This window comes from Propioniciclava sp. (assembly GCF_047602245.1).
Taxonomy (GTDB): Bacteria; Actinomycetota; Actinomycetes; order Propionibacteriales; family Propionibacteriaceae; genus Propioniciclava.
The window spans coordinates 228,853-340,980 of the sequence record NZ_JASGHT010000001.1 but is presented as its reverse complement, the minus strand read 5'-3'; the positions used below and the strand labels follow the sequence as shown (position 1 = coordinate 340,980).

The window sequence follows — 112,128 nt, the reverse complement described above, 5'->3', positions numbered from 1 at the left end:
GTCCGGCTCTCACGCAACGCGGTCCGGCTCCGGATCGAACGGATGGAACGCGACGGGGTCATCCAGGGCTACACCGTGGTGCGCGGGCGCTCCGGTGAGGACGACCGTGTCGCCGCGATGCTCTTCGTCTACCGCGTCGACCGGATGCGCGGCGCCGACGTGCTCGCCGCGCTCGCGAAGATCCCCGAGATCAAGACCTGCGACATCCTCACCGGCGAATTCGACCTGCTCGCCCGCATCGAGGCACGCTCCGTGGAGCGCGTGCAAGAGATCTGGGACTCGGTCAGCCGCCTGCCCGGCGTCCAGAACACCATCACGTCCATCTCGCTTTCGACGACGATCGACCGCGGATAGGCCCTGGTCAGGTGCGCAGGCACACCACCTTGGGCTGGGTCATCTCCTCATACGCGAAGCGGACGCCCTCGCGCCCCATGCTTCCGTACTTGGCGCCGCCGAACGGCATCGCGTCGATGCGGAAGTCCGAGGAGTCGTTGATCATCACCCCGCCGACTTCTAGGTCGCGTGAGGCGTTGAGTGCGGTGGCGAGGTTGGACGTGAAGACTCCGGCGTGAAGGGCGTAGTCGGGACGGTTGGCGAGATCGATCGCCTGTTCGTAGGTATCGAACGGAGCAAGCAGGACGACCGGTGCGAAGACCTCGTCGGTGCACAGCGAATGATCGAGGGGCACGTTCTCGAGGACGGTCGGTGAGAGGAATGCCTGGTCGGCGGTGCCGCCGCACAGGAGCGTGGAACCGGCGGCGACGGCTGAGCGCACCGAGTCCATGGCCGCGCGGGCGGCGTCCGGGCTGATCATCGGACCGACGTCGGTCGCCTCATCGAGCGGATCGCCGGTGACGAGTTGGCGGGTGCGTTCGATGAATCGCGCCCGGAACGCCTGGTAGATGGTCCGTTGGATGAGGAGGCGCTGGGCTCCGATGCAGTTCTGTCCGGCTGCCCAGAAGGCGCCTGAGACGCACGCCTCGACGGCCCGGTCTAGGTCGGCGTCCTCGAAGACGAGCACCGGGGCGTTGCCGCCCAACTCCATGGAGAGCCGCTTGAGGCCGGCCGCGGCGGCGATCGCTTCGGCGGTGCGGAAGCCTCCGGTGAACGAGATCATCCGGATGTCGCGCGCCCGGATGAACGCTTGCAGCACCTCGCGGCGTCCGTGCACCACCGTCACCGCTTCGGCGGGAAGCCCTGATTCGCGCATCAGATCGACGAGCAGCCGCGCGACGAACGGCGTCCGCTGGGAAGGCCGCAAGATCACCGCATTGCCGCCCGCGATCGCCGGACCGAGTTTGTGCGCGACCAGGTTGAGCGCATCGTTGTACGGCGTGATCGCGAGGATGATGCCGAGCGGCTCGCGGGTGAACCAGCCCTGCCGGTCCTGGCCACCGTCGAACGCGTCGAAGGGGACGACCTCGCCGCCGCCATGGCGGGCCGCCTCGGCCGACAGCATCATCGTGTTCGCCGCCCGGGCGACCTCCTTGCGGGCCTGCCGGATCGTCTTGCCGGCCTCGCGGACGATGAGCTCGGCGACCTCCGCTGTGCGCTCGCGCAGAAGCGCCGCCGTGGCATCGAGGATCGCGGCCCGCTGGAACTTCGACAGTCCACGCATGACCCGGACGCCGTCCCGCGCGTTCGCCAGGAGATGCTCGGTGTCCTCGATCGTATGCTGCCGCAGCCGACCGATCTCTTCCCCCGTGGCCGGGTTGGTGACGACGAACTCTTTGCCGCTAACGACTGATCCGACAGCGGTGGTCATCTCGCGGTTCCGCTGTGGTTCTGGGCTGGCTGTGGTGACGCCAGGGCTCGGCTCGAGGTGTGGGGTGGTGGTCATGCTGCAGGTCCGCCCTGCGCGTGGATGGCGATGATGTCGGAGAGCAGCGCGTACGCGGTCTCGACGCGTCCGGCGCCAGGGCCGCTCACGGTGACCTGGCCGAGCAGGTCGGTGTCGAAGGTGACCGCGTTCGTGGCGCCGGAGATGCCGGCGAGGGGGTGGATGTTTTCGAGCGCAATCGGGCAGACCCGGGCTGTGGTGGTTCCGTCGGGGGTGCGCGTGACGGAGCCGATCAGCTTCCAGACCTGGCCGTTGTGGCGGGCGGTCTCGATGTCTTCGGAGGTGATGCCGGAGATTCCCTCGGTCGGGATCGCCTCAGGCGCGATGTCGACGCCCATCACCCGGCTGGCAAGGATCGACACCTTCAGGCACACATCCGATCCCTCGATGTCAGCGGTCGGATCCGCCTCGGCGTAGCCCAACTCCTGCGCTTCGCGCACCGCGTCGTCGAGGGTGAGGCCGTCCGCGAGGCGTCCGAGCACGTAGTTCGTGGTGCCGTTCAAGATGCCCTGGACGCCGCGGATGCGGTTGCCGGCGAGCATCTGGGAGGCGAAACGCAGCACCGGGGTGCCGCTCATCACCGCGCCCTCGAACTCGAAGCGCCTGCCGTGCTGGGCGGCGAGTTCGAGAAGCCTGGTGCCGGCCAGCGCGACCGGACCCTTGTTGGTGGTGGTGACGTGCTTGCCGCTCTCCAGCGCCCACCGGACGTGCGACAGCGCCGGCTCGCCGGTCTCGGGGTTGGTGAAGGTCGCCTCGACGACGATGGCGGCGTTGCTGTCGCGGATGACCGCTTCGTTGTCGACCTCGGCGGAGCCGCCGGGCAGTCCGGCGAAATTCGTTCCGCGCGGCAGGGCGAGGACGGCGTCCAGATCGATGCCGTCGGGCTGGGTGAGCGTGCCCAGGTTCAGGTCGGTGATGGCGACCACGCGCATCCGGAAGCCCACGGCGTCCGCGAGATGGTCGCTGTCGTCGCGGATGATCTCGGCCAGCGCGCGGGCCACGCCGCCGAAGCCGATCAGGGCGAGGTTGTACGTCTGCATGGGCGGGCCTCCACTGCCTTGGTCACCAGATTGCTGCCCCCAGCATGGTCAGCAGGAGTGTCAGGTTTCGCCTGCCGAATCGCCCGTCACGACGAGCGAAACGCTCGCGTCATGGACGCCGGGAAGCTCGGCGAGGCGCCCGGTTTCCGCGCGTTCGCCCTGTTTTCAACCCGGGCGAGAATGACCAAACCGGGCGACGTGGCGGGCGAGTGTGCGTAAGCCGGGCGAACGTGACTACACCGGGCGGCGCGGTCGCACCGGACTCTGCAAACAGGGTTTTGGATCCCAATTGAGGCCGCTGGTCGTCGTACTAGAACGCAGCTTCGCGGAGTTCGTCGCGAGCTTCGGGGTGCTCGCGTTTGACCAGGGTCATGTGCGGCATGCTGCGAACTCGGCGCGGAGCTGCGCGTGTGATTCGTCCACGTCGAGCAGTTCGACCTGACCGTTTTCGACGTCATCAATACGACGGCGAATCTCAGCACACCAAGCGGCGTCCACCTCGGCCTGGTCGTCGGTGAGCTGATCGTCGATGTCGAGGCTCCGGATGCCGCGATACAGCACCTCGGCGCGATCGCGCCGATCCAGCGAGAGCAGTGCCCGCTCAACCTCTGCGACGTTCATGGACATGCAACGAGTTTACGCCGGAGTTCTGGCGCTGCCCAGGACCGGACGCTGGCCGTTCATCGACGCCAGGCCGGGTCGTCCCGCCGTGGTCTTACTCGGGCATCCCCGGAGGATCGAGCTTGGTGTAACGGCTGTTAGCATCGGGGTGTGGCAACGATAGTCATCGCGTCCGTGACGGGGCGCTTCTTCACCTTCCGCGACCGCCGCGCCTGACGGCGCGTCCGCTTCGCTCGCATCAGCGCGCCGTCCTTCCGAGACGTTCACCGCACCTCGGGCGGGCGCTTTCACAACCCCGATTTCGCTGCCCTCACGGGGTGCTCCGCATCATTTCTTGGAGCACGCTCATGCCTCGTTCTTTGCACGGCGGCCGACATGAACTCGGCCAGAACTTCCTCAATCACACGCCCTCGATCACGACGATCGCTCGTCTGATCGCCGACACCGACGGACCGATCCTTGAGTTGGGCGCGGGTGACGGCGCCCTGACGCGCCCTCTCGCCGCGCTCGGGCGTCCGCTCACCGCGATCGACCTCGACGAACACCGGGTGCGCCGCCTCGCGCGAGCGTTGCCGGGCGTCCGCGTGGTGCACGCCGACGCGTTGCGGTACCCGGTCGATGTTCCGGTGGTCGTCGGCAACATTCCCTTTCATCTCACCACCCCGATCCTGCGCCGGCTGCTGAACGAGCCCCGCTGGGAACATGCCGTTCTGGTCACCCAATGGGAAGTCGCACGCAAACGGGCCGGTGTCGGCGGGCACACGATGATGACCGCCCAATGCGCGCCCTGGTTCGTGTTCGGGCTGCGGGGGAGGGTGCCTCGGTGGGGTTTCGTGCCGCAGCCGAGCGTCGACGGCGGCATTCTGGCGATCACCCGCCGAGGCTCACCGTTGGTGTCGGACGCCGAGCGGCGTCCGTATCAGGCGTTCGTTCGCGCGGTCTTCACGGGACGGGGCGGCACGCTGGAGCGAATCGTCGGGCGGGCGGTGCTCGCCAGGACCGGGCCGGTCCGAAAGGCGATGGACAGAGCCGGCATCGCGTCCGGTCAACTGCCGCGTGATCTGTCCGCCGAACAATGGGCCGGGCTGTGGCATGCGCTGCGTGCTTGACGTGGCATGGGACGCGCGTTCTTGCCTGGCCGGCCTTGATCCAGGTGTGGAAGGCGTCCGTGGGCACATGCACCGAAGGTCGTTCTGCGGATGTGGCGATCTTTTCGGCGATCGTCGTCTGCCCGCGACGGGAGGCCCCGCGGTGACCAGCAGTGACCCTCGTGGTGTCGTCATGCGCGGAACAGTAGCCACCATCCCGGGGTGTATCCAGGCGACGGACGCGACGAGTTTCAGCGCCGCGACACGCCGATGACGAGGTCGGAATGTGGGCGATGCCACGTCCAGACCTCGAAGAACTCCTCCAAGGTTCCGGCGCCGCCGGGCAGCGCGAGGAACGCGTCGCCGAGCTCGGACATCCGCAGTGGACCAGGTCGATGCCGTGTCGAGTGAGTTCTCGTGCCAGGTTGGTGACCGCCTCGGCGTATCCCGGCCGGACGCCGTTCGCGGACCCGGTGGCCAGCGTCACGCTGCGCGGCAAGCCAGCGCTTGCATCGTCCTCGTTCCTGATTGGCACGTCCGCCGTCCTAGGGGGCGACCGGCGGTGCGAAGGATGAGGCTTGTGGCACGACCCCTCGGAGCACTCGCCTGTGGACGACGGGGTTTTGGCAAATCGCCTGTGGATAAACCCCTTGTTCGGCCCCGGAGGCCGTCGTTGTTTGCCAGACTGCGGAGAGCAGATCTCAAGGAGGCGCCATGACCCGGTCCAGAGGACACCTCGCACGCAGTGAGGGGATGCGTCATGGCGGGCAGGTTGGTGGGCGGTCCACGTCTCGGCGAAGGGGGTGCGGTAGCGCTACCGCACTCGCCGCCGTGCTGCTGCCTGTGCTGCTGGCCGGTTGTACGCCGACCACGCCTACGCCGTCACCGACGTTCGTTACCTACACCTGTGTTCCTGAAGCAGGCGGTGAACCTTATGCGTGCACGGCGAAGGAGCACGAGGAGATGCTCGCGGTCAACGCCCTCTACGACGAAGCCGAAGCGGTGTACCGACGGCATATGACTGAGGTCTTCCGGATCGGTGCGCACTGGGAACTCTCCGAAGTCACGTCAGAGATAGAGGGCACGTCTGGAGGTCCGTATCTCGAGACCATGACCCGATTGCTTGCGGCCGATCGTGAAGATCGTGTGGAGCGGGTATCCGGTGAGCCTGCGATTGGCTGGGTGAAGCGTTTCCCCAGCCGCTCCATGAGTGGATCTGTTGTGGCGCTGTGGAGTTGTGTTGACGGCTCGACAGCGACGTTCCAGACCATTGAAGCTCCTAACGGGAGACCTGGAATCATCGCCGAGAGCCGTGTCTATCTCAGTCGAGTTGACGGGTTCTTGAAGATCTGGGACTCCGAAACACGGACGGTCGCGTCATGCTGAAGAGGCGGGGGCGACGTGCGGTCGTCATCGGGGCAACCGCGGCCATGCTCCTCCTCGGCATGCAGGCGCCCGCACGAGCTGATGACTCCTTCACTCGATCAGTGCTCAACGGCAGTCGGGTCGAGGTTTCAGCGACGGTGTCTGGGTCTCGAACAGCAACGTCCGGTGGTGACGCCACCGGACGGAAGGACGACGCGTCAGGCAAGGGAGCTTCGTCCGGCACGGCCTCTCGCAGTTTGACCATTGCTGACCCCGACAGCAGTGAACTGGTCGAGATCCCGATCGATATCGCCCAGAGCTACGAGTTCGGTTGCCAGGACGAAGTCAGAGCCAGCCTCCCACCCTGCATCCGCACTCTCGAAGAAGCGGCGGCCGAAGCCACCAACGCCACCGACGCCGCCGTCCGCTCACGGGCCGTCACCGAGACCGTCGTGCATACGGTGATCTCGCAACTGCACCTGCCTGACGCCGCGCCGATGATCGGCCCCGACCCGAGCATCAACGAATGGAACGCCGCGATCGTCGGCTACCCCTACTGGCTGTGGACTCCAGGGCCGACTCGGATGCAGACCACCACCAGCGCGCATGGCATCACGATCACGATGGACGCCCGGCAGGACCGGACGGTGTTCGATACCGGTGACGGCAAACGTTTCACCTGCGCCAGGACGACGCCGTTCACGAAGAACATTCGGCCCGATACGCCGTCGCCGACGTGTGGGCATGTGTACACGTGGCCGTCTCGTCACAAGAGCAAGCCGGAGGGTACGTACACGCTGACCGCCACCGCGTATTGGAATGTGCACTGGACTGCGCTCGGTTATTCGGGGACGATTCCGGTCCGGATCAGCGATAGCCGGGCGATCCCGGTCGCTGAACTCCACGCCATCGCCCGCGTCCCCTAGGCCCGGCCTTCGTCGGCCTGATTTCTTGGTGATCAGTGCATGATCGTCCGGTGGCAATTGAAGGTTTGACTAGGCAATACCTTAGCCCCAACTGCTTGGATTCGAAAGGGTGTTCGGGTAGAATTTGGTCATGGAAACCCCGCCACGCACCGCACGCCAGGTCGCCGATGACCTGGTCGATGCGCTCGCGCGGCAACGGGAGTTAGCGGTTCGTCAGGCCGACCTGGTCGCCGAATTGGTTGACCTGTACGACACGGTGACCGACGTCGGCCCGATGACCCGGGGGTTGCCGGGTGTGGAGCGGTTGCGGCCTTCTGGTCATGATGGGACGCCGTTGGTGGCGGAGTTCCTGCCGGTCGAGTTGGCGCCGCTGTTGCGGACGTCGGTTCCTGCGGCGTCGGCGTTGGTGCGGGACGTGATGGATCTGCGCGAACGCCTCCCTTACACGTGGGCGGCGTTGCATGAGGGCAGGGTCGAGTGGCGGCAGGCGCGCCAGATCGCCCGTGAGACCGGGACCGCGGAGCTTTGTGTGGACGCGGCCCGGTGGGTGGATGAGCGGCTGGCATCGTGTTTGGGCCGGTTGCCGTGGGCGCGGGTGAAGCGGAAGCTGTCCGGTTTGATCGTGTCCGCCGAGCCGGAGTTCGCTGCCCGGCGCGCCGAACGAGCCAGGTCGGAGCGGTTCGTGCGGATCCGGCATGAGCGGGACGGAATGAGTAGCCTGTTCGCCCGGCTCGACACCCCCGGCGCGGTACTCCTGGAATCCGCCATTGATGCGCTGGCGCGTAGTGCTGTTCCGGTGACACGAGTGACGGTGACCGGGCCTTCCACCGAGCCCATGCTGGATGATGGTGCCGGCGGAGCGACCGTGGCAGGCGCCGGGCTGATACCGGCAGTTGCCGATGAAGAGACATCGGCCACCGGGACCGTCGTTGATTCGATCGTGCACGGCACCATGGGAGCGGTTCCGAAGGCAACCGTTGGTGACCCGAGGATCCCCGGTGGGCAGGGGTGGGCGCCCTCGAAATCATGGGGTGCGCCTGGTCCGATCATGAGCCTCGACGATGTGCCCGGTGTTGATCTTGAGACCCGTCGGGTTGATGCTCTGATCGTGCTCGCCACACCCAGCGACACGGGCGGGGTATTGCCGCGCCCGGCCTGCACCATGGTGGTGCACCTGGCGCCGGGCAGTGCGGTAGCGCGTGGCGAGGGTGAGATCGGGCCGCTGCTGATGAGACAGGTCAAGGAACTCCTTCGGCATCACCGGGTCACGGTGCTGCCTGTGATCGACCTCGCCGATGACCCCCAGGTCGACGCCTACGAGATCCCCGCCAGGATCCGCCGGCAGGTGCTGGTGCGGGATCCGTTCGAGGTGTTCCCGTACTCGACCACGCGCTCGGCCGGTTGCGACCTCGACCACACCGATCCCTACGATCAAGGGAAACCAGCAGGCCAGACACGGCCTTCGAATCTGGGACCGTTGAGCCGGCTGGTGCACCGAGCGAAAACTCATGGCGGGTGGAAGGTCACCCAGCCAGCACCCGGAGTGTTCCAATGGACCTCACCGTTGGGATACCGGTACACGGTCGCCCGCAACGGAACCACCAACCACACCGACACCCCACACCCTGACACCTCGCACGATGGCAGGGACAGCACGACGCATGGTGTCCGTCACACTCCGGCACCGCCAACACGTGGGCTGGTGTTCCGTCACAACCCGAGCGAGCACCTCCTGTCCCTCACACGCCCACGCGGTGAGACCAGCGGCCAGCGTAAAGATGGCGCCGACGAGACCGAACGCGCTGTAGTGAAGACGGGCATTGACGTCACTCACCCCACCGATCGACGCTGGACCATCGACATTGCCGCTTGACCCACCGCCCGGTGTGACCGGCCTCCGAGCACGCCAGCATCGCCGCGTTAGTTTCGCCAACGTGAGGGCAGGGCGTCCGACAACTCATTCAAGGTCGGCAGCGCCTGGTTGCCCAGCGCGGTGGTGCTTGTGGCGGCGGCCAGGCTGGCGACCTCGAATGCTTCGGCGGGAGTGAATCGCTGGGCCAGGCCCCAGGCGTAGATGCCGTGAAAGACATCGCCGGCACCGCAGGTGTCGACCGCCGCCACCTGGTGTGCGCGCCAGCGTCCGCTGCCGGCGCCTGCGCGACCGCTCACCCAGCAGCCCCCGTCGGTGCCTTCGGTGATCGCGAACACGGTATTGGCGGACGGGTCGATCAATGCCTCCGCGGCGGCCAGGCCGCGCTCTGGCGTGAGTTTGCCGGTGAACTTCTGCGATGCGATGACGTGATCGATCTTCCCGAGCAGTGACGCGGTCCAGGGGCGCCCCGAACCGGTGTCGAGCACGGTGGTGACCCCTCGGCGACGGCAGGCGTCGACGGTGACCGAGGCCAGGATGGGGTCGGTCGAGTCGAGCAGAACGATGTCCAACTCAGCGACGAACTCCTCCACCACGCCGGCGACGTCCGCGGTCACCATGGGCTGCCGTTTCCAGATGATCGTGCGCGAACCCGCTTCTCGCGACGAGATCACCACCGAATGCTGTGAAGGCTGCTCGTACGCAAGCCAGTGCGCATCGACGCCTCCGGCGGCGATCTCCGACTTCAGGATCGTCGCGAAGGCGTCCGAGCCGCAGGCGGCCAGCAGCCGGACGGGCTCGCCGAGCCGCGCCACCGCGAGCGCCGCGCGCCCGGACAGTCCGCCGGCGGTCACGGCGTTGTCGAGCATCGGGCCTTCCGACTCCTCCTGCGGAAAGCGTTCCACCAAGCAGGTGAAGTCCAAGGTGGCGATGCCGACCATGCCGAGCCGCAACGACCCGCCGTCCGCCGCCTGCGGTCGATCCATACGGACGCCTCCTCCGGGTCATTGACACGCCGCAGCAGTCCAGCCGCCGTTGGCCGTGCCAGCGTATCCCCACGTTGGTGCCCGCCGGGCGCGGTAGGGCTAGGATCGGGCGCAGAAGACGCGGGGTGCCCCAATTGCGGGGGCTGAGATCACACCCGTCGAACCTGATCTAGCTCGTACTAGCGAAGGGACGTCGCTATGACGCCTGAACCCTTGCCCGCCACGACCCTGTCCGCGGACGCCCTCGGCGCCGCTGTGGACGCCTTCCGCACGACCTCGCCGCTGGTGCACTGCCTGACGAACATCGTCGTCGCACAGTGGACCGCCAACGTCGTCCTCGCGGCGGGCGGTGCGCCCGCGATGGTCGACAGCCCGCACGAGGCCGGCGACTTCGCCCGTATTCCGGTGCCGGGCGGCGTCCTGGTCAATCTCGGTACGCCACAGGATCACACGGTCGCCGCCATGCGGCTGGCCGCCGCGGGTGCCAATGAGGCCGGACGCCCGTGGGTGCTCGACCCGGTCGCGGCCGGCGGTCCGGCCTGGCGCACCTCGGTGGCCCGGGAACTCCTCGAACTGCGGCCGGCGATCCTGCGCGGCAACGCGTCCGAGATCGGCGCCCTCGCCGGTGGTGCGGGCGGGCGCGGCGTCGACAGCACCGACGCTCCCGAGCAGGTGCTGGACGCCGCCCGCGCGCTGGCCAGCACGCACGGCATCGTTGTCGCGGTCAGCGGTCCGGTCGACCATCTCACCGACGGCGACCGCCTGGTCCGGGTCAGTAACGGCCACCCGTGGCTCACCCGGGTCACCGGCGTCGGCTGCGCCCTCGGCGCGCTGATGGCCGGCTTCGCCGGCGTGATCGATGACCGGCTGGTGGCCGCCGCCGCCGCGACCGGTCTGCTCACCGTGGCCGCCGACGACGCCGCCGCGAGCACGCAGGGACCGGGGTCGTTCGCGGTCGCCCTGCTCGACCGGCTCTCGACGCTGACCCCCGACGAACTAGCCGCGCGGGTGGTGCTCTCGTGACCCGCCCCGCCTTCGACCTCAGCGTCTACCTGGTCACCGACACCGGCCAATGCGGCGCCCTCGGCGTCGCCGAGACCGTCCGCCGCGCCGTCGCCGGGGGAGCGACCCTGGTGCAGTTGCGCGACCCGGACGCCTCCCGCGCCGAACTCGTCGCCCTCGGCCGGGAACTGCTGGCCGTCCTGGACGGCACCGGCGTCCCGCTCATTATCAACGACCACGCCGACGTCGCCGCCGAGATCGGCGCGGACGGCGTCCATATCGGCCAAGGTGACCTCGCGCCCGACGCCGTCCGCGCCATCATCGGCCCCGATGCGCTGCTCGGGCTGTCCACGCACGACGCGGCCGAGGTCGATGCCGCCGCGGCCTGGGGCGACGTGCTCGACTACCTCGGTGTCGGGCCGGTCTGGCCCACCGGCAGCAAAGCGGACGCCGCCGACGCGATCGGTACCGACACCCTCGCCGCCCTGGCCCGGCGCAGCGCCTACCCGTGCGTGGCGATCGGCGGCATCAGCGCCGCGCGGGTCACCGACGTCCGCCGCGCCGGGGCGGACGGGGTCGCGGTGATCAGCGCGATCTGCGGCCAGCCCGATGTCGAGGCCGCCACCCGTGACCTGGTGCAGCGCTGGGCGAGCGCTGCGAGCCCAGACCAGGGGGAGCGCCGATGATTCCCAAAGTTGCCAGCATCGCGGGCAGCGACCCGTCCGGAGGGGCCGGCATCCAGGCCGACCTGAAGGCGTTCAGCGCGCTGGGCGCCTACGGCTGTGCGGTGCTCACCGCGCTCACCGCCCAGTCGACCCGGGGTGTCACCGGCGTCCATGCCGTGCCCGCGGCCTTCGTCGAGGAACAGATCCGCACCCTGGTCGCCGACGTGCCCCTGGATGCGGTCAAGATCGGCATGCTCGCCACCGCCGAACTCGCCGAGACCGTCGGCGCGCTGATCGCCGACGTGATCGACGCACCGGTGGTGCTTGATCCGGTGATGATCGCCACCAGCGGCGACCGGTTGCTCAGCGACGACGCGATGGACGCCGTCCGCGCGCTGGTGCCGCTCGCTGCGCTGATCACTCCCAACCTGCACGAGGCCGCCGCGCTGCTCGGCGAGCCGGTGGCGTCCGATCTCGGCGCCGCCCGCGCCCAAGCCCTCGCGTTGCGCGAACTCGGCGCGGCGCGGGTGCTGGTCAAGGGCGGACACGGCGCGGGAGGCACCTCGGTCGACGTGTTCGCCGACGCGGACGGCGTCCACGAACTGAGCGCCCGCCGCATCGACACCAAGAACACCCACGGCACGGGTTGCTCGCTGTCCTCGGCGATCGCCGCGCTGGTGCCGCAGCGCGCCACCTGGCTGGAGGCGGTCGCCGACGCCAAGACCTGGCTCACCGGCGCCATCGCCGCGGCCGACCAACTGCAGGTCGGGTCCGGTTCCGGGCCCGTCCACCACTTCCATGCCCTATGGACCGACACCCCCGTCATCGAAAGGAACCCGGCATGAGCTTCACCGACGACGCCTGGGAGGCGATCGCACCGCTGCGCGCCGCCATCGACGAACTGCCGCTGCTGAACCAACTGCGCGACGGCACGCTGCCCCGCGAGGCCTTCGTCGAGTACCTCACCCAGGACGCCCTCTACCTCGATTCCTACGCCCGAACCCTCGCGCTGGCCGCCAGCCAGGCACCTTCCGGCGAGCAGATCGCCTTCTGGGCGTCCGGCGCCAACAACGCCGTCATCGTCGAAAAGGCGCTGCACGGCAGCTTCGACGTCGACCCGGACGCCGAGCCGTCGGCGGTCTGCCTGGCTTACACCTCCTATCTTTCCTCGCTCGCGACCCGCGGCAACTACCCGGTGCTCGTCGCCGGCGTCCTGCCCTGCTTCTGGATTTATGAGGATGTCGGCAGCCGCCTGCTGGACAGCGTCGGTGACCTGACCGGGCACCCCTACCAGGCCTGGATCAGCACCTACGCCGATCCTGCATTCACCGAATCGACCCGGCGCGCCAAGGAGATCACCGATTCACTCGCCGCGCAGGCGGACGCCGCCACCGTCACGCAGATGCACAAGGCGTTCGCGACCGCGGCCCGCTACGAGTGGATGTTCTGGGACGCCCCGATGCGCGCCGAGCGCTGGCCGATCTGACTCGACGCTCAGAACGGCCGGCCGGGCAGGGGAGACCCACCGATAGGGTGGCGGGCATGAGCGTTGCGATCCGGGTCATCCCCTGCCTCGACGTGCACGACGGACGCGTCGTCAAGGGCGTCAACTTCGTCAACCTGCGCGACGCCGGCGACCCGGTCGAACTCGCCCGCGCCTACGGCGAGGCCGGAGCCGACGAGTTGACCTTCCTCGACATCTCGGCGTCCTCGCAAGGCCGCGCCACCACCTACGAGATGGTGACCCGCACCGCCGAGACCGTGTTCATTCCCCTGTGCGTGGGCGGCGGCGTCCGCGCCGTCGACGACGTCGACCGGCTGCTGCGCTGCGGCGCCGACAAGGTCGGCATCAACACCGGCGCCATCGCCCGCCCGCAGGCGATCAACGAGATCACCGAACGCTTCGGCAACCAGGTGGTCGTGCTCAGCCTGGACGCCCGCCGCGAGGACGGCCAGCCGTCCGGCTTCGGCGTCACCACCCACGGCGGCCGCAAGCCCGCCGGGCTGGACGCCCTGGAATGGTGCCGCGAGGCCGTCGACCGCGGAGCCGGCGAGATCCTGCTCAACTCGATGGACGCCGACGGCACCACCAGCGGCTTCGACCTGGAAATGATCGAGGCCGTCCGCAAAGTCGTCGACGTGCCGGTGATCGCCTCCGGCGGCGCCGGGACCGTCGCGCACTTCGTCGACGCTGCCCGCGCCGGAGCGGACGCCGTGCTCGCGGCGTCCGTGTTCCACTACGGCACCCTCAGCATCGCCGAGGTCAAGGCCGGACTGGCCGGGGCCGGCTTCGAAGTCCGCTGACCGCTCGTCTGTGAGGAGAGAAATGTCCGATTGCATCTTCTGCCGCATCGTCGCCGGAGAGATCCCCAGCAAGCGCGTGTACGCCGACGACGCCGCCGTCGCCTTCCTCGACCTGGCCCCGTTCAAGGCCGGCCACACCCTCGTCGTACCGCGCACCCACGTGAGCGACGCCTTGGCCGACGCCGGCGTCCTCGCCTCGATCGCCCCCGCCGTGGTCGCCACCGGACGCCTGCTCACCGAAAAACTCGGTGCATCCGGCATGAACGTGTTGTCGAACGTCGGTGCGGACGCCGGACAGTCGGTGTTCCACCTGCACGTGCATCTGGTTCCGCGCTACGCCGACGACCCCGGCATGGGCGCCCTGCTGACGCCCGCCGCGTCCGATGACCTGGACGCCGTGCACGCCCGCATCACCGCCACCGCATAATCGCCTCGGCGCTCTGCCGACCCGGTCGGCGCCCGGTGGGGGCCTCCCCGCCATGGAGGCCGCGCTCGTCCGCGGCGTCGGCGCGGCGTGATCCCTCGCGGCGGTACCTGGGTGGTTGCTGACGGGCGCTTCGCGGTGTCAGGACAAGATCCTGGGGTGATACTCGCCGGAAACGTCACTCAAATCGGGCATGAGTTGTGTCTGCAGGGTGATTTGTGTGACGTTTCCGGCAGGCGGGTGCTGGGTAGAACCGCACCACGTCAGGGGACTTGCTCCCACCTCGTGATGTTTCTACCTTTCACCCTGATCGGTGGCGGTCTTGATCTCGACCCGCCGGTTCAGGGACCGGCCGTCCTCGGTGGCGTTGTCAGCCACGGGTTCGGACTCGCCACGTGCCTCCGCTTCGATCCGTACGTCGGGCAAAGCCACGGTGAGGGCGCTTTCGACCGCGCGTGCCCGGCGCAGGGATAGGTCGAGGTTGCCGGCGTCCGAACCTCGAGAATCGGTGTGCCCGACCACGGTGAGCGATGTCGACCGGGAGCGGAGTTTCGCGGTCAACGCGGCCAGTTCGGTGTGTGCTCGCTCGGAGAGTTGGTCGTCGTTGTAGGCGAAGAACACGTCCGCGCTGAGGACGATCCTCTCGCCGAAGTCGGCCACGGAGCCGTCCAGATTCGCCTCCGGGAAAGTCAGGGTGTCGCCGGCCGTCGGGAGAGAATCGATGGGAAAACTCACCGCGGACGCCGGGTCGACCGAGTGATCAGCAGGTGACGCCGCCGCGGGCGGCACCACCACGACGGTCCCCACCACCGCGGTCACCACGATCGCCGCGGCACGCCTGCGGTGAGAGACCCAGACGCGGCCGGTGGTCATCGCGTCACCGGGACGTCGAAGATGCCTCCGAGCGGGATGTGGACGCGGACGCGATCGAGGTCGGAGGGGAGAGGTGCGAAGACCGCCGAGAACGTCACCGAGTCACCCGGGCCGAGTCCGCCGGTCCGGGTACCGGAGCACACGCAGCGTTCCTCACCGTCGCGGGCCGGCAGATAGCGTTTGCCGGCGACGGCGTCCACCAAGAAGACCCCGCTCACGTCGTGCTCAAAGGACGTGCTGAGCCTGCTCTCGACGAACCAGGTCGCAGCTCCGCGGTTGGTCAACGTGAAGTCGACGGTCGTGGCGCGAGGGGCGGTGCGGACGCTGTTGACCGCGACCGTCAACGGCGTGTCGTGCGATGAGGTGTCGCGGGATTCCAGCACAGGAAGCGCGGTCGGTGCGGCGCTGGGCGCGATCGCCGCAGGCACCGGTGCGCTGGGCCCATCAACGCCGGACGGAGGCGGAGCGGGCGGAGTGCATCCGGCCAGCAGCAAGAACAGGAATGGGATCATCCGGCGCATGGTGTTCTCCTCAACAGGGGTAGCTGTCCAGGACGCTAGGAGCCAGGGAAGCACCACCACAAGGGGGGCTGTGGATAACTCGGCAGGCCTGCCGGTCCGCGATCCAAGACACGGCGTGTCTGTTTTGTGAAGATCGGATGCCGTGGGGTTACAGTAGGTCCGTGCACATGAGCGCCCTCGTAGTTATCTCGCGCGTCGCCTGAGACCATCAGACCAGTCGACGCGCTCCCTCGTTTGCCCAGCCATGGGTCAACGGGGGTTTTTCTTTGCACGAGACAAGCCCATGAACCGCACGCCGTACACCGAAGGGGATGAACATGGCTGAAAGCCACAAGCCGAAGGAACTCACCGGAGCACAGGCGCTCGTCGAGTCGCTCGAGCGCGTGGGTGTAGACGTCATCTTCGGCATTCCGGGCGGGGCGATCCTGCCGGCCTACGATCCGCTGGGCCAGAGCACGCTGCTGCGCCACATCCTGGTGCGTCACGAGCAGGGCGCCGCGCACGCGGCCGAAGGCTACGCGATGACCACCGGACGCGTCGGCGTCTGCATGGCGACGTCCGGCCCGGGCGCGACCAACCTGGTCACCGGCCTGGCGGACGCGATGCTCGACTCGGTGCCGATCGTCGCGATCACCGGCCAGGTGTCCTCGGCCGCCATCGGTACCGACGCCTTCCAGGAGGCCGACATCCGTGGCATCACCTTCCCGATCACCAAGCACAGCTACCTGGTCACCAATCCGGCCGACATTCCCGGCGCGATCCGCGCGGCGTTCCACATCGCCTCCACCGGACGCCCGGGCCCGGTCCTGGTCGATATCAGCAAGGACGCCCTGACCGACTCGGCGCCGTTCGTGTGGCCGCCGGCGCTGGAGCTGCCCGGCTACAAGCCGACCACCACCCCGCACGCCAAGCAGATCCGCGAGGCCGCCCGGCTGATCCGCGAAGCGGAGCGTCCGGTGCTCTACATCGGCGGCGGCGTCGTCAAGGCTCAGGCCTATGAGGAACTCGCCGAGCTGGTCAAGATCACCCAGATCCCGGTGGTCACCACGCTGATGGCGCGCGGCGCGCTGCCCGATTCGCATCCGCTGCACATGGGCATGCCCGGCATGCACGGCACGGTCGCGGCCGTCGGCGCTCTGCAGCGTTCCGACCTGCTGATCACCCTGGGTGCGCGTTTCGACGACCGGGTCACCGGCAAGCTGTCGACGTTCGCCCCGGACGCCAAGGTGATCCACGCCGACATCGACCCGGCCGAGATCGGCAAGAACCGGGTGGTCGACGTCCCGATCGTGGGCGACGTCAAGAAGGTGATCGCCGAACTCAACCAGGTGCTGCGCGGCGACGATCTGGGCGGGCTGGAGCCGTGGGTCGGCTACCTGACCGGCCTGAAGGAGAAGTACGCCACCGACACCGAAGCCACCAAGGACGGCGTCCTCACCCCGCAGTACGTGATCAAGCGGCTCGGCGAGCTGTCCGGCGACGCGATCTACGCCGCTGGTGTCGGCCAGCACCAGATGTGGGCCGCGCAGCTGCTGCCGTTCGAGAAGCCGGGCCGCTGGCTGAACAGCGGTGGCGCGGGCACGATGGGCTACTGCGTGCCGGCCGCCATGGGTGCCAAGGTGGGCGCGCCCGACGAGGTGGTCTGGGGGATCGACGGCGACGGCTGCTTCCAGATGACCAACCAGGAACTGGTCACCTGCGCGCTCAACGACATCCCGATCAAGATCGCGGTGATCAACAACGAGTCCTTGGGCATGGTCCGCCAGTGGCAGACCCTGTTCTACGGCGAGCGCTACTCCAACACCGACCTGAAGAGCCGCCGGGTGCCCGACTTCCCGATGCTCGCCGAGGCGATGGGCGCGGTCGGCCTGCGCGCCGACACCGTCGAGGAGGTCGACGAGGTGATCACCAAGGCCCTCGAGATCAACGATCGTCCCGTCGTGGTCGAGTTCGTGGTCCACAAGGACGCCATGGTGTGGCCGATGGTCGCGGCCGGCACCAGCAACGACGACATCATGATCGCCAAGGACTTGGCGCCCGACTGGGAGGAAGAGATCCTGTGAACACGCACACCCTGAGCGTCATCGTCGAGAACAAGCCCGGCGTGCTCGCGCGCATCTCGGGTCTGTTCGCCCGGCGCGGCTACAACATCGACTCGCTGGCGGTCGGCCCGACCGAACGCCCCGAGATCAGCCGGATCACCCTGCAGGTGAGCGTCGAGCATGACAGTTCGCTGGAGCAGATCACCAAGCAGCTCAACAAGCTGATCGAGGTGCTCAAGATCGTCGAGCTCGAAGAGAACGCGGTGCGCCGCGAACTGGTGCTGGTCAAGCTGAAGGCCGATCCGGTCGCGCGCAGCCAGATCATCGACATCGTGCAGCTGTTCCGCGGCAAGACCGTGGACGTGCACAACGATTCGCTGGTCATCGAGGCCACCGGCAGCCCCGACAAGCTGGACGCGCTGCTGGAGATGCTGCGCCCCTACGGCGTCCGCGAACTGGTCCAGTCCGGCCTGGTCGCGCTCGGACGCGGCGCCAAGTCGCTCACCGACCGCGGCGCGAAGGTCGACCGGGCTCGCCCCGGCGTCCGCTGATACGTTTCCATTACCCCGAACCACATCTGAGGAAAGAGATTTCAATGGCAGAGATGTTCTACGACGCGGACGCCGACCTTTCGGTCATCCAGGGCCGCACGGTCGCCGTGATCGGCTACGGCTCGCAGGGCCACGCGCATGCGCTGAGCCTGCGCGACTCCGGTGTCGACGTGCGCGTCGGCCTGCGCGAAGGCTCGAAGTCGGCCGCCAAGGCCGAGGCCGAGGGCCTGCGGGTCGTCACCGTGGCGCAGGCCGCCGCCGAGGCGGACCTGATCATGATCCTCGCGCCGGACCAGCACCAGCGGAAGATCTACGCCGAGGAGATCGCGCCCAACCTGCAGGCCGGCGACGCGCTGTTCTTCGCGCACGGCTTCAACATCCGCTTCGGCTACATCGTCCCGCCGGCCGGCGTCGACGTGTGCATGGTCGCCCCGAAGGGCCCCGGCCACCTGGTGCGCCGCGAGTACTCCGAGGGCCGCGGCGTCCCGGTGATCGTGGCCGTCGAGAAGGACGAGTCGGGCAACGCCTGGCCGCTGGCCCTCTCCTACGCGAAGGCGATCGGCGGCCTGCGCGCCGGCGGCATCAAGACCACCTTCACCGAGGAGACCGAGACTGACCTGTTCGGCGAGCAGGCCGTGCTGTGCGGCGGCGCGTCCGCCCTGGTCCAGGCCGGATTCGAGACCCTGGTCGAGGCCGGCTACCAGCCCGAGGTGGCCTACTTCGAGTGCCTGCACGAGCTGAAGCTGATCGTCGACCTGATGTACGAGGGCGGCATCGCCAAGCAGCGCTGGAGCGTCTCCGACACCGCCGAGTTCGGCGACTACGTGTCGGGCCCGCGCGTCGTCGACGCCCGCGTCAAGGAGAACATGAAGGCGGTGCTCACCGACATTCAGTCCGGTGCGTTCGCCCAGCGCTTCATCGACGACCAGGACGCCGGTGCGCCCGAGTTCGCCGCGCTGCGCGCCCAGGGCGAGCAGCACCCGATCGAGGCCACCGGCCGCGAGCTGCGCAAGCTGATGGCGTGGGTGAAGAGCCACGACGACGACTACGTCGAGGGCACCGCGGCTCGCTGAGCCCGCACCCGGAGCCGGCCGTGACCGGCACCGATTTCACTCAGGGGCGTCCCCGGTTTTCCGGGGGCGCCCCTGGTGTTTCGCGCACCATGTGGCAGCATTTCCCCAGCCACACCCGCGACGAAGGAGCCCGATGGCCGAGTGGTACCACACCCTCCAGGACGCGATCGTCACGCATGCAGGCGAATGGTGGACCTATCTGGCCACCGGCCTGCTGTGCTGGCTGGACGGCTTCTTCCCGCCGGTGCCGAGCGAGTCGATCGTCATCGCCATGTCGGCGTTGTCGGAGACCCACGGTGGCCCCGTGCAGCTGTGGCTGGTGATCCTGACCGCCTGCGCCGGCGCCTTCGCCGGTGACAACACCGCCTACCTGATCGGGCGGCATATCCCGCTCGACAAGATCTTCCGTGGCGAACGCGGCACCCGGACGCTGATTCGCGCCCACGACCTGATGCACCGCAAGGGTGCGGTGATGCTGATGTCGGCGCGCTTCATTCCCGGCTACCGGATCGCGATGAACATGGTGGCCGGCTTCGTCCGGTTCCCGCACCGCCGCTTCATGGTGATCGACGCGGTCGCGACCCTGATGTGGGGCGCGCTGTCGGTCGGCATCGGGCTGGCGGCCGGTTCGCTGTTCCACGACAGGCCGCTGCTGGGCATCATCATCGGCATCGCGCTGGGCCTGGTGATCGGCTACCTGATCGAACGCGGTCACGCCTGGCGCGAGCGGCGCCACGCAGCACGGCACCCCGGGGAAGGACCCCGGGGCACCGTGGTGGAGTAATACTGCGGGGACGTCCTCAGACCCGGGCGGCGATCGCGTCGCCGACCTGGGTCGTCGAACGCTTCTCGGCACCCCGGGCGGCCACGTCGGCGTCCACGGCCGCCTCGATGCGGGCGGCGTCCTCACGGCGTCCGAGATGGTCGAGCAGCAGCGCCATCGAACTGATCGTCGCGGTCGGGTCGGCGATGCCCTGGCCGGCGATGTCGGGGGCCGAACCGTGCACCGGCTCGAACATGCTCGGGAAGGTGCGCTCGGGGTTGATGCACGCCGACGGGGACAACCCGATGCCGCCGGTGACCGCGCCGGCCAGGTCGGTGACGATGTCGCCGAACAGGTTGTCGGTGACCATCACGTCGAAGCGCTGCGGATCCTGCACCAGCATGATCATGGTGGCGTCCACGTGCAGGTAGTCGGTGGTCACCTCGGGGTATTCGGCGGCGACCGCGGTGAACAGCCGGTTCCACAGGCCGCCGGCGTTCACCAGCACATTGTGCTTGTGCACCATGGTCACCTTCTTGCGGCGGCGCATGGCGCGCTCGAAGGCGTCCCGGATCACCCGCTCGACCCCGCGGGCGGTGTTGACGCTGACCTCGTTGGCCACCTCGTGCGCGGTGCCGCGGGCCAGCGATCCGCCCACGCCGGCGTAGAGGCCCTCGACGCCCTCGCGGACCACGACGAAGTCGACCGGGCCGCGGGCGACCACGGCGTCCGACAGCGGCGTGACGACGCCCGGGTACAGCTTGGACGGCCGCAGGTTGACGTACTGGTCGAACGCGAAGCGCAGCTTCAGCAACAGCCCGCGCTCCAGCAGGCCGGACGGGATCGCCTTCGATCCGGGCGCCGCACCGACCGCGCCGAGGACGATCGCGTCCACCCGGGTCAGTTCGTCGAGCACCGAGTCGGGCAGCACCTCGCCGGTGCGCTGCCAGCGCTCGGCACCCAGATCGTAATGGACGTAGTCGAAGGCACCCGGCCCGACCGTCGCATCCAGGACCTTGAGGCCTTCGGCGACCACCTCGGGACCGATGCCGTCCCCGCCGATGACGGCGATCGTGGGGGTACTGGGCTGCGCTGCGTCGGTCATGGCCGAAAGATTAGGCGTAGTGATCACGAGACGGACGCCGCGTCTCAGGGTGGGGGCCCGTAAGCGGTATCGTGACCCTCATGTCACTCACGTTTGAACTCCAGCCCAACCCGCACGCCCGCACCGAGGCGGAGCTCGCGGAGGTACTGAGTGATCCCGGTTTCGGCAACCACTTCACCGACCACATGGTGACGATCACCTGGACGAAGGGACGCGGCTGGCATTCGGCCACCGTCAAGCCCTACGGCCCGCTGGTGCTCGACCCGTCGGCCGCCGTCTTGCACTACGGCCAGGAGATCTTCGAAGGGTTGAAGGCCTACCGGCACGCCGACGGCTCGGTGCACCTGTTCCGCCCCGAGAAGAACGCCGAGCGCTTCCAGGCGTCCGCGGCCCGGATGATGCTGCCCCGGCTCGAGGTCGAGGACTTCGTCGAGGCCGTCCGCCAGCTGGTCACCGTCGACGCCCGCTACGTGCCGGCGTCCGAGGGGGAGCGCAGCCTCTACATCCGCCCGTTCATGATCGCCTCCGAGGCCTTCCTCGGCGTGCGCGCCGCCGAAGAGGTCACCTTCCTGGTGATCGCCTCGCCGGTCGGTCCGTACTTCTCCGAGGGCGTCCAGGGCGTCGACATCTGGGTCACCGACCGGTGGGCGCGCGCCGGCGAGGGCGGCACCGGGGCGGCCAAGTGCGGCGGCAACTACGCGGCCAGCCTGATCGCCCAGTACGAGGGCTACGAGCACGGCTGCACCCAGGTGATGTTCATCGAGGCGACCGGCAAGGACCGCGTCGAGGAACTCGGCGGCATGAACGTCTTCCTGATCACCGCCGAGGGTCAGCTGGTCACCCCGGCGCTGACCGGCACCATCCTGGACGGCATCACCCGCGACTCGATCCTGAAGGTGGGCGCCACCTTGGGCCTGGAGCCCGTCGAGCGGCGTCTCGCCGCGCGCGAGGTCTTCGACGGCATCGCTGAGGGCACCTTCGTCGAGGCGTTCTGCTGCGGGACGGCCGCCGTGATCAGCCCGATCTCCGGTTTCAAGACCGAGGACGGCGAATGGCGCCCCCAGGGCCAGGACTTCGCGCGGACGCTGAGCATCCGTGACGCCGTCCTCGACATCCAGTACGGCCGGACCGAGGACGCCTTCGGCTGGACCAGCAAGGTCGTGTGAGTGGGCCGATGACCGCCACCGCACCGCAGCCCCGGGGAAGCCTGCCGCTCGGCGTCCTGATGGGAGCCGTCGTGGCCGCCATCGTGCTGTCCGTGATCTGGTTCGGCGCCGGGCTGGGCACCATGCTGTCCGCCCAGCCGTCGGCCTCGGTCGGCCCGGCCGCGAGCACGCCGCCGGCCTCGGTGACCCCGTCGGCTTCGGCGACCCCCACCCCGACCCCCTCGGCCTCGGCCACGCCCACCCCGACCCCGTCGGTGAGCGCGGAACCCGTAGCGGGACTGGTGACCGAGTTGCGCTCGGGCACCTGGGTGACGGTGCTCCAGTCGATGAGGAAGACCGAGGCGACCGGTGCGCAGGCGGTCGCCCGCGCCGCCGAGCTGAGCACCGCCGGGCATACCGCGGTCGCCATCGATGCGGACGCCTTCCCGAACTCGTTCAGCCCGGGCTACTACGCGATCGGCATTCCCGGAGCGGCGGACTCTGCGGCGGCCGCGGCCGTCTGCGATGCGCTCGGCATCACCGACCGCGCCAAGTGCTTCCCGCGCGAGATCAAGGGCTGAACCCGCCGACGCGCCGGTGAGCCCAGCGCCGGCGCTGCGGTCAGCCGCCGATCAGCCGCAGGGCGAAGGCGGCGCCGGCCACGACCAGCACGCCGAAGAAACCGATCAGGAACCCGGCGGTGGTGCGGGACATGCCCGGCTTGGCCACCGGGGTCACCACAGCCGGGGCCGCGGCGACCGGGGCGGGCGCGACCGGCATCCGGACCGCGGGGGCGGGCGCCGCGGGCATCGCCGCGGTCGCTCCGGGCGCCGACGGCGCCTCGTCGCGGTAGATATCGAACGGTGCCGGCGGCGCGACGGGCGGCAACGGCACAGTGGTCTGCGACGGCACGGTGTCCTGCGACGAGAGGGCGGACGCCCGCGGCGGCACCTGCGCCGGGGTGACGACCGGTGTGGCCGGAGCCGGTTCGGGCACGGACGGGGCGGCGGCGACCGGCGCCGTCGGTTCGGCACGATGATCCGGGGCGTCGTCGGCGTAGGGGTCGTAGAAGCTGGTGGCGTCGGAGTCGTGGTGGCCGCCCACATCGTCCGGTTCGGGCTCGGGTTCGACGGCCGGCTGGATCGCGGTGGTGTCGGTATCGTCGCTGGTGAGGACGCGGTCGTCCATGATCACCGGGGCGCCCGGTTCGGCGCGGAAGAAGTCGATCAAGGCCCGGTCGAGCAGGGGACCGGTCACCGGGGGCGCCAGGAATGCGAGCCGCGCCGAGGCGGCGGTCACGTCGAAGCGCATCCACTCCTCGGCCCCCAGCAGCACCGGGGCGTAGCGTGCGCTCAGGGTTTCGTCGCGCGGCACCAGCGCGGTGTGATCGAGCCCGTCTGCGTCCCGCCACAGCACGCCCGCCTGGCGCTCCTGCAGCACCAGGGCGCCGTAGGCGACCCGCTCACCGACCAACCCGACCGGAATGACGTAGTGGACGGCCTGATCGTCGGTGATCACCTGCTTGAAGCGGGAGGCTCCTCCGGCGAGCACCTGACGCGAGAGGCGTCCGTAGCGATCGTCGAACGGCGCCAGGTCGAGGGCCGCGACGGCGGCGCGGCTGATCCGGTCGGCCAGGTCAGACATGGTGGGGGGTACTTTCTTTCGTCGTCCGCGCCAGCATACGACGCGCGGCATCCCCCGCAGGTGGGAGATGCCGCGCGCCGGACGGGTGATCGCGATCAGGCCAGGGCGGCCAGCGCGGCGTCGTAGTCGGGCTCGGTGGTGATCTCGGGAACCAGCTGGGTGTACAGCACGGTACCGTCGGTGCCGATGACGACGACCGCGCGCGCGTTCACGCCGGCGAGCGGGCCGTCGACCAGCTTGGTGCCGTAATCGGACGGGAAATCGGAGCGGAAGGTGGAGCCCACCACGACGTTCTCGATGCCCTCCGCACCGCAGAAGCGGCCGAGCGCGAACGGCAGATCGGCCGAGGCGCAGACCACAGTGGTGTTCTCCAGGCCCGCGGCGAGCTCGTTGAACCGGCGCACGCTGGTGGCGCACACGCCGGTGTCGACGCTGGGGAAGATGTTGAGCACGACGCGGCGTCCGGCCTGGTCGGCGAGGGTGACCTCGGAGAGGTCCTTTCCGGTGAGCGTGAACGCCGGAGCGGTCTGACCGACGGCGGGCAGATCGCCGACGGTGTGGACGGGGGTTCCCTTGAAGGAGGTGTCAGCCATGCCCTGTTTGTAGCATCTCGACCCAAGCGCGGTCGATATACTGCCCCGGCTGACCGGAGAACGGTTGGTCCCCGAGCCACGAAGGACCCGAGCATGACGACAGCGCCGGTCGCACCCGATGTCTTCCACCTCTACGACACCACGCTCCGCGACGGTGCCCAGCAGGAGGGCCTGCGCCTGACGGTGCAGGACAAGCTGAAGATTGCCCGCCTGCTCGACGACCTCGGCGTCGGCTTCATCGAGGGCGGCTGGCCGGGCGCCAACCCGAACGACACTGCGTTCTTCGCGGCGGCGGCCGCGGGCGAATTGACCCTGAAAAACGCGAAGCTCGCGGCCTTCGGCTCGACCCGCCGGGTGGGCGCCACGGCGTCCGGTGACCCGCTGACCCGCGCGCTGCTGGACGCCCAGACCGAAGTGATCTGCCTGGTCGCCAAGAGCCACGACGAGCACGTGTACCGCGCGCTGAAGACCGACCTGGCCGAGAACCTCGCCATGATCACCGACACCGTTTCGTTCCTGGTCGGTGAGGGACGCCGCGTCTTCCTCGACTGCGAGCACTTCTTCGATGGCTACCGGGCCAACCCCGGCTACGCGATCGAGGTGGTCCGCACCGCCGCGGACGCCGGCGCCGAGGTGGTCGTGCTGTGCGACACCAACGGCGGCATGCTGCCCGCCTGGATGGGCGAGATCGTCTCGGCCGCCGGCGAGGTGGGCGTCGACCTGGGCATCCACTGCCACAACGACACCGGCTGCGCGGTCGCCAACACGCTCGCCGCCGTCGACGCGGGGGCGATGCACGTCCAGGGCACCATGAACGGTCACGGAGAGCGCACCGGCAACGCCGACCTGATCACCGTCGCGGCCAACCTGCAACTCAAGTACGGCTGGCCGATCATGCCGCCCGAGCGCCTGGCCCGTGCCACGGCGGTCAGCCAGGCCGTGGCTGCCGTCACCCACGTGCCGCCGAACGCCCGCCAGCCCTACGTCGGCCATTCGGCGTTCGCGCACAAGGCCGGCCTGCACGCGTCCGCGATCAAGGTGGACGCCAACCTGTACCAGCACACCGACCCGCGCCTGGTCGGCAACGACATGCGCATGCTGGTCTCCGATATGGCCGGGCGCGCCAACATCCAGATGAAGGGTTCCGAGCTGGGCTTCGACATCGCCGACCGCGACCTCGCAGCGCGGATCACCGACGTGGTCAAGCAGCGCGAGATGGAGGGCTACTCCTACGAGTCGGCCGACGCCTCGTTCGAGTTGCTGCTGCGCGCCGAGACCGGCCAGCTCGACCCGGCCTTCGAGGTGCTCCGGTGGCGCGTGCTCACCTCCGACGAGGCGACCGACGAGGGCGACTCCGAGGCGACCGTCAAGGCGCGGGTGGGCGAGTCCGTCCGCTGGCGCGTCGGTGAGGGCTTCGGCCCGCTGAACGCGCTCGACAAGGCGCTCCGCCTGGCTCTGAAGCGGAACCACCCCGTCGTGGAGTCGTTCGAGCTCACCGACTACCGGGTGCGCATCCTGGAGGCGGCGCACGGTACCGACGCGATCATCCGGGTGCTGATCGACACCACCGACGGCACCCGCACCTGGACCACCGTCGGCGTGGGCACCAACGTGATCGAGGCGTCCTGGGAAGCGCTGCACGACGCCTACGTGTGGGGCCTCATCGAGCGCTGAGTAGGATCGCCGCATGACCGACCCACAGCAGATCAGGATCGGCCACGCCGAGCGGGATCGCGCCGTGGAGACGCTCCGTGAGGCGGCGGCCGACGGACGCCTCACGCTCGCCGAACTCGACGAGCGCCTGGAGAAGGCGCTGGTGGCACGGACGCGAGGCGACCTGCACGCACTGCTGACCGACCTGGTGCCGCCCGGGCAGATCGCCCTGGTGGTCTCTCCCGCGCTGGTCCGCGCCCAGGAAACCGGGCCGGGCTGGACCTGGCAGGATCCGCTGGTGCTCACCGCGCGCTGGGACGACGTGCTGCGCGCCGGCCCATGGGAGGTGCCGCCCTTCCTCGAGGTGAACCCGGTGGCCAGCAACGTCAAGCTCGATTTCGTCGACGCACGCACCCAGGCGCACCTGATCGACGTGAACATGCTCGGCGGCGCCGGTGATCTCGTGCTCGTCGTCCCCGAGGGTTGGGCCGTCGACCTGTCGCGGATCGACAAGGGGCTGGGCTCGATCAAGACCACCGGCGTCCCGACCTCGCCGCGTCCGGGGTTTCCGCTGATCATCGTGCGTGGCAAAACGTCGCTGGGCGACATCAAGGTGCGGACGCCGAACTGGTGGGATGTCCGGCAGCGGAACAAGCGGCTGGCCAAGGGCGGCGGCATCGTCGCCAAGAACTGACCGCTAGCCTGGAGGCATGCGCATCGCCCGTTTCGTCCACCACGACCAGATCGCCTACGGAACCGTCGAACTCGACGAGGATCACGGCGAGCATCCCGGCACCGTCGCCGTCCTGAACGGCGATCCGCTCGTCACCGCGGTGCAGTACACCGGCGAGCGGCTGCTGCTCGACGACGTGCGCCTGGTGGCGCCGGTGATCCCGCGCAGCAAGATCGTCGCGGTCGGCCGCAACTACCGCGCGCACGCGGCCGAGTTCGGCAACGATGTGCCCGCCGAACCGATGTGCTTCTACAAGCCCAACACCGCGGTGGTCGGACCGGGGGAGCCGATCATCTACCCGCGGCAGACCTCCGCGGTCGACCACGAGGCCGAACTGGCGGTGGTGATCGGGCGGATCTGCAAGGACGTGCCCGTCGAACGCGTGCCCGAGGTGATCTTCGGCTACACCGTCGCCAACGACGTGAGCGCCCGCGATCTGCAGAACTCCGACGGCCAATGGGGCCGCGCCAAGGGCTTCGACACCTTCTGCCCGCTCGGGCCGTGGATCGTCACCCATCTGTCGTTGGAGGAGGCGTCCGACCTCGGCATCCGCGCGACCGTCACCCGGGGCGGCCAGACGATCGAGCGGCAGGAGTCGACTACCGCGAACATGGTGCACGGCATCGCCGAGTTGGTGTCGTTCGTGTCCTCGTTCGCCACGCTGCTGCCCGGTGACGTCATCCTGACCGGCACCCCCGAAGGCGTCGGGCGGATCGAGCCGGGCGACGTCGTCACCGTCGAGATCGAATCGATCGGATCGCTGGCCAACCCGGTCGTGGCCGCCGACGCATGAGTGCGGCACGCAAGCGGTCGCGCTCGGGCAATCCGGCCGCGGCGGCGTCCGTCCGGCCCTCGGCGGACGCCGCGCGCGGGCCGGCGTCCTGGATCGACCGGTTCGCCACCGAGCGGGTGCCCGTCGGCGTCGACTACCCGCACGTGCTGCGGACGCCGAGCGCCAACCCGGCGCTGTCCGTGTTCGGCGTGCTGATGGGCGTCACCTTGTTCATGCTGCTGCTGCCGCTGATCGCTCAACTGCTGGCCGGCGTCTACTGGCTGGCGGTGGGGCGTCCCGGCGAGTTCCGGGACACGTTCCTGGCCCTGCGCGGCTACGAGCTGCCGTTCGGGTTCGTGGTCACCCACCTCGGGCTGGCCGTGCTGATCCCGCTGTCGTGGGCGCTGGTGCTGTTCGTGCACCGGGTGCGGCCCGGCTACCTGTCGTCGGTGACCGGACGCCTGCGCTGGCGCTGGCTGGGCATCAGCACCGCGGTCGGCTTCGGCGCGCTGTGGCTGGTGCTGATCGTGCAGAACCTGACCTCGCCCGGCGGGCCCAGCTGGGCGCTGACCCCGCAACCGGGCGCCTGGGCATTCCTCGCCGTGATGCTGCTCACCACGCCGCTGCAGGCCGCCGCCGAGGAATACTTCTTCCGCGGCTACCTGATGCAGGCGCTCGGCTCGCTGGTACGGACGCCGTGGTTCGGCATCATCGCCTCGGCGGCCGTGTTCACCGCCTTCCACCCGTCGACGAACCTGGCCATCGTCGTGGACCGGTTCGCGTTCGGCGTCCTGGCCGGCTGGCTGGTGGTGCGCACCGGCGGGCTGGAGGCGGGTATCGGCGCGCACATCGCCAACAATGTCAGCGCCTTCGGCCTGGCGGCGCTCACCTCGTCGGTGGCCGAGCTGAAGGCGATCACCGAGGTCACCTGGGCTGGCGCGGCCTGGGACATCGGCCGCTTCGCGCTGTTCACCGTGCTGATCTGGCTGCTGGCCCGCGGCTACCGTCCGCAGGTTCAAACCGGCCGGACGCCGCGCACGGCGGCCTCGGTTTGAGCCGGAGGCCTTCTGTGCAGTAAGGTTTTACCTCGCTGGCCTACGGGTCAGCGTTTCCACGACAGGGGCTCCGGTTCCGGCGTGGAAGAAGGGGTATGGGGTAATTGGCAGCCCGCCGGATTCTGGTTCCGTCAGTCTAGGTTCGAGTCCTAGTACCCCTGCTGGAAGGCGATTTTCCAGCAGGACTTCTTGTCTGGTAAGGTCTTCTGCGGCGCGCAAGCGTCAGTGCTGGCCCCGTTGTGTAGCGGCCTAGCACGCCGCCCTCTCAAGGCGGTAGCGCGGGTTCGAATCCCGTCGGGGCTACAAGGCGAAAGCCCTGGTCAACTTGGTTGGCCAGGGCTTTTTCGTATGCCCAGAGTCGTATTTGTCGCCGAAACGGACGCGTACAAGATGTATCTTGTAAACAAGACGCGAGGCGAAGGAGATGCGATGAAGCAGGGACCCGATCCGGACAAGCGGTTCTACGGGGCGATCACGGTGAGCGATCGCGGGCAGATCGTCATTCCCGCGCAGGCGCGGCGCGACTTCGGCATCGAGGTCGGCGACAAGCTGCTGGTCTTCGGGGACCGGCGTCACGGCATCGCGATCGCCCGCGCCGAGGATGTCATCGCCCGTCACCCCGGGGCGGAGGCGATCTTCGCTGCACCGCCGTCCGATGATGACTGATGCCGGCGCCGCCCGGCTACGGGTGGTGCTGCCGAACCTGACGGCCGCCGCCTGCGGCTTCGGCGGCGCCGCGCTGGCGGGCTTCGGGGTGTGGGCGGTGCTCGCCGGGTTCGTGACCGGAACCATGGGCTGGTTCGCCGGCTGGTTCGGGGCGCGGGCGCTCGGACGGGCGCTGGCCCGGCGTGGCTACGCGCCGCCGGGGCGTCCGGTCTATCGCCTGGGGGAGTCGCCCGAGGGTGAGTTCGGCGCGGGTGGGAAGGCGTGGGCATTGTCGCGGCTCGTCCGCGCGGGGCATCCGGTGCCGGACGGGGTCGTCCTGGTGCCGCGGGCCTTCGCTGGGGACGCGTTGACGCCCGATGCGGCGTCCGCGCTGGCCTTGGAGTTGCAGCGGTTCCCGGTCGGGCAGCGGTTCGCGGTGCGCTCATCGGCGGTGGGCGAGGACTCGGCGCACGCCTCCTTCGCCGGAGCCTACGAGTCGGTGCTGGACGTGAACGCCGCCGGTCTGGAGGCCGCGATCGGCGCCGTCCGTGCCTCGAGGGCCGCAGCGCGGGTGGGCGCCTACGCCCGGTCGTCCGGGGCCGATGCGGGTGAGTTGGCCGTGATCGTGCAGGCGATGGTCCCGGCCACCTGCGCCGGGGTGCTGTTCACCGTCGATCCGCTCAGCGGCGACCTCGGCTCGATGCTCGGCCATGTGGTGCACGGTCTCGGCGAAGCGCTGGTGTCCGGTGCCGAGACCGGTGAACAGTTCCGGCTCGGGCGTCCGGGGGGTGACTTCGACGGGCCCGACATGCTGGTGCCCTACGCTGCGGAGTTGCACGACCGGGCGCATCGCATCGAGGGCCTGTTCGGCGGGGTGCCGCAGGACCTCGAATGGGCGGTGGCCGACGGCACGGTCTGGTTGCTGCAGGCGCGTCCGGTCACCACGCTGAACCCATGGCGTCCGCGGACCGCCGAACGCAACGATTCGCTGGCCGGCACCTGCCTGTGGTCGGCGACCAACCTCAGCGAAGCCAACCCGGTCGCGCAGACCCCGCTGACCATCTCGCTGTCGCGCTACCAGCAGGCCAACGGCGGGCCGTCGATGGCGCTGCGCGGACGCGAGATGGCCGGCTACATCGGCGGGCGTCCCTACGCCAATCTCAGCGTGCAGATCACCGGACGCCGCAGCAAGGCCGGCAAGGCCGACCCCCGCGAGGTCTACCAGAAGCTCGCCGGCTGGTGGGGTTCTTTGCCGGACGAGGTGCCGATTCCGCTGATCCCGATGACGGCCGGCGACTGGACCGACGCGGGCGTGCCGATGCTCGGCAGCCTGGCGCGGATGGGCTGGACGAGGCTGCGGCTGCCGGGCTTCCTGCGGGGGAATCGTGTTGCGTGCGAGGCGCTTGTTGGTGCGGTCGCCGCATGCCGGACGCCTGCTGAGTTGCGGCGGCTCTGGGACGACCGGCTGTTCGCGTTCAGTCTGCGCTCGTTCTGGGCGGTGATCGCGTCCGGGTCGGAATACCCGGCCCGGTTGGAGCGGGAACTGCGCAACGAACTGGGGGCCGAGGACGCCTCCGCGGTGATATCGAACCTGGCCGGCTGGGCAGGCGGTTTGGAGAGCCTGGGGCCTGCCGAAGGTTTGCAGCAGGTGCGTGCCGGCGTCCTGTCTGCGCAGGAGTATGTGGCGCGTTTCGGCCATCGGGGCGTGAACGAGGCGGAACTCGCCTGGGCGCGCCCTTCGGAGGATCCGGGATGGCTCGACCGGGAGCTCGCTCGTGCGGCCGGGGTTGATGTCGCCTTGTCGCGGCGTCGGCAGGCGGAGGCGTCCGGTGCCGTGCTGATTCGGTTGCGCCAGCGTGATCGTGGGGTGGCGCGGTCGGTGGAGCGGCGCGTCCGCAAGGCCGCCCGGCAGGCGGCGCTGCGCGAGGCCGTGCGGTCGGAGGGTGTCCGGGCCACCGGGGTGATGCGTGCCTTTGCCCTGCGTGCTGGCGACCTGCTGGGGATCGGTGAAGACGTCTTCCTGCTCACGATCGAGGAACTGCTGGCCGCGTTGTCGGGCGACACTTCGCCGTTCGCCTGGTTCGACGAGCGCCGGGACACCTACCGGCGCTACCTCGACCTGCCCGCCTTGCCTGGAGTGATCTGCGGCGCATTCGACCCCTTCGCCTGGGCCGCCGACCCCGACCGGCGCACCGGCGTCGCCGGTTCGGCCGTGCCGGCTGGCGTGGTGGAGGTGGTTGGTGCGGGTGAAGCGGCTTCGTGCGTGGTCACCGGTCACCCGGGAGCGGTCGGACGCGTAGAAGGAACCGTCCGCGTCCTGACCCGATTCGAGGACGCCGGCCAACTGCGTCCCGGCGAAATCCTGGTGACGTCACTGACCAACATCGGCTGGACTCCGCTCTTCCCGATCGTCGCCGCCATCGTCACCGACCTCGGCGCTCCGCTCAGCCACGCCGCCATCGTCGCCCGCGAATTCGGCATCCCCGCGGTCGTCGGCTGCGGCGACGCGACCTCACGCCTGCACACCGGCGACCGCGTCCTGGTCGACGGCGCCGCCGGAACGGTGACCCTGCTCTAGTCCACGGGCTCAGCCCCAAGAAGAACCCGGCGTCACGGGCATCCGGCCATTTTCACCGTCGCGTGGCGTCCGCGACAACGGGCATATCCGCTCGGGTCATCGACTTCGCCCGGCTTCCGCACGGTTGCCCGGGTTGTTCCCTCGGAGGTCTGGTTGGCTCGATGTTGTCGCCCGGCTCCCGCACAGTCGCCCTGGTTCCTAACCGGGCGACGGTGACTACCCCGGGCGACCTTCCGGGCGAGGGTGAGTAAGCCGGGCGTCTGTGCCCAACCCGGGCGGCGCGGGCGATCGGATCGCCCCCTGCCGGCGGTATCTGCCCTGGCGTGGCGTCAGTGTAGAGACGTGGCGAGTAGACGCACCACGATTTTGCATTGGCTGAGCGCGGTTGCGCTGAGGTGCCTGGGCCGAGGCTCTTGGCATTGAGAAACTCCACCATCACGCATAAAGGCATCGCTCCTCGACCGTCGCCGGGCGCGTGGGCGAGATCAGGTCCGGCCGTCCCAGGAGCCGTGCTCGGACAGCGCGCGGAAGCGCAGCGTGGTGAACTCGTGGTGGAAGTCCCGCCGTTCGCGTTCGGCCATCGCCTCGACGTGCCGGCCGGCGTCCGCGCCGTGATCGCGACCGAACGCCATGCCGGTCATCGCGCGGGTGCTGGTCCAGACGGAGAAGGTGCACACGGTGCGCGGTGGGCGGACGGCGGCCAGGGCAAGCGTCGACTCCGGGTGGTCGCGGATCTGGCATTCCACCGGACGCCCCCAGCGGATGAAACGCGGCAACTGAGGCAGCCGCATCCGGGCCAGCGTGACGGCGACGACCGGGGCGTCCGGATCGGCCGGTCCGGCCATCTCGGGAAGGTGCGCGAACTCCCGGACCGTCCCCCAGCGGCGCAGGAACTGCAAACGGACGTGCCATCCGGCGGCGAGGCGGCGTCCGAACCGGTCGTGCGCGAGGAACGCGTCCAAGTCCCGCTCCTGCGACCACTCGGCGAACACGGCCAGCCGGTGCACCTGCATGCGCTGCAGCGAGAACACCGGTGAACCCAACCGCATGCCGGCGAGCACCTCCATATGCCGTAGTCCCGGCACGGTGGCAGGGCCGGGCGGGCGCAGCAGGGCGCCGACCGCGCGCAGGGGCGGCATCTGGACGAGATGGAACGAATGGATCATCGGGCGGCCTGTCGAGCGTGGAGTCGGGTCCGCATGCTCCATTCTCACTCGCGCTGAGGCCACGCGCACACGGCGGTGCGACGGTCGTGCGGCGTCCGTGACACAGGGAACCCACAGCGGACCTTCACCAAGGCGACGGCACTGCCATGGGTGCGGCACAGCGAGGACCGGGAGCGTGGAGGCATCCCCGACACCAAGGAGTCCCGATGGCACCCCGCAACCGTTTTCGAACCGCGATCGCCACCGCCGTGGCGGTCACCGTCACCAGCGCCGGCGCGGGCACCGTGTGGGCCCTCGACCGGTACGTCATTCCGCACGTCGAGGTCGCCGACGTGGCCCAGTACGAGGCGCAGAACTCGGCGGTCGTCTCCTCCAGCGACGGCGGCGCCACGGACGCCGTGGTCACCGGCGACAGCTACACCGACGGCGACACGTCCATCACGATCAGCACGGTCACCACCGGGACGGGCAGCGACACCCTGACCTACTACGTCGCCGAGGTCACCCTGGCGGACGCCACCGGGCTGCGCTCGGCGTTCGCCCACAACCAGTTCGGCGCCAACATCATCGAGAAGACCAGCGAGATCGCCGCCGACCACGATGCGGTGCTGGCCATCAACGGCGACTACTACGGCTTCCGCGATACCGGCATCGTGATCCGCAACGGCGTCGTCTACCGCGACGAGCCGGCGCGCACCGGACTCGCGTTCTACCTCGACGGCAGCGTCCGGATCTACGACGAGACCACCACCTCGGCCCAGGAACTGCTGGACGCCGGGGTGTGGAACACGCTCTCGTTCGGTCCGGCGCTCGTCGAGGACGGGCAGGCCGTCGCCGGCATCGACCAGGTCGAGGTCGACACCAACGTCGGCAACCACTCGATCCAGGGCGAGCAGCCGCGCACGGCGGTCGGGGTGATCGACGCCAACCACCTGGTCTTCGTGGTGGTGGACGGCCGCGACGACGGCTACAGCCGCGGCGCGACCCTTCCCGAACTCGCTCAGATCATGCTCGGTCTCGGCGCGACCACCGCCTACAACCTGGACGGAGGCGGCTCGTCGACGCTCTACTTCGACGGCGCTGTGGTGAATCAGCCGTCGAACGGCGGCGAACGCGGCACCTCCGACATCCTCTACGTGGCCGGGTGACGTGATGGCCATCCTGATCCCGTCGTACCAGCCCACCTCCCGGCTCGCCGAGGTCATCCGCGGGCTGCGCGTTCTGGACGCCGACGTGCCGATCCTCGTGGTCGACGACGGCAGCGGTCCTGCCTACGCGGACCAGTTCGCGGCCGCGCGCGCCGCCGGGGCCGAGGTGATCTCGGTGCCGGTCAACCGGGGCAAGGGGGCCGCGCTGAAGCTCGGCCTGCGCCGGCTGGCCACCACCCATCCGGCCGGGGACGTGGTGACCGCCGACTCCGACGGCCAGCACACGCCGGCCGACATCCTGCGCGTCGCCGCGGTGACCGCCCAGGGGCGCGAGCTGGTGCTCGGCTGCCGCGGCTTCACCGGGACAGTACCGTTGCCGAGCCGCCTCGGCAACGGCGTTTCGCGGGCGCTGTTCCGGCTGGCGGCCGGCTTCGCGGTCTCCGATACCCAGACCGGGTTGCGCGGGATTCCCGGGGTGCTCGTGGGATGGTCCGCGGACATTCCCGGGGAGCGATTCGAGTACGAGCAGAACATGCTGCTGCGCTGCCCGGGCGCCCGGGCAGCGGTGCGCGAGGTTCCCATCGCGACCGTCTACTTCGACCACAACGCGGGCACGCACTTCCGGCGGGTGCGGGACTCGGCCCGTGTGCTGTGGCCGGTGCTGTTGTTCGCCGCCTCATCGCTGGCCTCGCTCGCCGTCGACACGGTCGGCTTCGTCGTGCTGCTCGGCGCCACCGGCTCGATCGCCTGGTCGATCGCGGGGGCCCGGGTGCTCAGCGCCGGGGTCAACTTCGCCGTCAACCGCTCGGTGGTCTTTCGCGCCGGACGCGGTGGCCTGGCGGCGGCTGTGACCGGCTACATCACGCTGGCGCTCACCCTGCTGGGGGCGTCCATCGCGGGCACCACCGCGCTGGCCGGCCTGGGTGTGCCGGCGCTGGTGGCGAAGGTGATCACCGAATCGGTGTTGTTCGTGGCGAGCTACCACGTGCAGCGTCGCTACATCTTCACCGGACGCCGCCGGGATGCTGGAACTGGGGAAGTCGCCGCCGGCGGGGGTAACGCGCTTGTGGAGGGAAAAACGTACTGCTCAACGTCGCCGAGGTCGGGACAACATCAGTCGGACTGATGTTTTTCCGCTGTGCTCGGCGATGAGCAGTACGTTCTGCGCACTGGGCGCCCTCTTGCCCATGGTCAAGGAATCTGGAATTATGGAAAAATGGAACTGGAGGATCTGGAACGCCGCGTCGCCGCGCTGGAGGCGCGCCTGGATGCCGGGGCGACGGGTACCGAGCCCACGGAGGGCGACTTCTGGGTACTCGACGGACTGAAGAAGCGCAGCTCGGACGGTGCGGTGCTGTTCGCCGGGGCGATCGAGGGGGAGCGGGGTCCGCTGTCGTTCCAGTGGACCCGCCCGATCGATTTCTTCGCCGAAGACGACTGGACCGCCCACGCCGCCACGCTCGCCGCACTCGGGCATCCCGCCCGGCTGGCCCTGCTGCGCCGCCTCTTCGACGGTCCGGCGACCGCAGCCGAGCTCGCCGAGCAAGCCGACCTCAGCTCTGTGGGCGTCGTCTACCACCACCTCAACCAGCTGACCGCCGCCGGTTGGGTGCGCGCGTTGGGCGGCGGACGCCATGGCCTCAACCCCCAGCGGGCCGTCGCTCTGCTCGCGGTGCTGCTCGCAACCGAAGGAGCCTGACATGACGACCTCACCGGACTCCACGCCGGCCACCGCCGCCGGTCGATCGCGGCGGACGCGCGTGCTGCCGGTGGTCGCGGTTGCGGTGCTCGTCCTCACCCTGGCCGGAATCGTCGCGCCGCGTCCGATCACCCTCGGCCCGCCGACCGGTGACCGGCGACTGGCCGACGCCGCCCGACCGCACCTGTCCGGGCAGCATCACGTCGCGATCGCGCTGATCGAGCCGGAAGGGGTGCGCTATGCCGGGTTCGGTGCCGACGAGCATGCCGTGTTCGAGATCGGCTCGGTCACCAAGACGTTCACCTCCGCCCTGCTGCGCGAGGCGATCGCGCGCGGCGAAGTGTCCGCGGACACCCGGGTGCGCGACCTGGTGCCGACGGACGCCCCCGTGGGCGACGTCACGCTGCAGGAGTTGGCCAGCCACACCAGCGGACTGCCCCGGCTGGGCGGTTCGCAGACCAACCCGGTGAGCCTGTTCGCGCACCTGCTACGCCGCAACCCCTACTCAGGTGACGGTGAGCTCGTGATCCGCGACGCACTCGCGGCCGGCCTCACCGATCGCGGCACGGTCGCTTATTCGAACCTCGGCGTCGCCCTGCTCGGGCAGTTGCTGGCCCGCGCCGCCGATCTCAGCTACCCGGACTTGCTGCGCATGCGCCTCCTCGACCCGCTCGGCCTGGCCGAGACCACACTGCCGCTTACGGCGTCCGACCTGCCGCCGGAGGCGCCACGCGGATACGACGTGGCCGGACGCACCGCGGCTGCTTGGCCGCTCGACGGCTGGTCGCCGGCGGGCGGCGTCCGGTCGACCGCCCACGACCTGGCGATCTGGGTGGAGTCGATGCTGGACGGGCGCAACCCCGGGGCGTCCGGGCTCGGCGTGGTCGCCGAGGTCGCGCCGGGCGACCGGGTGGCGACGGGATGGTTCCTGCAGGACCTCGCGGGCGGCGGCACGCTGGTGTGGCACAACGGCGGCACCGGCGGGTTCCGGTCGTTCGTCGGCTTCGATCCGGACGCCCGGCGCGGCATCGTCGTACTGGCCGACACCGAGCGGGACGTGGATGCCGCCGCAGTCGCGATCCTGAAGGCAGCGCGATGATCGCCGTGCTCGTGCTGATCTGTGGCGTCGCGCTCGTCGGCTGGTATGCCTGGCAGGCCACCCGGGCGCGCGACCGCTGGCCGGCCGTGCTGGCGGCGTCCGAATCGCTGGCCATCGCCTTCCTCGTCGCCGCGGTCGGCGACTGGGGCGCCGTGCCCTGGTGGGTGTGGTGGATCGTGGTGAGCGCGCCGCTCGCCGCTGCCGCCGTCGTGGCCTGGCGCTGGGCCGATCTAGGTTCCGGACGCCCCCGCTGGCGCTGGCCGAGCCTGGCGGTGTGCATCGCCCTGATCGCGGTCTGCTCCGGTGTGTCGCTGCTGCCACCGGGCTGAGCGCTCACCTGATTCGTCCCGGTGTCCGTTCGCTGGGTCTGGGCCGCCCCATGGGCCGGCGTGATCGTCGTGCTGCTCGTGCTGCTGGGGCCCTGACGTGCACCACGCTCCCGTCCCGGGGCAACCTGCGATGCCTCCAGGCCGAGCGCGGTGTTAGCATCGAATCCACCCCACAGAACTGAATATCTCCATGACGAGGATTTTGTGCTGCGGGGTAGGTGTCTCGCAGCGCAGGAAATGGGTGCGAATCCCATACAGGACCGCTGCTGTATTGACGGAGCATATTCTCATCGGCGCCACTAGAACGAAAGTTTCCGGGAAGGCGAGAATGTGCGGTGATGTCTGAGTCAGAACACGTCCTCGTCATGGTTGTCATCACTCTTCGGAATCAAGAGAAGGCACCATGCTGAAAAAGATCATCAGCCCCATCATGCTGATGCTGTTCGCGCTGTTCCTCACTGCGTGTTCGCCCGCCGCCCCGACATCGCCGTCGTCCTCGCCGAGCGGAAGTGCTGCGGCGTCCGCCCATTACCCGGTGACCATCACCAACTGGAACTACGCCGGTGACGAGGTCTCGCAGACCTTCACCAAGGCGCCCGAGAAGGTGCTCGCCGTCTACCAGGGCAGCATCGAGACCATGATCGCCCTCGGCCTGGAAGACCATGTCGCGGCGTCCTACGGCCTCGACAATGCGGTCAAGCCGGAATGGCAGGCGGGCCTGACCAAGATGAACTACCAGGAGGACAAGTTCGCTCCCGACCGCGAGACGGTCACCTTGCTGCAGCCCGACTTCATTTTCTCGTGGAGTTCGTTCTTCGGCGAGAAGACCCTCGGCGACGTCACCAATTGGCAGCCGAACGGCACCGGCACCTACATCAACACCAACACGCGCCGCGGCAGCCACAACCGCACCATCGAGAACGAGTTCAGCGACATCCTGAATATCGGCAAGATCTTCGACGTCGAAGCCAAGGCCGAGGCGCTGGTCAAGCAGATGCGCGACGAGATCGACTCGACGCTGGCCGCGGCCAAGGGCCAGAGCGCGCCCAAGGTGGCGATCCTGGAATTCCTCGACGGCGGCACCACCAACTACGGCGCCACCTCGCTGGGCGGCGACATGGTCACCCGCCTCGGCGGCACGCTCGCCATGCCCGAGGTGCCCAAGGCGGGGTTCGAGGACATCATCGCTGCCAACCCCGACGTGATCTTCGTGGTCACCATGCCCGGGCGCGGCGAGGATGCGGCCAAGGCCACCCAGGAGGCCCTCGACAAGGTGCTCAAGGAGCCGGCGCTCGCCAGCCTCGACGCGGTCAAGAACAACCGCGTGGTCGACATCATGCTCGGCGACATGTACGCCAGCGGTCCGCGCACGTTCGACGGCATCAAGACCTTCTCGGCCGGGATGTACCCCGACCTGAAGAAGTGACCTCACCCGCGAAAAGCGGAGGTAGCCGGGCGCTCGCGTCCGGCTACCTCGTCGTGGTCGTCGTGCTGGTTGCGGTCGTGATCGGCTCGGTGCTGCTCGCGGTCACCTTCGGCTCGAACCGGCTCGCCGTCGGTGACGTCTACGGCGTGATCATGCACCGGCTGTTCGGCTGGGGCGATGCGGCCTGGGGGAGCGGCCCCGTTCACGACGTCGTCTGGCTGATCCGGTTGCCTCGGCTCGTGCTCGCCATCGCGGTCGGCATGGCGCTGTCGGTGGGCGGGCTGACCATGCAGGCGGTCGTCCGCAACCCGCTCGCCGACCCGTACATCATGGGCATCTCGGCCGGCGCCTACGCCGGTGCGGCGCTCGCCATCCTCGGCGAGGTGGGCGGCGCCGCGTTCGGTGCGCAGGCGACCGGGATCATGGCGTTCATCGGCGCGGGCGTCGCCTCGCTGGCGGTGGTCGGGTTGGCGAATGTGGGCGGACGCGCCACGTCGGTCCGGCTGATCCTGGCCGGCACCGCGCTGGGCGCGGTCTTCGCGGCCTTCTCGAATTTCATGGTGTTCCGGACGAACCAGTCCTCGCGCGTCCAGGAGATCGTCAACTGGACGATGGGAAGCCTGGGTCGGGCGAGTTGGCCCCTGAACGGTCCCGTGCTGGCGGTCATGCTGGTCTGCGTCGGCGTCCTATGGCTGCAATACCGCAACCTGAACCTGATGCTGATGGGCGACCAGGTCGCCATCACCCTCGGCACCCGGCTGCATCACCGCCGGATCGCGTTCCTGCTGATCGGGGCGCTGATGGTCGGGTTGTCGGTGTACGCGGCCGGGATGATCGGCTTCGTGGGCCTGGTGATTCCGCACATCGCACGGATGATCTTCGGGACCGACCACAAGAAACTCGTGCCGATCAGCGCGCTGTTCGGCGCCATCTTCCTGATCTGGGCCGACGTGCTATGCCGGGTCGCCATCGCCGGCACCGAACTGCCGATCGGCATCTTCACCTCGATGGTCGGCGCGCCGGTATTCGTCTACCTGATGGCCCGCAAGAAGTACGGATTTGGGACGCCCGAGTGATGCTGATCGAGACCAGAGACCTGACCAAGACCCTGGGCGGCAACGAGATCCTGAAGGGGATCGGGTTCGAGGCCGAGGGTCGCCAGACCATCGGCGTGATCGGCCCGAACGGCTCGGGCAAGAGCACCCTGCTCAAATGCATCTACCGGGTGCTCGAGCCGAGCGGCGGTGCGGTGTGGATCGACGGGCGTCCGATCACCGACCTGCCGCCCAAGCAGACCGCGCGCCAGTTGGCCGTCGTGGCGCAGCACAACCATGTCAGCTTCGACTTCACCGTGCTGGACATTGTCATGCTCGGCCGGGCGCCACACAAGCGAATGCTCGACCGCGACACCGGCGAGGACTACGCGATCGCGCGCGAGTCGCTCGCCGCGGTGAACCTGGCCGGCTTCGAAGAGCGCAGCTTCGCCACCCTGTCCGGTAGCGAGCAGCAGCGGGTCATCCTCGCCCGTGCGCTGACCCAGCAGACGCCGTGCCTGGTGCTCGACGAGCCGACCAACCACATGGACATCCGCTACCAACTGCAACTGATGACCCTGGTGCGCTCGCTCGGTAAGACGATCGTCTGCGCGGTGCACGATCTCAATATCGCCGCCACCTACTGCGACTATCTGTACGTCCTGCACGAGGGGCGTGTGGTCGCCTCGGGCGAACCGCACGCCGTGCTCACGGTCGAGTTGATCCAGGATGTCTACGGGGTTCGCCCCACGCTGATTCACGATGAGCACGGCCGGTTGCACATTCTCTATGGCGCGGATGCCCTTGTTCCTTGACCTCGAAGCATGTTTGTCGTCGCTGTCAGCGGTAAGGGCCAAGATATGGTCGGAATGGCGGCGGTTGCCGAGGCGAAATCGAGCTTGGGCCACGTTGTGGTCTTTATGAGCCCCGGTCTGTCGCGTCATAGCGACCACAGCTTGGTCCTTCCGTCGAATCCGGCTGGCGAGCACTCTGAGAACGACCACAGGTGAGCCCGATCGTCGCCGGCGTCCTCGGTGGTCTGGTGCAGGGGATCGTCTGCTAGCGTGTCTCGCATGGTACCCGTCGACGACAGCATCCTGGTGAATCTTCGCCGGGGAACGCTGGAGTACTGCGTCCTGGGCCTGCTCGCCTCGGAGCGGCTGTACGGGCTCGACATCGCCCGGCGCTTGACGGTTGATGGACTGCTGATGTCGAGCGAAGGAACCCTCTACCCACTGCTCGCACGGCTGCGAAAGTCGGGCTGGGTGGAGACCTCCTGGGAGGAGTCGACCTCCGGCCCACCCCGCCGCTACTACGAGATCACACCCAAAGGCCGCACCGCGCTCGCCGGCTTCCGCGCGACCTGGAAGCCGTTCCGCGACGCCGTGGACGCTGCCACCCCACCCTTTCCCGACGGAGGCGACTCATGACCACGCTGCCCCGACCCGCCGAGCTGTACCTCGACGAACTCGCCCAACTTCTCGCGCCCGCCGAGCCGGTGGACCGGATCGAGATCGTCGCCGGCATCCGCGAACACATCGAGGCCCAACTCGCCGACTTACCCGGCCCGGCGACCGACACCGACATCGCGACCATCCTGCGCGGCCTCGGCAGCCCGGACGCCGTCGCGCGCCAAGCCTTGCCCGGAGATGCTGTCGGGTTTCCGTCTGTTATTGCCAGAGGTGTATTAGCTCCGATGGTAGCGGTGGGGTCGGGCTCTGCGCCTGTGCTGCGGCGGAGATGGGTGCCGGTTGTTGTGACCGTACTGCTCGTGTTCTGCCTGGCCATGAATGTGGCGTTGGCGCCGGAAATGCCCGCCCCGGGTCCCGCGGGCATGGCCCTGAACCAGGCCGAGTTGTCGCTCTTGCTGGTTCTCCTGACCTCGTGGGCGTGGATTCCGGTGATCATCTTGGTCTGGGCGAGTCCCGGCTGGCGGGTGGGGTGGAAGGTGGTCGGCACCACGTTGCCGCTATGGCCCTGGGTCGTGGCATGGGTAGGAAACGTGCTTTTCACCGCGCCCGTCGCGGGGTTGCTGGTCGGCCTCGTTCCGGCCGTGTTGGCGCTCGTCGGACTGGTGAGGTCGTTTCTTCGCGGTCGCGACAGGGGTGAGTAAGGGCCGCTGGCGGGCCTTGCCTGCGTCAGCGCTCCGGTTGTGCGTTGGCGTTGTGCCACCGCTGAATCTAGATCGGAGCTCGCAAGGATCGACCACTCGGCGGGCCGTGACCCCGGGGCCGGCACCGTCGAGTGGTCGATTCTCGCGAATGTGGCGGCAAAGGGGCTGGCGGGGGCGAATTCGAGCCGGACGAGTTTGTGCGGCTTGCCGGTGGTCGTGAGGAGCCGGTGATCGAGGACGTCCTCGCTGGTGCGTTGCTCTCCATGGAGCGATCCCGAACACTCGGTCGGCGGTTGCGTGATGGCCACGCTGGAACAGCGCAACCACGCGCGCAGCTTCCTGGGGAAGGCTGAGGAGTATTTGGACCTCGGCGGAGGTGAATCAGTCCGCTGGGCGTCACCCGTCACGCGGTCGCCGCAGGGGTGCGATTCATGCCGGGATCTGTGCCAAAGATGCGATCCAGGTGGTTCGCCTCAACGGCTGACCGCGCAGCGAAGGTCCCTATGGTTCGTCCGCGACTGGCCGTCAGTCAGCGCGTCGCCGATCGGATCAGGGCGACGAGCCAGGCCTCTTCGCCGCGCGGGACTTCTTGTGACTCGTTTGCGTCGCGCTCCGGTGTGGTGGGGTTCACTCGGTAGACGCCTGCCTCGCGGACGAGGTAACGGTAGTCGACCAACTCGCGGCGCAGGGTCGCGACATCGTCGTGGGCTTCGCGCAGTACCGCGTTCACCTCGGGCTCGGTGTAGCTGCGAGTGGGGTCGAAGCGTCGCAGCAGTTCCAGCAGCACCGAAACCCGGGCTTTCCGCTTGGCCGGGATCTGGCGTAGCTGCGGGCCGTCGAAGAAGATCCGCACCGTACGCGCGTGGTCAGGGTCGGCGTCCAGGAGGTCGGGGGCGGTGGACGCCGGCGTCCGGCCCTGGATGTCGGATAGGAGCGCATCGTTGAGGGCGTAGATCCGCCGGGTCGCATCGGGGGTCACCGTCACGACGCCGACCTCGGTGAGTCGCTGCATGTGGTGGCTGACGGTGGGGGCGCTGAGGCCCAATGCGTCGGCCAGTTCGCGACCCGAGTGGGGGTGCCCGGCGAGCAGGCCGAGGATGCGCAGGCGGGTGGCGTCCGCGATCGTCTTCAGCAGGCGCACCCGTGCTTCCAGATCAGCGGAGTCGGTGAAGTTCGACATATGTCTAACGTTAGATGGGTATGAAATTATCCACAAACTCCCGCGAGCACCCCTCAACGGTTCGCACGCCGCCCGTATGCGGCGCCGTTGAGCCACGGCAGGTCAGGGCTATCGTGGGCGGAAGCCAGCCCAGGAGGTGACGGTGATGGCGTCCATCGTTGTACGGGGGCTCGATGAGTCCGTGAAGAGGCAACTGGCTGCGCAGGCGAAGGCGCACGGCCGGTCGTTGGAGGCGGAGATCCGGGAGATCCTGACCAAGGCGACGCGTCCGCATATCGGGCTGAGCCTCCTGCGCGCCGTCCAGGAAATCGGTGGCGTCGACGGACTCCCGGTGCCCGATCGTACGGATCGAGCCCGAGCCGTGGACTTCGACGCACCGCCGCGCTGACCGGTTCTCCGTTGGGGCTACGCGCCTCGCCGTCGGAGGCCATCGTGCTTCAGCGAGAGGCAGAATCCTCCTGATCGAGGTGGACGATGCCGCGTTCGCCGTCGACGGTGATCATGTCGCCGTCGTGGATGCGGCGGGTCGCGGATCCGGTGCCGAGCACGGCGGGGATGCCGTATTCGCGGGCGACGATCGAGCTGTGCGACAGCGGTCCGCCGATGTCGGTGACCACCGCGGACGCCATCGCGAAGAACGGTGTGTACGCCGGTGTGGTGATCGGGGCCACCAGCACATCGCCGGGGCGCATGGCGGCGAAGTCCTCGGGACCGCGCAGCACTCGCGCCGGGCCGGTCGCGCGCCCGGCGCTGGCGCCGAGACCGGTCAAGGTGGGTCCCGACTGTTCCTCGGTGTTGCTCGGCATGAATCGCTTGAAGAGCGTGTAGTAGAAGCCGGTTTCGGGCAGCCATCCGGGCGGAGTCGCCAGACGCCGTCCGCGCCACACCTCCTTGCGGCGCTCGACTTCGTCGGTGAGCGCGGCGATGTGAGCCTCTGCTGCATCCAAGGCGGACGCCGCGGCGTCCGCTTCTGCCCTGGTCAGCCAGAACACGTCGTCACGGTCGGCGATCACCCCCGCCTCGGCCAGGCGGCGTCCCAGCTCGCGCAGCAGGCGCCGCGCGCACGGCCAGCCCAGGCCGATATCGGCGAGGGCGTCCTCGCGCAGCGGACCGAGACGGTGCGCCTTCTCCAGCCATCCGTGCAGGATCCGGCGGCGGACGGGATCGAGATGGTCATCCAGCCAGCGCATCGCCCGGCGCCGCTCCGAGGCCAGGTGGGTCAGGCGGGCGTCCGGATCGGCGGCTTTGCCTGCCACCGCATGCTTCAAGGCGGCCATCACCGGGGCCGGATCGTCGGCCGCGACCGGCTGCATCAGGTCAAGGTTATAGGTGAGGTGACCGAAGCGGTCCAGGTGACGGGCGAGGCGTTCGCCGAAGTCGGCGGCGTAGGCGGCGGGTAGCGGGCGTCCGTCGAGCACGGCACGGGCGACACCGGGCGTGGCGCGGCACCACTGCGCGAGCGCGAACAGCGAGCGCTCGGCGCGGATCGGCGTCGACTCGAACCCGAGCAGGAACGTCAGCGCCGGCGGCTTGTCGGTGCCGGGGCGTCCGGGCACCAACGCGTGATAGAGCCGGGTGAACATGATCTCCGGCATGGCCGCCTGTGGGATCACCGCCTGCACATAGGTGTAATAGTCGCTCCCCGCCGCGACCAACGCTGCGGCACCCGTGAGCAGTTCGGTGGCCGGCAGGGTGCCGGCATCGCGTGCGGACCAGTCCGCCACCGCTTTCTGATAGCCGGGGCGTCCGGTCTCGCGCCAGAGTGTGATCCCGTTCATCGGCCCATCGCTGCGGACGACGACCTTCATCGCGGACGGCGCGAACCGCATCATCCGGCCCATCGCCTTCGTCGAATAGAAGTAGTAGGCGAACCCGTTGACCATCGGGAAATCGGTGTCCGCGTCCCGCAGGATGTCGCGGCCGAAATAGCGTCCCATCATCGTGCGCAGCGAGGCCGCCACTCCGGCCTGGATCAGGTCGGCGAACAGCGGCGACAGCGGGTCGGGCATCTGCTCGACGATGGACGCCCGCATGTACATGCCGTCGGTGCGCTCGGTCGGCCACTCGTCTGGGATCGGTCCGGTCGGCTGGGGCAGCGCGGTGATCGGCCGGCTTTGGGTCAACCAGAACTGGTCCCCGGCCAGCACCCATTCGATGTCTTGCGGGGCGCCGAAATGCTCGGCCACCCGGCGCCCGAGCGCGGCGAGCCGTTCGGCCTGTTCGTCGTTCAAGACGGACGCCGTGCGCCGCGGCCCGGTCAGCGGCTCGGCGTGGGTGCCGTGTTCGTCGCGCACGGTGTGAACCGCCTTGTCGGCCACGGTCCGCCGGATGACCTGGCCGTCGTCGAGGACGATCTCATCGGGGGTGACCTCGCCGCCCACGACGGCTTCGCCGAGGCCGAATGCGGCATTGATCACCGACTCGTGGCGGCGTCCATTGGCCGGATTCGCGGTGAACAGGACGCCGGCGGCATCGGCGTCCACCAACCGCTGGACGACCACCGCCAGACTGACGCCGTTGTGGCCGATGCCGGCCTTGGCGCGGTAGGCGATGGCGCGATCGGTCCACAAGGAGGCCCAGCAACGGCGCACCGCATCGAGCAGGGCGTCCTCGCCGTCGATGCCGAGATAGCTGTCCTGCTGGCCGGCGAACGAGGCGTCCGCCAAGTCCTCGGCGGTTGCGGACGACCGGACCGCGACCACGGGCGATCCGAGCGCCCGGTACGCCTCGGTGATCGCGGCGACCAGGTCATCGGGAATCGGGTGATCGAACAGTGCGCGTGCCGCTGCGCCGTCCTGCGGGTGGTCGTCACCAGCGGATGAGGGCCACGCACCGGTGGGTACACCGTCCGGCGCCGCGTCGCTGTGGGCGACCGTGTCGCGCAAGGCATCTGCGATGCCAGCTTCGCCAACATAGGCGTTGTACGCGGCGGTGGTGACCACGAAGCCGTCGGGAACGTCGAACCCGGCGCGCACCAACTCGCCCAGGTTCGCCCCCTTGCCGCCGGCCGTGGCGAGGTCGTCGCGGGTGAGGGTGTGCAGCGGGGCGATCCAGTTCATCGCAAACTCCTTCGACCTCCCGAGCCTACGCCCGCCCAGAGCCGTCGCGCCGCCGGTGCGCGCACATCTTTTACTGGAGTGCGCACATCTTCTAGACGGAGGTCTGGTGAGCGAGCGCGTCTTGCGCCAGCGTCCAGCCGCGCGCCCGGGTTTGCGCCGCCCACATCGCGGCATAGCGGCCGCCGGAGGCCAGCAGCGAGGTGTGATCGCCGATCTCGCGGACGCGTCCGGCGTCCAGCACCACGATCTGGTCGGCGGCCACCACGGTGGAGAGCCGGTGCGCGATCACCACCACCGTCTTGTCGCGCACGAGCCGGTCGATGGCTTCTTGCACCATCACCTCCGACTCGGTGTCCAGCGCCGAGGTGGGCTCGTCGAGCAGCACGATCGGGGCGTCCTTGAGTAGCGCCCGCGCGATCGCGACCCGTTGCCGCTCGCCCCCGGACAACTGGTTGCCCACCTCGCCGACCCGGGTGTGCGCGCCGTCGGGCAGCCGCGCCAGCAGTTCGCCACAGTTGGCGGCCTCGAGCGCGTCCAGCACCTCCTGTTCGGACGCCTGAGGCCGGGCCATCGCGACGTTGTCGAAGATGGACGCGTCGAACAGGTGCACATCCTGGAACACCACCGCGATGTGCCGCATCAGCTCGCGCTCGGTGACCTCACGGATGTCGGTGCCGCCGATCAGCACCCGGCCCTGCTGGGGGTCGGCGAAGCGTGCGATCAGCCGGGTCATCGTGGTCTTGCCGCCGCCGGACGGGCCGACGAACGCGGTCAGCGAGCCGGCCGGGATATTCACCGACACGTCCTGGATCGCGGGCGCCACGGCGCCGCGATAGCTGAAGCTGACGTTCTCGAAGGCAATGTGGTGCGCGGTCAGCACCGCCGGCGTCTCGGGGGTGGGCAGCGGCGCGATGGCCAGCACGTCGTTGATCCGGCCCATCGCGGCCTCGGCCACCTCGAACACCGAGGTGAGCGCCGCGGCGCGCGCCAGCGGTTCGGCCAGCCCGGCGGCGGCCACCACCACCGCGGCGGCCATCACCGGCGACAACTCCGCGCCCAACACCAGCGAGGCCCCGACCGCCACCACACCGGCGACGGCGAGATTGGCGCCGATCGCCGCGCCGGTCAGCGCGAAGGACGCCTGGTCGATGGACGCCCGCAGCGCGCGTCCCTGCGCATGCATCGCCGCGACCAGCCGCTCGGAACGGTCGCCGACCTGGCCTGCCGCCTTGAGCACGGGCAGGCCCTGCACGTATTCGACGATCCGGTCGGCGGTCTCGGCGTCCGCCCGCGCGATCGCCGGCTGCGACCGGGCCGTCACCGCGTTCTGCCGAGCCAGCGTGAACGCCACCACGACCGCGCCGAGAATCGCGCCCAACAGCAGGCGCGGATCGATCACGATCAGCGCGATCACGAAACCGAGCGGGATCACGATCAGCCGCAGGAACAGCGACGCCACCTCGCTGACCGACAGCATGCTGTTGGTGACGTCCTGGTTGAGCGTGGTCGACAGCCCGCCCGAGCGGCGCAGCGCCAACTCCTCGGCCGGAATCCGGCGCAGATGCTCACCGAGCCGCAACCGGATGTCCTCCATCAGGGTGGGGTAGAGGTTGTAGGAGAAGCCCAACTCGCCCACCCGCAGGAAGCCCTCGGCGATCATCAGCGCCGCGATCGCGCCCACCAGCCACCAGCCGGTCGCGGTGTCACCCGACAGCAGCGACACCACCATCGGCAGCAGCAGCACCAGCGTCAGCCCGTTGGCCAGCGCGCCGAACACGGTGATGACCACGGCCCGGTTCCATTGCGGACGGTACGGCCCGGCCGCCTGACCCATCATCGCGATGATCCGCCTCATGCCGGTGCTCCGTTCTCGTCGACGGACGCCGCGGGCTGAACTGCGGACGCTGCGGGCTGGATCGCAGAGCCCGCGGTCTGCCCTGTGGGCGTGCCGGGCCGGGCGTGATTGAGTCCCCAGCCCTGAGCGCGGAGATGCCGATCCCACAAGCGGGAATAGCGTCCGCCCTTGCCCACCAGCTCGGCGTGCGTGCCGCTCTCGGCGACACGGCCCTGGTCGAGGACGACGATCTGGTCGGCGTCCACGATGGTGCTCAACCGGTGCGCGACGATAATCACGGTGCGGCCGCGGGTGAGTTCGGCGATCGCGTCCTGGATCGCGGCCTCGTTCTCGGGATCGGCGAAGGCGGTGGCCTCGTCGAGAATCACGATCGCGGCGTCCGACAGCAACGCTCGCGCGACGGTGACCCGCTGGCGCTGGCCGCCCGACAGGGACGCCCCGCGCTCGCCGACCACGGTGTCGTAGCCCTCAGGCAGGGCCAGGATCTCGTCATGGATGCGGGCCGCGCGGCAGGCACGCTCGATGTCGGCGTCCGTCGCGTCAGGGACGCCCAGGGTCAGGTTGTCGCGGATGCTGGCATGCAGCAGGAACGGATCCTGGAAGACCAGCGCGATGTGCCGCAGCAGGACGTCCGGCGCGATGTCGCGCACGTCCACGCCGCCCACAGTGATCCGGCCGGCGGTGACGTCGAAGAAGCGCGGCACCAGCCGGGCCACCGTCGACTTGCCCGACCCCGAGGGCCCGACCAGCGCGCAGATGCTGCCGTGGGGAATATCGATGGTGACGTCCCGCAGCGCGGGCGCGCGGTCGGCGGCATAAGAGAAGGTGACCTCGTCGAGCCGGACGGCCCCGCCCACCGGGATCTTCGGCTGCTCGGCCTCCGGCAAGGCCGGCAGGTCGAGGATCTGGGTGATCCGCAGCGCCGCCGCGGTCGCCTTTTGCAGATGGTCGACCATGAACATCAGCGGCGAGAACGAGTCGACCGGCATCGAGGCGAGCAGCAGCACGACCACCACCGAGATCGGGTCGATCCAGCCCGCCGAGGACATCGCGAAGCCGCCGGCCGCGACCAGGACGGTGACCGGCAGTGGGCCGACCAGCAGCCGGATGCCGAGTGCGCCGCCCTTGGTGCGATCGTTCCAGGCGGTCAGGTGCTGGGTGAACGCGCGGATGCGTTCGGCGTAGCGGCCGAACGATTCCGAGCCGCCGTCGAAGGTGCGCACCTCCTGCATGCCCTGCACGTACTCGATGCTGGCGGCGTCGATCTGTTCCAGCGAGCGGTCGTAGGCCTGGCGTTCGGTGGCGTAGTCCTTCATGGCGATCCGGGCGACCAGCGCCGTCAGCGGCAGGATCGTCAGCACCACGAGCAGCAGCCGCCATTCGATGACGCCGATCGCGATCAGCGAGGCAGCCACGCCGCCGATCCCCAGGCCGAGCATGGACGGGGCGTCAGCGATGGCGGCATGCATGCCGCGCACATCGCCCTGGACGATCTTCTTCACCCCGCCCGCGCCCAGGCCCTGCACCGTGCCGAGCGGTAGCCGGCCCAGATGCGTGCTGATCGCGCGGCGCATCATCGACTCGTGGTCGAAGGCGGCCTTGTGCGAGACAACGCTGCCGAGGGTGGTCGCGGCGGCCGATCCGGCCATCGCGGCGATGATGCCGCCCACCCACCAGGCGACGGACGCGGCGTCCGCCCCGTCGACCAACTGACGAACCAGCAGGCCGCTCGCCACCAGGGCGACCACCCGCAACACCGCACCCAGCGCGCCCAGCAGCACCGAGGCGATCAGGCGCCCCCGCACCGGCTTGATCACCTGCATCAGCGCCTGGTGGGGCGTCCGCCGTTCCGGGCCGGGCCCCGGCGGAGGCTGCGACGTCGTGGGTGTTCCTTCGGCTTGGACGACCGTCGTCACGTTTCCATCCCCTTCGCGAGCGCGACCGACCCGGCCGCGCACACTCAGACTACATTTTGGAAACGCTTACGTTGGCAAAACAGCCGAACTGATCTCAGTGGTCGCCGCTGGCGCGGCGCAAGACCTCGGAGAGGCGCTCGGCGGCGGCCATCACCGCGGGAGCGTGTTGGCGTCCGGGCTGGCGGGAGAGCCGCTCGATCGGCCCCGACACGCTGACCGCAGCGATCACCTTGCCCGCGGGGGAGCGCACCGGCGCCGACACCGACGCGACGCCCGCCTCGCGCTCGGCGACCGACTGCGCCCAGCCGCGGCGGCGGACGGTCGACAGCGCGACGGCCGAGAAGGTGGCGTTGTTGAGGCCGCGCTGGATGCGCTCGGGATCCTCCCAGGCGAGCAGCACCTGGGCGGCCGATCCGGCGTTCATGGTGAGCTGGGTGCCGACCGGCACGGTGTCGCGCAGGCCGGCCGGGCGCTCGGCGGTCGCCGCGCAGATGCGGAACTCGCCTTGACGGCGGAAGAGTTGCGCCGATTCGCCGGTGATGTCGCGCAGCCGGGCGAGCACCGGGCCCGCCGTGGCGAGCAGGCGGTCCTCGCCGGCGGCCGAGGCCAACTCGGTGAGGCGTGGGCCGAGCACGAAACGGCCCTGAAGGTCGCGGCTGACCAGGCGATGATGTTCGAGCGCGACGGCGAGGCGATGAGCGGTGGGGCGTGCGAGACCGGTAGCGGTCACCAAGCCGGCGAGGGTGGTCGGGCCCTGTTCGAGCGCAGTCAGCACCTGCGCTGCCTTGTCGAGGACGCCGACGCCGGAATTACTGTCCATAGTTTGATACTGCCGTCTCAAACTTTGACATGCAAGTCTTCGGCGACCTAACTTCGATTATGCGACATTTTCGCACCGGAGCATAGAAGGGGTAGAGCATGGGTAAAACCCTCAGCGACAAGGTCTGGGAGGCGCACGTCGTCAGGCGAGCCGAGGGCGAGCCGGACCTTTTGTTCATCGACCTCCACCTCGTCCACGAGGTCACCAGCCCGCAGGCGTTCGACGGCCTCCGGCTGGCCGGCCGGCAGGTGCGGCGTCCGGATCTGACCCTGGCCACCGAGGACCACAACACTCCGACCGAGAACATCCTGCTGCCGATCGCCGACCCGGTCTCGCGGCTGCAGGTCGACACGCTGCGCAAGAACGCGGCCGAGTTCGGCGTCCGCATCCACAGCCTGGGCGACAAGGACCAGGGCGTGGTGCACATCATCGGCCCGCAGCTCGGCGTCACCCAGCCCGGCATGACCATCGTCTGCGGCGACTCGCACACCTCGACCCACGGCGCGTTCGGCGCGCTCGCCTTCGGCATCGGCACCTCCGAGGTCGAGCACGTGCTCGCCACCCAGACCCTCAACCAGATGCCCGCCAAGCGGATGGCCGTCACCATCGACGGTGACCTGCCCGACGGGGTCACCCCCAAGGACGTCGTCCTGGCGCTGATCAGCAAGGTCGGCACCGGCGGCGGCCAGGGCTACGTGGTCGAATACCGCGGCAGCACCATCGAGAAGATGTCGATGGAAGGCCGGATGACCATCTGCAATATGAGCATCGAGTGGGGCGCCAAGGCCGGCATGGTCGCGCCGGACGAGACCACCTTCGCCTACCTGAAGGGACGCCCGCACGCCCCAGAGGGTGCGGAGTGGGACGCCGCCGTCGAGTACTGGAAGACGCTCAAGACCGATCCCGACGCCGTCTTCGACGCCGAGGTGATCATCGACGCCGCCCAGCTGACCCCGTTCGTGACCTGGGGCACCAACCCCGGCCAGGGCATCGGCCTGGGCGAGGCCGTCCCGGCTCCTGAAGATTTCGCCGATCCGGTCGACCGCGCCGCCGCCGAGCGGGCCCTGGAATACATGGACCTCAAGGCCGGCACCAAGATGAAGGACATCAAGGTCGACACCGTCTTCCTCGGCTCCTGCACCAACGGCCGCATCGAGGACCTGCGCCTCGCGGCGTCCGTCATCGCCGGCCGCAAGGTGGCCGACGGCGTCCGGATGATGGTCGTTCCCGGCTCGGCCCGGGTCCGCCTGCAGGCGATGGCCGAAGGGCTCGACTCGGTGTTCAAGGACGCCGGCGCCGAATGGCGCGAGGCCGGCTGCTCGATGTGCCTGGGCATGAACCCCGACCAGCTCAAGCCTGGCGAGCGCTCGGCGTCCACCTCGAACCGCAACTTCGAAGGACGCCAGGGCAAGGGCGGACGCACCCACCTGGTCTCGCCCGCCGTCGCGGCCGCCACCGCCGTGCGCGGCACCCTGAGCTCGCCCGCCGACCTGGAGGAGAAGTAGGCCATGGAGAAGTTCACCACCCACACCGGCATCGGCGTCCCGCTGCGCCGCTCCAACGTCGACACCGACCAGATCATTCCGGCCGTCTACCTGAAGCGGGTCACCCGCTCCGGGTTCGAGGACGGGCTGTTCGCTGCGTGGCGCAACGATCCCGAGTTCGTGCTCAACCAGGACGCCTACCGCGCCGGCTCGGTGCTGGTCGCCGGACCTGACTTCGGCACCGGCTCCTCGCGCGAGCACGCCGTCTGGGCGCTGCAAAACTACGGCTTCCGGGTCGTGATCGGCTCGCGCTTCGGCGACATCTTCCGCGGCAACTCGGGCAAGGCCGGCCTGCTGGTCGCCCGCGTCGACCAGGACGTCGTCGAAGAGCTGTGGGCCTACCTGGAGGCGACCCCGGGCGCTGAGCTGACCGTGTCGCTGGTCGACAAGACGGTGACCGCCGGCGATCAGTCTTATGAGTTCCAGATCGACGACTACACCCGTCACCGCCTGCTCAACGGCCTGGACGACATCAGCCTCACCCTGCAGCACGAGGATGCCATCGCCGCCTACGAGGCCTCGCGCCCGTCCTGGAAGGTGAAGACCCTGCCGGCACGTACTGCCGGCTGAGCTTTTCGGCTGATCTAGGCGAGAACCCCCGTCCGGTGTGGGCGGGGGTTCTCGCATGCCCGGGCGCGGGCTGGGCGTGTTCGTGGGCAAAACGTACTGTTCAACGATCTCAGACGCCCAAGAACTTCAGTCGGACCGAGGTTTTCGGCGGGCTCTCGAGTTTGAGCAGTACGTTCTTCCCGGCAACGTCAGTCGTTGCGGCGCTCGTGGGTGTTGAGGACGCGGGACTGCAGCGGGGTGCAGGCGCCCAACGCGATCACGGTGAGCCCGATGCCTGCGGCGAGCACGCAGCCCATCACGGTGAGCCCCGTCCAGCTCTCGACCCCCATCTTGGTCGCCACCGCGAGCATCGGCATCGACAGCAGCATGCCGAGCGAAGCACCCAGGACGACGGCCACCACCAGCGGGGCGAGGGTCTCCCACCACATCACCCGGGTGATGAACCGGCGCGGCGCACCCATATTGGCCAAGGCGAGGGTCTGCTCGGCGCGCTCCAGCACCGAGGACGCCTGGGCGATGAAGACCGTCATCGCGGTGAGCGCGAAACCCACGCCGAGGGTGATGATGGTGCCCTTGTTGAGGTCCCAGGTGATGGCGTCTGCGAAGGCCTGCTCGGCCGAGTTCATACCCTCGCCCGCGCTGAACGGCATGACCGCCATGAAGCCGCCGATCAGCGACAGCAGGCCGAGCCCGGAGACACGCCGCCAGGTGGCCTTGGCGTCGGCCTGAACCCGGCGCGAGGCCCACATCGCGGTCGTGTTCGGCGTCCGGGCCAGGCCTGCGGCGAGCAACTGCAGCAACCAGGCCGCGAACAGGTTGAACACCCAGATGACGGCCAGCATGATGCCGCCGAAGATCAGGGCGGGCACGATCCCGTTCAGGTTGAGCAGTTGCATCGCGATCACCGCGAGCACCACCACGACGACGAAGAGCGCGGCGCGCCAGGCCTTCATCGCGGGGCTGTTGGCTCGCTTGGACACCCCCAGCGGCGAGATCCTGACCCGGCGCAGACCCCACGCCGCGGCCAACATGCCGGTGGCAAAAGTGGCCGCGCACACGGCGAGCGACCCCCACCAGGGCAGCAGCATCTCACTGGGGCGGACGGGCATCGCCTGCATGGTCAGGTGTCCCCAGGCGGGGAGCGTGGCCAGGTAGAGCCCCAGCCCGATCGCGATGCCGGCCACCGCCTGGATCGCGGTGTCGATCAGCGACATCCTGGTGACGTCCGAGGAGGACAACCCGACCAGGCGCAGCACGGCGAGACGGCGGTCACGGCCGCGGGCACCCAGCACGGCCGCTCCGGAAGCCAGCCCGGCCATGGCGGGCAGCAGCAGTGCGCACGCGACGACGGCGAGCATCACGTAGAACGACAGCATCGACTCGAAGGTGCGGTCGCCCGCGATGAGTTCGGCGTGAACGCCGGTGGGGTTGATATAGCGCTGGACGAACATCCAGGTTCCGCCGGCGACGGTCAGCGCGAGCGCCGAACTGACCGCGAACGCGGCGACCGAGGCCAGGTAGAGCAGTCCCTCGCCCTCGCGCATCGCCAACCGGGCACCGGTCAGGCGCAGCGCCAGGTCGGCGAGGCTGCCGGCCGGCGGGGTGGACGCCGCGGGCGTCCGGACGGCGGTGGTCGTCATCGGAGCACCTCCGCGGCGGTCGCGATCGGCTCCAGGCGACGGTCGGTGTGCACCAGGCCGTCGCGGATCTCGAGCAGGCGTCCGCACCAGCGCGCCACGTTGATGTCGTGGGTGACCAGCACCAGGCTGGCACCGGCCATCGCCACCGTGGCGGTGAGGATCTGCATCATCTCGTGACCGGTCGCCTGGTCGAGCGCACCACTCGGCTCGTCGGCGAACACCACGCTCGGATGGGTGACCAGCGCGCGGGCGATCGCCGTCCGCTGCGCCTGGCCACCCGACATGTCGCCTGGACGCCGCGTGCGCAACTCGGCCAGCCCGAGGCGTCCGAGCATATCGTCGGCGGCGTTCATCGCCTTGCCACGCGGGGTTCCGGTGAGCATCAGCGGCAGCGCGACGTTCTCGCGGGCGGTGAGCTCGGGAATGAGCTGGCCGTCCTGGAACACGAAGCCGAAACGGGACAGGCGCAGGTGCGAGCGGGGACGGTCCTTGAGCGCGGAGACGATCTGGCCGTCGAAGACGACCTCGCCCTGATCGGGCAGCAGCACGCCGGACAGGCAGTGCAGCAGCGTCGACTTGCCCGAACCGGACGGTCCCATGATGGCGACGGTTTCGCCGCGCGCGATCGACACCGACACACCGGCGAGGGCCTTCACCTGCCCGAAGGATTTGGTGATGCCGCGGGTCTGCAGCAGCGGCGGGGTGGATGCGGGGGACAGGTGTTGTTCGATCATGAGTCCAGTTCACCCCCGAATCGGTGCGCCGACCATGGTGCCGACGATGGTCCGAGGGTAGCGCCAGCACTACCTTTCGCCGGTCTGGCTGGGAGCAGCGTCACTTCGACGGGGCCACGCCGGCCTGAAGACCGTCGGTCTGGGCTAGGTTGCCAGGGGTGAACTTCTTTCGTCGGCGGCCGATCGACCCTGAGCAGGACGCGGCCCGCCAGATCGCCGCGCTGACCGCGTCGCGGCGGGTCATCGTGGACGCCTATGAGGTGGAGCGGCGACGCATCGAGCGCGACCTGCACGACGGCACCCAGCAGTACCTGGTGGCCGCGCTGATGAAACTGGGCGAGGCCCGGATGGCGCCGTCGGTCGCCGCCGATCCGTGGCTGGGCCGGTTGCTGGCCGAGGCCCAGGACGCCCTCGGCCGAGGTCTGGACTCCCTGCGGGCCACCGTGCGCGGGATCCACCCGCAGGTGCTCGTCGAACAGGGCCTCGAAGCCGCGCTGGCCGACGTGGCGCAGGGCGCCGCGTCGCCGGTGCGGATCGTGTGCCCCCACCCGCTGCCGTCCTTGCCCGAAGGCGTCCTGGCGACCGGATACTTCTTCGCCTGCGAGGCGATCGCGAATGCCACCAAGTACGCACCGGGCGCGCCGATCACCGTGTTGCTGGCCACCGACACTCATTTGAGGGTCTCGGTGGTGGACGCCGGGCCGGGCGGGGCACGGCTGGTTCCCGGGCACGGACTCGCCGGGATGCGCGAACGCCTCGCCGCGTTCGGCGGCGACGTGACGATCTCCAGTCCGGCCGGCGGGCCGACCCAGGTGGTCGCCACCGTGCCCCTGTTGTTGCACCGAGGAGAACCAGGCGTGGTGGTGTGACGATGCAGAAGCGAAGCCGAGGTGCCGGGGCCGGGAGTGCACGGTGGCTCAGGCGCTGCGCGGGGAGTACATGATCACGGCGACCCCGGCCAGGCAGATGAGTGCGCCGATGACGTCGTAGCGGTCCGGGCGGAAGCCGTCCATCGCCATGCCCCACAGCAGCGAACCGGCCACGAAGACACCACCGTAGGCGGCCAGGATGCGGCCGAAGTTGGCGTCCGGCTGCAGGGTGGCGACGAACCCGTAGAGGCCGAGCGCGATCACACCGGCGCCGATCCAGATCCAGCCGCGATGTTCCCGCACCCCTTGCCAGACCAGCCAGGCGCCGCCGATCTCAGCGATCGCGGCGAGGACGAACAGGGCCATCGAGCGAAGCACATCCATTCCCGCATTCTCTCAGGAGCCGTCGGCGCTACCGTTGCACCGTGACCGAAGAACCCATCCGTCTCGTGCTCGCCGACGACGCCGCGCTGCTGCGCGAAGGACTCGCCGGACTGCTGGAGCGGCAAGGGTTCCGGGTGGTCGCGCAGGAATCCCGGGCGGACGCCTTGCGCCTGACGGTGAACGAGCTGGCGGCGTCCGGAGAGTTGCCCGACGTGGTGATCACCGACGTGCGGATGCCACCCACCATGACCACCGACGGACTCCAGGCCGCACTCGACCTCAAGGCCGCCTACCCGGAGCTGGGCGTGCTGGTGCTCAGCCAATACGTGGCGGCCGTGTACGCCCAACAGTTGTTCTCGCTGCCCGCGGCGGGCGGGGGAACCGGCTACCTGCTCAAGGACCGGGTCGCGCAGGTCGCCGACTTCGTCGGCTCGTTGCGGGTGGTGGCCGCCGGCGGGGTGGTGATCGATCCCGAAGTGACCCGGGCCATGATGCGCACCTCGCGCTCCGGGCTGGGCGACCTGACCCCGCGCGAGTTCGAGGTGCTCGAACTCATGGCGCGAGGCCTGTCGAACGCGCAGATCGCCGACGAGCTGGTGCTGTCCGGGGCCGCGGTCGCCAAGCACGTCTCCAACATCTTCGCCAAGCTCGGCCTCGCGCCCAGCGAAGAGAATCGCCGAGTCCGGGCCATCCTCGCCTTCTTGTCGGACGCCGGAACCCCCGGCCTGGGTTCGTAAGGCCACGAAGCCGTCCCGGCGCGGGCTTGTGCGTTCAGCGTCCGTGGTGGCTCAGCGCTTGGGCGGCGGCGGGTACGACTGCGGGGGAACCGGGACGGGATCAGGACCGCGATCGGTGTGCGACGTGGTGACCTTGCCTGCACTGAACGACTTCTCGACCTTGTCGGAGCCCAGAGTGCCGGTGAGCGAGGCCGGCAGCGCCTCGACGACCTCACGACGGGTGACCACCGACAGGTAGCGCGAAGACTCCGTCGTCGACTCCTTGGCCAGCAGCACGCCGGAGGTGGGGTCGAGATAGAGCACCTGCCGCATGCCGGGCCGCGTCGCCTCGTCGACGAAGGTCACTTTCAATGCGGGACGCCCCTCGGGATCGGTGCTGTGCTCGGCGGTCACCTTCGGGTTCAACCCGAGGACGCCGATGGCCGCGACGCGCACGGACACCGGGGCCGATTCCGCGCGGAGCATGTCGCCGATCGCGATGAAGACGGCCTCGTCCTGAGAGGTCGAGCCCATCGCGCGGAGACGGAGGAACGCGTCCAGCAGATGCGGTTCGGCGGGCATGGCCGCCGCATAATCGGGACGATGCCAGCCCCAGGCGGGCGGGAAGATGTACCGCTCGACCTCGCCGTTGATCACCCGGTCCGACCACGTCCAGCCGTCAGCGGTGTGGTAGTCGTCGTAGATGCCCCGCCACGTCGTCACGGAGGCCTCGGTGATGGTGTCGACCGATGCCACCCGCAAGAACTGCCCGTCTTCCCACCCCAGCGAGGTCTGGGCACGGGCCGACTGGGCGAGCCGACCGAGGTCGTCCGCGGCGGCATTGGCGCCGAACCAGCCCGGAAACGTGACCGGCACCACCAGCATCGCGCCCGCCGCCGCGGACGCCGCGACGGCCAGCGGCCAGGCGCGCCGCCGTAGCGGCACGCGACGGGCGCGTCCGGCGATCACCTCGTTGACGAGCTCACGGCGCGCGGCGGGCGTCCATTCATCGGCCAGCGCCCGGTCGGCGGGCCGGGTGCGTTCGATCAGGTCAGCCATGGTCATTCTCCTGTCGGCGTGGCGATCAGGCGCAGCGGGGCGCGGTCGCCGGTGTGGGCGGATAGGCGCCGCCGCGCCCGGGACAACCGGGCGGCGAACGCGTTGGCAGAGCATCCGAGAACCTCGGCGGCCTGCTTGGGGGTGAGCCCGTCCCAGCCGACCAGCAGCAGCGTCTCGCGATCGTCCTCCGACAGCCGGGTGAAGGCGTCGGTCAAGGCAAGACGATCCTCCATCGGGGCCTCCGACATCGCGGCCAGCGCCTCGATGCTCTCGAGTTGGGTGGTGATCCGCTGACGTTTGGAACGGTTCCGCCAGTAGCGGTGCAGCACATTGCGGGTGGTCACCAGCAGCCACGGCAGCGGTTGGTCGGGAAGATCGCCTCGCCGTTTCCAGGCGACCAGGTAGACCTCGCTGACGATGTCCGGGGTCACGTCGGCGTCCACATGCCTGCGGGCGTAGCCGTACACCCGGGTGCTGGTGGACTCGAACATGGCCGCGAAAGCCGATTCGGTGGAGTAGGTGCTCACACTGGGTAATGCCCGCACAACCCCGATCATGACAGCGAAAGGCGCACATTTCGTCTCAGGTGCCCTCACGCCCGTAGTCATAGAGGTGGTCGCACCGGTAGTCACGAGGCGAAATGACGTGTCAGCCGTCACCGTGGTCGTGGGTGGCGTCGGGCGTGGTGAGCTGGCGCAGGGCCTCCACATGGCTGAGGTAGGCCACCCGGCCGCGCCCGGTGAACCGGATCCAGGTGCGCGGGCGGCCGAACGGCTGCGGGCGCTTCTCCAAGACGACATAGCCGGCGTCGCTGAGCACCTTGAGTTGCTTGGACAGCAACGACACCGAGATCCCGAGTACCTCCTCCAGGGTGCTGAACTCGAGTTCGGCGGAGGTTGCGAGGGCGGCGGTGATCCGCAGGCGCGTCGGCGCATGGATGAGTTCATCGAACCGTGGCCGGACAGGATCCCAACTCACCGGATCACCGTTCCCGCGTTCGCGTCAACATGTCGAGCGCTCATATGACGTCGTATCGCCCGTAGTCGCCAGCGCTGAGGCGACGGATGCGATAGCGCTCTTCTGCGCGCAGCCACAGGTACAGGAGCGCCGCGATGACGAAGCCCGCCGCAGTTGGGTACCAGGGCCAATCGGTGGGCCGTATCTGCCCGAGCGTGACGACCACGGCGTACATGGGTGCCGCGCGCAGCAAGCGGTATCCGATGGCCCGTCCATCGTTCAGCTCTCCCCGGTGTCGCAGGCGCCTTTGGGCGACGAGTACGACCGCGATCGCCGTTATGAACGCGATGATGCCCGCGACGAAGTGCCCGGCGACGAATAGCCCGAAGGCGCTTCCGAGGATGACTGCTTGAAGAGCGTCCATCCACGCCGGGCGCCGTGTCGCCAAGGCCGTGGCGCGCCGGGACTGGGCGATCAGGTCGAGCTGTTCCCGTGCTTCGTCGGGTGATGGTGTCTGCGGCTCAGTCATGACGACCTCCGAGTTACTTGAACACCTTTCAAGTATCAGACTTTGTTGACGACTCTTCAAGTAACTCGATGTCGGTGGGCGTTCCCTCAGGGTCGGAGTCCGCGCCCTGGGGTGCGGAGAGCGCGGGCTGGTCGGTTCCGCCGGATGTCGTCTCGGGGCTCGCGTGGTCGTTTTCTATGTCCAGTTGAAGGGGGAGGCCTGCTGACTAGGGGAAACGCGCAGGCGCCTCGATCTGGACATAGAAAACGACCACGCACGACCCGAGCCGGCCGGCAGAACACTGCAACGAACAGGGCCGCTCGTGCGTGGTTAGGGTGTGAGCCTGCTGAAGGAGCGCCCGGTGGCCGAGCCGAACGAAGGGTCGCGCACGTTCGAGGAGTACGTGCGTGAGCGTTCTGTCGCGCTGCAACGATTCGCCTACCTGGTGACCCGCCATCCCGAGGACGCCCGTGATGCGGTTCAGGACGCCCTGGCCGGCCTCTACCCGCGCTACGACCGCATCCGCGCCGCCGGTGATGTGGATGCCTACGTGCATCGCTCGATCGTCAACGCCTCGGTGTCGCGGTGGCGCCGGACGAAGCGGACGACGGCCACCGCCGCACCCGGCGACTTCGCACGCGAGACCGGACCGCGCTTTGACGACGCGGTGGTGGACGCCACCATCGCCTGGGCTCTGTGCGGTGAACTTCCCGCGGTGCAACGCGCCGCGGTCGTGCTGCGTTTCTACAACGACCACAGTTTCGCCGAGATCGGGCGCCTGCTCGGCTGCCCCGAATCGACCGCCCGCAGTCATGTGCATCGCGCGCTGACCAGGCTGCGCACCCGCCTTCAGGAGGCCGATCATGAGTGACGAACGAATCCCCGATCAGGCGCGCGATCGCGCCGAGGATGCCCTCGCCCGCGCGCTGAACGATCACGCCGACGACCACGACTTCGCACCGCTCGACCCCGCAGCCCTGACAACCCGGACCACCGAGGCCGGGCGGCGACGGCGCCCGTGGCTGGTCGCCGTCGCCGCCGTGCTCGCGGTGGCCGTCGGCATACCGCTGGTCGGGGTGCTGATTCCGCGAGCCGGTCAGCCGGGGGTGATCGGGACGCCCGCCCCCAGCAGCACCCCCGAACCGAGCGAGAATCCTCCCTCCGGAGCCATCCCCGCACCACGAGCGGGGTGGCGATGGGAGTCGATGCTCAATGTCATCGTGCAAGTACCCGAGTCGTGGGGGTACGGATTCGCGCCAGGTAAGGACTGGTGCGTCGAAGGCGCCGGGCGGCCGTATTCCTACCTGCCGCCCAGTACGCCGTTCGTGGACCACGGTCCCGCATCGCGGGTCGTGCTCACACTCCTATGCTTGGGCGAGATGCCGGACTCCTTGCGGCAGACCCACCTCTCCTGGCGCCGGGCGACACCCGAGGATGCTGACGGCGAGGAGCGAGTCGGGGCTGAACCCGCGCAGGGATGGATCCGGGTGAACCGAGTGGCCGGAGCGGCCTTCCTGACCGTCGAGGCGCCGGCCGATCAGGCGGATCTGGCGCGCGAGATCCTCGCGACGGCGAGGGTCGTCGATGTCGATCCACGTGGCTGCCCGGTGCGATTGCCCGAGGGACGCCCGACGCAGGGAAGCATCACCGACTTCTCAGCAGCCTCGGCCGCGACCGTCTGCGGGTATTACGTGCTCGGCCAGGGTGGCCCGGACCTCACGGGCTCCTATTCCTTGGTGGGTGAGGAGGCGGACGCGTTGCTGGGTGCAGTTCTCGACGCGCAGATCTGGACGGATGTGGTCGGTGAGAATCTCGACTGCCGGCCTGAAGGTGACGTGTTCATGATGCGGTTCACCGACGCCGCGGGTGCTGTCCGCGTGGTCCTGCTTCCGACCGGTCTGGGGGATTGCCGGTTCGCCTTGAACGACGGGGTCGGGTTCCGCGCTCCGACGCGGGCCACCTGTGCCGACCTGCTGGTGGGGCCGCTGACGCAGGCCGGTTTCCTGGGCGAGGAGATCTCGAACGCCTGTGCACCGCGCCCCTCCTAGCCGGATATGTGGCGCACGCTTCGTGCGCATCCTCAGCAGCTGACAGACCCCGCCCGGACGAGACGTGCTGACCGCGTGATGGTCGTTTTCTATGTCCAGATCGAGGCGCCATGGCGTTTCCCCTCGTCACAACAACCGGTCCTTCAACTGGACATAGAAAACGACCGATCGCGCCAGGCCCGGGGCGACGCTCCGGCCTGGCGCGATCAGCGTGGGTCACGGACCGTAGAGGAAGACCTGCTGGCTGCCTCCGCGCACCAGGTCAACCCGGGTGCAGGACGCCTCAGGGTCGCGCTGGATCCAGGTCGGTTCGTAGTGGGACTCCTCCTGGAGAAGGTCGTCCACCACCTTCGCGGCTTCATCGAGAGGCAGGCAGGCCGAGGCCACCTGCTCGCGCAGCTTGATCGACAGGTCTCCTGGGGGCACGGACGATGGATCATTCGTGTGCTGAGGGACGACCTCGACGGTTCCGGGGACGAATGCCGCCATGAATGCGCAGTCGTCGAGTGGCTCCGGGTCGGCGCGGGTGGTGACCTGCCAGTCGGTGAAACCTAGGCGACCGAGTTCGGCCCGAGCGAAGGCCGCCCCGGACTCGGGCGTCCAGCACCGGCTGCTGCCCCCGTCGACGACATCGGCCAGGGAGTTGTCGAGTTCCCACTCCTTGACCTGGTCGCGAATGACTCTGGGTGGCGCCGGGGAGACCTCCGGCCGCCGCCACTCGCTGTCGGGAACGGCATCGGACGGCATGCCCTCGCGGGGCCCGACGAACAGGGTGTCCCACAGCCGCACCGCGACCGGATCCTCGATGCGCGGCTTGCCGGTGAGTTCGGCGTAGCGGTGGCAGTCGGCGATCGGGTCGAACGACATCGACAGGCCACCGTACTTGTCGGGTCGCGGCGCATTGTCGGCGATTCCCTGCCAGGTGGTGGTGCAGGTGACGCCGGAGGCGCCTCCCTCGAAATACCACCGCGCAAACTGAGGGCCGCCCGCCCAGGCCGCGGCACCGCCGCCGACCAGGGCCACCGCGAGGCCGCCGGCCATCACGGCGCGGCGCCGCTTGCGGGCAGCGGAAGCAGGCGCGGCATCGCCGGACGCCGCCCGGTGAAGGACGCGCCGAAGCACGGTCTCGCGGCGTCCGATGTACTCCGACTGGGTGGTGCGCTCGGTTTCGGGCTTGAGCGAGGCCAGGGCTTCGAAGAGTTCGTCGGTGCTGGGCTTGGTCATCTCAGTGGCTTTCGGTGAGCAGGGAACGGGGAGTGAAAGGGCGGGCCTCGGGCCGCGGCGCGTAGTGGCGTTGAAGCCGGCGCCGCGCGCGGCTGAGCCGGGCGCGTGCGGTGACCGCCGAGATGCCCAGGACGGTGGCGATGCCGTGCGAGGTGAGTCCGTCCCAGCCGGCCAGCAGCAGGATCTCCCGGTCGTCCTCGCTGAGCTGGGCGAGGGCGTTCAGCAGGTCGGTGCGGGCGACGGCCTTGTCGGCGCAGTCGGCCCGGGCCACCGCATCGATTGCCCGCAGCTCATCGCTGACCCGCACCTGCCGGGCGGTCGAGCGGCGGTGGTTGGCCAGCGCGTTGCGCGCGGCACCGATCAGCCACGGGACCGGATCGTCCGGAAGCCGGCCGAAGTGCCGCCAGGCGGTCAGGTAGGCGTCCGCCACCACGTCGTCGCAGTCGCTTTCGGGGCAGCGGCGGCGAACATAGCCGTACACCCGCGGCGAGGTGCGCTCGTACAGCGCGCGGAAGTCGGCCTCGGAGGGGGCGGGTGTGTTGTTCATGTCAAGGAAAAGTCCGGTTCGTCACCGAGTGTGACAGAACCTGCGGCGATACCTACGGCGATCGTTCCGGCACCCGTGCCGCGGGGCGGCTGGTGCGGGAGTCGGCGCCCGGGGCTGGATAGGGTGGTGCCGCCTGATGAGTGGAGGAACAACCGATGGCCGCAGCTACCCGCACCCGTGTCGCGATCATCTTCGGTGGCGTCAGCTCCGAACATGATGTGTCGTGCCTGACCGCCGGCGGCGTGACGCGCGCGATCGACACCGAGCGTTTCGAGGTGGTCGGCATCGGCATCACCCCGAGCGGGCGTTGGGTGCAGGTCTCCACCGACGACATGGCCGGGTTCCACGTCGCCGGCAACACGCTGCCCCGCCTCGACGAGGCCCGCCCGGACGCCGTGCTGTTGCGCCGCGACGGCGGTGGCCGGATCGCGACCATCGACGGTGACGCACTGGTCGACGCCCACGACTTCGATGTCGCGTTCGCGCTGCTGCACGGCCCCTTCGGCGAGGACGGAACCATCCAGGGCCTGTTCGAGATGATGAACATCCGCTATGTCGGGTCGGGCGTGGCGGCGTCCGCCATCGGCATGGACAAGGACCTGATGAAGTCGTCCCTGGCCAGCGCCGGGCTGCCGGTGTGCAAGTGGGTCACGGTCACCAAGGCGAGCTGGGACGCCGACCGCGCCGCGCTGCTGCGCCGGATCGAGGCCGGCCTCACCTTCCCGGTGTACGTGAAGCCGGCCCGCGGTGGCTCGTCGGTGGGCATCTCGCGGGCCACCAGCCTCGACGAGGTGCCGGACGCCGTCGAGGAGGCGCTGCGCTGGGACCCGAAGGTGATCATCGAGGACGGCTTCGTCGGCGCCCGCGAGGTCGAATGCGCGGTGCTCGACAACCTGGACGGCGCCCCGAAGGTGTCGCTGCCCGGCGAGATCCGGATGCACACCGACGACGCCTTCTACGACTACCAGGCCAAGTACACCCCCGAGGGCCAGGTCAGCCTCGACATTCCCGCGGCCGTCAGCGGCACCCTGCTCGCCCGGGTGCAGAAGACGGCGGCGCGCACCTTCCGCGCGATGGGTGCCGAGGGGCTGGCCCGGATCGACATGTTCGTCACCCCTGATGAAGAGGTGTACGTCAACGAGCTGAACACCATGCCGGGCTTCACCCATCTGTCGATGTATCCGGCCTTGTGGGAGGCGTCCGGACTCGCCTACGCCGACCTGATCGCGGAACTGGTTGAACTCGCGCTCGACCGCCCGGTGGGCCTGCGGTGACGCGCACCATCGCCGACCTGGGCGAGTTCGGGCTGATCGGTGCGATCACCGAGGGCCTGGTCATGCCCGACACCGTGCCGGTGGGCCCCGGTGACGATTGCGCCGTGCTCGCCCCGCGCGGACAGTTGGTGGTCACCACCGACGCGATGATCGAGGACGTCCATTTCAAGCGCGCCTGGTCCGGCCCCGACGATGTCGGGCGCAAGGCGGTCGCCTCATCGGTGGCCGACGTGGAGGCGATGGGCGCTCGCCCGCTCGGCCTGGTGATCAGCCTGTCCGCGCCGGCCGACACGCCGACCGACTGGGTGCTCGGCTTCACCCGCGGCGTCATCGCCGAGTGCGCCACCTCGGGCGCGACCCTGGTGGGTGGCGACGTCACCCGCGGCGCGCAGATCGGCATCGCCGTCACCGTCTTCGGCGACCTCGAGGACCGCACTCCGGTGCTCCGTTCGGGCGCGCGCGAGGGCGACACCGTCGCCTATACCGGACGCCTCGGCATGGCTGCGGCCGGGCTGGCCGTGCTGGGGCGCGGCTTCCGCTCACCCGGCGCGGTGGTGCGCGCGCATCGGGTGCCCGAGCCGCCCTACGGTGAGGGGATCGTCGCGCAACGCGCGGGGGCGACCTCGATGATCGACTGCTCCGACGGATTGCTGGCCGATCTGGGGCACGTGGCGCGCGCCTCGGGGGTGTCGATCGACATCGACTCGGCCGCGCTCGGCGTCGACGAGGCGCAGAAGACGGTCGCCGCGGCGATCGGCGGCGGAGACCCGCTGACGTTCATCCTGACCGGCGGCGACGATCACGCCCTGCTGGCCACCTTCCCCGGCGGGACGCCGCTGCCCGCGGGCTGGACGGCGATCGGTCGCGTGCTCGCGGCCGACCCCGACGCCGAGGCTCCGGTCACCGTCGACGGACGGGTCTGGGCGGACGCCGCAGGCGGCTGGCGTCACTTCTGAGCCGGGGCGAAGGCGTCCGGCTGGGTGAACCAGGCGCGGGCTTTCGCGATCCCGAACCAGAGCGCGACCGCGATCGCGGCCAGCATGATCTCGACCACGAGGATCGGCCAGCCGCCGGACACCCCGAGGATGGCGACCATATTGAACGAGCCGTGCAGCAGCACGGCGACGAGCCAGGTTGTCATCTTGCGGCCGTGCACGATGCCGGCGAGGATCAGCACCGAGCAGGCCACGTGCAGGCTGATCGCGCTCAGCCGCTCCACCCCGCCGAGCAGGAAGATGGCGGCATCGGTCGTGGTGAGCGCGTTGAACACCTGGGTCGCGGCCGCCTCGGGCAGCGCCGCCGCGACGGTCTCCCATTGGCCGGCGTTGATGATCAGGGCGATCAGGAGGTTGTTCAGCATGGTCATCCCGACCAGCAGCACCGCCTCGATCCCGCCGTGGCCGAAACCGAAGGTCACCCCGTCGATCCAGCGATGGAAGGCCTTCATCAGCAGCAGCATGATCACCAGCCGGCCGGTCTCTTCGAACAGGCCTGCCGAATAGCTGGCCACCGGCGCCGACAGCAGGAACCCGGAGACGTCCGGCCCCAGCGTGGGGATCACCACCGTCATCAGCGGAATCCGGGTCAGCAACTGTGACACGGTGAAGGCGAGGGCGCCGGCCCAGAAGGCCCGCCACACTCCACGCCAGCGGCGTCCGCCTTCGGCGTTGCGGCGGGTGGCGATCCAGGCGAAGGCGCTCAGCGGCACCACCACGCAAAGGACGAGGACGGCCGCCATGGCGGCGAGAGCAAGCGGTGAGACCACGAAGCCACCCTACCGAGCCCCGCGCGGGGACTCGGGAGGGTGGCTTCCGGACGGTTGCGCCCGCGTCGGTGACGACGGGTGCCCGCGTCCGGTCAGGACGAAGCTCGCCTCAGATGACCGACAGCGACTCCGTCTCGTCGGCCGAGGACGCCGAGTAGTCGACATCCTTGGTCTCGCGGCTGAGCAGCAGCGAGATCAGGGTGAGGACGCCAGCGCCGGCCAGGTAGACGCCGACCAGCCAGGTGCTGCCACCGGCCTGGGCCCACAGCGCCACCGCGATGATCGGCGCCAGCGCGGCGCCGAGGATGCTGGAGACGTTGTAGGCGATCGCCGAACCGGTGTAGCGGACGTTGGTCGGGAACAGTTCCGGCAGCAGCGCGCCCATCGGGCCGAACGTCATGCCCATCAGGGTGAAGCCGAGGACCAGGAAGAACTGGGTCACCGGAATCATGGTCGCCTCCGGGCGCACGGCCAGGAACAGCGGGAAGCTGAACCCGAACAGCACGATGCCCGAGGTGATCCAGATCAGCAGGCGGCGGCGTCCGAGCTTGTCGGCCAGCGGTCCCGAGACCAGCGTGAAGATCGCGAAGAACACCACGCCGAAGATCTGCATCAGCACGAAGTTGGTGTAGGTGATGCCGAGGCCGCCCGGGGTGGCGCTCTGCGGCTTGGTGCCGTAGGTGAGCGTGAAGCTGGTCATCAGGTAGAACAGCACGTAGGTCGCCAGCATGAAGAAAGTGCCGAGGATCAACTCGCGCCAGTGGTAGCGGAACGCCTCGGTCAGCGGCAGCTTGCGGATGGCGCCCTTGCTCTCGGCGACCTTGAAGGCTTCGGACTCGACCAGCTTCAGCCGCACCCACAGGCCGACGATCACCATCACCGCCGAGAACAGGAACGGGATGCGCCAGCCCCAGGCGAGGAACGCCTCGGACTGCAGCAGCGGGTCGGTGCCGTGCGGCAGCAGCCAGTTGATGATCAGGAACAGGCCATTGGCGATGATGAAGCCCAGCGGCGCGCCCAGCTGCGGGAAGGTGCCGTACCAGGCGCGCTTGCCCGCGGGGGCGTTCTCGGTGGCGACGAGCGCGGCACCCGACCATTCGCCGCCGATCGCGAAGCCCTGGGTCAGCCGCAGGATGAGCAGCAGCACGGGGGCGACCAGGCCGACGCTGTGATAGGTCGGCAGCAGGCCGATCAGGAAGGTGGCGATGCCCATGGTGAGCAGGCTCAGCACCAGCGTCGTCTTGCGTCCGCGCTTGTCGCCGAGGTGGCCGTAGAAGATGGCGCCGAGCGGGCGGGCGACCATGGCGGCACCGAACACGCCGAAGGACGCCAGCAGCGCGGTGGTCTCGTTGCCGGTCGGGAAGAACAGCTTCGGGAACACGAGGACGGCGGCGGTCGCGTACACGTAGAAGTCGTAGAACTCGATGGTGGTGCCGACCAAGCTCGCCGTGATCACCCGCGCGGGTGAGTTCAGCGGCTTGGCCGGTGTGGATGTGGTCATAGTTGAGCGTTTCTCCTTTTGTTACCGCCGTGTTACCGCCGTCTATTGTCCGCCTGTTGGCTGCGGGTTTCAGGCGAGGGTCACGCGTCGGACGCCGCGGGGCCCCGGCGTGGGCGCTTGGCCGTCAGCGGCGTCCTTGTTAGCCTGCGTTCTATGGCGACCCGTGCGTCTTCCCCCTCGCGGAGCCGTTCGAACGCATCCTCGCGCTCGGCGTCCTCGCGTGGCCGAAGCAACACCAAGAATTCCCGCGCCCCCGAGCCCAAGCCCGGGGGCGGATTCGGCGCGTTCCTGGCGGCGATCGGGCGCGGCATCCTGGCCGTCTGGCGCGGCATCGCCGGGCTGCTCGGCGGCCTGGTGCGCAGCTTCGGCGCGGGCGTCCGTGACCTGGAGCCGGAGCAGCGCCGTGACGGCGCGGGCCTGCTGCTGATCGTGCTCGGCGTGCTCACCGCCGCCGCGTTCTGGTTCCTAATGCCCGGAGCGGTCGGCGACGCGCTGCGGCTGGGCTTCTCCACCGTCTTCGGCGCGGCGAGCGTCGCGCTGCCGCTGGCCGCCCTCGGCATGGCGTGGCGGACGCTGCGCGACCCGCGCGCCAACGGCCCGACCGGACGCCAGCCGGTCGGCTGGCTGCTGCTGTCGCTCGGCGTCCTCGGCCTGTTCTCGGTCTCCAAGGGCGTACCCGGGCCGACCCGCGCCGAAGAGATGCGCGAGGCGGGCGGCGCGTTGGGATTCATCCCGGCGTCCTTCCTGGTCGAACTCGGCACCGCCTGGGTCGCGGTGCCCGTCCTGCTCGCGGTGAGCGTCTTCGGTGCGCTGGTGATCACCGGCATTCCGCTCTACGAGATCGCCGGACGCCTCCGCGCGCTCGCCGCCCGGTTCCGCCGCAAGCCCGCCGAGCAGCCCGAGCCGGTGTACGGCGTCGACGAGGCCTACGACACGCCGTTGGTGCGTGATCCCGAGCTGACCGCGATCGATGAGCGCCCGCTGGCCACCGCCCGCGACGCGCAGATTCCGGCGGAGTTGTTCGACGACCCGTTCGCCGAGGCCGACCAGGCGCCGGTGACCGCGGGGAAGGCGCCGAAGGCATCCCCGGCGGTCGCGGCCCCGCTCGAACCCGCCACGGCGGGGGAGCATCGCGACCTGCAGCCGCCCGAGCACTCCAACGCCCCGTTGCGCGCGGAGCAGACCGTGCTCACCGGCGACATCCAATACGTGCTGCCCGAGGCGTCCAGCCTGAGGCCGGGCACCGCGCCCAAGGCGCGCACCGAGGCGTCCGATGCCGTGGTGGGCCGGCTCGCGGAGGTGTTCCGTGACTTCGACATCGACGCGACCGTGACCGGCTACACGCGCGGCCCGACGGTGACCCGGTACGAGGTCGAACTCGGCCAGGGCGTCAAGGTCGAGAAGGTGACTGCGCTGGGCCGCAATATCGCCTACGCGGTGGCGTCGGCGGATGTGCGGATTCTCAGCCCGATCCCCGGCAAGTCGGCGATCGGTGTGGAGATCCCGAACACCGACAAGGAGATCGTCAGCCTCGGCGACGTGCTGCGCAGCGGCAAGGCCCGCAACGACCATCATCCGATGACGGTCGGTCTCGGCAAGGACGTCGAGGGCGGCTACGTGATCGCCAATATGGCCAAGATGCCGCACCTGCTGGTGGCCGGCGCGACCGGTTCGGGCAAGTCGTCGTTCGTGAACTCGATGATCACCTCGATCCTGATGCGCGCCACCCCCGATGAGGTGCGGATGATGCTGGTCGACCCCAAGCGGGTCGAACTGACCAACTACGAGGGCATCCCGCACCTGGTCACGCCGATCATCACCAACCCGAAGAAGGCCGCCGAGGCGCTGCAATGGGTGTGCCGCGAGATGGACACCCGCTACGACGACCTGGCCGCGTTCGGGTTCCGGCACGTCGACGACTTCAACAAGGCGGTGCGCGCCGGTCAGGTGAAGCTGCCGCCCGGCTCGGAGCGCGTGCTCGCGCCGTACCCGTACCTGCTGGTGATCGTCGATGAGCTCGCCGACCTGATGATGGTGGCCCCGCGCGACGTCGAGGATTCGATCGTCCGGATCACCCAGCTGGCGCGCGCCGCCGGCATCCATCTGGTGCTGGCCACGCAGCGTCCCTCGACCGATGTGGTGACCGGCCTGATCAAGGCGAACGTGCCCTCGCGGCTCGCCTTCGCGACCAGTTCGATGACCGACTCGCGCGTCATCCTCGACCAGCCGGGCGCCGAGAAGCTCGTCGGCCAGGGTGACGGGCTGTTCCTGCCGATGGGGGCGTCCAAGCCGATCCGCGTGCAGGGCGCCTGGGTGACCGAGGCGGAGATCCGCGAGGTGGTCAAGCACGTCACCACCCAGCTCGCCCCGCAATACCGTGAGGACGTCTCCGCCCCGCAGGAGTCCACCAAGGTCGCCGAGGACATCGGCGACGACCTCGAATTGGTGCTGGAGGCGGCGCAGCTGGTGGTCAACCTGCAGCTGGGCTCGACCTCGATGCTGCAGCGCAAGCTGCGCGTCGGCTTCGCCAAGGCCGGACGCCTGATGGACATCCTGGAAACCCGCGGCGTCGTCGGCCCCTCCGAGGGATCCAAGCCGCGCGAGGTGCTGGTCAAGCCGGACGACCTCGACGAGGTCCTGGCGAACCTGGCGTCCGGATGAGCCGCCGGACCGTCCTGGTCACCGGCGGAACCCGCGGCATCGGCCGCGCGATCGTCGAAGCGCTGGCGCCCCAGTGGCGGGTGCTGGTCGGTGGCACGGACGCCGCGCGGGTCGCGCAGGTCGTCTCCGAGATCGCCGGCGTATGCCCGGACGCCGCAGGTTTCGTCGCCGATCTTTCTGACGCCTTGGCGACGGCGCGCGCGGCGGCGTCCGTGCCGAGCCTGGATGCCGTGGTGCACAGCGCCGGGGTCCTCGCCTACGGCACCACCGACACCCTGACCCGCGAGGACTGGCGCTGGGTGATGGAGATCAACGTGGTCGCGGTCGCCGACCTGACCCGGCTGCTGCTGCCCGCGCTGCGGGAGTCCCGCGGACAGGTGGTCGTGATCAACTCTGGCGCCGGCTTCACCGCCTCGCCCGGCAACGCCGTCTACGCGGCGTCCAAGTTCGCGGTGCGCGCCTGGGCGGACGCCTTGCGCGCCGAAGAACGCGGACGCCTGCGCGTCACCTCGGTGCACCCGGGCCGGGTCGACACCGACATGCAGGTCGCGCTGCAGACCGCCGAAGGCCGTGAGTACGACGCCACCGGCATTCTCACTCCCGCGTCAGTGGCGAGCGCGGTCACGTTCGCGCTCGAAGCCTCCCCGGACGCCTGCATCGAAACCCTCTCCGTACGCCCCGCGGGTTGACGCTGTCCGCTCCGTCACTCCTCACCGGGAGGCGGACGTGATCGCGTGGACGAGGATGGCCGTGGCCACCGCGGCGCTCAGTGCGACGGGGACTTCCAGGGCGATCGAGGCGACGATGATCATCGGGGCGGTGAAGCCGGTCAGGACGTTCTGCAGCGCGCCGACCGGGACGGGGCCGAGGTCGGTCATCACGAGTCCGGTGGTGAAGTCGGGTGGTGGTGTGGCGATCCAGCGCAGGGCGCCGGCGAGGCCTGCCGTCCCGACAGCCCAGGCGAGCAGGAACGCGGAGCCGAGCGGCGTCCCGGTCATCATGAGCAGCGCGACGGCCACCCCGCACCACACGGACGCCGCGAGCGCGGCCCCGGCGGAGCCGGCGAGGTTCCGGACCAGGCGTGACAGCCCGAGCGCCCGGGCCAGGCCCGGCGCACGGATCAGGGTGCGAAGGTTCGACAGCGCCAGCCCGAGCGCGGGCACCAGGGTGAGACAGACCAGGGCGAGCACCAGCGTGGGGTGCACCGGCAGCGCGAGGGTGGTCACCATCACGGCCGCGACACCCACGAGCAGTCGAGGCGAGCGCAGCACGAGTCTGCGCACCTCATACCCCGCCAACGCGCGACCCCCCGCACCCCCGGCGCTCAGCCGCCGCCGAGTGCCCGTCCCGGCCAGCCGGACCGTGGCGATGTCGAGCAGAAGGCCGGCGTCCGCGCCGGAGGCGGCACCGGCCAGACCGGCGTGAAGCCGGGCGCGATCGGCGAGGACGAACCGCGACAGACAGCCGAGCCCGGCCCGGGCGCGGCCCCGAAGCCACCATGCCGCGACGCCAGCCACCAGGGCAAGCGCCGAGGCGAGCACGGTGGGCGTCCCCACCCCTGTGAGCATCAGCGCGGCCACCACTGCGAGCACCACAACCCCCACGGCGACACCGATCCATTGGCGCCTCCAGCCGCCCTGCTGCGCCACAACGGCCGACAAGACGGCGAGGGCCCCCGCGCAGGCACACACGGCGATCCAGGCCGGCGACGGAGCCACCACCAGCCACAGCACCAGTCCCGACAGCAGCCCACCGATCACCCCACCGGCCAGGACGCGATCAAGCCGCGGTGCGAGCAGATCGCCACGGTCGAGCGGCAGCGCGAGCACGAACGACGCCGCCGCGGTGGTCACCGAGATCGGCCCGGCCAAGGACGCGGCCGCCGCGGTCACCAGCACGGTTGCAGCCGACCAGACCAGCGGAAAGACGGTCACCGCGGTCAGGCAGGAGCCGAATCCGGGTGGGCAGGCCAGCAGCGGAAGCCGGACGCCGCGGGCCAACGACGCACCCATCGCCACCACGAGCAGCACCGCGAAGAGCCGGTAGTACCAGTCCATCCACCCGGTCCGCGGGCGCTCACGACGTTCGCGCAGCCACGAGCGCAGATCGGCGGCGGTCCACTCGGCGCTGTCCACGAGAGTCATCCTAGGACGCCGGAGGCACCGCGCCCGCGGCATTAGGGTGGGGGTATGACCAATCAGCGCAGAATCGGATCGTTCACCGTCAGCTCCCTCGGCCTGGGGGGAATGCCCTTGTCGATGCGCGAGAAGGACACCCCGCGCGACCGGGCGATCGCCACCGTGCACGCCGCGCTGGACGCCGGGATCACGCTGATCGACACCGCCGACATCTACGCCCCGAGCTGGGATACGGTCGGCCACAACGAGTCACTGATCGCCGAGGCGCTGGCCGCCTACACCGGCGACACCTCGCGCCTGGTCATCGCCACGAAGGGTGGCATCACCCGCGCTGAGGGCGAGGTGTGGGGCCGCGACGGCTCGCCCGCGCATCTGCGCGCGGCCGCCGAGGCGTCCCGCGAGCGCCTGGGCGTGGACACGATCGACCTCTACTACTGGCATCGCCCCGACCGCACCTTGCCCTACGCACAGTCGGTCGAGGCGCTGGCGCAGCTGAAGGCGGACGGCCTCATCGCCGAGATCGGCGTCTCGAACGCCAGCCTCGAAGAGCTGGCCATCTGCGTCGACGTGCTCGGCGAAGGCCAGCTGGCCGCCGTCCAGAACGAGTTCTCACCCCGGTTCAACCACACCTCCTACCCGGAGCTGCGCTGGTGCGCCGAGCACGGCGTCGCGTTCGTGCCCTGGTCGCCGCTGGGCGGCACGTCGGGTGGCGCGACGGCGGTCGGCGAGCGGTTCGCGATCATCGGCCAGGTGGCGGACGCCCACGGCGTCAGCCCGCAGCAGGTCACGCTGGCCTGGGAATTGGCGCTCGGCGAGCATGTCATCCCGATCCCGGGCGCGTCGCGTCCGGAGTCGATCATCGACTCGGCGCTCGCGATCGGCCTGGAGCTGACTACCGACGACCTGGCCGCCCTGAACGATGCGCTGCTGCCGCGCCGCTAGGGGTGCGGTGAGGGCGAGTGGCGGCCACATCGTCTCCCTCGGCTGGGGTAGGGTCGTGGACACAGAGGGTGTCGGCCTGATCGCACGCGAGGAGGCGTCCGCATGAGCGAGACCAAGCAGGTGAGCAACTGGAACGTACCCAACGTTCTCACCGCGCTGCGGGTCGTGATGGTGCCTGTGTTCGCCTGGGTGTTGCTGGCCTACCCGCAGGATCCAACGATGCGTTGGGTGGCCACGGCGATCTTCGTGGTCGCGATCCTGACCGATGCGCTGGACGGACGGATCGCCCGCGCCTACAACCTGATCACCGATTTCGGGAAGCTGTGGGACCCGATCGCCGACAAGGCGCTCACCGGAATGGCCTTCGTGGGCCTGTCGATCTTGGCCGAGTTGCCGTGGTGGATCACGATCATCATCCTGGTGCGCGAATGGGGCATCACCGCGCTGCGCTGGGCGATCATGAAGTACGGCGTGATGGCGGCCAACCGCGGCGGCAAGCTGAAGACGGTGATGCAGTCGGTGGCGCTGATCATGTTCCTGCCCGGCCTGGCCTTCCTGCCCCCGTTCTGGGGCTGGATCGCGTGGGTGGCGATGATCATCGCGTTCGTGCTCACCGTGCTCACCGGCCTGGACTACCTGCGCGAGGCGAAGAAGCTGCGCGACACCTACTACGCGAATCATCCCCAGGAGAAGAAGCGGTGAACGAACAAGCGGCGAAGGTCATCACCACCCTGAAGGACCGGACCCTGACGCTGGCGGTGGCGGAGTCGCTGACCGGCGGGCTGATCGGCGCGACGCTGACCAGCGTGCCCGGGTCATCGGCGGTGTTCTTGGGCGGGGTGATCTCGTACGCGACCCGGCTGAAGACCGATCTGCTCGACATCGGGGCCGAGACCATCAGGCAGCACACCGTCGTCAGCGAGGAGGTCGCCATCGCGATGGCCGCGGGCCTACAGCAGAAGACGGACGCCGATTGGGTGATCGCGGTCACGGGTGTGGCCGGTCCGGACCCGCAGGACGGGCATGCGCCGGGCGAGGTGTGGGTGTGCGTGGTCGGCCCCCGGACGCCGTCGGTGCCGTTCGTTCCGCACGTGCAGCAGTTCCAGTTCGAGGGTGATCGCGAGGCCGTCCGCGCTCAGACGGTGGACGCGGCGTTCGGGATGCTTCTGCGACTGGTGTCGCCCGTGTAGGTTAGGAAACCTACGGAAACCCGGAGGGGGTGGAGATGGCTGTCGTCCTGTTGCGCGAGATGATGGGGGAGACCCTGCGCGAGGTCCGGATGGCGTCCGGCAAGACGCTGCGCGACGTGTCCGCATCGGCACGGGTGAGCCTGGGCTATCTCTCCGAGGTCGAACGCGGCCACAAGGAGGCGTCCAGCGAGTTGCTCAACGCGATCTGCGGTGCGCTCGAGGTGGATTTGGCCGCGGTGCTGCAGCTGACCAGCGAGCGGGTCGCCGCGCATGCCGTTGTCACGCCGCTGCCGGTGCGCGACGCGCGGACCGCTCGCGCCGTCGCCTGAGCGAGGGCCGTTGCGCGAGCAGGAACTCCGGCGCCGGATGGAGCGCCACATCGGCCCGCTGTCGGACTGGTGGAGCCGCGATGTCGTGCTGGTCAGTCTGGGGCACCGGACGGTCACCCAAGCGCTGGACGCCGGCATCCCTGCCCAGCAGGTATGGCGGGCCGTGGTCGATTTTCTGGAACTGCCTGCTTCGGAGCGTTGAGCCACGCCGCAGATGAGGTCCGGACGCCGCGGGCGACACGCCGGCGCGCCACATTGGAAGTCGAACATGTGTTCGGTAATCTGTGTGCAGCCGGGATTGTTCTGGGTAGTTGTCCACAGGTCCTCGAAGTGAGTGACAAATTGTCGGACCCGACGCCTAGCGTGAACGGTGAACGGGGATTCAGGCCCCGTACCCGGTCGATACACGGTGGTTAACGGAGGAAACGGTCATGGCGGTTGCAGATCGCGCAAAGGCTCTCGAGGCGGCACTCGCCCAGATCGAGAAGGCCCACGGCAAGGGTTCGGTCATGCGGTTGGGCGAAGAGACGCGCCAACCGATCGAGGTGATTCCCTCGGGTTCGATCGCGCTCGATGTGGCGCTGGGCATCGGGGGCTTCCCCCGTGGCCGCGTCGTGGAGATCTACGGTCCCGAGTCCTCGGGCAAGACGACGGTCGCGCTGCACGCGATCGCGAACGCGCAGGCCGGCGGCGGCATCTGCGCCTTCATCGACGCCGAGCACGCGCTCGATCCCGATTACGCGGCCAAGCTGGGCGTCGACACCGACGCGCTGCTGGTCAGCCAGCCCGACAACGGTGAGCAGGCGCTCGAGATCGCCGACATGCTGGTCCGCTCGGGTGCGCTGGCGCTGATCGTGATCGACTCGGTGGCCGCGCTCACCCCGCGCGCCGAGATCGAGGGCGAGATGGGCGACAGCCACGTGGGTCTGCAGGCCCGCCTGATGAGCCAGGCGCTGCGCAAGATGACCGGCGCGCTGTCGGGCTCCGGCACCACGGCGATCTTCATCAACCAGCTGCGCGAGAAGATCGGCGTCATGTTCGGTTCGCCCGAGACGACGACCGGTGGTCGCGCCCTGAAGTTCTACTCTTCGGTGCGCCTCGACGTGCGCCGCATCGAGACCCTGAAGGACGGTGGCGACGCGGTCGCCAACCGCACCCGGGTCAAGGTGGTCAAGAACAAGGTGGCGCCGCCCTTCAAGCAGGCCGAGTTCGACATCGTCTACGGCGTCGGCATCAGCCGCGAGGGCAGCCTGATCGATCTGGGCGTCGAGCACGGCTTCATCCGCAAGGCCGGCGCGTGGTTTACCTACGAGAGCGACCAGCTGGGCCAGGGCAAGGAGAACGCGCGCAACTACCTGCGCAACAACCCCGACATCGCCAACGAGCTCGAGAAGCGGATCAAGACGAAGCTGGGTATCGGGGTGAAGCCGGGCGAGGACGAAGTGCCTGAGGGCATCGATCCGGTGACCGGCGAGGTGACCTTCTGATCGCCGAGCGTGAGCCCGTCACCGAGGGCGGACGCACCGGCGAGCGCGACCACGAGGAGTTCGCCCGCGAGATCGCCCTGCGACTGCTGGAGTCGCGGGCGCGCTCGCGGGCCGAACTGGCCACCGCGATGGAGCGTAAAGGCGTGCCGTCCCCGGTGGCGGAGCGGGTCCTCGACCGGCTCGAAGAGGTCGGGCTGATCAACGACGCCGACTTCGCGGGCATGTGGGTGCGTGGGCAGCAGCGGCGGATGACCTCCACGCGCGCGATGCGCCGCGAGCTGCGTGCCAAGGGAGTCGACGCCGAGATCATCGACGAGGCGATGCCCGAGGCGTCCGCGGACTACGACGCGGCCCTGGCGCTGGCCCGCAAGAAGATGCGCACGATGGGTTCGCTCGAGCCGCACGTCCGCTATCGCCGCCTGGCCGGCGCGCTGGCCCGCCGCGGCTTCGCGCCAGGGCTGTGTCATGCGGTCGTGAAAGAGGTCACCGGGGCCGCGACCGAAGGCGAGGCAGAGGCCGGCGGCGAGGATTGGTAGCATGGCTCGCTGCACCACCGCGTGAGGATTGATGAAAACCATGACCACCCTGCCGCGCACGTACGAGGTCATCACCTACGGCTGCCAGATGAACGTCCACGACTCCGAGCGGATCTCGGGTCTGCTCGAGGACGCCGGCTACGCCCGTGCGCCCGAAGGCGACCAGGCCGACATCGTCGTGTTCAATACCTGCGCGGTGCGCGAGAACGCCGACAACCGGCTTTACGGCAACCTCGGTCACCTGGCCCCGGTGAAGGCGTCGCGTCCGGGCATGCAGATCGCCGTGGGCGGCTGCATGGCGCAGAAGGATCGCGCGACGGTCGTCCGCCGCGCGCCCTGGGTGGACGTCGTCTTCGGCACCCACAACATCGGTTCGCTGCCGGTGCTGCTGGAGCGGGCCCGCATCCAGCAGGCCTCCCAGGTCGAGATCGAGGAGGCGCTCACCCGCTTCCCGTCCACGCTGCCCACCCGGCGTGAGTCGCCGTACGCCGCCTGGGTGTCGATCTCGGTGGGCTGCAACAACACCTGCACCTTCTGCATCGTCCCGCAGCTGCGCGGCAAGGAGAACGACCGTCGGCCCGGCGACATCCTGGCCGAGATCCGCGCCCTGGTCGACGAGGGGGTGCAGGAGATCACCCTGCTGGGCCAGAACGTGAACACCTACGGTGTCGAGTTCGGCGACCGGCTCGCCTTCGGCAAGCTGCTGCGCGCCTGCGGCGAGATCGACGGGCTGGAGCGGGTTCGGTTCACCAGCCCGCACCCGGCCGCCTTCACCGACGACGTGATTGCGGCGATGGCCGAGACCCCGAACGTGATGCCCAGCCTGCACATGCCGCTGCAGTCGGGTTCGGACCGGGTGCTCAAGGCGATGCGGCGCTCCTACCGCAGCACCAAGTATCTGGGCATCCTCGACCGGGTGCGCGAGGCGATGCCGAGCGCGGCGATCACCACCGACATCATCGTCGGCTTCCCGGGCGAGACCGAGGAGGACTTCCAGGCCACCCTCGACGTGGTGCGTGCGTCCCGGTTCTCGGCGGCGTTCACCTTCCAGTATTCGATCCGCCCCGGTACGCCCGCGGCGACGATGGACGATCAAGTGCCGAAGCAGGTCGTGCAGGAGCGTTACGAGCGCCTGATCGACCTGGTCGGCGAGGTTGCCTGGGAGGAGAACAAGCGCTTCGTCGGCGAGACCGTCGAGGTGATGTTCGCCGACGGCGAGGGCCGCAAGGACGCCGCGACCCGGCGCATCTCGGGCCGGGCCCGCGACAACCGCCTGGTGCACGTCACCGTGCCCGAGGGTCTGGAGGCACCCCGGCCCGGTGATCTCGCGGATGTCGAGATCACCTATGCGGCACCGCACCATCTCAATGCCGACGGCGCGGTCACGCGTGTGCGCCGCACGCCGGGCGGCGACGCCTGGCAGCGCTGGCAGGACGACCCCGACGGTGCCCGCCCGAAGGTCGGGCTCGGGATGCCGTTGCGGCGTCCCGAACCCATGGCCGCCGCGGCGAGCACCGGGTGCTCCCGCGGCTGACCGGCCCCGGGCGGGGGATCAGCTCTCCGGCTCGCCGATCTTGTCCTTGAGGAAACCCTGGGCCTGATCGACCTGCTCGGCGAACTTGCCCTCGGTCTTCTCGTCGACGAAGTCGGCGGCCTGGTCGATCGCCGCCTCGATCTGCTCCTCATGCTGGTCGACGGCCTTCTTGATCTCGTCGAAAACACCCATCGTTGTTCCCCACTTTCCTCCTCGGGGCGGCGCTCGCCGCCGCCGTGGCCACGGTAGCCCGGACACAGGTCGAACGGAACAGCCCGGATCAGGAAAGATAGGGGTGTGCTGCCCATCCTCGCCGTCAACGGCCCGACCGCCAGCGGCAAGTCGGCGCTCGCGGTCTCGATCGCACTGATCCTGGGCGAGCGCGGACAGCCCGCCGAGATCGTCAACGCCGACTCGATGCTGGTGTATCGCGGCATGGACATCGGCACCGCCAAGCCGGCCCCGGCGGAGCGGTGCGGCGTCCGGCACCATCTGATCGACATCATGGAGGTCACCGAGTCGGCGACCGTCGCCGAGTTCCAGGCCCGCGCCCGCGCGGCGATCGCCGAATGCCGCACCCGCGGCGTCCTGCCGATCGTGGTGGGCGGCTCCGCACTGTACATGCGCGCGATCCTGGACCACTTCGAGTTCCCCGGCACCGATCCCGGCGTGCGCGCACGCTGGGAGGCCGAACTGGAACGGCTCGGCCCCGAAGCCCTGCACGCCGTGCTCGCCGCACGGGCGCCCGGCACCGCGGCCGAGATCCTGCCCGGCAACGGACGCCGCATCGTGCGCGCTCTGGAGGTGCTCGAACTGACCGGGGGACACCAGCCGACCCTGCCCGCGTGGACCTACGCGCTTGACGGCGTGGTGAGCATCGGCCTGGAACTCGACCGGCCGGTGATGGACGCCCGGATCGCCGAGCGGGTGCACGCCATGTGGGCCGCCGGCTTCGTCGACGAGGTGCGCGCGCTTCAGCAGCGCGGGCTGCGGCAGGGGCGGACGGCCTCCAAGGCGCTGGGCTACCGGCAGGTGCTGGCCCATCTCGACGGCGAACTGACCGAACAGCAGGCGATCGAGGCCACCATCGCCGGCACCAAACGGTTCGCGCGCAAGCAGCTGTCCTGGTTCCGCCGCGACCACCGGATCACCTGGTACCCCGCCGGCACCGACGGCCTGGCCGCCACCGTCGCGGGCACCCTCGTTGAATCCACCGAGCCGGGCGAGGCCGGCACCCGACCGACAGGAGCCCACTCATGAAGGAACAACTCGACCACGCCGAGCGCTGCGTGGACGCGATGCTGGCCGCCCGCGACGATCGCTGGTACCCGGCCTTCCACATCGCCGCCCGGGCGGGATGGCTGAACGATCCCAACGGCCTGTGCTACTTCAAGGGTCGCTACCACGTGTACTTCCAGCACAACCCGTTCGACACCACCTGGGGCCCGATGTACTGGGGTCATGCCTCCAGCGAGGACATGGTCACCTGGCGGCGGGAGCCGATCGCGCTGGCGCCCAGCATCGAGGCGGATCAGCACGGTGTCTTTTCCGGCTCGGCGGTGGTCTCCGACGACGGCCTGCTGTACGTCTACTACACGGGCCATCGCTGGCACGACGAGGACGAATGGTCCCGCGGCGCGACCCAGGTGCAGTGCCTGGCGACCTCAGCCGACGGGGTGAACTTCGACGTGCACGGGGTCATCATCGACTGCCCCGAAGGCATCACCGAGTTCCGCGACCCGAAGGTGTGGCGCACCGGCGACACCTGGTTCATGGTGGTTGCCGCCCGCTCCCTGGCCGGGGTCGGCCAGATCTGGCTCTACACCTCTGCCGACATGGTGAGGTGGGCTTTCGACCGGGTGCTGTTCGAGGATCCGGACCCGCGGGCGGGCATGCTGGAGTGCCCCGACCTGTTTCCGCTGGGCGATCGCTGGGTGCTGATCTACAGCGCGATGAGCCTGCCTGCCGACGGTTACCGGACGCGCAACGGGCACAACAGCGGCTACGTGGTCGGCACCTGGGCCCCCGGTGAGGACTTCGTGCCGCTCACCGGGTTCAGCCCGATGGACTGGGGGCATCAGTTCTACGCCCCGCAGACCTTCGAGGCCCCTGATGGACGCCGCGTCGTCTACGGCTGGATGTCGGCGTTGTCCGTCCCGCCGGCCACGCAGCAGGCCGACGGATGGTGCGGCCAGCTCACCGTGCCGCGCGAGCTCTTCCTGGACGCCGATCACCGGCTGGGGTCGCGGCCGATCGCCGAGCTGGCGGGTTTGCGCACCGAGACGATCGACTTCGGCGCGTTCGAATTGGGCGTGAACGAGGACAAGGTGCTGCTCGCGGACGCCGAGGCGGCCGAGATCGAGTTGGTGGTCGACCTGGCCGCCACCACCTCCGACCGGGTGGGACTCAGCGTGCACAAGGACCCGGATGGTCATGCGACCTTCGTCTGCTACGACGACCTCGCCGACCGGGTCAGCATCGATCGCCGCCTGGCGGCGCACGGGGATCGCGGCTACCGGAGCGCCCCGCACCCGGGCGGGGACAAGCTCACACTGCGCGTGCTGGTGGACCGCGGTTCGGTGGAGGTCTTCGCCGCCGACGGGCTGGCCGCGCTGTCGTCCTACAGCTTCCCCGGCGAGGGCCCGCGGGCGGTCGAGTTGAGCTCGGAATCGGGCACGATCAAGGTCGATTCGCTCACCGTGCACCGGCTCGGCACGATCTGGGCCGATCCCGACCGCTGACCGGGCGTATGTCAAACGTATGGCAGAGAAGGTAGCCTGCTGCCGTGCACAGCGACGATGACCTCATGGGCGAGGCCGCGGAGGCGATCGCTCGGTCGAAGGCCCGGCTCGATCCCGACTACCCGCGCTTCCACCTAGCGCCGCCGGTGGGCCGGCTCAACGACCCGAACGGGCTGCTGATCCGCGACGGCGAGTATCACGCGTTCTACCAGTTCGGCCCGTTCTTCCCCGAGCGGAAGGAGACCTTCTGGGGGCACGCGTCCTCGCGCGATCTCGCCACCTGGCAGCATCATCGGCCGGCCATCGCCCCGTCGGATTGGTACGACCGCTCGGGTGCCTATTCGGGCACGGCCTTCTTCGAGGGGTCGCGGATCTGGCTGCACTACAGCGGCAACGTCAAGAACGACGACGGCAGCCGGGCCACCTACCAGTGCGCGGTGACCACCGACGACCTGGAGATGTTCAGCAAGCATCCGGCGAATCCGCTCATCCCGGATCTGCCGCAGGGGTACACCGCGCACCTGCGTGACCCGCAGATCCACGTCGAGGGCGACGGCTACCTGATGCTGGTGGGCGGGCAGCGATCCGACGAGACCGGCTGCCTGGTCACCTATCGCTCGCGTGACCTCGTCGAGTGGACCTTCACCGGCGAGATCACTTTTCCCGGCGCGGAGGATCGCTTCGGCGCCTTCGGGTACATGTGGGAATGCCCCAACCTGCTCCGGCTCACCGATGAGGTGACCGGCCAGGAGCGGGACGTGTTGATCTTCTGCCCGCAGGGGATCGGGCCGATCGGTGACGGATTCCGCAATATCTTCGCCTGCGGCTATCTGGTCGGACGCCTGGACGGCACCGCCTTCCATGCCGACGGTGACTTCCTCGAACTCGATCGCGGTTTCGAGTTCTACGCCCCGCAGGTCTTCCGGCCACAGCCGGCGGCGTCCGGTCAGCAGCCCTTGCTGCTCGGCTGGATCGGCAACTCGTCTGAAGATCATCAGCCCTCGCTGCGCGATCACGGCTGGGTGCACCTGATGGGGGTGCCCCGCCTGCTGGCGCTGCGCGACGGCGTCCTGCACCAGCGCCCCGCGCTGACCGCCGTCCCGCAGACGGTCCTCGCCGTACAGGGGACGGTCGTCGGGCCTCAGCCGGTCCGGATCGACGAGCTCACCGGGCAGGACGCCTTCTGGCTCGCCCTCGAGATCGACCGCTCGACGGCGGCGCCGTACAGCCTCACGCTGGCCACCGCCGACGACTCGCGCGTGGTCATCACGCTGACCGCCGACACCTTGACCGTCGATCGCTCCGCGACCCGCTACCCGCACGGTGAGCGGCGCACCCTGGCGTTGCCGCCGGCCTTGCAGGCGGACGCCGCCGGCGCGGCCCTGCTGCGGGTGGACCTGCTGCACGATCGTTCGGTCACCGAGCTCTTCCTCGGCGACGGTCTGCTCGCCTTCAGTATGCGCAGCTATCTGGATCCCGGTGTGCGGACCGTGACGCTGGCCGCGCAGGCGAAGACCCCGGTGCCGGGCGCGCGGGTGAGTCTGCTGGGCGGTGGTCACGCTGATCACGGTGAGCTTTCCGAGTGATGGCCACACTGTGACAAACGATTGACACATATGACAACCGATTGACATACTCCGCGGGTAAGAGCGTTACCCGTTCAAGGAGGAACTGGCCCCATGGACCACTCCCGCGTAGCCCAAACGGTCCTCAAGGCCGTCGGTGGGCCCGCAAACATCACCGCCGCCGCGCACTGCGCGACCCGCCTGCGTCTGGTGCTCGCCGATCAGAGCATCGTCGACCAGGCCACGCTGGACAACGATCCCGACATCAAGGGCACCTTCGTCGCCAGCGGCATCTTCCAGATCATCGTCGGCCCCGGCGATGTCAACATCGTCTACGACCAGCTGATCTCCTCCGGCGTCGCCGAGGTCAGCAAGGACGAGGCCAAGAACGTCGCCGCGCAGAAGCAGAACCCCTTCATGCGCTTCCTGAAGACGATCGCCGACATCTTCGTCCCGATGCTGCCGGCCCTGATCGCCGGCGGTCTGATGATGTCGCTGAACAACGTCCTGACTTCCCAGGGCATGTTCGGGCCGAAGTCCGTCGTCGAGATGGCACCCTGGCTGGCCGACTACGCCGCCATGATCCAGTTGATCTCCTCGGCCGCGTTCGCCTCGCTGCCGGTGCTGATCGGATTCTCGGCGGCCCGCCAGTTCGGCGGCAACCCCTACCTGGGCGCGGCCATCGGTGCCGCGATGATCTCCTCCGACCTGGTGAACGCCTACGCCCAGGTGGCGGCGGCCGAGGCCGGCACGATCAAGTACTGGCACGTCTTCGGCCTCGAGGTCTCGCAGGTCGGCTACCAGGGCCAGGTCGTCCCGGTGCTGGCGATCGCCTGGATCATGTCGATGATCGAGAAGCGCCTGCACAAGTGGCTCTCCGGCACCACCGACTTCCTGCTCACGCCGCTGTTCACCCTGCTCAGCACGGGCTTCATCGCCTTCGTCCTGGTCGGCCCGATCATGCGCGTCTTCGCCGACGGCATGTCCAACGGCATCCTGTGGCTGTTCACCGCGGGCGGCCCCATCGGCGGCCTGATCCTCGGTCTGGCCTACTCGCCGATCGTCATCACCGGTCTGCACCAGTCCTTCCCCGCGATCGAGCTGCCGCTCATCGCGAACGCGGCCGTCACCGGCGGTTCGTTCCTGCTCCCGGTTGCGGCGATGGCCAACTCCGCTCAGGGTGCGGCCACCTTCGCGGTCTTCCTCAAGGCGCACGACGCCAAGCTCAAGGGCCTGTCGGGTGCGTCGGCGGCGTCCGCCTTCTTCGGCATCACCGAGCCGGCGATCTTCGGTGTCAACCTGCGCCTGCGCTGGCCGTTCATCTGCGCCATGATCGGCTCGGGTATCGGCTCGGCCCTGGTCGCGCTGCTCAACCTGCGCTCGCAGTCGCTGGGCGCGGCCGGCATCATCGGCTTCGTGGCGATGGTTCCCAAGGACATCCCGATGTTCTTCGTGGCGCAGGCCGTCACCATCGGCGTGGCCTTCACACTGGCCTTCCTGTACGCCTCCACCCGCGGCAAGGCCTCGCTGGCCGGCGCCGAGGCCGTGGTTGAGGCGCAGCTGAGCGCCGATCCGGTCGCCGTTCCCGCGGCCGAGGCCGTCGAGTCCGGCGCCGCCGGTGCGACCGCGACCGCCGTGCTCACCAAGGCGCCCGCGATGGCTCCCGGAGCCGTGACGGTGCTCCAGTCCCCGATGCAGGGCCGGATCATTCCGCTCGCCGACCTGCCCGATCCCGGCTTCGCCAGCGGCGCGGTCGGCAAGGGTGCCGCGGTCGACCCGACGGACGGCCGCGTGCTCGCCCCGGCCGACGGCAAGGTGCTGATGACCTTCCCGACCGGCCATGCGATCGGCCTGCGCCTGGACAGCGGCGTGGAGATGCTGGTTCATATCGGCATCGACACCGTGAACATGGAGGGCAAGGGCTTCACCGTCCATGTCAGCAAGGGTGATGTCGTCACCGCGGGCACGCCGTTGGTCACCTTCGATCGCGCCGCGATCGAGGCGGCCGGCTACTCGCCGCTGACCCCGGTGCTGGTGACCAATCACCGCAAGTTCGGTTCGGTCGAGCAGTACGCTGAGGGTGAGACCACCTTCGGTGCCGACCTGCTGAAGGTCACCGCGAAGGACGCCTGACCGCTCCGTCGAAAGAAGAAATATGCCCGCGACGCCTGCCGTCCCCATTCGTGACCTCGATCCGAACTGGTGGCGGCAGGCCGTCGTCTATCAGGTGTATCCGCGCAGTTTCGCCGATTCCGACGGCGACGGGCTCGGCGACCTGCGCGGCGTCACCTCCCGGGTCGGCTATCTGAAGGCTCTGGGCATCGACGCGGTCTGGCTCAGCCCCTTCTACCCCTCGGCGCTCGCCGACGGCGGCTATGACGTCGACGACTACCGCGACGTCGACCCCCGGCTGGGCACGCTGGCCGACTTCGACGCGCTGGTCGCCGCCCTGCATGCCGAGGGCCTGAAGCTGATCGTCGACATCGTCCCCAACCACACCTCGAACCGGCACGCCTGGTTCACCGCCGCGCTGGCCGCAGGGCCCGGCTCGCCCGAGCGCGCCCGCTATCTCTTCCGCGACGGCCTCGGCGGAGACGGCTCCCAGCCGCCGTCGGATTGGCTGTCCGACTTCGGCGGTCCCGCCTGGACGCGGGTGCCCGACGGCCAGTGGTACCTGCACACGCACGCGCCCGAGCAGCCCGACCTGAACTGGAAGAACGCCGACGTGCACGCCGAGTTCCTCACCACGCTGGCCTTCTGGGCCGACCGGGGTGTGGACGGCTTCCGGATCGACGTCGCCCAGCAGGTGTCGAAGGATCTTCCCGAGGTGCTGCCGAGCTTCGAGCAGCTCCGGACGCCGGGCGCCTACCCCGAGGGGCAGCACCCCGCCAAGGACCGCGACGACGTCCAGGAGATCTACGCGGAATGGCGCAGGCTGTTCGACCGCTACGATCCGCCGCGGATGGCGGTGGCCGAGGCCTGGGTGCCGGCGCACCGACGCGTCCGCTACGCCGCCGCCACCAGCCTGGGCCAGGCGTTCAACTTCGACCTGCTGCGCGCCAACTGGGACGCCGAACAGTTCCGCACCATCATCGAGACCAACCTCGGGTTCGCGGCGTCCTCGGGCGCCTCGTCGACCTGGGTGTTCTCCAGCCACGACGTCGTCCGGCACGCCACCCGCTACGGCCTCGGCGACGGATCGAACGGGCGGGCCTGGCTGGTCACCGGCGGCACCGACCCGGTGGAGGACCGGGTGGTCGGCCTGGCCCGCGCCCGGGCCGCGACGCTGCTGGAACTGGCGCTGCCCGGCAGCGCCTACCTCTACCAGGGCGAGGAACTCGGGCTACCCGAGGTCGCCGGCATCCCCGCCGACCGGCGGCAGGACCCGACCTTCGTCCGGACCGGCGGAGCTCAGATCGGGCGCGACGGCTCCCGGGTGCCGCCGCCGTGGACCGACGAGCCGCCCTCCTTCGGCTTCAGCACCGCCCCGGCGCACCTGCCTCAGCCGGCCTGGTTCGCCGGCTGATGCGGCGTCCAGGCAGGAGGCCGACCCGGCCTCGACGCTCAGCCTCTACCGGCGTGCGCTCGGGCTGCGGCGCGAGCTGCAGACCGGTGAGACGCTGTCCTGGCTCGACTTCGGGCCGGACGCGGTCGCCTTCCGGCGCCCGAACGGCTGGGTCTCGATCACCAACCTCGGCACCGAGCCGATCGACGGCCCGGCCGCAGTGATCCTGAGCAGTGACACCGTGACGCCGTACCGGGGCGTGATTGCCCCGCACACCACGGTCTGGGCGCTGGAGGACTGAGTTTCGCCGCCCGGTTCTGTGCCGCCAGGCCCAGGACGGACCCGGGGCCTGCCTTCCCGATGAACCAGGCGGGCCGTCAGGCCGGCGGGGTGGATGCCGTGGTGGCGCCCTCGATCAGCCTCACCGGCAGTTCGATCGTCGCAGTGGGAGCGCGGCGGCCACCTTGCGGGCCGGCGTCGATCTGCTTGAGCAGGGCCGCCACCGCGGCGTCGGCGATCTGCTGGATCGGCTGCTGCACCGTGGTCAGCCAGGGTACGGCCGTCCGGATCGCGTTCGTGCCGTCGAACCCCACCACGCGCAGGTCCTCGGGCACCCGCAGACCATGACGGCGCGCCCAGTCGATGACGGTGCATGCGGTGAGATCGTCGGTGGCGAAGACGCCGTCGATGCTGCCGGACAGTTCCTCCAGCGCGGCGCCGATCAGCCGGGTGCGCTCGGGCTCGGGGGTGCCGAACCGGACCGCCCGGACCGTCGGCTCGATGCCGGCCTGCTTCAGCGCGGCACGGTAGCCGGCCTCACGCAGATTGTGCGGCCCGCCCCGGGAGGTGAGCAGTGCCGGACGCCGCGCGCCGCGCCGCAGCAGCAACTCGGTGGCGAGGCGTCCGCCGGTGAAGTTGTCGGCGCGAACGTTCGGAATGTGATCGGCGACCTCACGGTCGATGGTCACCACCGGAAGCCGGGTGGTGCCGTACTCGGGCAGGGTGTCGTTGTGGGCGCCGGAGATGATGCCGTCCACCCGATTGCCCTCCAGCTGCAGCAGGTAGCCGCGCTCGCTGTCGACCCGGCCGAGGCTGTTGCACAGCAGCGTCCGGTAGCCCCGCTCGCCGAGGGCGTGCTCGATCGCCACCGCCAGCTCGCCGAAGAACGGCAGCGACACGGTGGGCAGGATCACCCCGACCATGTGGGTGCGCTGCCCGAGCAGGGCGCGGGCGACCTCGTTGGGGCGGTACTGCAACTCGTCGATGGCGCGGGCGACGCGATCGCGGGTGTTCTGGCTCAGGTAGCCGCGGTTGTTGAGGACGCGGCTGACCGTGGTGGTGGAGACCCCGGCGCGTTGGGCGACATCGGATAGGCGGGGTTCGCGTGTCAGCTGCGTCACCGCGTCTCCTTCCGTCGTCGTCCGGCTACTTCGTCGTCCGGGTCACCCAGCATCCTAGTCGGCTGGCATGGGAGAATGTCCGATGTGCTTGAGTTCGCGAAGGGGCATGGGACCCGCAACGACTTCGTCTTGGTGACGGACGCCGACGACGCGCGCCCGCTCAGCGATGCCGACGTGCGCTTCCTGTGCGATCGCCGGGCCGGGATCGGCGGCGACGGCGTGCTGCGCGCCGTCAGGGCGCGCCACATTCCGGGCTGGGGCGGCGACCCCGAGCTGTGGTTCATGGACTACCGCAACGCGGACGGCTCCCTGGCCGAGATGTGCGGAAACGGGGTGCGCGTCTTCGCCCGCTACCTCGCCGAGGAAGGTCTGGTCGATCGCGAGGGTGTGCTGCCGCTGGGCACCCGCGCGGGCCTGCGCTCGGCCGAACTGCTCGCTGACGGCCGCGTCCGGGTCTGGATGGGCCGCCCGGCGATCGCGGACGCCGCGACCCGGGTGTCCCTCGACGGAGCCGAATGGCCGGCGACGCCGGTCGATGTCGGCAACCCGCACGCGGTCGTCCTGCTGGACGCCGGCGAGGACCTGGGCGCCCTCGACCTGACCCGCGCCCCGGTCTGGACGCCGGCCGAACGCTTCCCGCACGGCGTCAATGTGGAGTTCGTCGACGACCTCGGTGCCCACGAGGTGCGGATGCGCGTGTTCGAGCGCGGCGTCGGGGAAACCGACTCGTGCGGCACGGGGACGGTCGCGGCGGCGTCCGCCACGGCGCGGGCGCACGGGCAGACCGACGGCACCTGGACGGTGCACGTTCCCGGCGGGCAGGTCGAGGTCGAGCTGCGCGGGGGAGAGGCCTGGCTGACTGGCCCGGCCGTGATCGTGGCGCGGGGCAGCGTGAGGCTGCCCGGCGAAGGAGATTCATGACCGACCTGAACGACACCGGCTACGACGACGAGACCGCCTTCGACGGCGATCAGCTGGATCTGGCCGAACGGATCAGCCTGCGCCGCATCGCGGGCATGTCGACCCAGCTCACCGACATCAGCGAGGTCGAGTACCGCGAGCTGCAACTGGAGCGCGTGGTGCTGGTCGGCGTGTGGACCAGCGGCAGCCAGACCGACTCCGACAACGCGATGGCCGAGCTGAAACTGCTCGCCGAGACCGCGGGATCGGAGGTGCTCGACGGGCTGGTGCAGCGCCGCTCGCACGCCGACCCGGCCACCTACATCGGCCGCGGCAAGGTGGACGAGGTACGCGAGGTGGTGATCGCGACCGGCGCCGACACGGTGATCTGCGACGGCGAACTGGAACCGGCACAGCTGCGCAACCTGGAGGACCGGATCGGGGTCAAGGTGATCGACCGCACCGCGCTGATCCTGGACATCTTCGCCCAGCACGCCAAGTCGATCGAGGGCAAGGCCCAGGTCGAGCTCGCCCAGCTGCAGTACCTGCGCCAGCGGCTGCGCGGCTGGGGCGGCAACCTGTCCCGCCAGGCGGGCGGGCGCGCGGCCGGTGGTGCCGGCATCGGTGGTCGTGGTCCCGGTGAGACGAAGATCGAGACCGACCGGCGCCGGATCCGCACCCGGATCGCCCAGCTGCGCAAGCGGTTGCGCGAGATGGACGCCGTCCGCGACACCAAGCGGGCCGAACGGCGGCGCAACCTGATCCCGTCGGTGGCGATCGTCGGCTACACCAACGCCGGCAAGTCCTCGCTGCTCAACCGGCTCACCGGCGCCGGCGTCCTGGTCGAGGACGCCCTGTTCGCCACCCTCGACCCGACCACCCGGCGCACCCAGACCACCGACGGGCGAGTGTTCACCCTCACCGACACGGTCGGCTTCGTCCGGCACCTGCCGCACGACCTGGTCGAGGCATTCCGCTCCACCCTGGAGGAGTCGGTCGAGGCCGATCTGCTGGTGCACGTGGTGGACGCCGCCGACCCCGACCCGGCCGGCCAGATCGCCGCGGTGCGCACCGTGCTCGGCGAGATCGGCGCGGGCACCATCGCCGAACAGATCGTGTTCAACAAGACCGACCTGGTCGACCCCGCGGTGCTGATCCCGCTGCGCACCCTCGCCCCCGACGCCGTGTTCTGCTCGGCGCGCACCGGCGAGGGCCTGGACGAACTACGCGCCCGGGTCGAGGAGCGGCTGCCGCGCCCGGCGGTGGAGTTGCGCCTGCTGATCCCGTACGCCCGCCACGACCTGGTCAACCGCATCCACCTGGAGGGCGAGTTGCTGGCCGAGCCCGAGCACACCGGCGAGGGCACCCTGGTGCACACCCGGGTCAACCCGAACCTGGCCGGCGAACTCGAGCAGTTCGTGGCGGACGCCGAGGCGCGCCCGGCCTGAGCGGCGGCGTCCGGCTCAGACCCGCTGGCGGGCCAGGGTGAGCAGCCAGACCAGGTAGGCGCCGCCGACCGCGGAGGTGACCAGCCCGACCGGGATCTGGAACGGGCTGAGCAGGCGCTGCGCGAGCAGGTCGGCGATCACCAGCAGCGCGGCGCCGATGGCCATCGACGCACCCGGCGCGATGCCCGGTGCGCCGGTCAGCCGCCGCGCCAACTGCGGCGCGGCCAGGGCGAGGAAGCCGATCGGGCCCGCGGTGGCCACCCCGACAGCGACCAGCGCGATGCCGGTCACGATCGCGGTGATCCGGGTGCCGATCACGTGGACGCCGACCCCCGCGGCGGAGTCGTCGCCGAGTTCGAGTAGCCGCATCCGGCGGGTGAGCAGGATCGCGACCGGGACGATCAGCGGCAGCGTGACGGCCAGAGGCAGCAGCGGCGCCCAGGTGATCGCGTTCAGGCTGCCGTGCTGCCAGGCCTTGGCGGCCTCGGCCGACTCCAGGGGCGCGCGGCTGATCAGGTAGTCGTTGACGGCGGCCAGCATGGCGGCGATCGCGATGCCGCTGAGCACCAGCCGGTCACCGGTCGCCCCGCGCCGCAGTGCGAACGCGATCACGACCAGCGCGGTGGCGGCCCCGCCGATGATGGTGCCGGCGAAGACCGGGCTGCTGCTGCCCGCGCCGACCACCAGGATCGCGATCAGGCCTCCGCTGGCCGCGCCGGTGGTGAAGCCGACGATGTCGGGGCTGCCGAGGGCGTTGCGCGACACGCTCTGGAAGATCGCGCCCGACCCGCCGAGCGCAATACCGACCAACGCCGCGGCGACGGCGCGCGGAAGCCGCTGGTCGAGGACGATGAAGCGGTCGGTGGCCGAGCCGCCGCCGAGCAGGGTGCCGAGCGCCTCCTGCGGCGTGATCGCATACGGCCCGGTCGCCATGGTGAGGGTGGCGACGGCCAGGGTCAACGCAAGCGCGCAGACGGTCACGACGGCCGACCGGCGGTGGATCAGCACCGAGCGCCGGACGCCGACGCGGGCCAGCAGGTAGCCGGCCGGGGTGTAGGAGGTCGCGGTCATCGCCAGCTCCGATCGAGGAGGAGGGCCAACAGGACGGGGGCGCCGATGAAGGCGGTGACCACGCCGACCTCGAGTTCCCCGGGCCGGGTGACCACCCGTCCGACGATGTCGGCGAGCAGGACCAGCGCGGGCCCGGCCAGCACCGACAGGGCGAGCACCGTCCGCTGGTCGGCGCCGATGAGCAGGCGCAGGGTGTGCGGCACGACCAGACCGACGAACCCGATCGGTCCCGCAGCGGCGGTGGCCGCGCCGCACAGCAGGGTGATCGCCACGAACGCGAGCACCCGGATCAGGCCCAGCCGTGCGCCGAGCGCGGTCGCCTGCTCCTCACCCAGGGCGAGCGCGTTCAGCGACGGGGCCAGGGTCAGCGCCAGCACCAGGCCGACCGCGATCAGCGGCAGGATCGGCATCAGCACCTCCGGCCCGCGATTCGCCACCGACCCGATCACCCAGAACCGGTAGGAGCTGAACGTTTTGCTGTTGAACAGGGTGATGATGCCCGTGCAGGCGCCGAGGCTGGCGCTGAGCGCGGCCCCGGCCAGCACCAGGCGGGCGTGGTCGCTGCGATGGGTCCGGCGCAGGCTCACCGTGTAGGCGAAGCCCGCCGCGGCGGCCGCGCCGAGGAGCGCGAACCACAGCTGCTGGTGCACCTGGGTGAGGCCCAGCAGCGTGATCGAGGTGACCACCGCGAAGGCCGCGCCCGCGTTCACGCCGAGAATGCCGGGTTCGGCGAGCGGATTGCGGGTGAGGGCCTGCATCAGGACGCCGGCCACCGCCAGCGCGCCGCCGACCACCAGCGCCAGCGCGGTTCGCGGCATCCGGAGCTCCCAGACGATCAGGCTCTCGCGCGAGCCGTCCAGCGCGGTCAGCCCGCGCCACACCTCGGCGGGCGTGAGCGGGTTGGAGCCGATCGCCACGCTGGTGGCGACCAGGACGGCGAGCAGAACCAGCCCTCCCGCAACGGTGAACACGACGCGGCGGCGTTGTGCGGCGCGGCTGCGGAGAAGCCGTTCGGCCGACCCCGAATATTGGGTGGGCGGCTGCGCCGTGGTGGTCATTTAGGCAATGTTAGGCTCACCTATATGACTCATCAACTCAAGGCCCGCGCCACCCTCGCCGCGGTTCTCGCCGTCGCGGCGTCCCTGCTCACCGCGTGCGCGGGCACCCCGGCGACCCCCGCTTCTTCGTCGTCCTCCTCGCCCACGGCCGCCGCGGTGAGCTACACCACACCGCGCACCATGCCCGAGGGCAAGGGCAGCACCGCCGACGACGGGGTGTTCCCGCGGACGGTCGTGCACTTCCAGGGCGAGACCGTGCTGAGCAAGCAGCCCGAGAAGGTGGTGGTCATCTCGACCGGCCAGGCCGACGCCCTGCTCACCCTCGGTGTGGTGCCCGCAGGATCGACCGCCGGTGAGGGCGCCGACATGGTTCCGCCGTACCTGTTCGAGGCGTTCGCCGACAAGAAGGCCGAGCTGGAGGCGATCACCTACGTGGGCAGCCGCTTCGCGCCCGACATCGAGACCGTGGCCAACGTCAAGCCCGACCTGATCGTGATGAACAACGCGGGCAAGGACGCCGCCGCGCTGTACGCCAGCCTGAACGCGATCGCGCCGACCGTCGCCACCCAGGGCACCGGCCTGTACTGGAAGCAGGACTTCCTGCTGCTCGCGGACGCCCTCGGCAAGCGGCAGCAGGCCGAGCAGTGGCTCACCACCTACCACGCGGACGCCGCGGCCTTCGGCGCCAAGGTGACGGGGGCGCCGACGGTGTCCTTCCTGCGCAAGAACGGCGACCGGATGCGCGTGTTCGGCGTCGCGTCCTTCTCCGGCTCGGTCGCCGAGGACAGCGCACTGGCCCGCCCCGAGAGCCAGCGCTTCACCGACCAGACCTCGGTCGACATCAGCAGCGAGCAACTCGAGAAGGCGGACGCCGACTGGATCCTGTACGGCGTCCAGGGTGGCAACGAGACCGAACTGACCGGCCAGTCGCTGTGGCCGACCCTCAAGGCGGTCTCCGCCGGTCATGCCGTCGAGGTCGATGACGACGTGTTCTACCTCAATGTCGGACCGACCGCGGCCCGCGGCATCCTGAGCTCGCTGCAGAAGACGCTCGGCTAGGAGGGATGACGGTGCAGCAGCGGCGCGACGGGCTGGTCGCCGAGCAGATCTCCCTGACCTACCCAGGCCGGGAGACGCCGGTCCTGGCCCAACTCGACGCCCGGGTCGCGCCGGGGGTATTCACCGTCATCGTCGGCCCGAACGCCTGCGGCAAGTCGACCTTGCTGCGGGCGTTCGGCCGCGTGCTGCGGCCCACCACCGGCCGGGTCGCGCTGGACGGCACCGAGATCGGTGGCATGAACTCCAAGCAGTTCGCGCGGGCGGTCGCCCTGCTACCGCAATCGGCGGTGGCACCCGACGGCATCACCGTCGGTGATCTGGTCGCCCGTGGCCGGTTCCCGCACCAGGGCATGTTCCGGCAGTGGTCGAAGCAGGACGAACAGGCCGTGATCTGGGCGATGGAACGGACCCGAACGATCGAGTTGGCCGACCGCAGGGTCGCCGAACTGTCCGGCGGCCAGCGCCAGCGGGTCTGGATCGCGATGGCGCTCGCCCAGCAGACCGAGATCCTGCTGCTGGACGAGCCCACCACCTACCTCGACCTGGCTCATCAACTCGAGGTGCTCGACCTGTGCCGGGAACTGGTCGAGGAACACGGCAAGACCGTCGTCGCCGTGCTGCACGATCTCAACCAGGCCTTCCGCTACGCCGACCGCCTGATCGCGATGCGCGCCGGGCAGATCCTGGCCACCGGGGTGCCCGAGACGATCGTCACCCGCGACCTGGTCCACGACGTGTTCGGCATCGACTGCCAGGTCGTGCCCGACCCGCTCACCGGCACACCGATGGTGGTGCCGCGCAGCGAGCGCCCGCGGGTGCTGCAGGCTGCCGGGGACGGCACCGGCCCCGGATGACCGCCGCCGCCGGCCGGCCGCGGCGCATCCGGATGCCCCGCGGCGGGCGCGGGCCTCGTCCTCGCTATGCTCGCCCCATGCGTGAGGAGACCAGGTCGCCGGCGGGGATGGCGGAGATCGCCGCGGCCGCCGGGGTAGCGGTGTCGACCGTGTCCCGGGCGCTCAGCGGGGCGCCGGGGGTCTCGACGGCCAAGCGGGCCCAAATCCTTGCGATCGCCCGCCAGTTCGGCTACATCGCCGGTGATCCGGGCCCGTCGCCGCGCCGGACGCCGAACGGCCGGATCGCGGCGGTGATTCCCGAAGCCGACCGCTGGGTGTTCGGCTCGATGCTGGCCGGGCTGCACGACGTGCTCACCCCGGACATGGCCTCCTTCACCGTGTATCAGGGCATGTCCGCCGCGGAGCGGGCGAAGATCTTCGGTGCCCTGCCGCGGCGCGCTGACGCCGTGATCCTGGTGCCGATGCCGTCGGGGTTGTCGGTGGACGCCGCCCGCGATCTCGGGGTGCCCGTGATCGCCGCCGGCACGATCGTCGCCGGCCTGCACAGCGTCGGCATCGATGATGTCGCGGTGGGCCAGAAGGCGACCAACTACCTGATCAACACCGGTTACCGGCGGATCGTGTACGCCTCCTACACCGACCACGACGGCATGCCGGGCAGCGCTGGCTTCCATCGCGGCCAGGGCTTCGCGCTCAGCATGGAGCGGGCCGGGCTCGAGGCGTCCTGGCAGGTGCTGGTGCCGTTCGGGCCGTCGGCCGGACGCGACGCGGCCGAGGCGCTGCTGGCCGGCGACGCGCTCCCCGAAGCCGTGGTGGCGGCCTCCGACGAGATGGCGGCCGGCATGATGGCGACCTTCCGGGCCGCCGGCGTCCGGGTGCCCGACGATATCGCCATCATCGGCGTGGACGACCATCCGGTCGCCGCGCTCGTCGGCCTGACCACCATCGCCCAGCCCGCCCGCGAGCAAGGCCGCGCCGCCGCGCGGATGGCGTTGCGGATCCTGGCCGGCGACGATTCGGTGACCTCCGAGGTGCTGGCGACGAAGCTGATCATCCGCGAGTCCACCGCCCGTCCGCCGGCACGCTGACCGCACACCGTTCGCGCAAGCCGGAGCGGTGTTTTCTCAAGGTTGCGCAAGCGCGCAACAGTCGCGCAAGAGCAGGCCCGGAATCATTCCTTTCCCACCGCCTGGGCGCTTAGCCTGAGGTCATCGCTTCAGCCGCCGCCGTCGGGAGGATCGTCGTGGGATTTCATGACCGGACCATCTACCAGGTCTACCCCAAATCATTTTTCGACTCCTCCGGGAGCGGCGTCGGCGACCTGCGCGGCGTGATCGCGAAAGTGCCCTACATCGCCTCCTTGGGCGTCGACATGGTGTGGTTCAACCCGTTCTTAGTGTCGCCGCAGCGCGACAACGGCTACGACATCGCCGACTATTACGCGATCGATCCGGCGATGGGCACCATGGCGGACTTCGAGGAACTCGTCGCGGCCCTGGACGCCCACGGCATCGGCGTCATGCTCGACATGGTGCTCAACCACACCTCGACCCAACACGAATGGTTCCAGCGCGCCCTGGCCGGCGAGCGCGAATACCAGGACTTCTTCTACCTCCGCCCGGGCGTGCCGGGCGCGGTGCCGAACGGCCTGCCCAACAACTGGGTCTCGAAATTCGGCGGCCCGGCCTGGGCGCCGTTCGGCGACACCGGCCTGTACTACCTGCACCTGTTCGACGTCACGCAAGCCGACCTGAACTGGCACAACCCGCGGGTGCGCGAAGAGATGGCCAGCGTCGTCGAATTCTGGCGCGGCAAGGGCGTTCGTGGGTTCCGGTTCGACGTGATCAACCTGATCGGCAAGCCCGAGAACCTGCCGTCCGCACCCGCGGGCACCGACGACCGGCGAATGTACACCGACGGCGAACTCGTGCACACCTACCTGCAGGAGCTGGCCGCGCGCAGCTACGGCCAGGACCCGGAATCGGTGACGGTGGGGGAGATGTCCTCGACCTCCATCGAAGCCTGCCTGCGGTACTCCGATCCGGCCAACGGCGAGTTGTCGATGGTGTTCAACTTCCATCACCTGAAGGTGGACTACGCCGGCGGTGAGAAATGGTCGCTGATGCGGTTCGATTTCGCCGAGCTGAAGCGGCTGCTGATGGAGTGGGCGCTGCGGATGCAGGAAGGAAACGGCTGGAACGCCCTATTCTGGAACAACCACGACCAGCCGCGCGCCCTGGACCGGTTCGGCGATCCGGTCCGCTATCGCGAAGAATCGGCCACCATGCTCGCCACCGTCATTCACCTGCTGCGCGGAACCCCGTACGTGTACATGGGTGAGGAAATCGGCATGACCGATCCCGAATACGACGTCATCGGCGACTACGTCGACGTGGAGGCGATCAACGCCCACGCCGCACTGGTGGCGTCCGGCATGACCGATGAGGACGCCTTCGCCATCGTGCACACGAAGGCCCGCGACAACGCCCGCACACCGATGCAGTGGACCGCCGAGGAGCATGCCGGGTTCAGCACCGCCACGCCGTGGCTGCGGCCCACCAACCACGACCGGATCAACGTCGCCGACGAGGAGGCCAACGGCCGGATCCTGCCCTACTACCGGCAGCTGATCCGGCTCCGGAAGGCGTCCCCGCTCATCGCCGAAGGCACCGTCGAGCCGTATGCCCCCGATCACCCGAGCGTGCTCGCCTACCTGCGCCGGCTCGGCGACGAACAACTCCTGGTGCTGGCCAACTTCTACGGCGAGCAGACCTCGGTCGAGATCCCGGACGCCTTCGCCGGCGCCGGCGTCCTGATCGCCAACTACCCGTCCACGCCGTCGCCGTCCTCGCCGCAGGTCACGCTGCGCCCGTACGAGGCGCTGGCGCTCCGCATCCCTTCCCCCTCTCAAGGAGAACTGTCATGACACAGCCGTCACCCGACCAGACAACGATCGTCGCGCCACTCGGCGGCACGGTGATCCGGATGGAGGACGTCCCGGATCCCGTCTTCGCCTCCAAGAAGATGGGCGACGGCTTCGGCGTCGTCCCGTCCGGGGGCGAGGTGGTCGCGCCGGCGTCCGGAAAGATCGTGATGGTCGCCAAGACCGGGCACGCGTTCGCGATCAAGACCGGCGACGGCCTGGAGATCCTGGTCCACATGGGCATCGACACCGTCGAACTCAACGGCGCGCCGTTCGCGCTGACCATCACCCGCGGCGATGCCGTGAACGCCGGGCAGGCCGTCGGCACCATGGACCTCGCGGCCGTCGAGGCGGCCGGCAAGTCGACCACCACCGCGGTCATCTTCACCAATCTGAAGAAGCGCGGCGACGTGGTCACCCCGGTGTTCGGCGAGGCGGCGGCGGGCGCCCCGGCCGCGTCCGTGACCCCGGGCGCGAGCGGCGAGCCGGCCGAGGTGGCGGCGTCCGTGGCAGCACCCGTGGTGGCCGACGGTCCCGCGCGCGCCGGGCTGACCGGCTACGACCTGCTCGCCTACGACATCTTGGCCAACATCGGCGGCAAGGAGAACGTCGCCAACGTGCTGCACTGCATTACCCGGGTGCGCTTCTACCTCAAGGACCAGTCGCTGGCCGACGACGCGGTGGTCGCGAACCTGGACGGCGTGATCGACGTCGTCAAGGCGGGCGGGCAGTACCAAGTGGTGATCGGCGCGGCCGTCGAGGACGTGTACGCGGCCGTCCGCAAGCAGATCGGCGGCGACGGCGGCTCCGACGCCGTGGTCGAGGAGGTCGAGCGGCCCACCACCGCGGTCGGCTGGCTCAAGTTCGGCTTCAGCTCGCTGATCGGCGTGATCACCGGGTCGATGATCCCGGTGATCGGGCTGCTGGCGGCGTCCGGCATTCTCAAGGGCATCCTCGCGCTGCTTACCCAGTTCAACGTGGTGCGGGCCGATTCCAGCACGTTCACCTTCATCGACGCGATGTCGTCGTCGATGTTCTACTTCCTGCCCATCATCATCGGCTTCACCGCGGCGAAGCGGCTCGGATCGGACCCGATCATCGTGTCGATCATCGGCGGCGTGCTGGTGTTCCCGTCGGTGGCGGCCATGTCGAACCCGGACGCCGAGGGTTACCGCGTGGTTGCCCAACTCGGCGCGACCGTGTTCAACGCCGACTTCTTCGGCATTCCCGTCTCACTGCCCCAGGGCAATGCGTACGCCTACTCGATCTTCCCGATCATCGTGGCAGCCTGGCTGGCGGCGCGCATCGAGCCGCTGCTCAAGCGCTACATCCCGCCGGTGCTGCGCAGCATCTTCGCGCCGCTGATCGAGGTGTTCGTGGTGTCGACGCTGATCCTGGTCGTGTTCGGCCCGGTCATCATGTTCATCTCCGGTGGCATCGCGAACGGCATCAACAGCGTCCTCGACCTCAACTACACCATCGCCGGCCTGCTGATCGGCGGCTTCTACCAGTGCCTGGTCATCTTCGGCCTGCACTGGGCGGTGATTCCGCTGATCGCGGCCCAGATCGCCACCGATGGCTTCTCGCCGCTGAACGCCATCGTGTCGGCGACGATGATCGCCCAGGGAGCCGGCGCGCTCGCGATCTGGCTGAAGACCTGCAACGACAAGATCAAGGTGCTGGCCGGGACCGCGACCATCTCCGCCTTCTGCGGCATCACCGAGCCCGCCATGTATGGCCTCAACCTCAAATACGGCCGGGTGTTCATCACCGCCTCGATCGGCGGCGCCGTCGGCGGCCTGCTCACCGGCCTGCTCGACGTGAACATGTACGGCTTCACCGGCGCGTTCGTCGGGTTCCCGTCGTTCGTCAACCCGGCCGGTCTCGATCACAGCTTCTGGGGCTTCCTGATCGCCTCGGCCGCCGCGCTGGTGGTGTCGTTCACCCTCACCTACTTCTTCGGGTTCGACGACAGCATGCTGGAGCAGGAACGCACCGTGAAGAAGGTGCGCCTGGGCAAGCGCGAACCCGCCGGCGCCTGAACCTGGTCGAGGAGCCCCGCGCGGACGAGTATCCCGCGGGGCTCTTTCGGTGAGGAGACGCGCTGCGGGAGAGCGGGTTGCTCCGCCACACTCAGTTCTGGCCGCGGAGTCGTTTCGGACCAAGAGATTGTCGTTATCGATCAGGGCGAGACCACTGAACTCGGTCCGGACTAAGAAATGGTCGTTATGGGCTCTGTATTTGGCCTGATAACGACCATTTCTTGGTCCGGAACTGAATTCACTCGTGTCAGCGCCGTGAAAACGACCTCTGCTTGGTCTGAGTCCCATCTGGCAGCTCGGCGCGATCGTGTCACGGCTGTTGGTGTCAAGGTTCAGGCCGGGGATCCGTCACACGACTCGGTTGATCGGCCGCCCCTCGGCGAAGGCGCGGATGTTGTCGCCGATCATGGAGACCAGGCGCCGGCGGGTCTCGAGGCCACGCCAACCCATGTGAGGGGTGAGGATGACGTTGTCCATGCGGTACAGCGGGCTTGCGTCGTCCGGTGGTTCGACCTCCTGCACGTCCAGGCCGGCTCCCGCGATCACGCCCTCGTTCAGTGCCTCGATCAGCGCGACCTCATCGATCAGCGCGCCGCGGGCGGTGTTGATCAGGTAGGCGGTCGGCTTCATCAGCGCCAGCGTCTGCCGGTTGATCAGGTGCCGGGTCGACTCGTTCAGCGGACAGTGCAGCGAGATGAAGTCGCTGCGGGCGAAGATTTCTTCGTTGGTCGTGAAATGGACGCCGCCGGTATCGGCCCGCGGCGTCCTGGTCGCCACCAGAATGCTCATGCCCAGCGCCTGGGCGACCGTGATGGTGGCGCGCGCGATGTCGCCGTAGCCGATCACACCCAGGGTCTTTCCGTTGACCTCCACATGGTCCACCATCAGGTGCCGGTGGAAGTTGTCGTGGTTGCCGGAGGCGAGCATGCGGATCTGCTTCTGCAGTGAACTCGCCAGGCTGAGGATCATCAGGATGGCGGTGTGGGCGACCCGCTCGCTGCTGTAGGCGGGAATGTTGCACACCACGATCCCCTTCTCCCGCGCGGCGTCCAGGTCGAGGTTGTTGTATCCCGTTCCGGCTTCGCAGATCATCTTCACGCTGCCGGGAAATTGCCGGATGATGTCGCCGCTGACCTTCATCTCTTTGGTGACGACGATCGTGAACCCGTCGACCCGCTCCAGGATCAGGTCTTCCGGCGTCTCGTCGTGGATCACCACTTCGGAGGCGATCGGCGTGTAGTCGATCTGGCCGTCGTAGTTCACCAGGCCGGCGTTCAGCACGACGGTCTTGTCCTCGATCATTCTGCTCTCCTGGAAACGGCGGCGGCATCGCCCGCCCGGGCTTGCGCGCCGCTCACTCGGGTGTCGTATGTGCCGGACTGTACCCCCGCTCCTCGCGCCGCGGGCGGGGACCGCCGAGCTTCCGGCGGACAGACAATGAGGAGGCCGCCGTTGGCCTCATTGGAGCGTACTTGCGGCGGATACCGGTCCGATAGGTTGGCGGTACAGCCCGCAACCGGAAGGACCCTTCATGCCGCGCATCATTTTCCTCGACGTGGACGGCACCGTCGTGGACTACTCGAATCAGCTTCCGCCCTCGGCGGTGGACGCGATCCGGCGGGCGCGTGCGGCGGGGCATCTGGTCTTCCTCACCACCGGCCGCAGCAAGGCGGAGATGTACGAGGAGCTGTGGGAGATCGGCATCGACGGCATGATCGGCGGCAACGGCTCCTACGTCGAGCACGACGGCGAGGTGGTGATGCACCAGTCGCTGACCCTCGACGAATGCCGGGCCATCGTGGATTGGCTGCACGGGCGCGGCCTGGAGTTCTACCTGGAGGCGAATTCGGGCCTGTACGGCAGCGAGAACTTCAAGGAAGGCGCCTTGCCGGCGATCCGCACCTATTCGGCGGGCAAGGGCCGTGAGGACAGCGCGAACGTCACCATGGACGAGGTGTTCCCCGAGATGATCTACGGCGCCGACCTGTACCGCGACGACATCAACAAGATCAGCTTCGTCCTCGGCGACTACCAAGATCACCTCGACTCCAAGGAGGCGTTCCCGCAGTTGAAGGCCGGCACCTGGGGCGGACGCGGTTCGCACGCCCTGTTCGGTGATCTGGGCGTGGCGAACATCGACAAGGCCCACGCGGTGGACGTCCTACTGGCCCACCTGGGCGCCGACCGCGCCGACACCGTCGCGATGGGTGATGCGACCGTGGATCTCCCGATGCTGGAGTACTGCGCCGTCGCGGTCGCTATGGGCAACTCCTCCGACGACGTGATGGCGGCCGCCGACTACGTGACCGCCGACGTCAATGACGACGGCCTCTACCAGGCTTTCGAGCACCTCGGCCTGCTGGGCTGAGGCCGTCCGGCGCGAGTCACCACGCCATGTGCCTACGCTGATGCCCGCGGTGGCGTAACCGCCGTGAGGGGAACCGATGGCCGTGGTCTCCGCCCACCGGAGTGCCGGAAACGTCACTCGAATCGCCACCGTCGCCCGTCAGATCCGAGATTTGTGTGACGTTTCCGGCGGACGGGGCCGCGCGGCGACGACTACTCGGGTTCGCTCCCGAGGAGCAGCGTCGTCGATGGGTGATGCTGGGCAAGGCCCCGGTCAAACGTCGCGAGCACGGCCCCGAGGGAGCCGGCCAGCGCGACCAGGTAGGCGTCGGTGAGTTGCCGGTATCCCCGTACTTCGCCGCGATCGATGTCGCGGTAGGAAAGAGCCTCGCCACGGAACTCGACAGTGGGGTGATCGTGGAGTGCGTCGAGAAGCGCGAACGCCGTCGATGGAGCCTCCCCGACTCGCACCAGGAATCGCAGCAACGCCCCCTCGACGATGGGGCAGAGATAGGCGGTCCGCACATCTTGGGCGAACCAAGCACTGGCCAACGCGTGGTGCTCATGCTCCTGCACGGTCAAGGCGATGACGACGTTTGCATCGAGCAGGTAGGTGCTCATCACTCCTCGTCGATCAGGTCGACGACCTCGCCGGTCGTGATCGTGCGCCCGAGCGAGATCATCGGCAACCCGGTTCGCTCGTCCCGGCCGAGTTCGACGGGGGAGTCGAGTTGTGCCAAGCCACGAACGGTCAGTTCGGCAACCATGGCCGAAAGCGATACGCCTCGTTCCTCGGCCAGACGCTTCGCGCGGGCGTGCGTCCGGTCGGGAAGGTCAACGGTGGTGCGCATGTGTGCATCATATGTGCATCAAGAGTGATGTGAAAGGGTGTCACGCGACCCGAGCGGTACTCGGGTAACCTCGGCCGGTGCCTTCTGGAACCCGCGCGATCCTGGACGCCGCCGTGGCGGCGATCGGCGGCGCGCCGCGCGAGGGGCAGGTGGCCATGGCCGAGGCGATCGATCACGCCTTCACCGAGGGCGAGCATGTGCTCGTCCAGGCCGGCACCGGAACTGGCAAGTCGCTGGGCTATCTCGCCCCCGCGCTGGCCCATCTGAACGCGCACCCGAACGAGCGGGTGGTGATCGCCACCGCGACGCTGGCGCTGCAGGCGCAGCTGGCGAACTCTGACATTCCTGCCGCTATCCAGGCTGCCGAACAGGTGACCGGACGCCGGATCAGCGCCGCCGTGCTCAAGGGGCGGACCAACTACGCCTGCCTGCACAAGGTGCTCGACGGCACCGGTCTGGAGCAGGACTCGCTGCTGGGCGGCGACACGCTTGCCGATGAGTTGCGTGCCGCGCGCGCGGACGCGGCGTCCGTGGTCGGGGCCGAGGTGGTCGCCTTGCGCGAATGGGTGCAGGCTGAACTGGACGCCGACGGTGCGGGCGACCGCGACGACGCCCCGACCCACACGGCCGCGGCGTGGGCTCAGGTGTCGGTGCCTGTCCGTGAATGTCTGGGTGCGCACCAGTGCCGCTTCGGCGACGTGTGTTTCGTCGAGCGCTCCCGCGAGACGGCCCGCGAGTCGCAACTGGTCGTCACCAACCACGCGCTGCTCGCGATCGACGCGATGCACGGCAATACCGTGCTGCCCGAGCACGAGTTGCTCGTCATCGACGAGGCCCACGAACTCACCTCGCGGGTGACCGGCGCCGCCTCGCACGAGCTGAGCCCGCAGCAGGTGGAGCGGGTGGCCAAGCGGTGCCTGGCGCACCTGTCCGATGACGACCTGGCGATCGAGTTCCTCGACCTGGGCGACGCGCTCGCCCAGGTGCTCGAGGACGTCCCGCTCGAGCGCATCGAGTCGCCGGATTCTCCGGTGCGCGAAGTGCTGGGCCGGATCCGGGACGCCGCCCGCCGTGTGGTCAGCGCGCTGAAGAGCGACGATCCCGCCGTGAAGCAGGCCGCCGCCGCGGCCAAGGAGGTCTTCGACGTTGCCGAGGCGATGGGCGCGGCGTCCGCCACCGACGTGCTGTGGGTGAGCGAACGTGAGCGCTTCGGCCGCTGGCTGGTGATCGCACCTCTCAATGTGGCCGGGCTACTGCGCGAGCGGGTGCTGAGCCGGACGCCGACCGTCCTCACCTCGGCCACCCTCAAGCTGGGCGGCGACTTCGCCGCGGCGGCGTCCGCTGTCGGGCTGCAGCGCGCCGAACAGTTGACCGGTGATGGGCCCGAGGAGCGCACCGGCCTGGAATGGCGCGCCCTCGACGTCGGATCGCCGTTCGACTACGCCCGCCAGGGAATCCTCTACGTCGCCGACCGGCTGCCGAATCCGCGCCGCGACGGCATCACCCCCGAGGCGCTCGCCGAGATCGCCGAACTGATCTGGGCGGCCGGCGGGCGGACGCTGGGCCTGTTCGCGTCGCAACGCAACGCCGAGGCGGCCGCCCGGTATTGCCGGGCGGAACTGCCAGCCCAGACCATCCTGTGCCAAGGTGACGCCCAGCTCAGCGAGCTGACCAGGCGCTTCATCGACGAGCCCGAGACCTCGCTGTTCGGCACGCTCAGCTTGTGGCAGGGCGTGGATGTTCCCGGGGCCACCTGCCAGCTGGTGATCATCGACAAGATCCCGTTCCCGCGCCCGGACGAGCCGCTGATGCAGGCCCGGCAGAAGGCGGTGCAGACCTCCGGCGGCAACGGGTTCATGGCGGTGGCCGCCGCGCACGCCGCATTGCTGCTCGCCCAGGGTTCCGGACGCCTCATCCGCCGCATCGACGACCGCGGCGTCGTCGCGGTGCTGGATCCGCGGCTGCGCACCGCCCGCTACGGCTCGTTCCTGCGCTCGTCCATGCCCGGCTTCTGGTCCACCACCGACCGCGAGGTCGCCGTGTCGGCGCTGCGCCGGCTGGCGGCGCAATAACGCCGAAGGGTCACACCCGGCGCAGCACCGCGGTGACCTTGCCGAGAATGGTGGCCTGGTTGCCGTCGATCGGCTGATAGGCCTCGTTGTGCGGCAGCAACCAGACCTGGCCCGGCGTCCGCTTGAAGGTCTTTACCGTCGCCTCGCCGTCGATCATCGCGGCCACGATGTCGCCGTTGTTCGCGTCCGGCTGCTGACGGACCACCACGTAGTCGCCGTCACAGATGGCGGCCTCGATCATCGAATCGCCGCGCACCTCGAGCAGGAACAGGGTGCCGTCGCCGACCAGATCGCGGGGCAGCGGGAACACGTCCTCGATCCGCTCCTCGGCCAGGATCGGCCCGCCGGCGGCGATGCGCCCCACGATGGGAACGTCGATCGTGCGGGAGACGTGCACGTCGTCCCCATAGCCGGACGCCGCGGGTGCGGCGTCCGCCACCACCTGCGGGAGCGCGACCGCAGGCTCGTCGGAGCCCGGCAGGCGCACCGCCAGCGCGCGGGGGAGCTTCGGGTCGCGGAACAGGAAACCTTTGGCCTCCAGGACGTTCAACTGGTGCGCGACGCTGGAGGAGGATGCCAGGCCGACGGCGTCGCCGATCTCGCGGATGGTCGGCGGATAGCCGCGGCTCGCCACCGTATCGTGGATGGTCTGCAGGATGAGCCGCTGCCGCAAGGTCAGGCCGTGCGTGTCGGCCGGTGACTCAGGCAGTGGTCGTGCCTTGCCGAGCTTCGCGAGATCCTCATCGGTCGGACGCCCGCGACGCTTCTGCTTGGGCAAGGGGCGGCGGTGTGCGCCCGAGGCATCATCCGTAGTGGCCATGGCATCAATCTAGGACAATCGAACACCTCATTCAAACATTCGTTCGAGCGTGTCGTGGTGGCCGTGTGAAAAATGTCAGACCCGGCTGCGAAGGTGGTGAACAGCCCGGATCGCTGGGCGAGGTGCCAGCCCAGGTGCTTGCAATCGCAAGATTGTTCGATAATACTGTTCGAACAGACGTTCGAGGAATGGAGGTCGTCATGACTGCCTTGATGCTTGAGGGAACCAGCCGTTCCGGGGTGCGCTCGCGCGCCGCCCAGGGGCTCCGGCCGTCGTCCGGCGCGCCGCGCCGCGACAGCCAGCGCACGCCGCTCGGTCCCACGGGCGAGCATCCTCCCGTCGTTCACTGGGCTCACGTGAAGCCGCGGGCGTGCGCCGATGTGGCGCCGGCGCCGGTTCATGCCGAGGTTGCCTGCGCTGCGGTGTCGGACGAGCGGGCGGTTGGGGTGGAGGCCGTGGCTGCACCGGCTGTGGTCGCGGCGCCGACGCGCCTGGTGTGGACGCCGCGCGGCGTCGCCGTGATGGTTTCGGTGGTGATGATCACCGCGCTGTTCATGTTCGGTACGATCGTGGGCGCCTTCTTCGCGGTGAGCAACGAGCCGTTGACCACGCCGGCGGCCCCGGCGGTGGCACTGTCGGGGGCGAGTTCCTCGATCGCGGGGGAGCGCTCCTAGCGACACCTTCATCCCGCGACCATCCACTACATCTAGTGCTTTCGCTGCAATCCGTGTCCACGGGTTGTATTGTGGGAGGCCGATGTCGACGCATGGCGCGTGCCTGGAGAGGTATGCGGTCGCGAGCCGGAGGTGGAGCCGTGTATTGCCCTTATTGCCGCCATGTCGATTCCCGCGTGCTCGACTCCCGGGTCACCGAGGACGGCAGCGCGATCCGGCGCCGCCGCGAATGCCGGTCCTGCCTGAGACGGTTTACCACCTTGGAGCAGATGCAGTTGGTGGTGGTGAAACGCTCCGGGGTGATCGAGCCGTTCTCCCGCGAGAAGGTCGTCAACGGCGTCCGGAAAGCATGCAAGGGTCGTCCGGTCACCGAAGCCGATCTGGCCAAGCTGGGGCAGAAGGTCGAAGAGACCATTCGCGCCAGCGGTCAGGCCGAGATTCCAGCCGACGATGTCGGCATCGCCATCCTCGGCCCGCTGAAGGAACTCGATCCGATCGCCTACCTGCGTTTCGCGTCCGTCTACCGCCAGTACAAGTCCGTCGATGACTTCGAAGCCGAGATCGCGCTGTTGCGCGAGTCGATGGCCGCCGCCTTGGCCGCGACGCCGGCGACCGAAGCAGAACCGGTGGCGGAGGCATCCGCGGAAGCTCCGGTGAAGACGCGCAAGACGCGGGCGCGCAAGCCCCGGGTCGCCGAGCCCGAGCCCGAAGCGGTGGCGGTTCCCACAGCTGAACAACTGTTCTGATTGATCGCGGCGGCATCGGCCGCCCACGTCGAGGAGGTAGGTCACGTGACCACGACACAGCACGCCCCGAATGAGCAGGCCTCGGCGGGTCGGGGTCTGAGCATCGAGCGCGTCTTCAGCACCGAAGGCGTCCACCCCTACGACGAGGTCACCTGGGAGCGGCGCGATGTGGTGCAGACCAACTGGAAGACCGGCGAGACCGTTTTCGAGCAGTCCGGGGTCGAGTTCCCCGACTTCTGGAGCCTGAACGCCTCCACCATCGTCACCACCAAGTACTTCCGCGGCGCGCTGGGCACACCGCAACGCGAGACCAGCCTGCGGCAGATCATCGACCGGGTGGTCGGCGCCTACACCCGAGCCGGGCGGGCGCACGGCTACTTCGCCACCGGCGCCGACGCGGACGTCTTCTCTGACGAGCTGACCTGGATGCTGCTGCATCAGGTGTTCAGCTTCAACTCCCCGGTCTGGTTCAACGTGGGCACCGCCAGCAAGCAGCAGGTGAGCGCCTGCTTCATCCTCAGCGTCGACGACTCGATGGAGTCGATCCTGAACTGGTACGGCGAGGAGGGGATGATCTTCAAGGGCGGCTCCGGCGCCGGCGTGAATCTGTCCCGGATCCGCTCCAGCAAGGAACTGCTGTCCTCCGGCGGTGCCGCGTCCGGCCCGGTGTCGTTCATGCGCGGCGCGGACGCCTCGGCCGGCACGATCAAGTCCGGCGGCGCCACCCGCCGCGCAGCCAAGATGGTCGTGCTCGACGTCGACCACCCCGACATCGAGGAGTTCATCGAGACCAAGGCGCGCGAAGAGGACAAGATCCGCGCGCTGCGCGACGCCGGCTTCGACATGGACCTGGGCGGCAAGGACATCGTCTCGGTGCAGTACCAGAACGCCAACAACTCGGTACGGGTCAGCGACGAGTTCATGTGTGCGGTCGAGGCGGGCGCCGGCTTCGGGCTGCGCGCGCGGATGACCGGCGAGGTCGTCGACACCGTGGACGCCCGCGCGTTGTTCACCAAGATGGCCCAGGCGGCCTGGGCCTGCGCCGATCCGGGCATCCAGTACGACGACACCATCAATGCCTGGCACACCAACCCCGAGACCGGGCGCATCACGGCGTCCAACCCGTGCTCGGAGTACATGAGCCTCGACAACAGTTCCTGCAACCTGGCCAGCCTCAACCTGCTGAGGTTCCTGCGCGAGGACGACAGCTTCGACGTGGCGTCGTTCGTGAAGGCCTGCGAGCTGATCATCACCGCGATGGACATCTCGATCACGTTCGCCGACTTCCCGACCGAATCGATCGCGCAGACGACGCGCGACTACCGCCAGCTCGGCATCGGGTACGCCAACCTGGGCGCGCTGCTGATGGCGATGGGGCGCGGCTACGACTCCGAGGGCGGGCGTGGCCTCGCCGCCGCGATCACCTCGCTGATGACCGCCGCCGCCTACCGCCGGTCCGCGGAACTCGCCGAAGCGGTCGGCCCGTATGCGGGCTACGCGCGCAACGCGTCCGCCCATCAGCGGGTGATGCGCAAGCATCAGGCGGCCCACGACGATCTCGCCGTGGCCGAGTCGTCCGACCGGCCGATCCACGAGGCCGCCACCCGGGAATGGGAGCAGGTGGTGGCCCTCGGTGCCGCGCACGGCTTCCGCAACGCGCAGGCGTCCCTGCTCGCCCCGACCGGCACCATCGGCTTCATGATGGACTGCGACACCACCGGCATCGAGCCGGACTTCTCGCTGGTCAAGTTCAAGAAGCTCGTCGGCGGCGGGTCGATGCAGATCGTCAACCAGACCATCCCGCGGGCACTGCGCCGCCTCGGCTACGACGACCAGGCGAGCGAGGCGATCGTCGCCTACATCGGCGAGCACGGCCACGTGGTCGGCGCGCCATCGCTCAAGCCGGAGCATTACTCGGTGTTCGACACGGCGATGGGGCAGCGGTTCATCCAGCCGATGGGGCATGTGCGGATGATGGCCGCGGTGCAGCCGTTCCTGTCCGGAGCCATCTCCAAGACGGTCAACCTGCCCGAATCGGCGACCGTGGAGGACATCGCTGACGTCTACCTGCAGGGCTGGAAGCTCGGCCTGAAGGCGCTGGCGGTCTACCGCGACAACTGCAAGGTCGGCCAGCCGCTCAGCGATGGCAAGAAGAAGACCGAACCGGCGGTGCCGGAGGCGGCCGAGCCGCAGGTGCGGATCGAATACCGCCCGCGCCGCCAGCGCCTGCCCAAGCAGCGGATGTCACGCACCACCTCGTTCACCGTCGGCGGCGCCGAGGGGTACATGACGAGTTCGGAATACCCCGACGGACGCCTCGGCGAACTGTTCCTCAAGCTCGGCAAGCAGGGCTCGACCCTGGCCGGGGTGATGGACGCCTTCTCGATCGCGATCTCGATCGCGCTGCAGTACGGGGTGCCGCTGGAGACCTACGTGCAGAAGTTCACCAACCTCAAGTTCGAGCCGGCCGGCATGACCGACGACCCCGACCTGCGGATGGCGCAATCCGTGATCGACTACGTGTTCAAGCGGTTGTCCCTGGACTATCTGAGCTTCGACGAGCGCGCCGAACTCGGCATCTACACCGCCGCCGAGCGGGCCCGGTACGTGGCGACCGGCTCCTACCTGTCGGAGGAGGACGAGGCTCAGCTGATCGATTCGGACGCGCTGCGCAACGACGCCGCCGACAACCGGCGTTTCGACGAGGCCGGCGCCAACCAGCCCTCGCTGATCGCCGCGCCGCAGGCGCACACCACGGCCGAACTGATGGAAAGCCTCACCGGGCACGCCGTCGACGCGCCGCTGTGCTTCACCTGCGGCACCAAGATGCGCCCCTCGGGCAGCTGCTACGTCTGCGAGGGCTGCGGCTCCACCAGCGGCTGCAGCTAGGGCCGCGGCTGTTGTGAGTGCGGGCCGTCGCGAGGCGGGCCGTGAGAACGAGGCGAACCCCCGCCTCCGTGATGGAGCGCGGGGGTCCGCCGGGCCGGTGGGCTGGGTCGGGATGGGTCAGACCTGGGCCTCCAGGCGGGCGAGGCGCTTCTCGACTGCGCGGGAGTCCGCCTCGCCGACCAGCCAGCTCAGGCTGAACGAGATCACGAACAACGCCACGAATCCGAGCACGGCCCCGGTCACCGGCCCACCCGGCAGGCCGAGGGAGCCGAAGGCGTCCGGGTCGCCGAGCATGAAGCCGCCGATGCCCAGCACCACACCGGAGATCGCCAGCGCGAGCGCATCGACGGCGTAGGCGCGGCGGCGCTCGGCGCGTTCGGCGGCGGTGGCGCCGGTCGGTAGTTCGCGGCCCAGCAACGAGCGGGGTGCTTCGGCGCCGAACATGCGCTCGAAGGCCCAGAACAGGCCGCCGGAGACGAGCAGCACGGCGACGGCGGCGGTGTTGGTGACCTCCTTGGTGGTGGCGTACTCCCACACGAGGACGCCGAGGGCGCCGAGGCAGATGACGGCGAGGGTGATCAGGGCTGCCTTGCCCGCGTTGATGGCTTGACGCTCGTCCATGTCAGTGATCGCTTTCTTCCCAGAACAGGGAATTGAGGTCCGTGCCCAGCGCATGACACACGTCGAGGCACAGGTTCAGGGTGGGGTTGTGCGTGCCGGCCTCCATCATCGAGATGGTCTGCCGGGAGACGCGGACCAATGCGGCCAGTTCCGCTTGGGTCAGGCCGCGGGCCACCCGCGCGGCCTTCATCCGCGCGTTGCCCGTCCGGGTCTTCCTGTCCGTGTCCATGTGTCAGTTATACACGACACAATGTCGGATATACAAGACATCGCGCCAAAAATACCCGACATTCTTCGGGTGGGCGCTCGCGCGCACAGCGTCGCCGCGTGTCCGGCTTACACTGAGCGCATGACCGTTCCGGAGGGACCCTCGGCGTCCGGCCTCCCGGATGTCAACGTGCCCGCGCCGCGAGCCGGGCAGATCGCGTTCTGGGCGGCGACGGCGGGCTACAGCGTGCTGATCGTGTGGCAGGCCTTCACGTTGCCGGACGCCGTCCCAGGGCCTTTGGACTTCAAGGACGAGGTGACGCGCTGGTGGTCGCGCACCGCCCATGTCGTGCTCGGCGCTTCGGTCGGTGCGCTCACGGTGGTGACCTGCATGATCGTTCCCTCCGATCGCATCCGCACGACCGCGCTGCTCACCCGGCCGCAGAAAGCCCACTGGAGGCGCGAGGAGAATCTGCCGGCGGCGCGGCGCATGCTCCGCGACGACCTCGGGTGGATGGGGGCCGTCGGCCTGACGTTCGCGGGCTACACGCTGTGGACTGCGGGTGCCGCCGCCGTGGGGCAGGCGCCGCCGATGTGGACCTTCATCACGGGGTTGATCATGGTCGTCTCTGTGCTGCTCGGGTACGTGGGCTGGATGAACTTCGGGCCGCGCTGGCGTCCACCGGCCGAACCGCCGGACGCCGATCATCCCTATCGACCTCGCTGAGCCGGGCGAACCCGCCCTGGATCGGGCAGCGGATGTCACGGGTGGGTAAAAGCGCGTGGCCCTGGCTCGCAACGACAGGATTTGGTGTCATGATCGGCCGGTACCGATGTCAAACGAGAGGAACCACTCGTGTCCAAGCTACGCACCGTGGCCGTCGCCATCGCAGCCGGCGCCACCGCCTTGGCCCTGAGCGCTTGCGCCAGCAACCCGCCGGCTGCTCCGTCGTCGTCCGCCAACGCCAACGAGCCCACGTTCATCGCTGACGGCAAGCTGACCGTCTGCACGCACCTGGCCTTCAAGCCGTTCCAGTTCAAGGATGCCAGCGGCGCGATCGTCGGCTACGAGGTCGACCTGATGGACCTGGTCGCCAAGGACCTCGGCCGCACCCAGGAGATCGTCGACATCGCCTTCGACCAGATCACCTCCGGCGCGGTGTTCGCGGCGAAGAAGTGCGACGTCGGCGCGGCCGCGATCACGATCAAGCCCGAACGGGAGCGGGCCGCGACCTTCGCGCAGCCGCATTTCGCCTCGAAGCAGGCGCTGATGGTCAAGACCGGCTCCGGGATCACCGATCTGCCCGACCTGAAGGGCAAGACCGTCGCCGTGCAGACCGACACGACCGGCAAGGAGTACGCCGACGAGCGGAAGGCCGAGTACGGCTACGAGACCAAGGTCTTCGACGACATGCCCTCGGCCTCCAACGCCGTGCTCGGAACCGCCGCCGACGCCAC

The 112,128-nt window shown here is 69.3% G+C and carries 109 protein-coding genes, 2 tRNA genes and 2 riboswitches (2 of these 113 cut by a window edge); of the genes, 73 read left to right on the top strand and 38 right to left on the bottom strand.

The window, feature by feature from the left end:
• On the top strand, positions 1-354 hold the 3' portion of the coding sequence (locus tag QM708_RS01655) for an Lrp/AsnC family transcriptional regulator (protein WP_415103763.1). The gene continues 81 nt to the left of window position 1, outside the view; only the last 354 of its 435 coding nucleotides appear in the window; its start codon lies beyond the left edge, outside the window; its stop codon occupies positions 352-354.
• Between the two features lie 7 nt (positions 355-361).
• On the opposite strand, the gene QM708_RS01650 is transcribed toward QM708_RS01655, so the two are convergent.
• From QM708_RS01650 to QM708_RS01640, 3 genes are all read right to left on the bottom strand, one after another.
• Positions 362-1,765 carry an aldehyde dehydrogenase family protein gene (locus tag QM708_RS01650; RefSeq protein WP_415103761.1) on the bottom strand — a complete coding sequence of 468 codons (1,404 nt, stop codon included), beginning with the start codon at positions 1,763-1,765 and terminating at the stop codon, positions 362-364.
• Between the two features lie 71 nt (positions 1,766-1,836).
• Positions 1,837-2,880 carry a homoserine dehydrogenase gene (locus QM708_RS01645; protein WP_415103759.1) on the bottom strand — a complete coding sequence of 348 codons (1,044 nt, stop codon included), beginning with the start codon at positions 2,878-2,880 and terminating at the stop codon, positions 1,837-1,839.
• Between the two features lie 369 nt (positions 2,881-3,249).
• Entirely contained in the window at positions 3,250-3,507 is a 258-nt protein-coding gene (locus QM708_RS01640) for an addiction module protein (RefSeq protein WP_415103757.1), read from the bottom strand.
• A 341-nt stretch (positions 3,508-3,848) separates the two neighbouring features.
• Between QM708_RS01640 and erm the strand changes: the two genes are divergently transcribed.
• Positions 3,849-4,610, top strand: coding sequence for a 23S ribosomal RNA methyltransferase Erm (erm, locus tag QM708_RS01635; RefSeq protein ID WP_415103755.1), 762 nt, complete (start codon positions 3,849-3,851; stop codon positions 4,608-4,610).
• Positions 4,611-4,840: 230 nt separating this feature from the next.
• Here erm and QM708_RS01630 read toward each other — a convergent pair whose 3' ends face one another.
• Positions 4,841-4,966 (bottom strand): LOG family protein, encoded by a 126-nt coding sequence (locus QM708_RS01630; protein ID WP_415103753.1) that lies wholly within the window; start codon positions 4,964-4,966, stop codon positions 4,841-4,843.
• Positions 4,967-5,420: 454 nt separating this feature from the next.
• Here QM708_RS01630 and QM708_RS01625 point away from each other — a divergent pair, with 454 nt between their 5' ends.
• The 3 genes from QM708_RS01625 to QM708_RS01615 all read left to right on the top strand — a co-directional run bounded on the left by QM708_RS01625 (position 5,421) and on the right by QM708_RS01615 (position 8,753).
• Positions 5,421-5,975 carry a hypothetical protein gene (locus tag QM708_RS01625; RefSeq protein ID WP_415103751.1) on the top strand — a complete coding sequence of 185 codons (555 nt, stop codon included), beginning with the start codon at positions 5,421-5,423 and terminating at the stop codon, positions 5,973-5,975.
• The gene (locus tag QM708_RS01620) at positions 5,969-6,880 is read left to right on the top strand and encodes a hypothetical protein (RefSeq protein WP_415103749.1); all 912 of its coding nucleotides are present in this window, start codon (positions 5,969-5,971) and stop codon (positions 6,878-6,880) included. Before QM708_RS01625 ends, QM708_RS01620 begins: the two co-directional genes overlap by 7 nt.
• Before the next feature lie 130 nt (positions 6,881-7,010).
• A complete protein-coding gene (locus QM708_RS01615; protein WP_415103747.1) occupies positions 7,011-8,753 on the top strand; it encodes a DUF222 domain-containing protein in 1,743 nt (580 codons plus the stop codon).
• A gap of 47 nt (positions 8,754-8,800) precedes the next feature.
• On the opposite strand, the gene QM708_RS01610 is transcribed toward QM708_RS01615, so the two are convergent.
• The gene (locus QM708_RS01610) at positions 8,801-9,736 is read right to left on the bottom strand and encodes a PfkB family carbohydrate kinase (protein WP_415103745.1); all 936 of its coding nucleotides are present in this window, start codon (positions 9,734-9,736) and stop codon (positions 8,801-8,803) included.
• Positions 9,737-9,847: 111 nt separating this feature from the next.
• Positions 9,848-9,944, top strand: a riboswitch (TPP riboswitch).
• Between QM708_RS01610 and thiM the strand changes: the two genes are divergently transcribed.
• From thiM to QM708_RS01580, 6 genes are all read left to right on the top strand, one after another.
• On the top strand, positions 9,935-10,759 hold the full coding sequence (gene thiM / locus QM708_RS01605; protein WP_415103743.1) for a hydroxyethylthiazole kinase: 825 nt from the start codon (positions 9,935-9,937) through the stop codon (positions 10,757-10,759). Its footprint overlaps the riboswitch before it by 10 nt.
• On the top strand, positions 10,756-11,424 hold the full coding sequence (gene thiE, locus QM708_RS01600; RefSeq protein WP_415103741.1) for a thiamine phosphate synthase: 669 nt from the start codon (positions 10,756-10,758) through the stop codon (positions 11,422-11,424). The genes thiM and thiE overlap by 4 nt, the downstream gene beginning before the upstream one ends.
• Positions 11,421-12,248 carry a bifunctional hydroxymethylpyrimidine kinase/phosphomethylpyrimidine kinase gene (gene thiD / locus QM708_RS01595; RefSeq protein WP_415103739.1) on the top strand — a complete coding sequence of 276 codons (828 nt, stop codon included), beginning with the start codon at positions 11,421-11,423 and terminating at the stop codon, positions 12,246-12,248. Before thiE ends, thiD begins: the two co-directional genes overlap by 4 nt.
• Complete coding sequence (locus QM708_RS01590) at positions 12,245-12,889, top strand: TenA family protein (protein WP_415103737.1); 645 nt, start codon at positions 12,245-12,247, stop codon at positions 12,887-12,889. The genes thiD and QM708_RS01590 overlap by 4 nt, the downstream gene beginning before the upstream one ends.
• A 56-nt stretch (positions 12,890-12,945) precedes the next feature.
• Entirely contained in the window at positions 12,946-13,707 is a 762-nt protein-coding gene (gene hisF / locus QM708_RS01585) for an imidazole glycerol phosphate synthase subunit HisF (protein ID WP_415103735.1), read from the top strand.
• A 22-nt stretch (positions 13,708-13,729) separates the two neighbouring features.
• Positions 13,730-14,134 (top strand): HIT family protein, encoded by a 405-nt coding sequence (locus tag QM708_RS01580; RefSeq protein ID WP_415103733.1) that lies wholly within the window; start codon positions 13,730-13,732, stop codon positions 14,132-14,134.
• 291 nt (positions 14,135-14,425) lie between these two features.
• Here QM708_RS01580 and QM708_RS01575 read toward each other — a convergent pair whose 3' ends face one another.
• Positions 14,426-15,004 carry an OmpA family protein gene (locus tag QM708_RS01575; protein ID WP_415103731.1) on the bottom strand — a complete coding sequence of 193 codons (579 nt, stop codon included), beginning with the start codon at positions 15,002-15,004 and terminating at the stop codon, positions 14,426-14,428.
• Positions 15,001-15,525 (bottom strand): hypothetical protein, encoded by a 525-nt coding sequence (locus QM708_RS01570; protein WP_415103729.1) that lies wholly within the window; start codon positions 15,523-15,525, stop codon positions 15,001-15,003. The genes QM708_RS01575 and QM708_RS01570 overlap by 4 nt, the downstream gene beginning before the upstream one ends.
• 317 nt (positions 15,526-15,842) lie before the next feature.
• Between QM708_RS01570 and QM708_RS01565 the strand changes: the two genes are divergently transcribed.
• The 4 genes from QM708_RS01565 (at position 15,843) to QM708_RS01550 (ending at position 19,975) form a co-directional block, all read left to right on the top strand.
• A complete protein-coding gene (locus tag QM708_RS01565; RefSeq protein ID WP_415103727.1) occupies positions 15,843-17,588 on the top strand; it encodes an acetolactate synthase large subunit in 1,746 nt (581 codons plus the stop codon).
• The gene (gene ilvN, locus QM708_RS01560) at positions 17,585-18,118 is read left to right on the top strand and encodes an acetolactate synthase small subunit (RefSeq protein ID WP_415103725.1); all 534 of its coding nucleotides are present in this window, start codon (positions 17,585-17,587) and stop codon (positions 18,116-18,118) included. Before QM708_RS01565 ends, ilvN begins: the two co-directional genes overlap by 4 nt.
• 44 nt (positions 18,119-18,162) lie before the next feature.
• Complete coding sequence (ilvC, locus tag QM708_RS01555) at positions 18,163-19,191, top strand: ketol-acid reductoisomerase (RefSeq protein ID WP_415103723.1); 1,029 nt, start codon at positions 18,163-18,165, stop codon at positions 19,189-19,191.
• Between the two features lie 133 nt (positions 19,192-19,324).
• Positions 19,325-19,975 carry a DedA family protein gene (locus tag QM708_RS01550; RefSeq protein ID WP_415103721.1) on the top strand — a complete coding sequence of 217 codons (651 nt, stop codon included), beginning with the start codon at positions 19,325-19,327 and terminating at the stop codon, positions 19,973-19,975.
• Positions 19,976-19,991: 16 nt separating this feature from the next.
• On the opposite strand, the gene QM708_RS01545 is transcribed toward QM708_RS01550, so the two are convergent.
• Positions 19,992-21,059, bottom strand: a complete 1,068-nt coding sequence (locus QM708_RS01545) for a 3-isopropylmalate dehydrogenase (RefSeq protein WP_415103719.1) — start codon at positions 21,057-21,059, stop codon at positions 19,992-19,994.
• A gap of 80 nt (positions 21,060-21,139) precedes the next feature.
• Here QM708_RS01545 and QM708_RS01540 point away from each other — a divergent pair, with 80 nt between their 5' ends.
• Together QM708_RS01540 and QM708_RS01535 are read left to right on the top strand one after the other, a co-directional pair.
• Entirely contained in the window at positions 21,140-22,225 is a 1,086-nt protein-coding gene (locus tag QM708_RS01540; protein ID WP_415103717.1) for a branched-chain amino acid aminotransferase, read from the top strand.
• Positions 22,226-22,233: 8 nt separating this feature from the next.
• Positions 22,234-22,785 (top strand): hypothetical protein, encoded by a 552-nt coding sequence (locus QM708_RS01535; protein WP_415103715.1) that lies wholly within the window; start codon positions 22,234-22,236, stop codon positions 22,783-22,785.
• A 40-nt stretch (positions 22,786-22,825) separates the two neighbouring features.
• On the opposite strand, the gene QM708_RS01530 is transcribed toward QM708_RS01535, so the two are convergent.
• On the bottom strand, positions 22,826-23,848 hold the full coding sequence (locus QM708_RS01530; RefSeq protein WP_415103713.1) for a hypothetical protein: 1,023 nt from the start codon (positions 23,846-23,848) through the stop codon (positions 22,826-22,828).
• Positions 23,849-23,943: 95 nt separating this feature from the next.
• Positions 23,944-24,441: a thiol peroxidase gene (tpx, locus tag QM708_RS01525; RefSeq protein WP_415103711.1), complete on the bottom strand. Its 498-nt coding sequence runs from the start codon at positions 24,439-24,441 to the stop codon at positions 23,944-23,946.
• A gap of 93 nt (positions 24,442-24,534) precedes the next feature.
• Between tpx and cimA the strand changes: the two genes are divergently transcribed.
• The 8 genes from cimA (at position 24,535) to QM708_RS01485 (ending at position 31,877) form a co-directional block, all read left to right on the top strand.
• Positions 24,535-26,115 carry a citramalate synthase gene (gene cimA, locus QM708_RS01520; protein ID WP_415103709.1) on the top strand — a complete coding sequence of 527 codons (1,581 nt, stop codon included), beginning with the start codon at positions 24,535-24,537 and terminating at the stop codon, positions 26,113-26,115.
• Positions 26,116-26,128: 13 nt separating this feature from the next.
• Positions 26,129-26,788 carry a DUF1707 SHOCT-like domain-containing protein gene (locus tag QM708_RS01515; RefSeq protein WP_415103707.1) on the top strand — a complete coding sequence of 220 codons (660 nt, stop codon included), beginning with the start codon at positions 26,129-26,131 and terminating at the stop codon, positions 26,786-26,788.
• 16 nt (positions 26,789-26,804) lie between these two features.
• Positions 26,805-27,620 (top strand): fumarylacetoacetate hydrolase family protein, encoded by an 816-nt coding sequence (locus tag QM708_RS01510; protein WP_415103705.1) that lies wholly within the window; start codon positions 26,805-26,807, stop codon positions 27,618-27,620.
• The gene (locus QM708_RS01505) at positions 27,617-28,654 is read left to right on the top strand and encodes a lysostaphin resistance A-like protein (RefSeq protein WP_415103703.1); all 1,038 of its coding nucleotides are present in this window, start codon (positions 27,617-27,619) and stop codon (positions 28,652-28,654) included. Before QM708_RS01510 ends, QM708_RS01505 begins: the two co-directional genes overlap by 4 nt.
• A gap of 89 nt (positions 28,655-28,743) precedes the next feature.
• Positions 28,744-28,815: transfer RNA gene (locus tag QM708_RS01500), tRNA-Gln, on the top strand.
• 69 nt (positions 28,816-28,884) lie between these two features.
• Positions 28,885-28,957 (top strand) — tRNA-Glu (locus QM708_RS01495).
• Between the two features lie 126 nt (positions 28,958-29,083).
• Entirely contained in the window at positions 29,084-29,320 is a 237-nt protein-coding gene (locus QM708_RS01490) for an AbrB/MazE/SpoVT family DNA-binding domain-containing protein (RefSeq protein ID WP_415103701.1), read from the top strand.
• Positions 29,310-31,877: a PEP/pyruvate-binding domain-containing protein gene (locus QM708_RS01485; protein ID WP_415103699.1), complete on the top strand. Its 2,568-nt coding sequence runs from the start codon at positions 29,310-29,312 to the stop codon at positions 31,875-31,877. Before QM708_RS01490 ends, QM708_RS01485 begins: the two co-directional genes overlap by 11 nt.
• 485 nt (positions 31,878-32,362) lie before the next feature.
• Here the strand turns inward: QM708_RS01485 and QM708_RS01480 are convergent, their stop codons facing one another.
• Positions 32,363-33,043, bottom strand: coding sequence for a hypothetical protein (locus QM708_RS01480; protein WP_415103697.1), 681 nt, complete (start codon positions 33,041-33,043; stop codon positions 32,363-32,365).
• A gap of 206 nt (positions 33,044-33,249) precedes the next feature.
• Between QM708_RS01480 and QM708_RS01475 the strand changes: the two genes are divergently transcribed.
• The 10 genes from QM708_RS01475 (at position 33,250) to QM708_RS01430 (ending at position 41,891) form a co-directional block, all read left to right on the top strand.
• Positions 33,250-34,191 (top strand): phosphodiester glycosidase family protein, encoded by a 942-nt coding sequence (locus tag QM708_RS01475; protein WP_415103695.1) that lies wholly within the window; start codon positions 33,250-33,252, stop codon positions 34,189-34,191.
• A gap of 4 nt (positions 34,192-34,195) precedes the next feature.
• On the top strand, positions 34,196-35,317 hold the full coding sequence (locus QM708_RS01470) for a glycosyltransferase (RefSeq protein WP_415103693.1): 1,122 nt from the start codon (positions 34,196-34,198) through the stop codon (positions 35,315-35,317).
• Positions 35,318-35,407: 90 nt separating this feature from the next.
• Complete coding sequence (locus tag QM708_RS01465) at positions 35,408-35,890, top strand: ArsR/SmtB family transcription factor (RefSeq protein ID WP_415103691.1); 483 nt, start codon at positions 35,408-35,410, stop codon at positions 35,888-35,890.
• Between the two features lies 1 nt (position 35,891).
• Entirely contained in the window at positions 35,892-36,989 is a 1,098-nt protein-coding gene (locus tag QM708_RS01460) for a serine hydrolase domain-containing protein (RefSeq protein WP_415103689.1), read from the top strand.
• Positions 36,986-37,318: a hypothetical protein gene (locus QM708_RS01455; protein WP_415103687.1), complete on the top strand. Its 333-nt coding sequence runs from the start codon at positions 36,986-36,988 to the stop codon at positions 37,316-37,318. The genes QM708_RS01460 and QM708_RS01455 overlap by 4 nt, the downstream gene beginning before the upstream one ends.
• Before the next feature lie 180 nt (positions 37,319-37,498).
• Positions 37,499-37,695: riboswitch (cobalamin riboswitch) on the top strand.
• Positions 37,696-37,721: 26 nt separating this feature from the next.
• Positions 37,722-38,744, top strand: a complete 1,023-nt coding sequence (locus QM708_RS01450) for an ABC transporter substrate-binding protein (protein WP_415103685.1) — start codon at positions 37,722-37,724, stop codon at positions 38,742-38,744.
• Complete coding sequence (locus tag QM708_RS01445; RefSeq protein WP_415103683.1) at positions 38,741-39,820, top strand: FecCD family ABC transporter permease; 1,080 nt, start codon at positions 38,741-38,743, stop codon at positions 39,818-39,820. The genes QM708_RS01450 and QM708_RS01445 overlap by 4 nt, the downstream gene beginning before the upstream one ends.
• Positions 39,820-40,593 carry an ABC transporter ATP-binding protein gene (locus QM708_RS01440; protein WP_415103681.1) on the top strand — a complete coding sequence of 258 codons (774 nt, stop codon included), beginning with the start codon at positions 39,820-39,822 and terminating at the stop codon, positions 40,591-40,593. The genes QM708_RS01445 and QM708_RS01440 overlap by 1 nt, the downstream gene beginning before the upstream one ends.
• Positions 40,594-40,851: 258 nt before the next feature.
• Positions 40,852-41,208, top strand: a complete 357-nt coding sequence (locus QM708_RS01435) for a PadR family transcriptional regulator (protein ID WP_415103679.1) — start codon at positions 40,852-40,854, stop codon at positions 41,206-41,208.
• Entirely contained in the window at positions 41,205-41,891 is a 687-nt protein-coding gene (locus tag QM708_RS01430; RefSeq protein ID WP_415103677.1) for an HAAS signaling domain-containing protein, read from the top strand. The genes QM708_RS01435 and QM708_RS01430 overlap by 4 nt, the downstream gene beginning before the upstream one ends.
• Before the next feature lie 529 nt (positions 41,892-42,420).
• Here QM708_RS01430 and QM708_RS01425 read toward each other — a convergent pair.
• Positions 42,421-43,071, bottom strand: coding sequence for a metalloregulator ArsR/SmtB family transcription factor (locus QM708_RS01425; RefSeq protein WP_415103675.1), 651 nt, complete (start codon positions 43,069-43,071; stop codon positions 42,421-42,423).
• A gap of 145 nt (positions 43,072-43,216) precedes the next feature.
• On the opposite strand from QM708_RS01425, the gene QM708_RS01420 reads away from it, so the two are divergent.
• Positions 43,217-43,459, top strand: coding sequence for a FitA-like ribbon-helix-helix domain-containing protein (locus QM708_RS01420; RefSeq protein ID WP_415103673.1), 243 nt, complete (start codon positions 43,217-43,219; stop codon positions 43,457-43,459).
• Between the two features lie 49 nt (positions 43,460-43,508).
• Here the strand turns inward: QM708_RS01420 and QM708_RS01415 are convergent, their stop codons facing one another.
• From QM708_RS01415 to QM708_RS01400, 4 genes are all read right to left on the bottom strand, one after another.
• Positions 43,509-46,130 carry a PEP/pyruvate-binding domain-containing protein gene (locus QM708_RS01415; RefSeq protein ID WP_415103671.1) on the bottom strand — a complete coding sequence of 874 codons (2,622 nt, stop codon included), beginning with the start codon at positions 46,128-46,130 and terminating at the stop codon, positions 43,509-43,511.
• 91 nt (positions 46,131-46,221) lie between these two features.
• Positions 46,222-47,985 (bottom strand): ABC transporter ATP-binding protein, encoded by a 1,764-nt coding sequence (locus QM708_RS01410; protein WP_415103669.1) that lies wholly within the window; start codon positions 47,983-47,985, stop codon positions 46,222-46,224.
• Positions 47,982-49,901 carry an ABC transporter ATP-binding protein gene (locus QM708_RS01405; RefSeq protein WP_415103667.1) on the bottom strand — a complete coding sequence of 640 codons (1,920 nt, stop codon included), beginning with the start codon at positions 49,899-49,901 and terminating at the stop codon, positions 47,982-47,984. Before QM708_RS01405 ends, QM708_RS01410 begins: the two co-directional genes overlap by 4 nt.
• A 94-nt stretch (positions 49,902-49,995) precedes the next feature.
• Positions 49,996-50,721, bottom strand: a complete 726-nt coding sequence (locus QM708_RS01400; RefSeq protein ID WP_415103665.1) for an IclR family transcriptional regulator — start codon at positions 50,719-50,721, stop codon at positions 49,996-49,998.
• A gap of 98 nt (positions 50,722-50,819) precedes the next feature.
• Between QM708_RS01400 and leuC the strand changes: the two genes are divergently transcribed.
• Both leuC and leuD read left to right on the top strand, forming a co-directional pair.
• Positions 50,820-52,226, top strand: a complete 1,407-nt coding sequence (gene leuC / locus QM708_RS01395; RefSeq protein WP_415103663.1) for a 3-isopropylmalate dehydratase large subunit — start codon at positions 50,820-50,822, stop codon at positions 52,224-52,226.
• Positions 52,227-52,229: 3 nt separating this feature from the next.
• Positions 52,230-52,835, top strand: coding sequence for a 3-isopropylmalate dehydratase small subunit (leuD, locus tag QM708_RS01390; protein ID WP_415103661.1), 606 nt, complete (start codon positions 52,230-52,232; stop codon positions 52,833-52,835).
• A gap of 188 nt (positions 52,836-53,023) precedes the next feature.
• On the opposite strand, the gene QM708_RS01385 is transcribed toward leuD, so the two are convergent.
• Both QM708_RS01385 and QM708_RS01380 read right to left on the bottom strand, forming a co-directional pair.
• The gene (locus tag QM708_RS01385) at positions 53,024-54,475 is read right to left on the bottom strand and encodes an FtsX-like permease family protein (protein WP_415103659.1); all 1,452 of its coding nucleotides are present in this window, start codon (positions 54,473-54,475) and stop codon (positions 53,024-53,026) included.
• Positions 54,472-55,209: an ABC transporter ATP-binding protein gene (locus QM708_RS01380; RefSeq protein WP_415103657.1), complete on the bottom strand. Its 738-nt coding sequence runs from the start codon at positions 55,207-55,209 to the stop codon at positions 54,472-54,474. Before QM708_RS01380 ends, QM708_RS01385 begins: the two co-directional genes overlap by 4 nt.
• Before the next feature lie 158 nt (positions 55,210-55,367).
• Between QM708_RS01380 and QM708_RS01375 the strand changes: the two genes are divergently transcribed.
• Positions 55,368-56,078, top strand: coding sequence for a sensor histidine kinase (locus QM708_RS01375; protein WP_415103655.1), 711 nt, complete (start codon positions 55,368-55,370; stop codon positions 56,076-56,078).
• Positions 56,079-56,126: 48 nt separating this feature from the next.
• Here QM708_RS01375 and QM708_RS01370 read toward each other — a convergent pair whose 3' ends face one another.
• Positions 56,127-56,462, bottom strand: coding sequence for a YnfA family protein (locus QM708_RS01370; protein ID WP_415103653.1), 336 nt, complete (start codon positions 56,460-56,462; stop codon positions 56,127-56,129).
• A gap of 41 nt (positions 56,463-56,503) precedes the next feature.
• Here QM708_RS01370 and QM708_RS01365 point away from each other — a divergent pair, with 41 nt between their 5' ends.
• Positions 56,504-57,199 carry a response regulator transcription factor gene (locus tag QM708_RS01365; protein WP_415103651.1) on the top strand — a complete coding sequence of 232 codons (696 nt, stop codon included), beginning with the start codon at positions 56,504-56,506 and terminating at the stop codon, positions 57,197-57,199.
• Positions 57,200-57,250: 51 nt separating this feature from the next.
• Here QM708_RS01365 and QM708_RS01360 read toward each other — a convergent pair whose 3' ends face one another.
• From QM708_RS01360 to QM708_RS01345, 4 genes are all read right to left on the bottom strand, one after another.
• Positions 57,251-58,237 (bottom strand): hypothetical protein, encoded by a 987-nt coding sequence (locus QM708_RS01360; protein WP_415103649.1) that lies wholly within the window; start codon positions 58,235-58,237, stop codon positions 57,251-57,253.
• Between the two features lie 2 nt (positions 58,238-58,239).
• Positions 58,240-58,764 (bottom strand): RNA polymerase sigma factor, encoded by a 525-nt coding sequence (locus QM708_RS01355; RefSeq protein WP_415103647.1) that lies wholly within the window; start codon positions 58,762-58,764, stop codon positions 58,240-58,242.
• Positions 58,765-58,885: 121 nt separating this feature from the next.
• Positions 58,886-59,215, bottom strand: a complete 330-nt coding sequence (locus QM708_RS01350) for a transcriptional regulator (RefSeq protein ID WP_415103645.1) — start codon at positions 59,213-59,215, stop codon at positions 58,886-58,888.
• A gap of 40 nt (positions 59,216-59,255) precedes the next feature.
• Entirely contained in the window at positions 59,256-59,723 is a 468-nt protein-coding gene (locus QM708_RS01345; RefSeq protein WP_415103643.1) for a hypothetical protein, read from the bottom strand.
• Between the two features lie 316 nt (positions 59,724-60,039).
• On the opposite strand from QM708_RS01345, the gene QM708_RS01340 reads away from it, so the two are divergent.
• The gene (locus QM708_RS01340) at positions 60,040-60,573 is read left to right on the top strand and encodes a sigma-70 family RNA polymerase sigma factor (RefSeq protein WP_415103641.1); all 534 of its coding nucleotides are present in this window, start codon (positions 60,040-60,042) and stop codon (positions 60,571-60,573) included.
• A complete protein-coding gene (locus tag QM708_RS01335) occupies positions 60,566-61,750 on the top strand; it encodes a hypothetical protein (protein ID WP_415103639.1) in 1,185 nt (394 codons plus the stop codon). The genes QM708_RS01340 and QM708_RS01335 overlap by 8 nt, the downstream gene beginning before the upstream one ends.
• A 216-nt stretch (positions 61,751-61,966) precedes the next feature.
• Here QM708_RS01335 and QM708_RS01330 read toward each other — a convergent pair whose 3' ends face one another.
• On the bottom strand, positions 61,967-62,974 hold the full coding sequence (locus QM708_RS01330) for a hypothetical protein (RefSeq protein WP_415103637.1): 1,008 nt from the start codon (positions 62,972-62,974) through the stop codon (positions 61,967-61,969).
• Position 62,975: 1 nt separating this feature from the next.
• Positions 62,976-63,521, bottom strand: coding sequence for an RNA polymerase sigma factor (locus tag QM708_RS01325; RefSeq protein ID WP_415103635.1), 546 nt, complete (start codon positions 63,519-63,521; stop codon positions 62,976-62,978).
• 155 nt (positions 63,522-63,676) lie between these two features.
• Between QM708_RS01325 and QM708_RS01320 the strand changes: the two genes are divergently transcribed.
• Together QM708_RS01320 and QM708_RS01315 are read left to right on the top strand one after the other, a co-directional pair.
• A complete protein-coding gene (locus QM708_RS01320; RefSeq protein ID WP_415103633.1) occupies positions 63,677-64,795 on the top strand; it encodes a D-alanine--D-alanine ligase family protein in 1,119 nt (372 codons plus the stop codon).
• The gene (locus tag QM708_RS01315) at positions 64,792-65,751 is read left to right on the top strand and encodes a thiamine-phosphate kinase (protein ID WP_415103631.1); all 960 of its coding nucleotides are present in this window, start codon (positions 64,792-64,794) and stop codon (positions 65,749-65,751) included. Before QM708_RS01320 ends, QM708_RS01315 begins: the two co-directional genes overlap by 4 nt.
• On the opposite strand, the gene QM708_RS01310 is transcribed toward QM708_RS01315, so the two are convergent.
• Positions 65,742-66,560 carry a YhfC family intramembrane metalloprotease gene (locus tag QM708_RS01310; protein WP_415103629.1) on the bottom strand — a complete coding sequence of 273 codons (819 nt, stop codon included), beginning with the start codon at positions 66,558-66,560 and terminating at the stop codon, positions 65,742-65,744. The genes QM708_RS01315 and QM708_RS01310 overlap by 10 nt on opposite strands.
• 109 nt (positions 66,561-66,669) lie before the next feature.
• Positions 66,670-68,061 carry an MFS transporter gene (locus tag QM708_RS01305; RefSeq protein ID WP_415103627.1) on the bottom strand — a complete coding sequence of 464 codons (1,392 nt, stop codon included), beginning with the start codon at positions 68,059-68,061 and terminating at the stop codon, positions 66,670-66,672.
• Positions 68,062-68,214: 153 nt separating this feature from the next.
• Between QM708_RS01305 and QM708_RS01300 the strand changes: the two genes are divergently transcribed.
• Positions 68,215-70,722, top strand: coding sequence for a DNA translocase FtsK (locus QM708_RS01300; protein ID WP_415103625.1), 2,508 nt, complete (start codon positions 68,215-68,217; stop codon positions 70,720-70,722).
• On the top strand, positions 70,719-71,411 hold the full coding sequence (locus QM708_RS01295; protein ID WP_415103623.1) for an SDR family oxidoreductase: 693 nt from the start codon (positions 70,719-70,721) through the stop codon (positions 71,409-71,411). Before QM708_RS01300 ends, QM708_RS01295 begins: the two co-directional genes overlap by 4 nt.
• Before the next feature lie 21 nt (positions 71,412-71,432).
• Here QM708_RS01295 and QM708_RS01290 read toward each other — a convergent pair whose 3' ends face one another.
• Complete coding sequence (locus QM708_RS01290; RefSeq protein ID WP_415103621.1) at positions 71,433-72,857, bottom strand: DUF6297 family protein; 1,425 nt, start codon at positions 72,855-72,857, stop codon at positions 71,433-71,435.
• A 54-nt stretch (positions 72,858-72,911) separates the two neighbouring features.
• Between QM708_RS01290 and QM708_RS01285 the strand changes: the two genes are divergently transcribed.
• From QM708_RS01285 to miaB, 8 genes are all read left to right on the top strand, one after another.
• Entirely contained in the window at positions 72,912-73,802 is an 891-nt protein-coding gene (locus QM708_RS01285) for an aldo/keto reductase (RefSeq protein ID WP_415103619.1), read from the top strand.
• A gap of 102 nt (positions 73,803-73,904) precedes the next feature.
• Positions 73,905-74,504 carry a CDP-diacylglycerol--glycerol-3-phosphate 3-phosphatidyltransferase gene (pgsA, locus tag QM708_RS01280; RefSeq protein ID WP_415103617.1) on the top strand — a complete coding sequence of 200 codons (600 nt, stop codon included), beginning with the start codon at positions 73,905-73,907 and terminating at the stop codon, positions 74,502-74,504.
• A complete protein-coding gene (locus QM708_RS01275) occupies positions 74,501-74,992 on the top strand; it encodes a CinA family protein (RefSeq protein ID WP_415103615.1) in 492 nt (163 codons plus the stop codon). Before pgsA ends, QM708_RS01275 begins: the two co-directional genes overlap by 4 nt.
• Positions 74,993-75,027: 35 nt before the next feature.
• Positions 75,028-75,321 (top strand): helix-turn-helix domain-containing protein, encoded by a 294-nt coding sequence (locus QM708_RS01270; protein WP_415103613.1) that lies wholly within the window; start codon positions 75,028-75,030, stop codon positions 75,319-75,321.
• On the top strand, positions 75,263-75,523 hold the full coding sequence (locus tag QM708_RS01265; protein WP_415103610.1) for a DUF3046 domain-containing protein: 261 nt from the start codon (positions 75,263-75,265) through the stop codon (positions 75,521-75,523). The genes QM708_RS01270 and QM708_RS01265 overlap by 59 nt, the downstream gene beginning before the upstream one ends.
• A gap of 229 nt (positions 75,524-75,752) precedes the next feature.
• The gene (gene recA, locus QM708_RS01260; protein WP_415103608.1) at positions 75,753-76,808 is read left to right on the top strand and encodes a recombinase RecA; all 1,056 of its coding nucleotides are present in this window, start codon (positions 75,753-75,755) and stop codon (positions 76,806-76,808) included.
• A complete protein-coding gene (locus QM708_RS01255) occupies positions 76,805-77,344 on the top strand; it encodes a regulatory protein RecX (protein ID WP_415111214.1) in 540 nt (179 codons plus the stop codon). Before recA ends, QM708_RS01255 begins: the two co-directional genes overlap by 4 nt.
• A gap of 40 nt (positions 77,345-77,384) precedes the next feature.
• Positions 77,385-78,878 carry a tRNA (N6-isopentenyl adenosine(37)-C2)-methylthiotransferase MiaB gene (gene miaB, locus QM708_RS01250; RefSeq protein WP_415111211.1) on the top strand — a complete coding sequence of 498 codons (1,494 nt, stop codon included), beginning with the start codon at positions 77,385-77,387 and terminating at the stop codon, positions 78,876-78,878.
• 18 nt (positions 78,879-78,896) lie between these two features.
• Here the strand turns inward: miaB and QM708_RS01245 are convergent, their stop codons facing one another.
• Positions 78,897-79,070 carry an antitoxin gene (locus tag QM708_RS01245; protein WP_415103606.1) on the bottom strand — a complete coding sequence of 58 codons (174 nt, stop codon included), beginning with the start codon at positions 79,068-79,070 and terminating at the stop codon, positions 78,897-78,899.
• A gap of 105 nt (positions 79,071-79,175) precedes the next feature.
• Here QM708_RS01245 and miaA point away from each other — a divergent pair, with 105 nt between their 5' ends.
• The 5 genes from miaA (at position 79,176) to QM708_RS01220 (ending at position 86,710) form a co-directional block, all read left to right on the top strand.
• The gene (gene miaA, locus QM708_RS01240) at positions 79,176-80,138 is read left to right on the top strand and encodes a tRNA (adenosine(37)-N6)-dimethylallyltransferase MiaA (RefSeq protein ID WP_415103604.1); all 963 of its coding nucleotides are present in this window, start codon (positions 79,176-79,178) and stop codon (positions 80,136-80,138) included.
• On the top strand, positions 80,135-81,619 hold the full coding sequence (locus QM708_RS01235; RefSeq protein WP_415103602.1) for a glycoside hydrolase family 32 protein: 1,485 nt from the start codon (positions 80,135-80,137) through the stop codon (positions 81,617-81,619). The genes miaA and QM708_RS01235 overlap by 4 nt, the downstream gene beginning before the upstream one ends.
• Positions 81,620-81,663: 44 nt before the next feature.
• The gene (locus QM708_RS01230) at positions 81,664-83,205 is read left to right on the top strand and encodes a glycoside hydrolase family 32 protein (protein WP_415103600.1); all 1,542 of its coding nucleotides are present in this window, start codon (positions 81,664-81,666) and stop codon (positions 83,203-83,205) included.
• A gap of 93 nt (positions 83,206-83,298) precedes the next feature.
• A complete protein-coding gene (locus QM708_RS01225; protein ID WP_415103598.1) occupies positions 83,299-85,317 on the top strand; it encodes a sucrose-specific PTS transporter subunit IIBC in 2,019 nt (672 codons plus the stop codon).
• 22 nt (positions 85,318-85,339) lie between these two features.
• On the top strand, positions 85,340-86,710 hold the full coding sequence (locus QM708_RS01220) for a glycoside hydrolase family 13 protein (RefSeq protein ID WP_415103596.1): 1,371 nt from the start codon (positions 85,340-85,342) through the stop codon (positions 86,708-86,710).
• Between the two features lie 356 nt (positions 86,711-87,066).
• Here QM708_RS01220 and QM708_RS01215 read toward each other — a convergent pair whose 3' ends face one another.
• A complete protein-coding gene (locus QM708_RS01215; RefSeq protein ID WP_415103594.1) occupies positions 87,067-88,089 on the bottom strand; it encodes a LacI family DNA-binding transcriptional regulator in 1,023 nt (340 codons plus the stop codon).
• Positions 88,090-88,173: 84 nt separating this feature from the next.
• On the opposite strand from QM708_RS01215, the gene dapF reads away from it, so the two are divergent.
• Entirely contained in the window at positions 88,174-89,010 is an 837-nt protein-coding gene (gene dapF, locus QM708_RS01210) for a diaminopimelate epimerase (protein WP_415111208.1), read from the top strand.
• Complete coding sequence (gene hflX, locus QM708_RS01205) at positions 89,007-90,437, top strand: GTPase HflX (RefSeq protein WP_415103592.1); 1,431 nt, start codon at positions 89,007-89,009, stop codon at positions 90,435-90,437. Before dapF ends, hflX begins: the two co-directional genes overlap by 4 nt.
• A gap of 15 nt (positions 90,438-90,452) precedes the next feature.
• Here the strand turns inward: hflX and QM708_RS01200 are convergent, their stop codons facing one another.
• Together QM708_RS01200 and QM708_RS01195 are read right to left on the bottom strand one after the other, a co-directional pair.
• Positions 90,453-91,508 carry a FecCD family ABC transporter permease gene (locus tag QM708_RS01200; RefSeq protein ID WP_415103590.1) on the bottom strand — a complete coding sequence of 352 codons (1,056 nt, stop codon included), beginning with the start codon at positions 91,506-91,508 and terminating at the stop codon, positions 90,453-90,455.
• The gene (locus QM708_RS01195; protein ID WP_415103588.1) at positions 91,505-92,566 is read right to left on the bottom strand and encodes a FecCD family ABC transporter permease; all 1,062 of its coding nucleotides are present in this window, start codon (positions 92,564-92,566) and stop codon (positions 91,505-91,507) included. The genes QM708_RS01200 and QM708_RS01195 overlap by 4 nt, the downstream gene beginning before the upstream one ends.
• Positions 92,567-92,590: 24 nt before the next feature.
• Here QM708_RS01195 and QM708_RS01190 point away from each other — a divergent pair, with 24 nt between their 5' ends.
• From QM708_RS01190 to QM708_RS01170, 5 genes are all read left to right on the top strand, one after another.
• Positions 92,591-93,625: an ABC transporter substrate-binding protein gene (locus tag QM708_RS01190; RefSeq protein WP_415103586.1), complete on the top strand. Its 1,035-nt coding sequence runs from the start codon at positions 92,591-92,593 to the stop codon at positions 93,623-93,625.
• Positions 93,626-93,630: 5 nt separating this feature from the next.
• The gene (locus QM708_RS01185) at positions 93,631-94,479 is read left to right on the top strand and encodes an ABC transporter ATP-binding protein (protein ID WP_415103584.1); all 849 of its coding nucleotides are present in this window, start codon (positions 93,631-93,633) and stop codon (positions 94,477-94,479) included.
• A 77-nt stretch (positions 94,480-94,556) separates the two neighbouring features.
• Entirely contained in the window at positions 94,557-95,567 is a 1,011-nt protein-coding gene (locus tag QM708_RS01180; RefSeq protein ID WP_415103582.1) for a LacI family DNA-binding transcriptional regulator, read from the top strand.
• A 155-nt stretch (positions 95,568-95,722) separates the two neighbouring features.
• The gene (treC, locus tag QM708_RS01175) at positions 95,723-97,405 is read left to right on the top strand and encodes an alpha,alpha-phosphotrehalase (RefSeq protein WP_415103580.1); all 1,683 of its coding nucleotides are present in this window, start codon (positions 95,723-95,725) and stop codon (positions 97,403-97,405) included.
• Positions 97,402-99,444, top strand: a complete 2,043-nt coding sequence (locus QM708_RS01170; RefSeq protein ID WP_415103578.1) for a glucose PTS transporter subunit IIA — start codon at positions 97,402-97,404, stop codon at positions 99,442-99,444. The genes treC and QM708_RS01170 overlap by 4 nt, the downstream gene beginning before the upstream one ends.
• 348 nt (positions 99,445-99,792) lie before the next feature.
• Here the strand turns inward: QM708_RS01170 and QM708_RS01165 are convergent, their stop codons facing one another.
• Positions 99,793-100,746 carry a 2-hydroxyacid dehydrogenase gene (locus tag QM708_RS01165; RefSeq protein WP_415103576.1) on the bottom strand — a complete coding sequence of 318 codons (954 nt, stop codon included), beginning with the start codon at positions 100,744-100,746 and terminating at the stop codon, positions 99,793-99,795.
• A 229-nt stretch (positions 100,747-100,975) separates the two neighbouring features.
• Here QM708_RS01165 and QM708_RS01160 point away from each other — a divergent pair, with 229 nt between their 5' ends.
• Entirely contained in the window at positions 100,976-101,812 is an 837-nt protein-coding gene (locus QM708_RS01160) for a Cof-type HAD-IIB family hydrolase (protein WP_415103574.1), read from the top strand.
• 191 nt (positions 101,813-102,003) lie between these two features.
• Here QM708_RS01160 and QM708_RS01155 read toward each other — a convergent pair whose 3' ends face one another.
• Both QM708_RS01155 and QM708_RS01150 read right to left on the bottom strand, forming a co-directional pair.
• On the bottom strand, positions 102,004-102,411 hold the full coding sequence (locus QM708_RS01155; protein ID WP_415103572.1) for a TA system VapC family ribonuclease toxin: 408 nt from the start codon (positions 102,409-102,411) through the stop codon (positions 102,004-102,006).
• Positions 102,411-102,641 carry a hypothetical protein gene (locus tag QM708_RS01150; RefSeq protein ID WP_415103570.1) on the bottom strand — a complete coding sequence of 77 codons (231 nt, stop codon included), beginning with the start codon at positions 102,639-102,641 and terminating at the stop codon, positions 102,411-102,413. The genes QM708_RS01155 and QM708_RS01150 overlap by 1 nt, the downstream gene beginning before the upstream one ends.
• 155 nt (positions 102,642-102,796) lie before the next feature.
• Here QM708_RS01150 and QM708_RS01145 point away from each other — a divergent pair, with 155 nt between their 5' ends.
• On the top strand, positions 102,797-104,713 hold the full coding sequence (locus tag QM708_RS01145) for an ATP-dependent DNA helicase (protein WP_415111205.1): 1,917 nt from the start codon (positions 102,797-102,799) through the stop codon (positions 104,711-104,713).
• Positions 104,714-104,723: 10 nt separating this feature from the next.
• Here QM708_RS01145 and lexA read toward each other — a convergent pair whose 3' ends face one another.
• On the bottom strand, positions 104,724-105,533 hold the full coding sequence (gene lexA, locus QM708_RS01140; RefSeq protein WP_415103568.1) for a transcriptional repressor LexA: 810 nt from the start codon (positions 105,531-105,533) through the stop codon (positions 104,724-104,726).
• A 200-nt stretch (positions 105,534-105,733) separates the two neighbouring features.
• On the opposite strand from lexA, the gene QM708_RS01135 reads away from it, so the two are divergent.
• The 3 genes from QM708_RS01135 (at position 105,734) to QM708_RS01125 (ending at position 109,842) form a co-directional block, all read left to right on the top strand.
• Entirely contained in the window at positions 105,734-106,207 is a 474-nt protein-coding gene (locus tag QM708_RS01135) for a hypothetical protein (protein ID WP_415103566.1), read from the top strand.
• A gap of 140 nt (positions 106,208-106,347) precedes the next feature.
• A complete protein-coding gene (nrdR, locus tag QM708_RS01130) occupies positions 106,348-106,953 on the top strand; it encodes a transcriptional regulator NrdR (protein ID WP_415103563.1) in 606 nt (201 codons plus the stop codon).
• Between the two features lie 45 nt (positions 106,954-106,998).
• Positions 106,999-109,842, top strand: a complete 2,844-nt coding sequence (locus QM708_RS01125) for a vitamin B12-dependent ribonucleotide reductase (RefSeq protein ID WP_415103561.1) — start codon at positions 106,999-107,001, stop codon at positions 109,840-109,842.
• A gap of 117 nt (positions 109,843-109,959) precedes the next feature.
• Here QM708_RS01125 and QM708_RS01120 read toward each other — a convergent pair whose 3' ends face one another.
• Together QM708_RS01120 and QM708_RS01115 are read right to left on the bottom strand one after the other, a co-directional pair.
• The gene (locus QM708_RS01120; RefSeq protein ID WP_415103559.1) at positions 109,960-110,463 is read right to left on the bottom strand and encodes a hypothetical protein; all 504 of its coding nucleotides are present in this window, start codon (positions 110,461-110,463) and stop codon (positions 109,960-109,962) included.
• A gap of 1 nt (position 110,464) precedes the next feature.
• A complete protein-coding gene (locus QM708_RS01115; protein WP_415103557.1) occupies positions 110,465-110,692 on the bottom strand; it encodes a helix-turn-helix transcriptional regulator in 228 nt (75 codons plus the stop codon).
• Positions 110,693-110,812: 120 nt separating this feature from the next.
• Here QM708_RS01115 and QM708_RS01110 point away from each other — a divergent pair, with 120 nt between their 5' ends.
• Complete coding sequence (locus tag QM708_RS01110; protein WP_415103555.1) at positions 110,813-111,397, top strand: hypothetical protein; 585 nt, start codon at positions 110,813-110,815, stop codon at positions 111,395-111,397.
• 129 nt (positions 111,398-111,526) lie between these two features.
• Positions 111,527-112,128, top strand: partial view of an ABC transporter substrate-binding protein gene (locus QM708_RS01105; protein WP_415103553.1) — the 5' portion only. 217 nt of this gene lie beyond the right edge of the window; only the first 602 of its 819 coding nucleotides appear in the window; it begins with the start codon at positions 111,527-111,529; its stop codon lies beyond the right edge, outside the window.

Excerpts from the sequence above, each read along its gene's own strand:
- QM708_RS01650 (WP_415103761.1), bottom strand. The coding sequence starts at position 1,765 with ATGACCACCGCTGTCGGATCAGTCGTTAGCGGCAAAGAGTTCGTCGTC.
- QM708_RS01645 (WP_415103759.1), bottom strand. The coding sequence starts at position 2,880 with ATGCAGACGTACAACCTCGCCCTGATCGGCTTCGGCGGCGTGGCCCGC.
- QM708_RS01640 (WP_415103757.1), bottom strand. The coding sequence starts at position 3,507 with ATGTCCATGAACGTCGCAGAGGTTGAGCGGGCACTGCTCTCGCTGGAT.
- erm (WP_415103755.1), top strand. The coding sequence starts at position 3,849 with ATGCCTCGTTCTTTGCACGGCGGCCGACATGAACTCGGCCAGAACTTC.
- QM708_RS01630 (WP_415103753.1), bottom strand. The coding sequence starts at position 4,966 with ATGTCCGAGCTCGGCGACGCGTTCCTCGCGCTGCCCGGCGGCGCCGGA.
- QM708_RS01620 (WP_415103749.1), top strand. The coding sequence starts at position 5,969 with ATGCTGAAGAGGCGGGGGCGACGTGCGGTCGTCATCGGGGCAACCGCG.
- QM708_RS01615 (WP_415103747.1), top strand. The coding sequence starts at position 7,011 with ATGGAAACCCCGCCACGCACCGCACGCCAGGTCGCCGATGACCTGGTC.
- QM708_RS01610 (WP_415103745.1), bottom strand. The coding sequence starts at position 9,736 with ATGGATCGACCGCAGGCGGCGGACGGCGGGTCGTTGCGGCTCGGCATG.
- thiM (WP_415103743.1), top strand. The coding sequence starts at position 9,935 with ATGACGCCTGAACCCTTGCCCGCCACGACCCTGTCCGCGGACGCCCTC.
- thiD (WP_415103739.1), top strand. The coding sequence starts at position 11,421 with ATGATTCCCAAAGTTGCCAGCATCGCGGGCAGCGACCCGTCCGGAGGG.
- QM708_RS01590 (WP_415103737.1), top strand. The coding sequence starts at position 12,245 with ATGAGCTTCACCGACGACGCCTGGGAGGCGATCGCACCGCTGCGCGCC.
- hisF (WP_415103735.1), top strand. The coding sequence starts at position 12,946 with ATGAGCGTTGCGATCCGGGTCATCCCCTGCCTCGACGTGCACGACGGA.
- QM708_RS01580 (WP_415103733.1), top strand. The coding sequence starts at position 13,730 with ATGTCCGATTGCATCTTCTGCCGCATCGTCGCCGGAGAGATCCCCAGC.
- QM708_RS01575 (WP_415103731.1), bottom strand. The coding sequence starts at position 15,004 with ATGACCACCGGCCGCGTCTGGGTCTCTCACCGCAGGCGTGCCGCGGCG.
- QM708_RS01570 (WP_415103729.1), bottom strand. The coding sequence starts at position 15,525 with ATGCGCCGGATGATCCCATTCCTGTTCTTGCTGCTGGCCGGATGCACT.
- QM708_RS01565 (WP_415103727.1), top strand. The coding sequence starts at position 15,843 with ATGGCTGAAAGCCACAAGCCGAAGGAACTCACCGGAGCACAGGCGCTC.
- ilvC (WP_415103723.1), top strand. The coding sequence starts at position 18,163 with ATGGCAGAGATGTTCTACGACGCGGACGCCGACCTTTCGGTCATCCAG.
- QM708_RS01550 (WP_415103721.1), top strand. The coding sequence starts at position 19,325 with ATGGCCGAGTGGTACCACACCCTCCAGGACGCGATCGTCACGCATGCA.
- QM708_RS01545 (WP_415103719.1), bottom strand. The coding sequence starts at position 21,059 with ATGACCGACGCAGCGCAGCCCAGTACCCCCACGATCGCCGTCATCGGC.
- QM708_RS01540 (WP_415103717.1), top strand. The coding sequence starts at position 21,140 with ATGTCACTCACGTTTGAACTCCAGCCCAACCCGCACGCCCGCACCGAG.
- QM708_RS01535 (WP_415103715.1), top strand. The coding sequence starts at position 22,234 with ATGACCGCCACCGCACCGCAGCCCCGGGGAAGCCTGCCGCTCGGCGTC.
- QM708_RS01530 (WP_415103713.1), bottom strand. The coding sequence starts at position 23,848 with ATGTCTGACCTGGCCGACCGGATCAGCCGCGCCGCCGTCGCGGCCCTC.
- tpx (WP_415103711.1), bottom strand. The coding sequence starts at position 24,441 with ATGGCTGACACCTCCTTCAAGGGAACCCCCGTCCACACCGTCGGCGAT.
- cimA (WP_415103709.1), top strand. The coding sequence starts at position 24,535 with ATGACGACAGCGCCGGTCGCACCCGATGTCTTCCACCTCTACGACACC.
- QM708_RS01515 (WP_415103707.1), top strand. The coding sequence starts at position 26,129 with ATGACCGACCCACAGCAGATCAGGATCGGCCACGCCGAGCGGGATCGC.
- QM708_RS01510 (WP_415103705.1), top strand. The coding sequence starts at position 26,805 with ATGCGCATCGCCCGTTTCGTCCACCACGACCAGATCGCCTACGGAACC.
- QM708_RS01505 (WP_415103703.1), top strand. The coding sequence starts at position 27,617 with ATGAGTGCGGCACGCAAGCGGTCGCGCTCGGGCAATCCGGCCGCGGCG.
- QM708_RS01490 (WP_415103701.1), top strand. The coding sequence starts at position 29,084 with ATGAAGCAGGGACCCGATCCGGACAAGCGGTTCTACGGGGCGATCACG.
- QM708_RS01485 (WP_415103699.1), top strand. The coding sequence starts at position 29,310 with ATGATGACTGATGCCGGCGCCGCCCGGCTACGGGTGGTGCTGCCGAAC.
- QM708_RS01480 (WP_415103697.1), bottom strand. The coding sequence starts at position 33,043 with ATGATCCATTCGTTCCATCTCGTCCAGATGCCGCCCCTGCGCGCGGTC.
- QM708_RS01475 (WP_415103695.1), top strand. The coding sequence starts at position 33,250 with ATGGCACCCCGCAACCGTTTTCGAACCGCGATCGCCACCGCCGTGGCG.
- QM708_RS01470 (WP_415103693.1), top strand. The coding sequence starts at position 34,196 with ATGGCCATCCTGATCCCGTCGTACCAGCCCACCTCCCGGCTCGCCGAG.
- QM708_RS01465 (WP_415103691.1), top strand. The coding sequence starts at position 35,408 with ATGGAACTGGAGGATCTGGAACGCCGCGTCGCCGCGCTGGAGGCGCGC.
- QM708_RS01460 (WP_415103689.1), top strand. The coding sequence starts at position 35,892 with ATGACGACCTCACCGGACTCCACGCCGGCCACCGCCGCCGGTCGATCG.
- QM708_RS01455 (WP_415103687.1), top strand. The coding sequence starts at position 36,986 with ATGATCGCCGTGCTCGTGCTGATCTGTGGCGTCGCGCTCGTCGGCTGG.
- QM708_RS01450 (WP_415103685.1), top strand. The coding sequence starts at position 37,722 with ATGCTGAAAAAGATCATCAGCCCCATCATGCTGATGCTGTTCGCGCTG.
- QM708_RS01440 (WP_415103681.1), top strand. The coding sequence starts at position 39,820 with ATGCTGATCGAGACCAGAGACCTGACCAAGACCCTGGGCGGCAACGAG.
- QM708_RS01435 (WP_415103679.1), top strand. The coding sequence starts at position 40,852 with ATGGTACCCGTCGACGACAGCATCCTGGTGAATCTTCGCCGGGGAACG.
- QM708_RS01430 (WP_415103677.1), top strand. The coding sequence starts at position 41,205 with ATGACCACGCTGCCCCGACCCGCCGAGCTGTACCTCGACGAACTCGCC.
- QM708_RS01425 (WP_415103675.1), bottom strand. The coding sequence starts at position 43,071 with ATGTCGAACTTCACCGACTCCGCTGATCTGGAAGCACGGGTGCGCCTG.
- QM708_RS01420 (WP_415103673.1), top strand. The coding sequence starts at position 43,217 with ATGGCGTCCATCGTTGTACGGGGGCTCGATGAGTCCGTGAAGAGGCAA.
- QM708_RS01415 (WP_415103671.1), bottom strand. The coding sequence starts at position 46,130 with ATGAACTGGATCGCCCCGCTGCACACCCTCACCCGCGACGACCTCGCC.
- QM708_RS01410 (WP_415103669.1), bottom strand. The coding sequence starts at position 47,985 with ATGAGGCGGATCATCGCGATGATGGGTCAGGCGGCCGGGCCGTACCGT.
- QM708_RS01400 (WP_415103665.1), bottom strand. The coding sequence starts at position 50,721 with ATGGACAGTAATTCCGGCGTCGGCGTCCTCGACAAGGCAGCGCAGGTG.
- leuC (WP_415103663.1), top strand. The coding sequence starts at position 50,820 with ATGGGTAAAACCCTCAGCGACAAGGTCTGGGAGGCGCACGTCGTCAGG.
- leuD (WP_415103661.1), top strand. The coding sequence starts at position 52,230 with ATGGAGAAGTTCACCACCCACACCGGCATCGGCGTCCCGCTGCGCCGC.
- QM708_RS01385 (WP_415103659.1), bottom strand. The coding sequence starts at position 54,475 with ATGACGACCACCGCCGTCCGGACGCCCGCGGCGTCCACCCCGCCGGCC.
- QM708_RS01380 (WP_415103657.1), bottom strand. The coding sequence starts at position 55,209 with ATGATCGAACAACACCTGTCCCCCGCATCCACCCCGCCGCTGCTGCAG.
- QM708_RS01370 (WP_415103653.1), bottom strand. The coding sequence starts at position 56,462 with ATGGATGTGCTTCGCTCGATGGCCCTGTTCGTCCTCGCCGCGATCGCT.
- QM708_RS01360 (WP_415103649.1), bottom strand. The coding sequence starts at position 58,237 with ATGGCTGACCTGATCGAACGCACCCGGCCCGCCGACCGGGCGCTGGCC.
- QM708_RS01345 (WP_415103643.1), bottom strand. The coding sequence starts at position 59,723 with ATGACTGAGCCGCAGACACCATCACCCGACGAAGCACGGGAACAGCTC.
- QM708_RS01335 (WP_415103639.1), top strand. The coding sequence starts at position 60,566 with ATGAGTGACGAACGAATCCCCGATCAGGCGCGCGATCGCGCCGAGGAT.
- QM708_RS01330 (WP_415103637.1), bottom strand. The coding sequence starts at position 62,974 with ATGACCAAGCCCAGCACCGACGAACTCTTCGAAGCCCTGGCCTCGCTC.
- QM708_RS01325 (WP_415103635.1), bottom strand. The coding sequence starts at position 63,521 with ATGAACAACACACCCGCCCCCTCCGAGGCCGACTTCCGCGCGCTGTAC.
- QM708_RS01320 (WP_415103633.1), top strand. The coding sequence starts at position 63,677 with ATGGCCGCAGCTACCCGCACCCGTGTCGCGATCATCTTCGGTGGCGTC.
- QM708_RS01305 (WP_415103627.1), bottom strand. The coding sequence starts at position 68,061 with ATGACCACATCCACACCGGCCAAGCCGCTGAACTCACCCGCGCGGGTG.
- QM708_RS01300 (WP_415103625.1), top strand. The coding sequence starts at position 68,215 with ATGGCGACCCGTGCGTCTTCCCCCTCGCGGAGCCGTTCGAACGCATCC.
- QM708_RS01295 (WP_415103623.1), top strand. The coding sequence starts at position 70,719 with ATGAGCCGCCGGACCGTCCTGGTCACCGGCGGAACCCGCGGCATCGGC.
- QM708_RS01285 (WP_415103619.1), top strand. The coding sequence starts at position 72,912 with ATGACCAATCAGCGCAGAATCGGATCGTTCACCGTCAGCTCCCTCGGC.
- pgsA (WP_415103617.1), top strand. The coding sequence starts at position 73,905 with ATGAGCGAGACCAAGCAGGTGAGCAACTGGAACGTACCCAACGTTCTC.
- QM708_RS01270 (WP_415103613.1), top strand. The coding sequence starts at position 75,028 with ATGGCTGTCGTCCTGTTGCGCGAGATGATGGGGGAGACCCTGCGCGAG.
- QM708_RS01265 (WP_415103610.1), top strand. The coding sequence starts at position 75,263 with ATGCCGTTGTCACGCCGCTGCCGGTGCGCGACGCGCGGACCGCTCGCG.
- recA (WP_415103608.1), top strand. The coding sequence starts at position 75,753 with ATGGCGGTTGCAGATCGCGCAAAGGCTCTCGAGGCGGCACTCGCCCAG.
- miaB (WP_415111211.1), top strand. The coding sequence starts at position 77,385 with ATGACCACCCTGCCGCGCACGTACGAGGTCATCACCTACGGCTGCCAG.
- QM708_RS01245 (WP_415103606.1), bottom strand. The coding sequence starts at position 79,070 with ATGGGTGTTTTCGACGAGATCAAGAAGGCCGTCGACCAGCATGAGGAG.
- QM708_RS01235 (WP_415103602.1), top strand. The coding sequence starts at position 80,135 with ATGAAGGAACAACTCGACCACGCCGAGCGCTGCGTGGACGCGATGCTG.
- QM708_RS01225 (WP_415103598.1), top strand. The coding sequence starts at position 83,299 with ATGGACCACTCCCGCGTAGCCCAAACGGTCCTCAAGGCCGTCGGTGGG.
- QM708_RS01220 (WP_415103596.1), top strand. The coding sequence starts at position 85,340 with ATGCCCGCGACGCCTGCCGTCCCCATTCGTGACCTCGATCCGAACTGG.
- hflX (WP_415103592.1), top strand. The coding sequence starts at position 89,007 with ATGACCGACCTGAACGACACCGGCTACGACGACGAGACCGCCTTCGAC.
- QM708_RS01200 (WP_415103590.1), bottom strand. The coding sequence starts at position 91,508 with ATGACCGCGACCTCCTACACCCCGGCCGGCTACCTGCTGGCCCGCGTC.
- QM708_RS01195 (WP_415103588.1), bottom strand. The coding sequence starts at position 92,566 with ATGACCACCACGGCGCAGCCGCCCACCCAATATTCGGGGTCGGCCGAA.
- QM708_RS01190 (WP_415103586.1), top strand. The coding sequence starts at position 92,591 with ATGACTCATCAACTCAAGGCCCGCGCCACCCTCGCCGCGGTTCTCGCC.
- QM708_RS01185 (WP_415103584.1), top strand. The coding sequence starts at position 93,631 with ATGACGGTGCAGCAGCGGCGCGACGGGCTGGTCGCCGAGCAGATCTCC.
- QM708_RS01180 (WP_415103582.1), top strand. The coding sequence starts at position 94,557 with ATGCGTGAGGAGACCAGGTCGCCGGCGGGGATGGCGGAGATCGCCGCG.
- QM708_RS01170 (WP_415103578.1), top strand. The coding sequence starts at position 97,402 with ATGACACAGCCGTCACCCGACCAGACAACGATCGTCGCGCCACTCGGC.
- QM708_RS01165 (WP_415103576.1), bottom strand. The coding sequence starts at position 100,746 with ATGATCGAGGACAAGACCGTCGTGCTGAACGCCGGCCTGGTGAACTAC.
- QM708_RS01160 (WP_415103574.1), top strand. The coding sequence starts at position 100,976 with ATGCCGCGCATCATTTTCCTCGACGTGGACGGCACCGTCGTGGACTAC.
- QM708_RS01155 (WP_415103572.1), bottom strand. The coding sequence starts at position 102,411 with ATGAGCACCTACCTGCTCGATGCAAACGTCGTCATCGCCTTGACCGTG.
- QM708_RS01150 (WP_415103570.1), bottom strand. The coding sequence starts at position 102,641 with ATGCGCACCACCGTTGACCTTCCCGACCGGACGCACGCCCGCGCGAAG.
- QM708_RS01145 (WP_415111205.1), top strand. The coding sequence starts at position 102,797 with ATGGCCGAGGCGATCGATCACGCCTTCACCGAGGGCGAGCATGTGCTC.
- lexA (WP_415103568.1), bottom strand. The coding sequence starts at position 105,533 with ATGGCCACTACGGATGATGCCTCGGGCGCACACCGCCGCCCCTTGCCC.
- QM708_RS01135 (WP_415103566.1), top strand. The coding sequence starts at position 105,734 with ATGACTGCCTTGATGCTTGAGGGAACCAGCCGTTCCGGGGTGCGCTCG.
- QM708_RS01120 (WP_415103559.1), bottom strand. The coding sequence starts at position 110,463 with ATGGACGAGCGTCAAGCCATCAACGCGGGCAAGGCAGCCCTGATCACC.
- QM708_RS01115 (WP_415103557.1), bottom strand. The coding sequence starts at position 110,692 with ATGGACACGGACAGGAAGACCCGGACGGGCAACGCGCGGATGAAGGCC.
- QM708_RS01110 (WP_415103555.1), top strand. The coding sequence starts at position 110,813 with ATGACCGTTCCGGAGGGACCCTCGGCGTCCGGCCTCCCGGATGTCAAC.